This window comes from Streptomyces sp. NPDC087300 (assembly GCF_044744425.1).
Lineage (GTDB): Bacteria > Actinomycetota > Actinomycetes > Streptomycetales > Streptomycetaceae > Streptomyces.
On the sequence record NZ_JBIUYI010000010.1, the window covers coordinates 1 to 115,343 of the forward strand.

The 115,343-nt window shown below is 71.0% G+C and carries 81 protein-coding genes, 1 tRNA gene, 1 rRNA gene and 1 pseudogene (1 of these 84 running past the window's edge); 50 read left to right on the forward strand and 34 right to left on the reverse strand.

Annotation, left to right across the window (positions count from 1 at the left end):
- Together rrf and ACIO9J_RS34740 are read left to right on the forward strand one after the other, a co-directional pair.
- Positions 1-94: ribosomal RNA gene (gene rrf / locus ACIO9J_RS34735) — 5S ribosomal RNA — on the forward strand; the annotation flags it as partial.
- Positions 95-155: 61 nt separating this feature from the next.
- The gene (locus ACIO9J_RS34740) at positions 156-875 is read left to right on the forward strand and encodes a DegT/DnrJ/EryC1/StrS family aminotransferase (protein ID WP_402008761.1); all 720 of its coding nucleotides are present in this window, start codon (positions 156-158) and stop codon (positions 873-875) included.
- 26 nt (positions 876-901) lie between these two features.
- Here ACIO9J_RS34740 and ACIO9J_RS34745 read toward each other — a convergent pair whose 3' ends face one another.
- A complete protein-coding gene (locus ACIO9J_RS34745; protein WP_402008358.1) occupies positions 902-1,825 on the reverse strand; it encodes an alpha/beta hydrolase family esterase in 924 nt (307 codons plus the stop codon).
- A gap of 116 nt (positions 1,826-1,941) precedes the next feature.
- On the opposite strand from ACIO9J_RS34745, the gene ACIO9J_RS34750 reads away from it, so the two are divergent.
- A tRNA-Thr gene (locus ACIO9J_RS34750) sits at positions 1,942-2,014 on the forward strand.
- Positions 2,015-2,128: 114 nt separating this feature from the next.
- Here the strand turns inward: ACIO9J_RS34750 and ACIO9J_RS34755 are convergent.
- On the reverse strand, positions 2,129-4,804 hold the full coding sequence (locus tag ACIO9J_RS34755) for a SpoIIE family protein phosphatase (protein ID WP_402008360.1): 2,676 nt from the start codon (positions 4,802-4,804) through the stop codon (positions 2,129-2,131).
- 373 nt (positions 4,805-5,177) lie between these two features.
- On the opposite strand from ACIO9J_RS34755, the gene ACIO9J_RS34760 reads away from it, so the two are divergent.
- The 10 genes and pseudogenes from ACIO9J_RS34760 to ACIO9J_RS34805 all read left to right on the forward strand — a co-directional run bounded on the left by ACIO9J_RS34760 (position 5,178) and on the right by ACIO9J_RS34805 (position 20,086).
- Positions 5,178-10,580: a HAMP domain-containing protein gene (locus tag ACIO9J_RS34760; protein WP_402008362.1), complete on the forward strand. Its 5,403-nt coding sequence runs from the start codon at positions 5,178-5,180 to the stop codon at positions 10,578-10,580.
- A gap of 244 nt (positions 10,581-10,824) precedes the next feature.
- Positions 10,825-11,508 (forward strand): two-component system response regulator, encoded by a 684-nt coding sequence (locus ACIO9J_RS34765; RefSeq protein ID WP_402008364.1) that lies wholly within the window; start codon positions 10,825-10,827, stop codon positions 11,506-11,508.
- Between the two features lie 125 nt (positions 11,509-11,633).
- Complete coding sequence (locus ACIO9J_RS34770; protein WP_402008366.1) at positions 11,634-14,411, forward strand: DNA translocase FtsK; 2,778 nt, start codon at positions 11,634-11,636, stop codon at positions 14,409-14,411.
- 210 nt (positions 14,412-14,621) lie between these two features.
- Positions 14,622-15,494, forward strand: coding sequence for a helix-turn-helix domain-containing protein (locus tag ACIO9J_RS34775; RefSeq protein WP_402008368.1), 873 nt, complete (start codon positions 14,622-14,624; stop codon positions 15,492-15,494).
- Between the two features lie 118 nt (positions 15,495-15,612).
- Positions 15,613-17,094, forward strand: a complete 1,482-nt coding sequence (rimO, locus tag ACIO9J_RS34780) for a 30S ribosomal protein S12 methylthiotransferase RimO (protein ID WP_402008370.1) — start codon at positions 15,613-15,615, stop codon at positions 17,092-17,094.
- Positions 17,091-17,771, forward strand: a pseudogene (pgsA, locus tag ACIO9J_RS34785) (CDP-diacylglycerol--glycerol-3-phosphate 3-phosphatidyltransferase); the annotation flags it as partial. The gene rimO and the pseudogene pgsA, both read left to right, overlap by 4 nt.
- Positions 17,771-18,352, forward strand: coding sequence for a CinA family protein (locus ACIO9J_RS34790; RefSeq protein ID WP_402008372.1), 582 nt, complete (start codon positions 17,771-17,773; stop codon positions 18,350-18,352). The pseudogene pgsA and the gene ACIO9J_RS34790, both read left to right, overlap by 1 nt.
- Before the next feature lie 109 nt (positions 18,353-18,461).
- Positions 18,462-18,836: a helix-turn-helix domain-containing protein gene (locus ACIO9J_RS34795; RefSeq protein WP_384552474.1), complete on the forward strand. Its 375-nt coding sequence runs from the start codon at positions 18,462-18,464 to the stop codon at positions 18,834-18,836.
- Positions 18,837-19,017: 181 nt separating this feature from the next.
- On the forward strand, positions 19,018-19,488 hold the full coding sequence (locus ACIO9J_RS34800) for a Dps family protein (RefSeq protein WP_402008374.1): 471 nt from the start codon (positions 19,018-19,020) through the stop codon (positions 19,486-19,488).
- A gap of 229 nt (positions 19,489-19,717) precedes the next feature.
- Entirely contained in the window at positions 19,718-20,086 is a 369-nt protein-coding gene (locus ACIO9J_RS34805; RefSeq protein WP_402008763.1) for a hypothetical protein, read from the forward strand.
- On the opposite strand, the gene ACIO9J_RS34810 is transcribed toward ACIO9J_RS34805, so the two are convergent.
- From ACIO9J_RS34810 to ACIO9J_RS34820, 3 genes are all read right to left on the reverse strand, one after another.
- Positions 20,034-20,879: an SDR family NAD(P)-dependent oxidoreductase gene (locus tag ACIO9J_RS34810; RefSeq protein WP_402008376.1), complete on the reverse strand. Its 846-nt coding sequence runs from the start codon at positions 20,877-20,879 to the stop codon at positions 20,034-20,036. The genes ACIO9J_RS34805 and ACIO9J_RS34810 overlap by 53 nt on opposite strands.
- Positions 20,880-21,017: 138 nt before the next feature.
- Positions 21,018-21,818, reverse strand: coding sequence for an Fpg/Nei family DNA glycosylase (locus ACIO9J_RS34815; RefSeq protein ID WP_402008378.1), 801 nt, complete (start codon positions 21,816-21,818; stop codon positions 21,018-21,020).
- 67 nt (positions 21,819-21,885) lie between these two features.
- Positions 21,886-26,550 (reverse strand): ATP-dependent helicase, encoded by a 4,665-nt coding sequence (locus ACIO9J_RS34820; protein ID WP_402008380.1) that lies wholly within the window; start codon positions 26,548-26,550, stop codon positions 21,886-21,888.
- Positions 26,551-26,637: 87 nt separating this feature from the next.
- Here ACIO9J_RS34820 and ACIO9J_RS34825 point away from each other — a divergent pair, with 87 nt between their 5' ends.
- The 3 genes from ACIO9J_RS34825 to ACIO9J_RS34835 all read left to right on the forward strand — a co-directional run bounded on the left by ACIO9J_RS34825 (position 26,638) and on the right by ACIO9J_RS34835 (position 28,773).
- Positions 26,638-27,489: an AraC family transcriptional regulator gene (locus ACIO9J_RS34825; RefSeq protein ID WP_402008382.1), complete on the forward strand. Its 852-nt coding sequence runs from the start codon at positions 26,638-26,640 to the stop codon at positions 27,487-27,489.
- A 121-nt stretch (positions 27,490-27,610) separates the two neighbouring features.
- A complete protein-coding gene (locus ACIO9J_RS34830; protein WP_402008765.1) occupies positions 27,611-28,468 on the forward strand; it encodes an AzlC family ABC transporter permease in 858 nt (285 codons plus the stop codon).
- Positions 28,465-28,773, forward strand: coding sequence for an AzlD domain-containing protein (locus ACIO9J_RS34835; protein WP_402008384.1), 309 nt, complete (start codon positions 28,465-28,467; stop codon positions 28,771-28,773). The genes ACIO9J_RS34830 and ACIO9J_RS34835 overlap by 4 nt, the downstream gene beginning before the upstream one ends.
- A gap of 56 nt (positions 28,774-28,829) precedes the next feature.
- Here the strand turns inward: ACIO9J_RS34835 and ACIO9J_RS34840 are convergent, their stop codons facing one another.
- On the reverse strand, positions 28,830-29,813 hold the full coding sequence (locus ACIO9J_RS34840; protein ID WP_402008386.1) for a hypothetical protein: 984 nt from the start codon (positions 29,811-29,813) through the stop codon (positions 28,830-28,832).
- Between the two features lie 79 nt (positions 29,814-29,892).
- Here ACIO9J_RS34840 and ACIO9J_RS34845 point away from each other — a divergent pair, with 79 nt between their 5' ends.
- Both ACIO9J_RS34845 and ACIO9J_RS34850 read left to right on the forward strand, forming a co-directional pair.
- The gene (locus ACIO9J_RS34845; RefSeq protein WP_402008388.1) at positions 29,893-30,087 is read left to right on the forward strand and encodes a DUF3046 domain-containing protein; all 195 of its coding nucleotides are present in this window, start codon (positions 29,893-29,895) and stop codon (positions 30,085-30,087) included.
- Between the two features lie 143 nt (positions 30,088-30,230).
- Positions 30,231-31,490 carry an AI-2E family transporter gene (locus ACIO9J_RS34850; RefSeq protein WP_402008390.1) on the forward strand — a complete coding sequence of 420 codons (1,260 nt, stop codon included), beginning with the start codon at positions 30,231-30,233 and terminating at the stop codon, positions 31,488-31,490.
- A 48-nt stretch (positions 31,491-31,538) separates the two neighbouring features.
- Here the strand turns inward: ACIO9J_RS34850 and ACIO9J_RS34855 are convergent, their stop codons facing one another.
- Genes ACIO9J_RS34855 through ACIO9J_RS34865 form a run of 3 tightly spaced genes read right to left on the reverse strand, consistent with a single transcriptional unit; the run spans position 31,539 to position 33,888 of the window.
- Positions 31,539-32,012, reverse strand: a complete 474-nt coding sequence (locus tag ACIO9J_RS34855; RefSeq protein WP_402008392.1) for an SRPBCC family protein — start codon at positions 32,010-32,012, stop codon at positions 31,539-31,541.
- Entirely contained in the window at positions 32,000-32,983 is a 984-nt protein-coding gene (locus tag ACIO9J_RS34860) for an RNA polymerase sigma-70 factor (RefSeq protein WP_402008394.1), read from the reverse strand. The genes ACIO9J_RS34855 and ACIO9J_RS34860 overlap by 13 nt, the downstream gene beginning before the upstream one ends.
- Before the next feature lie 50 nt (positions 32,984-33,033).
- Positions 33,034-33,888 carry a class I SAM-dependent methyltransferase gene (locus ACIO9J_RS34865; protein WP_402008396.1) on the reverse strand — a complete coding sequence of 285 codons (855 nt, stop codon included), beginning with the start codon at positions 33,886-33,888 and terminating at the stop codon, positions 33,034-33,036.
- A gap of 398 nt (positions 33,889-34,286) precedes the next feature.
- Between ACIO9J_RS34865 and recA the strand changes: the two genes are divergently transcribed.
- The 4 genes from recA to ACIO9J_RS34885 all read left to right on the forward strand — a co-directional run bounded on the left by recA (position 34,287) and on the right by ACIO9J_RS34885 (position 39,629).
- Entirely contained in the window at positions 34,287-35,417 is a 1,131-nt protein-coding gene (gene recA, locus ACIO9J_RS34870; RefSeq protein WP_402008398.1) for a recombinase RecA, read from the forward strand.
- A 3-nt stretch (positions 35,418-35,420) separates the two neighbouring features.
- Complete coding sequence (gene recX / locus ACIO9J_RS34875; RefSeq protein ID WP_402008400.1) at positions 35,421-36,167, forward strand: recombination regulator RecX; 747 nt, start codon at positions 35,421-35,423, stop codon at positions 36,165-36,167.
- A gap of 142 nt (positions 36,168-36,309) precedes the next feature.
- Positions 36,310-37,089, forward strand: coding sequence for a helix-turn-helix domain-containing protein (locus ACIO9J_RS34880; protein ID WP_402008402.1), 780 nt, complete (start codon positions 36,310-36,312; stop codon positions 37,087-37,089).
- A complete protein-coding gene (locus tag ACIO9J_RS34885; RefSeq protein ID WP_402008404.1) occupies positions 37,086-39,629 on the forward strand; it encodes an FtsX-like permease family protein in 2,544 nt (847 codons plus the stop codon). The genes ACIO9J_RS34880 and ACIO9J_RS34885 overlap by 4 nt, the downstream gene beginning before the upstream one ends.
- Before the next feature lie 60 nt (positions 39,630-39,689).
- Here the strand turns inward: ACIO9J_RS34885 and ACIO9J_RS34890 are convergent, their stop codons facing one another.
- The 8 genes from ACIO9J_RS34890 to ACIO9J_RS34925 all read right to left on the reverse strand — a co-directional run bounded on the left by ACIO9J_RS34890 (position 39,690) and on the right by ACIO9J_RS34925 (position 46,247).
- Positions 39,690-40,085, reverse strand: a complete 396-nt coding sequence (locus ACIO9J_RS34890) for a rhodanese-like domain-containing protein (RefSeq protein ID WP_402008767.1) — start codon at positions 40,083-40,085, stop codon at positions 39,690-39,692.
- Complete coding sequence (locus ACIO9J_RS34895) at positions 40,076-40,612, reverse strand: cysteine dioxygenase (protein WP_402008406.1); 537 nt, start codon at positions 40,610-40,612, stop codon at positions 40,076-40,078. The genes ACIO9J_RS34890 and ACIO9J_RS34895 overlap by 10 nt, the downstream gene beginning before the upstream one ends.
- 80 nt (positions 40,613-40,692) lie before the next feature.
- On the reverse strand, positions 40,693-40,740 hold the full coding sequence (locus ACIO9J_RS34900; protein WP_317987190.1) for a hypothetical protein: 48 nt from the start codon (positions 40,738-40,740) through the stop codon (positions 40,693-40,695).
- A 162-nt stretch (positions 40,741-40,902) separates the two neighbouring features.
- Positions 40,903-42,636 carry an FAD-dependent monooxygenase gene (locus tag ACIO9J_RS34905; RefSeq protein ID WP_402008408.1) on the reverse strand — a complete coding sequence of 578 codons (1,734 nt, stop codon included), beginning with the start codon at positions 42,634-42,636 and terminating at the stop codon, positions 40,903-40,905.
- 246 nt (positions 42,637-42,882) lie between these two features.
- Positions 42,883-43,800, reverse strand: coding sequence for an amino acid ABC transporter permease (locus ACIO9J_RS34910; protein ID WP_402008410.1), 918 nt, complete (start codon positions 43,798-43,800; stop codon positions 42,883-42,885).
- Complete coding sequence (locus tag ACIO9J_RS34915; protein WP_402008412.1) at positions 43,797-44,465, reverse strand: amino acid ABC transporter permease; 669 nt, start codon at positions 44,463-44,465, stop codon at positions 43,797-43,799. Before ACIO9J_RS34915 ends, ACIO9J_RS34910 begins: the two co-directional genes overlap by 4 nt.
- 113 nt (positions 44,466-44,578) lie before the next feature.
- The gene (locus ACIO9J_RS34920) at positions 44,579-45,412 is read right to left on the reverse strand and encodes a glutamate ABC transporter substrate-binding protein (RefSeq protein WP_402008414.1); all 834 of its coding nucleotides are present in this window, start codon (positions 45,410-45,412) and stop codon (positions 44,579-44,581) included.
- Between the two features lie 55 nt (positions 45,413-45,467).
- Positions 45,468-46,247 (reverse strand): amino acid ABC transporter ATP-binding protein, encoded by a 780-nt coding sequence (locus tag ACIO9J_RS34925; RefSeq protein ID WP_055543637.1) that lies wholly within the window; start codon positions 46,245-46,247, stop codon positions 45,468-45,470.
- Positions 46,248-46,519: 272 nt separating this feature from the next.
- Between ACIO9J_RS34925 and ACIO9J_RS34930 the strand changes: the two genes are divergently transcribed.
- Complete coding sequence (locus ACIO9J_RS34930) at positions 46,520-47,212, forward strand: response regulator transcription factor (RefSeq protein ID WP_402008417.1); 693 nt, start codon at positions 46,520-46,522, stop codon at positions 47,210-47,212.
- A gap of 15 nt (positions 47,213-47,227) precedes the next feature.
- On the forward strand, positions 47,228-48,646 hold the full coding sequence (locus tag ACIO9J_RS34935) for a sensor histidine kinase (RefSeq protein WP_402008419.1): 1,419 nt from the start codon (positions 47,228-47,230) through the stop codon (positions 48,644-48,646).
- A 21-nt stretch (positions 48,647-48,667) separates the two neighbouring features.
- Here ACIO9J_RS34935 and ACIO9J_RS34940 read toward each other — a convergent pair whose 3' ends face one another.
- A complete protein-coding gene (locus ACIO9J_RS34940; RefSeq protein ID WP_402008421.1) occupies positions 48,668-49,663 on the reverse strand; it encodes a TAXI family TRAP transporter solute-binding subunit in 996 nt (331 codons plus the stop codon).
- Positions 49,664-49,775: 112 nt separating this feature from the next.
- On the opposite strand from ACIO9J_RS34940, the gene miaB reads away from it, so the two are divergent.
- Together miaB and ACIO9J_RS34950 are read left to right on the forward strand one after the other, a co-directional pair.
- Positions 49,776-51,296, forward strand: coding sequence for a tRNA (N6-isopentenyl adenosine(37)-C2)-methylthiotransferase MiaB (miaB, locus tag ACIO9J_RS34945; protein WP_402008423.1), 1,521 nt, complete (start codon positions 49,776-49,778; stop codon positions 51,294-51,296).
- A gap of 76 nt (positions 51,297-51,372) precedes the next feature.
- Complete coding sequence (locus tag ACIO9J_RS34950) at positions 51,373-52,140, forward strand: class III extradiol dioxygenase subunit B-like domain-containing protein (RefSeq protein WP_402008425.1); 768 nt, start codon at positions 51,373-51,375, stop codon at positions 52,138-52,140.
- A gap of 106 nt (positions 52,141-52,246) precedes the next feature.
- Here the strand turns inward: ACIO9J_RS34950 and ACIO9J_RS34955 are convergent, their stop codons facing one another.
- Together ACIO9J_RS34955 and ACIO9J_RS34960 are read right to left on the reverse strand one after the other, a co-directional pair.
- A complete protein-coding gene (locus tag ACIO9J_RS34955; protein ID WP_402008427.1) occupies positions 52,247-52,537 on the reverse strand; it encodes an antitoxin in 291 nt (96 codons plus the stop codon).
- Positions 52,538-52,561: 24 nt separating this feature from the next.
- Entirely contained in the window at positions 52,562-52,813 is a 252-nt protein-coding gene (locus tag ACIO9J_RS34960) for a gliding motility protein (RefSeq protein ID WP_402008429.1), read from the reverse strand.
- A gap of 230 nt (positions 52,814-53,043) precedes the next feature.
- On the opposite strand from ACIO9J_RS34960, the gene miaA reads away from it, so the two are divergent.
- The 6 genes from miaA to hflX all read left to right on the forward strand — a co-directional run bounded on the left by miaA (position 53,044) and on the right by hflX (position 61,154).
- A complete protein-coding gene (gene miaA, locus ACIO9J_RS34965; RefSeq protein ID WP_402008431.1) occupies positions 53,044-53,982 on the forward strand; it encodes a tRNA (adenosine(37)-N6)-dimethylallyltransferase MiaA in 939 nt (312 codons plus the stop codon).
- 107 nt (positions 53,983-54,089) lie between these two features.
- Complete coding sequence (locus tag ACIO9J_RS34970) at positions 54,090-54,578, forward strand: hypothetical protein (protein ID WP_055543628.1); 489 nt, start codon at positions 54,090-54,092, stop codon at positions 54,576-54,578.
- A gap of 112 nt (positions 54,579-54,690) precedes the next feature.
- Entirely contained in the window at positions 54,691-55,569 is an 879-nt protein-coding gene (gene dapF / locus ACIO9J_RS34975; protein ID WP_402008433.1) for a diaminopimelate epimerase, read from the forward strand.
- Between the two features lie 142 nt (positions 55,570-55,711).
- Complete coding sequence (locus ACIO9J_RS34980) at positions 55,712-57,862, forward strand: RelA/SpoT family protein (RefSeq protein ID WP_402008435.1); 2,151 nt, start codon at positions 55,712-55,714, stop codon at positions 57,860-57,862.
- Positions 57,863-57,941: 79 nt separating this feature from the next.
- Entirely contained in the window at positions 57,942-59,438 is a 1,497-nt protein-coding gene (locus ACIO9J_RS34985) for a M1 family metallopeptidase (RefSeq protein ID WP_402008437.1), read from the forward strand.
- A gap of 225 nt (positions 59,439-59,663) precedes the next feature.
- The gene (gene hflX / locus ACIO9J_RS34990) at positions 59,664-61,154 is read left to right on the forward strand and encodes a GTPase HflX (RefSeq protein ID WP_402008439.1); all 1,491 of its coding nucleotides are present in this window, start codon (positions 59,664-59,666) and stop codon (positions 61,152-61,154) included.
- An 87-nt stretch (positions 61,155-61,241) separates the two neighbouring features.
- Here the strand turns inward: hflX and ACIO9J_RS34995 are convergent, their stop codons facing one another.
- Together ACIO9J_RS34995 and ACIO9J_RS35000 are read right to left on the reverse strand one after the other, a co-directional pair.
- Complete coding sequence (locus tag ACIO9J_RS34995; protein WP_402008441.1) at positions 61,242-62,453, reverse strand: trypsin-like serine peptidase; 1,212 nt, start codon at positions 62,451-62,453, stop codon at positions 61,242-61,244.
- A gap of 185 nt (positions 62,454-62,638) precedes the next feature.
- On the reverse strand, positions 62,639-63,871 hold the full coding sequence (locus ACIO9J_RS35000; protein ID WP_402008443.1) for a trypsin-like serine peptidase: 1,233 nt from the start codon (positions 63,869-63,871) through the stop codon (positions 62,639-62,641).
- Positions 63,872-64,300: 429 nt separating this feature from the next.
- On the opposite strand from ACIO9J_RS35000, the gene ACIO9J_RS35005 reads away from it, so the two are divergent.
- The 5 genes from ACIO9J_RS35005 (at position 64,301) to ACIO9J_RS35025 (ending at position 73,018) form a co-directional block, all read left to right on the forward strand.
- The gene (locus ACIO9J_RS35005; protein ID WP_402008770.1) at positions 64,301-65,884 is read left to right on the forward strand and encodes a diaminobutyrate--2-oxoglutarate transaminase family protein; all 1,584 of its coding nucleotides are present in this window, start codon (positions 64,301-64,303) and stop codon (positions 65,882-65,884) included.
- A 178-nt stretch (positions 65,885-66,062) separates the two neighbouring features.
- Positions 66,063-68,300, forward strand: coding sequence for an IucA/IucC family protein (locus ACIO9J_RS35010; protein WP_402008445.1), 2,238 nt, complete (start codon positions 66,063-66,065; stop codon positions 68,298-68,300).
- Positions 68,301-68,336: 36 nt separating this feature from the next.
- A complete protein-coding gene (locus ACIO9J_RS35015) occupies positions 68,337-69,080 on the forward strand; it encodes a GNAT family N-acetyltransferase (RefSeq protein ID WP_402008447.1) in 744 nt (247 codons plus the stop codon).
- Between the two features lie 58 nt (positions 69,081-69,138).
- The gene (locus tag ACIO9J_RS35020) at positions 69,139-71,007 is read left to right on the forward strand and encodes an IucA/IucC family protein (RefSeq protein WP_402008449.1); all 1,869 of its coding nucleotides are present in this window, start codon (positions 69,139-69,141) and stop codon (positions 71,005-71,007) included.
- A gap of 40 nt (positions 71,008-71,047) precedes the next feature.
- The gene (locus tag ACIO9J_RS35025) at positions 71,048-73,018 is read left to right on the forward strand and encodes an ATP-dependent DNA helicase (RefSeq protein ID WP_402008451.1); all 1,971 of its coding nucleotides are present in this window, start codon (positions 71,048-71,050) and stop codon (positions 73,016-73,018) included.
- Between the two features lie 158 nt (positions 73,019-73,176).
- On the opposite strand, the gene lexA is transcribed toward ACIO9J_RS35025, so the two are convergent.
- Complete coding sequence (gene lexA, locus ACIO9J_RS35030) at positions 73,177-73,965, reverse strand: transcriptional repressor LexA (RefSeq protein WP_402008453.1); 789 nt, start codon at positions 73,963-73,965, stop codon at positions 73,177-73,179.
- Between the two features lie 496 nt (positions 73,966-74,461).
- Between lexA and nrdR the strand changes: the two genes are divergently transcribed.
- Together nrdR and ACIO9J_RS35040 are read left to right on the forward strand one after the other, a co-directional pair.
- Positions 74,462-75,007, forward strand: coding sequence for a transcriptional regulator NrdR (gene nrdR, locus ACIO9J_RS35035; RefSeq protein WP_402008455.1), 546 nt, complete (start codon positions 74,462-74,464; stop codon positions 75,005-75,007).
- Between the two features lie 137 nt (positions 75,008-75,144).
- Positions 75,145-78,042 carry a vitamin B12-dependent ribonucleotide reductase gene (locus ACIO9J_RS35040; protein ID WP_402008457.1) on the forward strand — a complete coding sequence of 966 codons (2,898 nt, stop codon included), beginning with the start codon at positions 75,145-75,147 and terminating at the stop codon, positions 78,040-78,042.
- A 141-nt stretch (positions 78,043-78,183) separates the two neighbouring features.
- On the opposite strand, the gene ACIO9J_RS35045 is transcribed toward ACIO9J_RS35040, so the two are convergent.
- Complete coding sequence (locus tag ACIO9J_RS35045; protein ID WP_402008459.1) at positions 78,184-78,840, reverse strand: class I SAM-dependent methyltransferase; 657 nt, start codon at positions 78,838-78,840, stop codon at positions 78,184-78,186.
- Between the two features lie 79 nt (positions 78,841-78,919).
- Complete coding sequence (locus tag ACIO9J_RS35050; protein ID WP_402008461.1) at positions 78,920-79,447, reverse strand: TerD family protein; 528 nt, start codon at positions 79,445-79,447, stop codon at positions 78,920-78,922.
- Between the two features lie 169 nt (positions 79,448-79,616).
- On the opposite strand from ACIO9J_RS35050, the gene ACIO9J_RS35055 reads away from it, so the two are divergent.
- Entirely contained in the window at positions 79,617-80,438 is an 822-nt protein-coding gene (locus ACIO9J_RS35055) for an arylamine N-acetyltransferase (RefSeq protein WP_402008463.1), read from the forward strand.
- A 33-nt stretch (positions 80,439-80,471) separates the two neighbouring features.
- Positions 80,472-81,077, forward strand: coding sequence for a YdbC family protein (locus ACIO9J_RS35060; RefSeq protein WP_402008465.1), 606 nt, complete (start codon positions 80,472-80,474; stop codon positions 81,075-81,077).
- Between the two features lie 110 nt (positions 81,078-81,187).
- On the opposite strand, the gene ACIO9J_RS35065 is transcribed toward ACIO9J_RS35060, so the two are convergent.
- Positions 81,188-81,832 carry a TetR/AcrR family transcriptional regulator gene (locus ACIO9J_RS35065; RefSeq protein ID WP_402008467.1) on the reverse strand — a complete coding sequence of 215 codons (645 nt, stop codon included), beginning with the start codon at positions 81,830-81,832 and terminating at the stop codon, positions 81,188-81,190.
- 416 nt (positions 81,833-82,248) lie between these two features.
- On the opposite strand from ACIO9J_RS35065, the gene ACIO9J_RS35070 reads away from it, so the two are divergent.
- From ACIO9J_RS35070 to ACIO9J_RS35085, 4 genes are all read left to right on the forward strand, one after another.
- Positions 82,249-83,859, forward strand: coding sequence for an ABC-F family ATP-binding cassette domain-containing protein (locus tag ACIO9J_RS35070; protein WP_402008469.1), 1,611 nt, complete (start codon positions 82,249-82,251; stop codon positions 83,857-83,859).
- Between the two features lie 34 nt (positions 83,860-83,893).
- Positions 83,894-84,553, forward strand: coding sequence for a histidine phosphatase family protein (locus tag ACIO9J_RS35075; protein ID WP_402008471.1), 660 nt, complete (start codon positions 83,894-83,896; stop codon positions 84,551-84,553).
- Positions 84,554-84,565: 12 nt separating this feature from the next.
- Positions 84,566-85,474, forward strand: a complete 909-nt coding sequence (locus tag ACIO9J_RS35080; protein WP_402008473.1) for an ADP-ribosylglycohydrolase family protein — start codon at positions 84,566-84,568, stop codon at positions 85,472-85,474.
- 659 nt (positions 85,475-86,133) lie between these two features.
- Positions 86,134-87,693 carry a DUF4153 domain-containing protein gene (locus ACIO9J_RS35085; RefSeq protein ID WP_402008475.1) on the forward strand — a complete coding sequence of 520 codons (1,560 nt, stop codon included), beginning with the start codon at positions 86,134-86,136 and terminating at the stop codon, positions 87,691-87,693.
- 63 nt (positions 87,694-87,756) lie between these two features.
- On the opposite strand, the gene ACIO9J_RS35090 is transcribed toward ACIO9J_RS35085, so the two are convergent.
- Positions 87,757-89,313 carry an MFS transporter gene (locus tag ACIO9J_RS35090; RefSeq protein ID WP_402008477.1) on the reverse strand — a complete coding sequence of 519 codons (1,557 nt, stop codon included), beginning with the start codon at positions 89,311-89,313 and terminating at the stop codon, positions 87,757-87,759.
- 125 nt (positions 89,314-89,438) lie between these two features.
- Here ACIO9J_RS35090 and ACIO9J_RS35095 point away from each other — a divergent pair, with 125 nt between their 5' ends.
- From ACIO9J_RS35095 to ACIO9J_RS35105, 3 genes are all read left to right on the forward strand, one after another.
- Positions 89,439-90,053 (forward strand): TetR/AcrR family transcriptional regulator, encoded by a 615-nt coding sequence (locus ACIO9J_RS35095; protein WP_402008479.1) that lies wholly within the window; start codon positions 89,439-89,441, stop codon positions 90,051-90,053.
- A 140-nt stretch (positions 90,054-90,193) separates the two neighbouring features.
- Positions 90,194-90,895 (forward strand): ribonuclease HII, encoded by a 702-nt coding sequence (locus tag ACIO9J_RS35100; protein ID WP_402008772.1) that lies wholly within the window; start codon positions 90,194-90,196, stop codon positions 90,893-90,895.
- Between the two features lie 79 nt (positions 90,896-90,974).
- Positions 90,975-91,616, forward strand: a complete 642-nt coding sequence (locus tag ACIO9J_RS35105; protein WP_402008481.1) for a hypothetical protein — start codon at positions 90,975-90,977, stop codon at positions 91,614-91,616.
- Between the two features lie 165 nt (positions 91,617-91,781).
- Here the strand turns inward: ACIO9J_RS35105 and ACIO9J_RS35110 are convergent, their stop codons facing one another.
- The gene (locus tag ACIO9J_RS35110) at positions 91,782-92,420 is read right to left on the reverse strand and encodes a hypothetical protein (RefSeq protein ID WP_402008483.1); all 639 of its coding nucleotides are present in this window, start codon (positions 92,418-92,420) and stop codon (positions 91,782-91,784) included.
- A 269-nt stretch (positions 92,421-92,689) separates the two neighbouring features.
- On the opposite strand from ACIO9J_RS35110, the gene ACIO9J_RS35115 reads away from it, so the two are divergent.
- Positions 92,690-94,849, forward strand: coding sequence for a DEAD/DEAH box helicase (locus ACIO9J_RS35115; RefSeq protein WP_402008485.1), 2,160 nt, complete (start codon positions 92,690-92,692; stop codon positions 94,847-94,849).
- Between the two features lie 34 nt (positions 94,850-94,883).
- Here ACIO9J_RS35115 and ACIO9J_RS35120 read toward each other — a convergent pair whose 3' ends face one another.
- The 6 genes from ACIO9J_RS35120 to ACIO9J_RS35145 are packed head-to-tail and all read right to left on the reverse strand — an operon-like array spanning position 94,884 to position 99,959.
- Positions 94,884-95,984: an HAD-IIIC family phosphatase gene (locus tag ACIO9J_RS35120; RefSeq protein ID WP_402008487.1), complete on the reverse strand. Its 1,101-nt coding sequence runs from the start codon at positions 95,982-95,984 to the stop codon at positions 94,884-94,886.
- Positions 95,985-96,037: 53 nt separating this feature from the next.
- Positions 96,038-97,015, reverse strand: coding sequence for a 3-oxoacyl-[acyl-carrier-protein] synthase III C-terminal domain-containing protein (locus ACIO9J_RS35125; RefSeq protein ID WP_402008489.1), 978 nt, complete (start codon positions 97,013-97,015; stop codon positions 96,038-96,040).
- Positions 97,012-98,112, reverse strand: coding sequence for an acyl-CoA dehydrogenase family protein (locus tag ACIO9J_RS35130; RefSeq protein WP_402008491.1), 1,101 nt, complete (start codon positions 98,110-98,112; stop codon positions 97,012-97,014). The genes ACIO9J_RS35125 and ACIO9J_RS35130 overlap by 4 nt, the downstream gene beginning before the upstream one ends.
- Positions 98,105-98,386 carry an acyl carrier protein gene (locus ACIO9J_RS35135; protein ID WP_402008493.1) on the reverse strand — a complete coding sequence of 94 codons (282 nt, stop codon included), beginning with the start codon at positions 98,384-98,386 and terminating at the stop codon, positions 98,105-98,107. Before ACIO9J_RS35135 ends, ACIO9J_RS35130 begins: the two co-directional genes overlap by 8 nt.
- 14 nt (positions 98,387-98,400) lie before the next feature.
- A complete protein-coding gene (locus ACIO9J_RS35140; RefSeq protein WP_402008495.1) occupies positions 98,401-99,066 on the reverse strand; it encodes an O-methyltransferase in 666 nt (221 codons plus the stop codon).
- The gene (locus tag ACIO9J_RS35145; protein WP_402008497.1) at positions 99,066-99,959 is read right to left on the reverse strand and encodes a 3-hydroxyacyl-CoA dehydrogenase family protein; all 894 of its coding nucleotides are present in this window, start codon (positions 99,957-99,959) and stop codon (positions 99,066-99,068) included. The genes ACIO9J_RS35140 and ACIO9J_RS35145 overlap by 1 nt, the downstream gene beginning before the upstream one ends.
- Before the next feature lie 1,007 nt (positions 99,960-100,966).
- Here ACIO9J_RS35145 and ACIO9J_RS35150 point away from each other — a divergent pair.
- A protein-coding gene (locus ACIO9J_RS35150; RefSeq protein WP_402008499.1) for an amino acid adenylation domain-containing protein crosses the window boundary here: on the forward strand, positions 100,967-115,343 show its 5' portion. The gene runs 9,302 nt beyond the window's last position; 14,377 of the gene's 23,679 nt are visible here — the first part of the coding sequence; it begins with the start codon at positions 100,967-100,969; its stop codon lies beyond the right edge, outside the window.

Sequence of the window (115,343 nt, forward strand, 5' to 3'; positions counted from 1 at the left end):
AACGCCCGGTTACATTCCGAACCCGGAAGCTAAGCCTCACAGCGCCGATGGTACTGCAGGGGGGACCCTGTGGGAGAGTAGGACGCCGCCGAACTAATTTTGATAAAAGAGCTGGTCCCTGAACTTCGGTTCAGGGACCAGCTCTTTTTTGTTTCCTGTCACTTGCCGTTCACGTTGCGCAGCCAACATCCGCAGACATGGGCACAGATGCAGTGTTGCGCGCAGCAGGTGTCGGTACCGGTGACGAGGTCGTCGTGCCGACCTACGGCAATGTCGAGGTCGCCGCGGCCGTGGTCAGCGCGGGAGCCGTGCCGGTCTTCGCCGACATAGAGCCATCCACGTACTGCCTCGATCCTGATGCCGTCGCCGCCGTGGTGAACTCGCGCACGGCGGCCGTCGTCGCCGTGCACCGCTTCGGCCACCAGGCCGACATGGGGCGGCTGCGGGCTCTGGGGCAGCGGCACGGGCTTCTCGTCCTGGAGCAGGGCGAGCCGGCGATGGGGGCCGACGGGCAGGCGCGGCGGCAGGCGCATGCCGCGTACCTCAGTGGCCGGCTCCGTGGCGTCGTGACGCCGTCCGGTGGCGCGGGGCACACCTTCCAGCAGTACGTCGTACGGGTGCCGGGGAACGGGCGGCCCGACCGGGACGCGTTCGCGCGCGCCGTGCGGGGCAGGGGAGTTGACTGCCGGGTGCCGGTGAAGACGCCCGTTCACCGCACGTCGGACTTCTGGCGGGACGTCGTCCTTCCGGAGACCGAGCGGGCGGCGGACGAGACGCTGGCGCTGCCCGTCGACGCGTCGATGTCACGCCGGGACCTCCAGCGTGTGGTCTCCGCCTGCAACGCGCTCGGTGGGCTTCTCCAGCCGGCCTTCTAGGGCCACCGGAGCCTGTTCGCCGCGGGTCAGGAGCTCGGTGTCTTCTTGCTGTGGGTCTTGAAGAATTCCCACAGCAGGTCGGTCGCGTTGATGCCCGCCGTCGGGTCGGACATCCCGCCGCCCGCGCCGTCCGGCCAGGCATGGCCCATGTCGGGCAAGCGGTAGACGACGACGTCCGAGCCGTCCCGGCAGTGCGCCGTCGTCCTCTTTATGTGTTTCCTGAGTTTGTCGGGCACGGCCGTCTCGCAGCCCAGGCGCTTCTGCCAGTTCTTGATGCCCGCGTCCATGCCGGAGTAGTACTGGTCGAGGCCGCCGATGAAGGTGATCACCGAGACCGGTGTCCTCGGCATGTACGACTCCTTTTCCGCCTCGGTGCCGAGATAGCCGCCGCTGACCGGGGCGATCGCGGCGAAGGTGGCGGGGAGTTCCACGGCGAGTTTGTAGGCCATGTCGCCGCCGTTGGAGATGCCGGTCGCGTAGACGCGGTCCGGGTCGGCGTTCCAGGTGCCGATCAGCCGATTCGTCACCGTACGAATGAAGCCCACGTCGTCCTCGGTGCCGCAGCAGACGAACGCGTTGAAGCCCTTGTTGAGTCCGTCGGGATAGGCGACGAGGAAATTCTCCTCGTCGGCCTTGGCGTTGAGGCCGCTGATCGTCGCCGCGGCTTTCCCGTCCCCGGGGTAGGGGTGCATCGCGATCACGAGCGGGAGGCGGTCGGAGGGTGTGTAGTTGGGTGGGGCGTGCACGGTGTAGACGCGCTGTTCGCCCTTCCAGGAGGTGGTGACCTTCTGGTCGCCGGGGCGTGGGGTCGGTGTGGCCCGTGACGTCTTCGTGGGCTTCGCTTCGGGGCCGTCGGAATCGCTGGATCCGCAGGAGGCGATGGGCAGGAGGAGGGCCGCGAGCGCCGCTGACGCGGCGTACCGCGGGAAGGTGCGCGGTCGGGTCGGCATGCGGGCAGGGTGGCAGTGTCGGTGCGCGCGGTCCAGAGGAATCGGCGGTTCGAGCGGGCTTCGATTTCGGGTATGATCTATCTCGTTGCCAAGCGGGAAACCGCGAAGGACAACAGGCCCCTATAGCTCAGTCGGTAGAGCGTCTCCATGGTAAGGAGAAGGTCAGCGGTTCGATTCCGCTTGGGGGCTCAACTCGTGAAGGCCTCCGCCCTGTTGGGCGGGGGCCTTCTGCGTTTTCCGGGGTCGGTGATGCGCGGGATTCCCTTTCCCCGGGAGCCTCGCGGCTCCCGGGGAAAGCGCGCCTCAGTCCTTCTGGAGGCCGGGGACGCGCATCGCGAGGATCGCCATGTCGTCCGACGGCGCGTCCGTGGCGAAGCGTTCGACCGCGCGCATGATGCGGGCGGCGACCGCGCCGGCCGTCAGGCCCGTGCAGGTCGTGAGGACGTCCGCGAGGCCGTCGTCGCCGAGCATGCGGGTGCCCTCGCGGCGCTCGGTGACTCCGTCGGTCACGCAGAGCAGGACGTCGCCCGGGTCGAGCGTCATCGTCTGTTCGTAGAGTTCGAGGTCGTCCATGACGCCGAGCAGGGGCTGCGGTTCCGCGTACGGCTCGACCGTGCCGTCCTGGCGCAGGCGCAGCGGGAGCGGGTGTCCGGCGCAGACGACCTTCAGGACGGCCGAGCCGTCCTCCTGGGGCCACAGCTCGCCGTACAGGAGCGTGAGGAAGCGGCTGCGGGCGCCCTCGTCGAGGATCGCCGCGTTCAGACGTTCGAGGACGGCGGGGCCGCCGAAGCCCTCGCGGGCCAGCAGGCGCAGGGCGTGCCGGGCCAGGCCCGTGACGGCCGCCGCCTCCGGTCCGGTGCCGCAGACGTCGCCGATCGCGAAGCCGTACGCGCCGTCGCGGATCGGGAAGAGGTCGTAGAAGTCACCGCCGACCTCGTTGCCCTCGCCGGCCGCGCGGTAGATGACCTCGACCTCGACGCCCGGCACCTGCGGGAGCCCCGGCGGCAGCAGGCTGCGCTGGAGGGACTGGCTGATGGCCGTGCGCTCGGAGTAGAGGCGGGCGTTGTCGAGGGCGAGAGCGGCTCGGCGGGATAGATCTTCGGCCAATTCCAGGATCTCTTGGCGGAAGTGTTCGTCGGAGGGCTTGCCGAGGGTCAGCATGCCGATGACGCGGTTGCGGGCGACCAGGGGGAGCACCACGGTCTCGCCGCCGACCGCCGACGCGGTGGAGAGCGTCGTGCCGATGCCCGAGCTCAGGGTCATGGGCTCGCCGAGGCCGAGGGTGCGCATGGAGGAGCGCAGGGCCGCCTGGTGTGCGGCCTCGGAGGGCGCGGCCCAGACGCGGGCACCGGGCGTGGGGACCGGTTCGGGCGGGGCGATCTTGGAGAGGAGCGCCTTGAGGCCGTCGATGCGCTCCTCGTCCTCGTGCAGGACGTACGAGAGGTACGGCTCGGCCGACTGGTCGGCGATCGTGTAGACGGCGCACCAGGTGGCGAGCGTCGGGACCGTCATCTGGGCCATCAGTGCGAGGGTCTGGTCGCGGTCCAGGGTGCCCGCGAGCAGGTCGGACGCCTCGACGAGGAAGGAGAGGGAGCCGCGGCGCAGCCGTTCCAGCTCGCCGAGGCGGGCGGATTCGACGGCCAGGGCGATGCGGTCGGCGGCGAACTGGAGGCGCAGCGCCTCTTCGTTCGAGTACCGGTCGGGGGACTCGGCGGCGACGCCGAGGGATCCGGTGAGGCGGCCCTCGACCTTGAGGGGGACCGTGACGACGGAGCGCATGCCCGTACCGCCGAGCAGCGGGACGGCGCCGGGGACGACGGTGAGGTCCTCGTGGACGGCCGGCATGCGGGCCGAGCCGTAGCGGCCGGGGCCCGCCTCGACGGGGACGCGGGCGAAGCGCTGGCGGGCCGACGGCAGGCCGGTGGAGGCGCGGACCTCGAGCTCGGTCTCGTCGTCGGTGGCCAGGAGCAGGAAGGCGGCGTCGCCGTCCAGCATGTCGCGGGCGCGCTCGACGGTGCGCTGGAGCAGTCCGTCGAGGTCGTCGGGGGCGGGGGAGCCGATGAAGACCTCGAAGGGGTCCGTGGCGTTCGGCTCGCTGAGGGTGCTCTGGTCCGGGTTCGCGCCGCGCAGCGGGGTCTGCAGGACGGCGCGCTCCTCGTCGCGTACGAGGAGGCAGACCGTGGACGGTTCGCCGTCGGTGTCGCGGACGCGCAGGTGCGAGGCGTAGACGGGGAGCACGCAGCCGTTGGAGTCACGGATGCCGTAACTGCCTTCCCAGCGGGAGAGTTGGAGGGCCTCGGCGATGCCGGTGCTGGTGCCCGGGGTGTGCGGCCAGGCCGCGAGGTCGTTGAGCGGCTTGCCCATGACCTGCTCGGCGACGTACCCGAAGAGTTCTTCGGCGTCCTCGTTCCAGGCCGAGATGGAGCCGACGCGGTCGATCTGGACGACGGCGACGCGGACCCGTCCGTCGGCGATCGGGAGGAGGGCGGCCGGCAGCGAGGGGCCGGCGGCGCGGGTGCCCACCGGGCGGTCGGGGAGGTCGAGTTGGAACCAGACCTGTTTGTGGGTGGGGGTGTAGTCGACGCCCCAGCGGGTGGCAAGGGCCGCGCAGAGCTGGAGGCCGCGGCCGCCCTCGCGGTCGGGGCTGCCCATGTTGACGGAGGACTGCTGGAGGGGGATCTCGCGCTCGGGATAGCGGTCGGAGACCTCGATGCGCACGGCGTCCTCGGAGCGCAGGCACAGTACGTCGGCGGCGGTGCCCGCGTGCACCACGGCATTGGTCACCAGCTCGCTGGTGAGGACGACGGCGTCGTCGACGATGTCGGTGAACCCCCAGCCCTGGAGGGTGTCGCGCACGAAGGAGCGGGCCGTCGCGACGGAACGTCCGACGGGGTCGAAGGTCGCAGCCGCACGCGCGGTGATCACAGCACTCCTCGTACGAGTATCGACAGTATCGACGCCCAGGTCTCCCGAACTCATGGTGCGGCCGCCCCTCCGATGCCCGCTTGTTCGTGTACCACCGCCCTGGCCGGGCAGGACCGGGGTGGTTGGACAGCCGGATGCAAGGTTACTTACCTTCGCCGTCCATGCTGATGCCGGTCGTCAGTGTTTCCGCCCGGAGGGTGTGCGGACGGTGTGCGAAGCTGCCGAACTGTTATGGCCTGGTTCAGCCATGGTGAAACACTGGGCAAGCTTCATGGAGAGAGCCCAGAACAACCCGAGCAGTACGGTCGACCCTTGCGGGAGGGACACAGTGGAGTCTGGCGCAGCGACGCGGGGCACTAAGACGCGCGCGAAAGACGGACAGTCCCTGAACAAACAGCGCAAACCGCGCAACGGGGCGACCGCCTCCGTGGACGCGGCGGCGTTGAACAGGCTTCTCGCGGCCCTGGTGGCGATGCGGGACGGGAATTTCCGCAAACGCCTGACGGTCTCCGGTGACGACGTCATGTCGGAGATCGCGGCTGTCTTCAATGAGGTGGCCGACCGGAATCTGCACCTGACGGGTGAGCTGTCACGGGTGCGGCGCATGGTCGGACGTGAGGGAAAACTCACGGAACGGCTGGAGAGCGGAGCGAGCGAGGGCTCGTGGGCCGCCGCGATCGACGCGTCGAACGCGCTCGTCGACGATCTCGTACGTCCGGTCTCCGAGGTCGGCCGGGTGCTCTCCGCCGTGGCCGACGGTGATCTCGAGCAGCGCATGGAGCTGCGGGCGCAGGCTGTCGACGGGAACGGGCATCCGCTGCGCGGCGAGTTCCTGAAGGTCGGCAGGACCGTCAACAACCTCGTCGACCAGCTCTCCACCTTCACCGACGAGGTCACCCGCGTGGCCAGCGAGGTGGGCACGGAGGGCAAGCTCGGCGGGCAGGCCAGGGTGCGGGGGATGTCCGGGTCCTGGAAGGACCTCACGGACTCCGTGAACACCATGGCGTACCGCCTGACCGCTCAGGTGCGGGACATCGCGCTGGTGACGACGGCGGTGGCCAAGGGTGATCTCTCCCGGAAGGTCACCGTCCATGTCGCGGGCGAGATGCTCGAGTTGAAGAACACCGTGAACACGATGGTGGACCAGCTCTCCTCGTTCTCCTCCGAGGTGACCCGGGTGGCCCGCGAGGTGGGCACCGAGGGCGAGCTCGGCGGCCAGGCGCAGGTGCCCGGGGTGGCCGGCGTGTGGAAGGACCTCACCGACTCGGTGAACCTCATGGCCGGCAACCTCACCGCGCAGGTGCGCGGGATCGCGGAGGTCACGACGGCGGTCGCCAACGGCGATCTGTCGCGGAAGGTCACGGTGAGCGCGCGCGGCGAGGTCGCCCAGCTCGCCGAGACGATCAACCAGATGACCGAGACGCTGCGCACCTTCGCGGACGAGGTCACGCGCGTGGCCAACGAGGTCGGTGCCGAGGGGCAGCTCGGCGGGCAGGCCAACGTGCCAGGCGCCGCGGGCACCTGGAAGGACCTGACGGACTCGGTCAACACGGTCTTCCGCAACCTCACGACGCAGGTGCGCGACATCGCGACGGTGACGACGGCGGTGGCCAGCGGCGACCTGTCGCAGAAGGTCACGGTCGACGTCGCGGGCGAGATGCTCGAACTGAAGAACACCGTGAACACGATGGTCGACCAGCTCTCGGCCTTCGGCTCCGAAGTGACGCGCGTGGCGCGGGAGATCGGCGTCGAGGGTGAGCTCGGCGGGCAGGCGCAGGTGCAGGGCGCGGCCGGTACGTGGAAGGACCTGACGGACTCGGTCAACACCGCCTTCCGCAACCTCACCGGGCAGGTCCGCAACATCGCGCAGGTGACGACGGCGGTCGCCAACGGTGACCTGTCGCAGAAGGTCACCGTCGACGTGTCCGGCGAGATGCTCCAGCTGAAGAACACCGTGAACACGATGGTGGACCAGCTGTCGTCCTTCGCCGACCAGGTGACGCGGATGGCGCGGGACGTGGGTACGGAGGGGCGGCTCGGCGGGCAGGCGCGCGTGGACGGCGTCTCCGGCACCTGGAAGGACCTGACGGACTCCGTCAACTTCATGGCGGGGAACCTGACGTCGCAGGTGCGTCAGATCGCGCAGGTCACCACGGCGGTGGCCCGCGGCGACCTCTCGCAGAAGATCGAGGTCGACGCGCGCGGCGAGATCCTGGAGCTGAAGAACACCATCAACACGATGGTCGACCAGCTCTCCGCGTTCGCCGACCAGGTGACGCGGGTGGCGCGCGAGGTGGGCACCGAGGGGCGCCTGGGCGGTCAGGCGCAGGTGCCGGGCGTGGCCGGTGTGTGGCGCGATCTGACGGACTCCGTGAACGGCATGGCGGGGAACCTCACCGCGCAGGTCCGCAACATCGCGCAGGTCGCGACGGCGGTGGCCCGCGGTGACCTGTCCCAGAAGATCGACGTGGACGCGCGCGGCGAGATCCTGGAGCTGAAGAACACCCTGAACACGATGGTGGACCAGCTGTCCGCCTTCGCCGAGCAGGTCACGCGGGTCTCCCGCGAGGTGGGTACGGACGGCATCCTGGGCGGTCAGGCCGAGGTCCAGGGCGTCTCGGGCACCTGGAAGGACCTCACGCAGTCCGTGAACGGCATGGCGAACAACCTCACCCTCCAGGTGCGGAACATCGCCGAGGTCACCACGGCCGTCGCCATGGGCGACCTCTCCAAGAAGATCACCGTCGACGCGAAGGGCGAGATCCTCGAACTCGTCACGACCGTCAACACGATGGTCGACCAGCTCTCGTCGTTCGCCGAGCAGGTCACCCGCGTGGCCCGCGAGGTGGGCACCGAGGGCCAGCTGGGCGGTCAGGCGCGGGTGCCGGGCGTCACCGGCATCTGGAAGGACCTGAGCGACAACGTCAACCTGATGGCCAACAACCTGACCAGTCAGGTGCGCAACATCTCCCAGGTCTCGGCGGCGGTCGCCAACGGCGACCTCACCAAGAAGGTCACGGTCGAGGCGCGCGGCGAGGTCGCGCAGCTCGCCGACACGGTCAACACCATGGTGACGACGCTGAGTTCGTTCGCCGACGAGGTCACGCGCGTGGCCCGTGAGGTGGGTACGGACGGCATCCTCGGCGGCCAGGCGCGGGTGCCGGGCGTCTCGGGTACGTGGAAGGACCTCACCGAGTCCGTGAACTCGATGGCGTCCAACCTGACCGGGCAGGTCCGCAACATCGCGATGGTCACCACCGCGATCGCCAAGGGTGACCTGACCAAGAAGATCGACATCGACGCCCGGGGCGAGATCCTCGAACTCAAGACCACCATCAACACGATGGTCGACCAGCTGTCGTCCTTCGCCGAGCAGGTCACCCGGGTCGCCCGCGAGGTGGGCACGGAGGGCCAGCTGGGCGGCCAGGCACGCGTGCGTGACGTCGACGGCACCTGGCGCGACCTCACCGAGTCGGTGAACGAGATGGCCGGGAACCTGACCCGTCAGGTGCGCGCCATCGCCAAGGTCGCCACCGCGGTGACCAGGGGCGATCTCAACCTGAAGATCGAGGTCGACGCGTCGGGCGAGATCCAGGTGCTGCAGGACAACATCAACACCATGATCGCCAACCTGCGCGACACCACGCTCGCCAACAAGGAGCAGGACTGGCTGAAGGGCAACCTGGCGAGGATCTCCGGCCTGATGCAGGGCCGCCGCGACCTGGAGGACGTCGCCTCGCTGATCATGAGCGAGCTGACGCCGGTGGTCTCGGCCCAGCACGGCGCCTTCTTCCTGGCGATGCCCACGGACGACGCCAAGGACCTCGGGGGCGACCACGAGGACGCGTACGAGCTGCGCATGCTGGGCAGCTACGGGTACTCCATGGGGTCCATGCCGACGTCGTTCCGGCCCGGCGAGACCCTGATCGGCACGGCCGCCAAGGAGCGGCGCACGATCCTCGTGGAGAACGCGCCGTCCGGCTATCTGCGGATCGCGTCCGGCCTCGGGGAGGCGCCGCCCGCGCAGGTCATCGTGTTGCCGGTGCTCTTCGAAGGGACCGTCCTCGGCGTGATCGAGCTGGCCGCGTTCCAGCCCTTCACGCAGATCCAGAAGGACTTCCTCAGCCAGATCGCCGAGATGATCGCGACGAGCGTCAACACCATCAGCGTCAACACGAAGACCGAGGTGCTGCTCAAGCAGTCGCAGGAGCTCACCGAGCAACTGCGGGAGCGCTCGGCCGAGTTGGAGAACCGGCAGAAGGCGCTTCAGGACTCCAACGCGGAGCTGGAGGAGAAGGCGGAGCTGCTGGCCCAGCAGAACCGTGACATCGAGGTCAAGAACACCGAGATCGAAGAGGCGCGGCAGGTTCTGGAAGAGCGTGCCGAGCAGCTCGCGGTCTCGATGCGCTACAAGTCGGAGTTCCTCGCGAACATGTCGCACGAGTTGCGCACACCGCTCAACTCCCTGCTGATCCTCGCCAAGTTGCTCGCCGACAACGCCGACGCGAACCTCACCCCCAAGCAGGTCGAGTTCGCCGAAACGATCCACGGGGCGGGCTCGGACCTGTTGCAGCTGATCAACGACATCCTCGACCTCTCCAAGGTCGAGGCGGGCAAGATGGACGTCTCCCCGACGCGCATCGCGCTGGTCCAACTCGTCGACTACGTAGAGGCCACTTTCCGCCCGCTGACCGCGGAGAAGGGCCTCGACTTCTCCGTACGGGTCTCCCCGGAGCTGCCCGCCACGCTGCACACCGACGAGCAGCGCCTGCTCCAGGTGCTGCGCAACCTGCTGTCCAACGCGGTGAAGTTCACCGACTCCGGGGCGGTCGAGCTGGTGATCAGGCACGCCAGCAACGACGTGCCCAACGCGATCCGCGAGCAGCTCCTGGAGGCGGGCTCGCTGCGCGAGGCGGACGCCGATCTGATCGCCTTCTCGGTGACCGACACCGGCATCGGCATCGCGGCCAGCAAGATGCGGGTCATCTTCGAGGCCTTCAAGCAGGCGGACGGCACGACCAGCAGGAAGTACGGCGGCACGGGCCTGGGCCTGTCGATCAGCCGGGAGATCGCGCGGCTGCTCGGCGGTGAGATCCACGCCCAGAGCGAACCGGGCCGCGGCTCGACCTTCACGCTCTATTTGCCGCTGCACCCGAGCGAACTGCCGCCCCAGGGCTACGCGCAGCTCGCGGCCGCGCCCACGCCGCGGGAACTGCCCGCCATCGAGGAGGCTCCGGCGGCCGGCGAAGCACCGGTGATCGAGGGCACCCCGGTGCGCCACGAGGCGCCCACGGGGCCCGCTGCGCTCTTCAGGCGGCGGCGCAGGCCCGCGCCCGCGCAGGAGCCCGTGGCCCTGCCGGGACCGCCGCCCGCGGCGGCACAGGAGCAGCGGCCGCAGGAGCAGTGGCCCACGCCCGCCCAGGGGACCCCGTCGGCGAGGCCCTCGTTCCACTTCGGCGGCGAGAAGGTGCTCATCGTCGACGACGACATCCGTAACGTCTTCGCGCTCACCAGTGTCCTGGAGCAGCACGGCCTGTCCGTGCTGTACGCGGAGAACGGCCGCGAGGGCATCGAAGTCCTGGAGCAGCACGACGACGTGACGGTCGTTCTGATGGACATCATGATGCCGGAGATGGACGGGTACGCGACGACGACGGCGATCCGCAGGATGCCGCAGTTCGCCGGGCTCCCGATCATCGCGCTCACCGCGAAGGCGATGAAGGGCGACCGCGAGAAGGCGATCGACTCCGGAGCTTCCGACTACGTCACCAAGCCGGTCGACCCTGACCACCTGTTGTCGGTGATGGAGCAGTGGATGCGCGCGGAGTGACCGAGAACCGGCTTCGTCACACGGAGTTGCTGACAGAGTGTGGCCGAGGTCGTGTAGAGGCGCGGTATTCGGGGAACCTTCTGGTCTCCCACCGCGTTTCTGCTACGTGCACAGTGACATCGCGGTGACAGGGTGTGGCGACAGGCGGGGTGCGGCTACCATGACCGGCACAAGGACGGACGGCGCAAGGGAGCCGTCCTCTGGGGCGGCGCCCGGTGTACCGCCGGGGCGAGGAGGGCGGGCCATGGTGCAGAAGGCCAAGATCCTCCTGGTCGATGACCGGCCGGAGAATCTGCTGGCGCTGGAGGCCATCCTCTCTGCGCTCGATCAGACACTGGTGCGGGCATCGTCCGGGGAGGAAGCGCTCAAAGCACTACTCACGGACGACTTCGCGGTCATTCTGCTGGACGTCCAGATGCCGGGAATGGACGGTTTCGAAACCGCGGCGCACATCAAGCGGCGGGAGCGGACCCGGGACATCCCGATCATCTTCCTCACCGCCATCAACCACGGACCGCATCACACGTTCCGGGGTTACGCGGCGGGCGCGGTGGACTACATCTCCAAGCCGTTCGATCCGTGGGTGCTGCGCGCGAAGGTCTCGGTCTTCGTCGAGCTGTACATGAAGAACTGCCAACTGCGGGAGCAGGCGGCGCTGCTGCGCCTCCAGCTCGAGGGCGGCGGCAAGTCGGCGGCCGGTGACGCGAAGGAGCCCGCGGGTCTGCTCGCGGAGCTGTCGGCGCGGCTCGCGGCGGTCGAGGAGCAGGCCGAGGCGCTCTCCAAGCAGCTGGACGAGGAGTCGGCGGACGCGGCGGCGGTCGCCACGGCGGCCCATCTCGAACGCAAACTCACCGGGCTGCGCCGGGCTCTTGACGCGCTGGAGCCGGGCACGGGGAGCGGCGCGCCCTCGGTGCCCTCGCAGAACTGACGTGCCGTCGTGCCCCGCGGGTCCGTTGATTCCCCGTCAGTTGACGGTCTCCGCAGGGGCGACACAGCAGGGTGAAGCAGTGGGCACACGTGTCCACAGAGGCCCGCACCGGTAACCTCACACCCATGGCCTCACGTCCCGCAGCCAAGAAGACGCCCGCGAAGAAGGCGGCCGCGCCGACGAAGGCTCCGGCGAAGAAGGCCGCTGCCAAACCACCGGCGAAGAAGTCCGCGGCCAAGAAGGCACCCGCCAAGAAGGCACCTGCCAAAAAGGTGCCCGCGAAGAAGCCCGTGCCCAAGGCGGCGCCCAGCCCCACAGGGGGCGTGTACCGGCTCGTACGCGCCGTCTGGCTCGGCGTCGCCCATGGGGTCGGCGCGATGTTCCGGGGCATAGGGCGTGGCGCCAAGGGCCTCGACCCGGCCCACCGCAAGGACGGGCTTGCGCTGCTGCTCCTCGGCATCGCCCTGATCGTCGCGGCGGGCACCTGGTCGAATCTGCGCGGTCCCGTCGGCGATCTCGTCGAGGTCCTGGTGACCGGCGCGTTCGGCCGCCTCGACCTGCTCGTGCCGCTGCTGCTGGGCGCCATCGCCGTACGCCTCATCCGGCACCCGGAGAAGCCCGAGGCCAACGGCCGCATCGTGATCGGTCTCTCCGCCCTGGTCATCGGGGTGCTCGGGCAGGTCCACGTGGCGTGCGGATCGCCGGCCCGCAGCGACGGCATGCAGGCGATAAGGGACGCCGGCGGCCTGATCGGCTGGGGTGCCTCCACCCCGCTGATCTTCACCATGGGCGAGATCCTCGCGGTGCCGCTCCTGGTGCTCCTCACCGTCTTCGGGCTGCTCGTCGTCACGGCGACGCCCGTCAACGCCATCCCGCAGCGGCTGCGGCTGCTCGGCGTGAAGCTCGGCATCATCCAGGAGGAGCCCGCCGAGGAGTTCACGGACGACGACGACCGCTACGAGGACCAGTGGCGCGAGGCGCTGCCCGCGCGCTCCGCGCGGCGGCGCTCCGCCGCACCCGAGGAGTACGCGCCCGACCAGGCCGAGCAGGAGGCGCTCGCCAAGCGCCGCAGGCCGCGCAGGACTCCCGTACAGCCGGGGACGGACCGTCCGATGGACGCCGTGGACGTGGCGGCCGCCGCGGCCGCCGCCCTGGACGGGGCCGTGCTGCACGGCATGCCGCCCTCGCCGTTGGTCGCCGATCTGACGCAGGGCGTGTCGGGGGAGCGGGAGGAGCGCGAACAGCGCGAGGAACGCGCGCATGCGACCCCTGTGCCGCCCGCGCGCGCCACGGACGCCCCGGTGCCCGGCAAGCTCAAGAAGAAGCCGCAGGAGCCCGCTGAGAGCCTCGTGCCGGACCTCACCAAGTCCGCGCCCGAAGCCCCGCGCGACCTTCCGCCGCGCGCCGAGCAGCTTCAGCTCGCCGGAGACATCACGTACTCGCTGCCCTCGCTCGACCTCCTGGAGCGTGGCGGTCCCGGCAAGTCGCGCAGTGCGGCCAATGACGCGGTCGTCGATTCGCTGTCGAACGTGTTTGCGGAGTTCAAGGTCGACGCCGACGTCACGGGCTTCACGCGCGGCCCGACGGTCACGCGGTACGAGATCGAGCTCGGCCCGGCCGTGAAGGTCGAGAAGATCACGGCCCTCGCCAAGAACATCGCGTACGCCGTCGCGTCCCCCGACGTGCGGATCATCTCGCCCATCCCCGGCAAGTCCGCGGTCGGCATCGAGATCCCGAACACCGACCGCGAGATGGTCAACGTGGGTGACGTGCTGCGCCTGGCGGACGCGGCCGAGGACGACCACCCGATGCTGGTCGCGCTCGGCAAGGACGTCGAGGGCGGCTACGTCATGGCCAACATGGCGAAGATGCCGCACATCCTGGTGGCCGGAGCCACAGGTTCTGGCAAGTCGTCCTGCATCAACTGCCTGATCACTTCGATCATGATAAGAGCGACGCCCGAGGACGTACGGATGGTCCTCGTGGACCCCAAGCGCGTCGAGCTCACCGCCTACGAGGGCATTCCGCACCTGATCACGCCGATCATCACCAATCCCAAGAGGGCCGCCGAGGCACTCCAGTGGGTCGTACGCGAGATGGACCTGCGCTACGACGACCTGGCGGCGTTCGGCTACCGGCACATCGACGACTTCAATCAGGCCATCCGCGACGGCAAGCTCAAGACGCCCGAGGGCAGCGAGCGCGAGCTGAAGACGTATCCGTACCTCCTGGTGATCGTCGACGAGCTCGCGGACCTCATGATGGTCGCGCCGCGCGACGTCGAGGACTCGATCGTGCGCATCACCCAGCTCGCGCGTGCGGCCGGTATCCACCTGGTGCTCGCCACGCAGCGTCCTTCGGTGGACGTCGTGACCGGTCTGATCAAGGCGAACGTGCCGTCCCGGCTCGCCTTCGCGACCTCCTCGCTCGCCGACAGCCGCGTCATCCTCGACCAGCCGGGCGCCGAGAAGCTCATCGGAAAGGGTGACGGTCTGTTCCTGCCGATGGGCGCGAACAAGCCCACCCGTATGCAGGGCGCCTTCGTCACCGAGGACGAGATCCACGCGGTCGTGCAGCACTGCAAGGACCAGATGGCGCCGGTCTTCCGGGACGACGTCACCGTCGGCACCAAGCAGAAGAAGGAGATCGACGAGGACATCGGCGATGACCTCGATCTGCTGTGCCAGGCCGCTGAGCTGGTGGTCTCCACCCAGTTCGGGTCCACGTCGATGCTCCAGCGCAAGCTGCGCGTCGGCTTCGCCAAGGCGGGGCGCCTGATGGACCTGATGGAGTCGCGCTCGATCGTGGGTCCGAGCGAAGGCTCAAAGGCTCGTGACGTTCTTGTGAAACCTGACGAGCTGGATGGCGTGCTCGCCGTGATCCGCGGGGAGGCTCAGCCATAAGGGTGGGCGGCTCACTCTTATGGGATCGCCGGGCAACCGTTTCCCTTCGGCGTACGTCAAGTTGAGGGGAAGAACAGCACGATGTCCCACCATCGGGATGTCCGGCCATTCTGATGGCGTACAAACTCCGTCCGCCCGGTTGCCCCGCCCTTTCAAGACCCCCCTAAACTGAACCTCCGGCAGGTGGCTACACGCTCGAAAGGCGCCCCCGTGTCCATCGGCAACTCCCCTGAAGACGACCGCCCTTCAGACGACCGCCTCACAGACGAGACCCCGATGGGTGATCGTCGGACCGACGACAGGCCCTCGATCGGCCACGTCCTGCAGCAGGCCCGCGTCAACGCCGGCCTCACCGTGGACGAGGTCAGTTCGTCCACCCGTGTGCGCATTCCGATCGTGCACGCGATCGAACAGGACGACTTCTCGCGCTGTGGCGGCGATGTGTACGCCCGCGGCCACATCAGGACGCTGGCGCGCGCCGCCGGTGTCGATCCGGCCCCCCTTCTGGCCCAGTACGACGAAGGGCACGGCGGACATCCGCCCGCCCCCACTCCGGCGGCGCCCCTCTTCGAGGCCGAGCGCATCCGGTCCGAGCCGCGGCGTCCCAACTGGACCGCCGCCATGGTCGCCGCGATCGTCGCGGTGATCGGTTTCGTCGGCTTCACCGCGTTCGGCGGGAGCGACGACGACGGCGACAGCTCGAAGTCGGTCGCCGAGGGCTCCACGCCCGCCCCCTCCAAGACGGCGGACAAGCCCAAGCCCCAGAAGCCCGCCGACCCCAAGCCCGACCCGTCGGACAGCGCCATCGCGGGCGTCCCGCGCGACAAGGTCACCGTCAAGGTCGACGCCGCGGACGGCCGCAGCTGGATCTCGGCGAAGGACCACAGCGGACGCACGCTCTTCGACGGCGTCCTCGAACAGGGCCAGGCCAAGACGTTCCAGGACAAGCAGAAGATCGCCCTCGTCCTCGGCGACGCGGGCGCGATCGAGCTGTACGTGAACGGCAAGCAGGTGGACAACGAGTTCGAACCCGGTCAGGTCGAGCGCCTCACGTACACCAAGGGCGACCCCGAGGTGGGCTGAGCGGCAGGTCAGGGCCGGGGCCGCGGTGACGCCCCGGTGACGTGCCGGGGGCCGGGCGCCGACCGCCGGGTAACCCTGGCGGCGGGTGCCGCGGCAGGGACGAAGTAGTCTTGAGACCATGCCCGAACGCCGCACCGTCGCCCTTGTCACTCTTGGCTGCGCCCGTAACGAGGTGGACTCGGAGGAGCTCGCAGGCCGCTTGGAGGCGGACGGCTGGCAGCTCGTCGAGGACGCCGAGGACGCGGACGTCGCCGTCGTCAACACCTGTGGCTTCGTCGAAGCCGCCAAGAAGGACTCCGTCGACGCCCTCCTCGAAGCCAATGACCTCAAGGGTCACGGCAAGACCCAGGCCGTCGTCGCGGTCGGCTGCATGGCCGAGCGATACGGCAAGGAACTCGCCGACGCGCTGCCCGAGGCCGACGGCGTGCTCGGATTCGACGACTACTCCGACATCTCCAACCGCCTGAACACCATCCTCAGTGGTGGCAGCGTCGAGGCCCACACCCCGCGTGACCGGCGCAAGCTGCTGCCGATCAGCCCGGCCGAGCGCCAGGAGGCCCAGTCGGCCGTCGCGCTGCCCGGCCACGCGCCGGTGGAGCCCGCGGTCATCCCGCAGGACCTGCCCGAGGGCGTCGCGCCCGCTTCCGGGCCGCGTGCGCCGCTGCGCCGCCGCCTCGGCAGCAACCCCGTCGCCTCCGTGAAGCTGGCCTCCGGCTGCGACCGGCGCTGCTCCTTCTGCGCCATCCCCTCCTTCCGCGGCTCCTTCATCTCGCGCCGCCCCTCCGACGTGCTCGGAGAGACCCGCTGGCTCGCCGAGCAGGGCGTCAAGGAGGTCATGCTCGTCTCCGAGAACAACACCTCGTACGGCAAGGACCTCGGCGACATCCGCCTCCTGGAGACGCTGCTCCCCGAGCTCGCGGCCGTCGACGGCATCGAGCGGATCCGCGTCAGCTACCTCCAGCCCGCCGAGATGCGGCCCGGCCTGATCGACGTGCTCACGTCGACCGAGAAGGTCGCCCCCTACTTCGACCTGTCCTTCCAGCACTCCGCCCCCGGCGTGCTGCGCGCCATGCGCCGCTTCGGGGACACCGACCGCTTCCTGGAGCTCCTGGACACCATCAGGTCCAAGGCGCCACAGGCCGGTGTCCGGTCCAACTTCATCGTCGGCTTCCCCGGCGAGAGCGAGGCGGACCTCGGCGAGCTCGAGCGGTTCCTGACCGGCGCGCGGCTCGACGCCATCGGCGTCTTCGGCTACTCCGACGAGGAGGGCACCGAGGCGGCCACGTACGAGGAGAAGCTCGACCAGGACGTCGTCGACGCGCGTCTCGCGCACATCGCGCGCCTCGCGGAGGAGCTCACCTCGCAGCGCGCGGACGAGCGGCTCGGCGAGACCGTCGAGGTGCTCGTGGAGTCCCTCGACGAGGAGGAGGGCCCGCTCGGCAGGGCCGCGCACCAGGCCCCGGAGACGGACGGCCAGATCCGCTTGACGGATGCCACCGGTGGGGCCGGCCTGGAGGTCGGTCGTATGGTCGTGGCAAAGGTCGTCGGCACGGAGGGCGTGGACTTGGTGGCTGAGTGTCTCGAGGAGGCCGGCAGATGACAGGAGTCCCGGCATCCGCGTCTGGCGGCTCCGGCGCGCAGCCGGTGCGCGGCGGGAAGCTGGGCGCCGCGGCGGTCAATCAGGCCAGTCTGTGGAACGTCGCGAATCTGCTGACGATGGTCCGGCTGCTGCTCGTGCCGGGCTTCGTGATGCTGCTCCTCGGCAACGGCGGGTACGACCCGGCCTGGCGTTCGTTCGCCTGGGCCGCCTTCGCCGTCGCCATGATCACCGACCTCTTCGACGGCCATCTGGCACGGACGTACAACCTGGTCACGGACTTCGGGAAGATCGCCGACCCGATCGCCGACAAAGCGATCATGGGTGCCGCGCTGATCTGTCTGTCCTGGCTCGGGGACCTGCCGTGGTGGGTGACCGGGGTCATCCTCGGGCGTGAGCTCGGGATCACGCTGCTGCGGTTCTGGGTGATCCGCTACGGGGTCATTCCGGCCAGCCGTGGCGGCAAGATGAAGACGCTCGCGCAGGGCACGGCGGTCGGGATGTACGTCCTGGCGCTGACCGGGCCGCTCGCGACGCTGCGGTTCTGGGTGATGGCGGTCGCCGTCGTGCTGACCGTGGTGACCGGGCTCGACTACGTGAAACAGGCCGTGGTGCTGCGCAGGCAGGGCATGGCCGAGCGGCGGCGGTCCGCCGCCGAGGCGGCCGGGGAGGCCGCGAAGTGACATCCCCCGGGCTCTCGGCCGCCGCGGTGTCGGCGAGCAGGCTGTTGCGCCTGCTCGCGGCGCGGGGCGAGACGCTCGCCGTCGCCGAGTCGCTGACCGGCGGCCTGGTGGCCGCCGAGATCACGGCGGCGCCCGGGGCCTCGAAGGTCTTCCGCGGTTCCGTCACCGCGTACGCCACCGACCTCAAGCGGGACGTGCTGGGCGTCGACGGCACTCTGCTGGCCGAGCGCGGGGCCGTGGACCCCGAGGTCGCGCGGCAGATGGCGGCCGGTGTGCGCAAGGCGCTCGGCGCGGACTGGGGGATCGCGACCACCGGTGTCGCGGGGCCCGATCCGCAGGACGGGCAGGCCGTGGGGACCGTCTACGTGGCGGTCGCGGGTCCGGATGTCGAAGGCATGCGCGGTTACGCCGATGGCGGAGCCGACGGGAAAGTGACCGCCCCACGGTTGAACGGCGACCGTTCGGAAATTCGTATGGAGAGTGTACGGAGCGTGCTCACGCTGCTGCTCGAGCGGCTCTCCGGCGAACGTGCCGAGAATGGGCGGGCACAGGATACGGAACAGAACGGGGGGAATTGATGTTTGCAGCCCTGAGTGAACACGACATCGCTCCCCGCACGGCCGCCGCGCGAGGCGGTACGGTGGGGCGTGAAGGATGCGGCTACGCGGTCCGAGGAGGGAGCCACCGATGATTCTGCTCCGTCGCCTGCTGGGTGACGTGCTGCGTCGGCAGCGCCAGCGCCAGGGCCGTACTCTGCGCGAAGTCTCCTCGTCCGCCCGAGTCTCGCTCGGCTATCTCTCCGAGGTGGAGCGGGGGCAGAAGGAGGCTTCCTCCGAGCTGCTTTCCGCGATCTGCGACGCGCTTGACGTACGGATGTCCGAGCTCATGCGTGAAGTGAGCGATGAACTGTCGCTCGCTGAGCTGGCTGAGTCTGCAGCAGTCACGGAACCGGTACGCACACCGGTTCGCCCGATGCTCAATTCCGTCTCCGTGGCCGGCGTGCCACCGGAACGGGTAACGATCAAGGCGCCGGCGGAGGCGGTGGACGTCGTCGCCGCGTGATGTCGCGCTGATGATGTTCGCTCCCTGAGCGCTCATGCTTGTGAAAGCCCTGGCCGGGTACCCGGTCAGGGCTTTCGTGTTTCCGTACGGGCCGAACTACCCCGAAGTGACCTATATGGCTCTTATATGCCATGGTTGGTGGGGATTTCTCTTGTTCGTGAATGAGTTGGAGGAGACAGAGATGTACGTCGTGAAGAGCCCGCTGTCCGATGCGGATCTCAAGACGGTCTCGGAGGCGCTGCAGGGCGCACTCGTGGACCTGGTCGACCTGTCGCTGGTGGCCAAGCAGATCCACTGGAACGTGGTCGGCCCGCGCTTCCGTTCCGTGCATCTTCAGCTCGACGAGGTCGTGGACACGGCCAGGCAGCACTCCGACACCGTCGCGGAGCGCGCCTCGACGCTCGGCGTCTCGCCCGACGGCCGTGCCGCGACGGTGGCGCGCAGCAGCGGCATCGGCGCGGTCGGAGAGGGCTGGGTCAAGGACGCGGACGCGGTGGGGACGCTCGTGGAAGCGCTCGGCGCCGTGATCACGCGGATGCGTGAGCGGGTCGAGTCGACCGGCGAAGCGGACCCGGTCAGCCAGGACATCTTCATCGGGATCACGGCCGACCTCGAGAAGCACCACTGGATGTTCCAGGCGGAGAACAGCTGACGGTTCATGCGGGGCCCCACGGGAGTGGGAGCGCCGCGGGGGACGAGGGAGCGCCCTCGTGCGGTACGGGGGTGACCTCGTGTCGCACGAGGGCGCTTCTGTTCGCCGTGGTGCCTCCGGTGACCCCGGTACGCCCTCCCGCGGGGTGAACCGGGACGTTTAGCGTCGAATCCACGTCGGGCGAGAGGTGGCAGCCGTGGCAGCAGCCGTGAGCGGGGCAGCGTCCGTGATGTGGCGTCTGGCGCGCTGGCTGCCCGCGCTCGCGCTCGGCGCGCTGTGGTGGTGGGGCGTGCTGAGGCTCGCGCTCTCGCCTGACGCGGGGGTCCTGGAAGGCGCGGTCGCGGCCGGGGGCTGGGGCCTGAGCGTGCTGCCCGTGCACTGTGTGTCGAAGGCGCGGGCGGCCGGTGTGGCCGGTGCCGGGCACCGGCGGCATGCCCGGCGGCCGGACGGCGCGCTGCGGTGGCCCGGGGAGCGTACGGCCGCGAGGTGCTGGGCCCGCGCGGTCGCGGCGGCCGGGTGGCTGCGCGGGTGGGTGCGGGGCCAGGTCACCACGGCATGGCGACGCCGCCGTTCGGGCGGAGGATCTGGCCCGTCGTGAAGGCCGACGCGTCGGACGCCAGGTGCAGCACGGCGTGCGCGATGTCGTCCGGTTCACCGACCCGGCCCAGGGGTGACATGCGGGCCATGAATCCCTCGGTGTGGGTCTGGGCCTCGGCGTCGTGGCGGTGCGTCATGGGGGTGCGGATCCAGCCCGGCGCGACGGCGTTGACGCGGATGCCGTGAGGGCCCACTTCGGTGGCGAGGGTCTTGGTGAGCTGGACGACGGCGGCTTTGGCCGCGCCGTAGCAGAGGAGGCCGGGGCCGCCGGTGTCCACGGCGCCGGAGGCCATGGTGATGATGCTGCCCCTGGTGCTGGTGGCGGCGGTGCTTGAGGCAGTGGTGCTGGCGTCGTCGGCCGTGTGTGTGGCGGTGTCCGCGGCGGCTTTGATCATGGTGCGTGCCGCGGCCTGGCAGGCGTACAGGACGCCCTTGAAGTTGATGTTCAGGATGCGGTCGAGGTCCTCGTCGCGGGTCTCCAGGACCGGGCTGCTGTGCATGATCCCGGCGATCGCCGCCATGATGTCGAGGCGGCCGCCGGATGCCGCCGTCGCGGCGGCCACGGCCTCGTCGACCTGCGCCCTGTCGGACACGTCCAGCGGATGGACGTGGGCCGTGCCGCCGGCCTCCTTGATCAGTGCCGCGGTCTCGTGCAGCCCCTGGGCGTCGCGGTCGGCGCAGTGCACGGTGGCGCCCGCCTGCGCGAGGAGCAGGGCGGAGGCGCGGCCGATGCCGCTGGCGGCGCCGGTGAGGAATGCGGTGCGTCCGGTGAGGTCGTACGCCTTGAGGGACATGACGGGACGGTACGGCGGGATCTGACGGGGCGTCAACTGGTGGGATGCGGTGGGCCGGTGCGGGGTTCGCGCGCTTGCGGGCGGGTGCTAGGCCCGCGCGCTTACGGGCGGGTGCGGGGCTCGGCGTCGGCGCGGGTCTCAGGGGGTGGGGCCCTGCTGGCAGGTGGGACACCAGTACGTGGGGCGGCTGCGGGAGCCGTCGCCCTGCTCGGCGGTACGCACCGGGGTGCCGCAGCGCAGACAGGGGCGGGGTGCGCGGCTGTAGACGTACAAGCGCTGGTCGGGGCGTGGGCGGCCGGTGGTGGTGCGCGAGGGGCGGTCGCGGTTGGCTTCCAGGAGCTTCTTGGCGAGGGCCGGCAGACGGGCCGCTGTGTCCTCGGTGAGCTCGCCGACGGGCAGCCACGGGGTGACGCCCAGGACGAAGCAGAGTTCGCTCTTGTAGATGTTGCCGATGCCCGCGAGGTTGCGCTGGTCAAGGAGGGCCTCGCCGAGTGGGCGCTCGGGGGCCGCGAGGAGGTTGGTGAGGGCGCGGTCGGGGTCCCAGTCGGGGCCGAGGAGGTCGGGTCCCAGATGACCCACGGCCTTGTCCTCGTCGGCGGTGCGGAGCAGTTCGAGGACGGGCAGGCGGTAGCCGACGGCGATGTGCTCGGTGTTCCCGATGATCGCCCGGATCTGGTGCCCGGGGCCGCCCCGCCAGCGCTCGCCCGGGGCGTACACCCGCCAGGAGCCGTCCATGCGGAGGTGGGAGTGCAGGGTCAGGCCGCCCTCGACGCGGGTGAGGAGGTGCTTGCCGCGCGGGGTCACGTCCAGGACCGCGCGCCCGGTGAGGTCGACCGTCGCGAGCTTGGGGACGCGTAGGTCGCAGCGGGTAATGCCGCGTCCGGCGAGCGCGGTGTGCAGCCGCCGGGCCGCCTGGTGGACGGTGTCTCCTTCGGGCATGAGGTCCAGGGTGGCACGGCCGGGGCGTCAGGGGGTGGCGGTCGGGTGGCGCCGGTGATCCGGGATCTCAGGCGCGCAGGCGCAGGCCACGGGGGGTGGCGTGGAAACCGGCTCCTTCCAGGAGGGGTGCGAAGGGGGAGGTGAGGGCGGACGCGCCGTTGACGCGCTCGACGGTGACCGTGCCGAGCGAGCCCGCGCGGGCCGCCGAGGCCAGCGCTTCGGCGGCGGCGTGCAGACGGGGGTCCTCGCCGATCGGGCTCTCCGGAGCGGCGGGCCAGGCCAGCAGGGTCTTGCCGCCGCGCTCCATGTAGAGGGTCAGCTCGCCGTCGACGAGGACGACCAGAGAGCCCGCCTTGCGGCCCGGCTTGTGGCCCGCCTCGTTCGGCGGCTCGGGCCAGGGCAGGGCCGCCCCGTACGCGTTGGCCGGGTCGGCGGCGGCGAGGACGACGGCCGCGCGCGCGTCGGCGGGCCGCGAACCGTCCGTACGCTCCCGGGAGTTCGCCGTGGCGCGCAGCCGGTCCACTGCTCCGTCCATCGCGAACTGGGCGGCGCCGAGCCCTTCGACGACGTAGCCGCGGCGCGCCTGGCCGCTGTCCTCGAAGACCGAAAGCACGCGGTACGTCGCCGAGAAGCCGCCCTCGACGCCTTCGGCCGCCACCGCGCCGCGAGTGACCACTCCGTGCCGGTCGAGGAGGGTGCGGGCCAGGGCGTGGGCGCGCAGGGTGGGGTCCGGCTCGCGGAGGGGGAGCAGCGACCAGCGGCCCGCGACCGTGGGAGGGCCGGTGCGGGACACGGGTCTGGCGGCGGCGGTCAGGCTGCCGTAGCGCCCGCGCGGGATGCTGCGTTTGGCGCGGTGGGCCGTGGCGCCCGCGGTGCGGCCGGAGCCGAGGAGCGCGCGCATCGGGGCGAGCGTGTCGTTCGTGAGCCGTCCCGACCAGGCCAGGTCCCAGACGGTGTCGGCCAGTTGGGGATCGGTGGCGTCCGGGTGGGTGGTGGCGCGGACCTGGTCGGCGATCTGGCGGAAGAAGAGGCCGTAGCCCCCGGAGAGGGTGTCCAGGACGGACTGGTGCAGCGCGGTGAGCTCCAGGGGGTGCGGGGGCGGCAGGAGCAGGGGCGCGGCGTCGGCCAGGTAGAGGGAGACCCAGCCGTCCTTGCCGGGCAGGGATCCCGCACCGGCCCAGACCACTTCGCCGGCCGCGGTGAGTTCGTCGAGCATCGCGGGGGCGTACCCCGAGACACGGGAGGGCAGCACGAGCTTCTCCAGGGCGGAGGCCGGGACGGTCGCGCCCTGGAGCTGCTCGACGGCCCGCACCAGGCCGTCGATGCCGCGCAGGCCGTGCCCGCCCAAGTGCTGCCACTGGGGCAGGAACTGGGCGAGCGCGGCCGGTGGCACCGGCTCCAGCTCGTGACGCAGGGCCGCGAGGGAGCGGCGGCGCAGTCGGCGCAGGACCGCCGCGTCGCACCACTCCTGGCCGATGCCCGCGGGGTGGAACTCTCCTTGTACGACGCGGCCGCTCGCCGCGAGGCGTTGCAGCGCGCCCTCCGTGACCGCGGCACCGAGACCGAAGCGGGCGGCGGCGGAGGCGGACGTGAAAGGGCCGTGCGTGCGCGCGAAGCGGGCCAGGAGGTCGCCGAGGGGGTCCTTGACCGGTTCCGTGAACGCTTCGGGCACGCCCACGGGCAGGGCCGTGCCGAGGGCGTCGCGCAGGCGGCCCGCGTCCTCGATCGCCGCCCAGTGGTCGGTCCCCGCGATCCTGACCCGGATGGCCCGGCGGGCGGCGGACAGCTCGGCGGCCCACTCCGGCTCGGCGCCGCGCTCGGCCAACTCGCCCTCGGTGAGCGGCCCGAGGAGTCGCAGCAGATCGGCGACGCCCTCGGCGTCCTTGATCCGGCGGTCTTCCGTACGCCACTGGAGCTCCTGCTCCAGCTCCGTGAGGACGTCCGCGTCGAGCAGCTCGCGCAACTCCGCCTGGCCGAGCAGCTCGGCCAGCAGCCGGGAGTCCAGGGAGAGGGCCGCCGCGCGCCGCTCGGCGAGGGGCGAGTCGCCCTCGTACAGGAACTGCGCCACGTATCCGAAGAGCAGCGAGCGGGCGAAGGGCGATGGCTCGGCCGTTGTGACCTCGACGAGGCGGACGCGGCGGGACTCGATGTCACCCATCAGTTCCGTGAGGCCCGGTACGTCGAAGACGTCCTGGAGGCACTCCCTGACCGCTTCCAGGACGATCGGGAACGAGCCGAACTCGCTGGCCACCTGGAGCAGTTGCGCGGCGCGCTGGCGCTGCTGCCACAGGGGGGTGCGCTTGCCGGGGCTGCGGCGCGGCAGCAGCAGCGCGCGGGCGGCGCACTCGCGAAAGCGCGAGGCGAACAGGGCCGAGCCGCCCACCTGGTCGGTGACGATCTGGTTGACCTCGCCCTTGTCGAAGGCGACGTCGCCCGCGCCGATGGGTGCCTTCTCCGCGTCGTACTCCATGGAGGGCGCGCTCGGCTCCTGGTCGAGCAGGTCCAGGCCCATCAGGTCGGCGTCGGGCAGGCGCAGCACGATGCCGTCGTCGGCGTGCATGACCTGCGCGTCCATGCCGTACCGCTCGGTGAGGCGGGCGCCGAGGGCGAGCGCCCAGGGGGCGTGCACCTGGGCGCCGAAGGGGGAGTGCACGACGACCCGCCAGTCGCCGAGCTCGTCGCGGAACCGCTCGACCACGATCGTGCGGTCGTCCGGGATGTGGCCGCAGGACTCGCGCTGCTCGGTGAGGTACGTCAGGACGTTGTCCGCGGCCCAGGCGTCCAGGCCCGCGGCGTGCAGACGCGCGCGTGCCTCCTCCTGCGGCAGTGCTCCGACCTCACGGAGGAACGCGCCGAGCGCCCGGCCCAGTTCGAGGGGGCGCCCGAGCTGATCGCCCTTCCAGAAGGGGAGGCGGCCGGGGACGCCGGGGGCGGGGGAGACGAGCACGCGGTCGCGCGTGATGTCCTCGATGCGCCAGGAACTCGTGCCCAGCGTGAAGACGTCACCCACCCGGGACTCGTAGACCATCTCCTCGTCGAGCTCTCCGACGCGGCCGCCGCCCTTCTTGGGGTCGGCGCCGGCCAGGAAGACTCCGAAGAGGCCGCGGTCGGGAATCGTGCCCCCGGAGGTGACCGCGAGGCGCTGAGCCCCTGGCCTGCCGGTGACGGTGCCCGCGACGCGGTCCCAGACCACGCGCGGGCGCAGCTCCGCGAAGGCGTCGGACGGATAGCGGCCCGCCAGCATGTCCAGGACCGCCGTGAACGCGGACTCCGGGAGCGAGGCGAAGGAGGCGGCCCTGCGGACCGTGGCAAGGAGGTCGTCGACCTGCCAGGCGTCGAGCGCGACCATCGCGACCAGCTGCTGGGCCAGTACGTCCAAGGGGTTGGCGGGGACACGGAGCGACTCGATGGCGCCGGTCCGCATGCGTTCCGTGACGACCGCGGCCTGGACCAGGTCGCCCCGGTACTTGGGGAAGACGACGCCCGTGGAGACCGCGCCCACCTGGTGGCCCGCCCGGCCCACGCGCTGCAACCCGGAGGCGACGGACGGTGGCGACTCGACCTGCACGACCAGGTCGACCGCGCCCATGTCGATGCCCAGCTCCAAGCTGGACGTGGCGACCACGGCGGGCAGCCTGCCCGCCTTGAGGTCCTCCTCGACCTGGGCCCGCTGCTCCTTGGAGACCGAGCCGTGGTGGGCGCGGGCCAGCACGGGCGGGGCGCCCTTGGCGGCACCGGACTCGGCCATCAGCTCCGCGGGGGAGTGGTCCTCGGGGAGCGCCTCACCGGTCGCCCGCTCGTACGCGATCTCGTTCAGGCGGTTGCACAGGCGCTCGGCGAGGCGGCGGGAGTTGGCGAAGACGATCGTCGAGCGGTGCGCCTGGACGAGGTCGGTGATGCGCTCCTCGACGTGCGGCCAGATAGAGGGGCGCTCGGCGCCCTCTTCGGAGTCGGCGGCCGGGGAGCCGCCCAGCTCGGCGAGGTCCTCGACGGGGACGACCACCGACAGGTCGAACTCCTTGCCGGACGGCGGCTGAACGATCTCCACCCTGCGCTGCGGCGAGAGATAGCGGGCCACCTCGTCCACCGGCCGCACCGTCGCCGAAAGGCCGATGCGGCGGGCCGGCCTCGGCAGCAGCTCGTCGAGCCGCTCCAGGGAAAGGGCGAGATGGGCGCCGCGCTTGGTGCCCGCGACCGCGTGCACCTCGTCCAGGATGATCGTCTCGATGCCGGTCAGCGCGTCCCGCGCGGCGGACGTCAGCATCAGGAAGAGCGATTCGGGCGTGGTGATCAGGATGTCCGGCGGCCTGGTCGACAGGGCCCTGCGCTCGGCGGGCGGGGTGTCGCCCGAGCGGATGCCGACGCGCACCTCGGGCTCCGGAAGGCCCAGGCGCACCGACTCCTGGCGGATGCCGGTCAGCGGACTGCGCAGATTGCGCTCCACGTCGACCGCGAGAGCCTTGAGCGGCGACACGTACAGCACCCGGCAGCGCTTCTTCAGGTCGGCGGGCGGCGGGGTCGAGGCCAGCTGGTCGAGCGCGGCGAGGAACGCGGCCAGGGTCTTGCCGGAGCCGGTGGGCGCGACGACCAGCACGTCTGACCCCTCGGCGATCGCCCGCCACGCCCCTGCCTGGGCGTCGGTGGGCGCGGAGAAGGCACCCGAGAACCACCCGCGGGTCGCGGGGGAGAACCCGTCAAGGGCGCTGTGTGCGCTGGGCGCGGACCTGACCATGCCCCCATCGTGCACCCCACCACTGACAACCGCGTCCACCTGCGAAATTGCGGTGAGCGCGGCGCACGGACGGCGCAGAATGGGGGCATGGCGGGTTCGGCGGAGCAGGCACGGCACTGGCGGTACGCCGAGCTGCCCGGCGTCGACCTGCTGCAGGCCCGCTACATACACAAGACGTTCGTCCGGCACACCCACGAGCACTTCGTGATCGCCGCGATCGCCGAGGGCGTCGACGTCTTCCAGCACGGCGGCGGCGAGCAGGCCGCGGGGCCCGGCGCCCTCGCCCTGATCAACCCCGACACCGCGCACACCGGGCGGGCCGGGGTGCCCGAGGGCTGGCGGTACGGGGCGGTCTACCCGGCGCCCGAGCTGGTCACCGCCATCGCCGCGGAGACCACCGGCATCCGCGGCACCCCTGGTTTCGTCCGCCCGGTGCTCGACGATCCCTATGCCGTGGCTCTGGTCCACCGGGTGCTGCGGGCCGCCGAGGAGGGCAACGCGCTCGCCGCGGACACGCTCCTGCGCGTGGCGGTGACCCGGCTGCTGCGGCAGAACGGCGGGCGCCTGCCGCAGCGGACCGTGCGCACCGCGGGCGCGCGCACGGCGGCACGCGCGCGTGCCGTCCTCACGGAGCGGCTCGTCGCCCCGCCGAGCCTCGAACAGCTCGCCACCGAGTTCGGCGTCAGCCCCTTCGCCCTGCTGCGCGCCTTCCGCGAGGCTTACGGGATGCCGCCGCACGCCTGGCTCACCGACGCGCGGGTGCGCCGCGCGCGGGGCCTCCTGGACGCGGGCACGTCGCCCGCCGACGCGGCCGTCGCCGTGGGCTTCACCGACCAGCCGCACCTCAACCGGCACTTCACCCGGATCGTCGGGGTGCCCCCTGGGGCGTACCAGCGCGAGCGCAAGAACGTACAAGACCTGTCATCCGTCCCCTCGTAGCGTCCGGTGCGTGCCAGAACAGACGATCCCGCCGGGCGCGGGCGAACAGTGCGAGGCCGTTCCACCAGCTGATGAACGGGCGGGCGAGCGTGCCGGCGTGCACGCGGGCGAGCGTGCGGGCGTGCACGCGGGCGAGCGTGCGGGCGTGCATGCGGGCGAGCCAGCGGAACCGAAACCGGACGCGGCCGTCGTCCGGGACGGGCTCGGCGTCGGAGTCGCCGTCGGACTCTCCGGCTTCGCCTTCGGAGTGACCTCGGCAGGCGGTGGCCTGACCGTGCTGCAGACCTGTGTGCTCAGCCTCCTGGTGTTCACCGGTGCCTCGCAGTTCGCCCTGGTCGGCGCGCTCGCGGGCGGCGGGAACCCGTTCACGGCCGCCGCGGGCGCCTTCTTCCTGGGTGTGCGCAACGCCTTCTACGGGCTGCGGCTCTCACAGGTGCTGGCCCTCCCGCGCGCGGTACGGCCGTTCGCCGCCCACTGGGTCATCGACGAGACCACGGCGGTCACCCTCGCCCAGCCCACCCGCCGCAGCGCCCGCATCGGCTTCACCGTCACCGGGATCAGCCTCTACGTGCTGTGGAACCTCACCACGCTGCTCGGCGCGCTGGGCGCCGAGGCGATCGGTGACACCGACGCCTGGGGGCTCGACGCGGCAGGGCCCGCGGTCTTCCTCGCGCTGCTCGCGCCGATGCTGCGGACGGCGAGGGAGCGCGCGGCCGCGGCCCTGGCCGTGGTCCTGGGGCTCGGTCTGCTGCCCGTGCTGCCCGGCGGCGTACCGGTCCTGGTGGCGGCCCTCGCGGCGCCGGCCGTGCTCTACGTAGAGGGCCGTAAGGCTCGCGTGGACGGCGACGGGGCCGGTGGCAGCGTGCGGACCGGCGGCGGGGTCGACGCGGCGACCGACAACGATCCAGAAGCCGACAGCACCCCACAGGCTGACAGCACTCCGCAGACCGACAACGATCCACAGAAGGAATCCCGTTGAGCATCTGGATCGCGATCGGTCTGACCTTCGTCGGCTGCTACCTCGTCAAGCTCGCCGGACTGCTGGTCCCCGCGGGCGCGCTGGAACGCCCGCTCGTCAGACGTCTGGCTGCCCTGCTCCCCGTGGCCCTCCTGGCGGCGCTCACGGCCCAGCAGGCCTTCGCCGACGGGCGGGAGCTCGTCCTGGACGCCAGGGCGGCAGGGCTGGCCGCGGCGGCCGTGGCGCTGCTGCTGCGCGCGCCGTTCCTCGTCGTCATCGCGGCGGCCGTCGCCGTCACGGCCGGACTGCGGGCGCTGACGGGCTGACCCGGCCGCCAGCTCTCGGCCGAGGCTCGGACCGCGAACATCGGACGACGCGCCGCTCAGCCGATGGACCGCCCGTACGCCCGCAGCGTGCGCAGCGCCTCGATGGTCACCATCGGCCGCGCCTCCAGGGCCGTGCCCGGCGCCCACTGCCGCCAGCGGACCGGCCAGCCCCCGTCGGCCCGCTGGTCCCCTTCGAGGAAGTCCAGCGAGCGTTCCATCTCGTCGTCGGTGAACCACGCGCGCGCGAGGGACTCGGGGGCCTTCGCGAAGTCGTGCGGGAAGTGGTGCTCGCCCGGCGCGTAGCCAGCTGCCACCGGCCAGGCGTCCAGACCGGAGGGGTCCAGTGCCGCGAGGCGCTGTTCGCGCACGAGGCGGCCGAGCCGGTCGGCCGCCGCCTGCGCGCGCGGGCGGTCGGGCGCGCCGTCGAGGAAGGCGACAGCCGCCTGCACCTCGTACGGATGCGACTTCTCCAGCGATTCGACGGCGGCCCAGCAGAAGTCCGTGGCGCGGAACAGCCAGGCGTGCCAGACCTCGTTGCGGTGCAGCAGGCCCACCACGGGGCCGGTGGCGAGCAGCTCGCTGGGGGGATCGTCCACGATCGGGACGAACGGTGCCGAAGGATAGCCGCGTTGGCTGGGATGAATCGCAGGAAGGGCGCCGTCCGGCGTCGAGACGGACGTCAGATAGCGGCACACGCGCTCCACCCGCTGCCCGCCGCAGCGCCGGATCGAGTCCAGCACGCGCAGCGCGTGCCCGGCGTGCAGCGGCTGGCTGACGGGGCCACGCAGGTCGGGTTCCAGCGCGTAGCCGTATCCGCCGTCGTCGGTGGCGTACGCGGACAGGGCGGCCTCGACCGCGTCGGCGGCCCGGTCGCCCTCGGCGTCCGCGGAGCCTGCGCCGCCTTGGCGGAAGTGGTACGCGAACCGTCGCTGCTCCAGGACGCGCGCGGTGAGCCAGACGAAGTGCTCGGCGCGGGCGACCGGGGAGAGCGCCGCGTCGGGGGAGGGCACGGGGTCGGGGGATGCTCCGGTTTCGGCCATGTTCCGACCGTAGGACGGAAAGCGTTCTCGGCAAGCCCCCTGGGCCCGGCTGCACTCTCAGGGGCGCGATACTGGAGGCATGCGGTTGACGGTCTTCTGGCAGCGGATGGCGGCTCACTTCGGAGCGGGGTACGCCGACTCCTTCGCGCGCGATCACGTGATGGCTGAGCTCGGCGGGCGTACGGTCCATCAGGCGCTGGACGCGGGCTGGGAGGCCAAGGACGTCTGGCGCGCGGTCTGTACGTCGATGGACGTGCCGGCCGACAAGCGCTGACTCCGGGGCGGCCCGAATCCCATGAAACCCGCTTCACGCGCGCGTGAAGGGAGGCCATGAATCCCGTCTCACGCGCGCGTGAAGCGGGTGCCGACTGACGAGGGTGGCGGCGGAATGCCGTCGGAGTGGGCGAGACTGGCACCGTGGCACCCACCGACGAGACCGTGCAGGTCACTCAGGACAGCGCTCCACTCGGCACGACGCCGCCCGCGCAGCCCCCCGCCGGGGCCGAAGCGGGCCGTGGCGCCCGCATGCCGCGCTGGCTGCCCCGTGCCATGGTGCTGGCCCTCGCGCTCATCGCCTGTTTCCAGCTGGGCAGTTGGGCCTTTCACCAGCTGACCGGGCTGTTGATCAACGTATTGATCGCGTTCTTCCTGGCCCTCGCGGTCGAACCCGCGGTGAGCTGGATGGCCGCGCGCGGACTGCGCAGGGGCTTCGCCACCTTCATCGTCTTCTTGAGCGTCGTGATCGCGAGCGCGGGCTTCGTCACGCTGATGGGGTCGATGCTCGCGGGCCAGATCGTGGACATGGTCGAGGACTTCCCCGACTACCTAGACAAGGTCATCAGCTGGATCAACCAGACCTTCCACACGGACCTCTCCCGCGTCGAGGTCCAGGACAGCCTGGTCCACTCCGACTGGCTCCAGAAGTACGTGCAGAACAGCGCCACCGGCGTCCTGGACGTGTCCGCACAGGTGCTCGGGGGGCTCTTCCAGCTCCTGACGATCCTGCTCTTCTCGTTCTACTTCGCGGCCGACGGGCCACGGCTGCGCCGCGCCCTGTGCTCGGTGCTACCGCCCGCCAAGCAGGCCGAGGTGCTGCGGGCCTGGGAGATCGCGGTCGACAAGACCGGCGGCTATCTGTACTCGCGCGGTCTGATGGCGCTGATCTCCGGGATCGCGCACTACATCCTGCTCCAGGCGTTGAACGTGCCCTACGCGCCCGTGCTCGCCGTCTGGGTGGGCCTGGTCTCCCAGTTCATCCCGACCATCGGCACGTACCTGGCGGGCGCCCTGCCGATGCTGATCGCCTTCACCGTCGACCCCTGGTACGCGCTCTGGGTGCTGGTCTTCGTAGTGGTCTACCAGCAGTTCGAGAACTACGTGCTCCAGCCGAAGCTCACCGCCAAGAGCGTGGACATCCACCCGGCGGTCGCCTTCGGCTCGGTCATCGCGGGCACCGCCCTGCTCGGCGCGGTCGGGGCGCTCATCGCGATCCCGGCCGTCGCGACGTTGCAGGCGTTCCTCGGGGCGTACGTGAAGCGGTACGACGTCACGGACGACCCCCGGGTGCACGGCCACCGTCGCCGCGGCGGCGCCCCCCTCGTCGCGCGCGTGCGGCGTGCCCTGCGCGGGCCGAACCATCCGGCGGCCCCTGCGGAGTCGGAGGGCGGGCCGAAGTAGTAGGGCCCGCCCTGAAGCGGCAGGGCCTCCTACGAAGCAGCGGGCCCACTACGTAGTGGGCGCCGTGTCCTGACGGGTGGTGCGTGTCAGCGCGGTGTCCGCGGCTTCGAGGATGTTGCCGAAGGTGCGGGTGATGATCGGCCGCGCCAGACGCCGGGTGAGGAACGGGCCGACCAACGGGGCGAGGATCTCGGCGCGGGTGGTCCAGCACACCCGGGTGCCTCCTTCGACCTCCTCGAACGTCATGCGGCCGAGCTCGTGCCGCGCCGGCGGCAGGCTGCGCTCCACGACGTACTCCGTGGCGTACGGCGGGTCGTACCGCGTGATGCGCTCCCGGAACCAGCCGATCAGCCAGAGGTGGTTGCGGACGGCGCCCACTCCGTAGGGAGCGCCTTCGCCGCGCTTGGCCAGGCGGCAGAGCAGCACCAGGGGTGAATTCGTGTAGTGGGTGGTCGTGGTGAGCCAGGTGAACACGTCTTCGATGGGGGCGGCGATGACGCGTTCCACAGTCATGGTTTCCATGGCTGGCGACCTCCTCTGTCGAGTGGGAGCACCATCTCGGTGCGGTGCAGCTTGTCCGGGTTGCGCACGCCGTAGAGGCCGGTGATCAGGCCCTCGTGGATCTCGAACGCGACCAGCCAGTCGAGTTCTCCGTCGGTGACGAACCGGGCCGCGGGCATGCCGTTGTAGGTGGCGGGTTCGGCGTGGGTCGCCGTAGTGGTGTTCCGGATCACGCCGAGGACGAACCGTGCGACCTCGGCGCGGCCGGAGATCGGGTGGCGGGCGGCGACGACCTTGCCGCCGCCGTCGGAGATCTGCACGACGTCGGGCGCCAGCAGATCCATCAGTGACTGGATCTCGCCGGTCGAGGCCGCCCGCAGGAATCGCTGGGCGATCTCTTGCCCGGCATCGGAATCGGGCTCGAAACGGCGGCGCCGCGCGTGCACGTGCCGACGGGCGCGGTGGGCGATCTGCCGGACGGAGACCTCGTTCCTGTCCACCGAAGCGGCGATCTCGCCGTGGGTGTAGCCGAAGACGTCGTGCAGGACGAACACCGCGCGCTCGGTCGGGTTCAGCGTCTCCAGGACGAGCATCATGGCCATCGACACCGACTCGGCGAGGATCGCGTCCTCACTCACCTCGGGCGCGGTGCGGATCGGCTCGGGCAGCCAGGTGCCGACGTACTCCTCGCGCCGGGCCCGGACCGCGCGCAGGTGGTTGAGGGACTGCCGGGTCACCACCCGGACCAGGTACGCACGCGCGTGCTCCACGCTGTCCTGGTCCACCGCGCTCCACCGCAGATAGCTCTCCTGGAGCACGTCCTCGGCGTCGGCGGCGCTGCCCAGGATCTCGTAGGCGATGGTGAACAGCAGCGGACGGTGTTCGGTGAAGGCGTCCTCAGTCGTGGCCCGCCCCTCGCTCACGCCCGCCGCGTCCGCGCCGGCATCTCGGCGGTTCGGCTTCACACCCGGCTCCTCTCTTCGGCCGCCCATCGAGACACGGCGGACCGGCGAACCGTGACAGTCAGCGGCTGTGATTCAGTTCACACCGCGTATCCCGGGGGGCTTTTGCGCCAGATGAAGACCTCGGTGCTCGGGCGGCGCTCGGAGAAGCGGCCCGACGGGGACGCCGCCCCCAGCAGTCGGCGCAGCTCCGCTTCGAAGGCGTCGAGGCGCCCGCCGAACAGGTGCGGGGCCGATGACGACAGGGAGAACACCGACGCGACGACGTCGTCGACGGTGCGTTCAAGTGCCTGCCCGGCGGGCACGACGAGGCGCTGGGGGCCGTGGAGGCCCGCCCGCGCGAACACCGCGGCCTCGCCGCCCGGAGTCCCGTGTGGGAGTACGCCGCGGCCGGCCCGCCGGACGGGACCCAGGTAGCGCCGCACCAGTCCGGCGATCGCGTCCTGGGGCACCGCCGGATGCGGAAGGCCGCCTACGGAGAGGTCCTCCGTCTTCAGGTCCGAGATGTGCACCAGCGCTCCGCCGGGCCGGAGCATGCCCCTGACCGCCGCCGCCACCAGGTCGCGGTCCATCCAGTGGAAGGACTGCGCGAAGGCCGCGACGGTGAACGTGCCGAGCCCCGCGGGCAGCTCCTCGGCCCGGACCCGCACCCAGCGCGCCTTGTCGGCCACCCCCACCGAGGCGGCGTCGCGCGCGGCCTCGGTGAGCATCCCGGCGTCGGGGTCCACGCCGACGATCTCGTCGAACGAGTGGGCGAGGGGCAGCGCGACGGTGCCGGGGCCGCACCCCACGTCGAGCAGGCGCCCGTGTCCGTCGAGCGCCAGGGTCTCGGTGAGGGCGTCGGCCAGGCCGGGGGCGTAGGGGAGGCGGCCGCGCCGGTAGTAGGCGGCGGCACCGGAGAAGAGGGTCTCGTCCCACTTCCATTCGGCGTCCATGTCCGTTCACCGTCCTTCGGCTGCGTGGGGCTCTTCGGGCAGGTCGGCCGGGGCCGCCGGTCGTCAGTATCCGCCGTGGTGGCGTCGGTGAGGGGCTGTCCGGCCCCGTCGGGAGGTGGGGGAGAGCCGTCGGGGAGGCGAGGGAGAGCCCGTCGGGTGAGGGTGCCGACTCGCAGCGTGGTGCGCTTGACACTAAAATCGAACATCCATTCTCATGGGGTGTCCGGCGGCGATTTTCCGGGGCTGGGCGGGTTGATCCCTGGCAGGCTCCGGAGGATTTCGGTGAGGGATTGCCTCGAGTTATCCACAGGCTGGACGGGCGTCGGGGCGGATTGTCAGTGGCAGGCGTTAGCGTCTTTGACGTGAAGCGATCGACACAAGCAAATCGGGTGGAACCCATGGCAGGAACCGACCGCGAGAAGGCGCTCGACGCCGCGCTCGCACAGATTGAACGGCAATTCGGCAAGGGCGCAGTGATGCGCATGGGCGAGCGGCCGAACGACCCCATCGAGGTCATCCCCACCGGGTCGACCGCGCTCGACGTCGCGCTCGGCGTCGGCGGCATCCCCCGCGGCCGTGTGGTGGAGGTGTACGGACCGGAGTCCTCCGGTAAGACGACCCTCACGCTGCACGCCGTGGCCAACGCCCAGCGGGCGGGCGGCGCGGTGGCCTTCGTGGACGCGGAGCACGCCCTCGACCCCGAGTACGCGAAGAAGCTCGGCGTCGACATCGACAACCTCATCCTGTCCCAGCCGGACAACGGCGAGCAGGCCCTCGAGATCGTCGACATGCTGGTCCGCTCCGGCGCCCTCGACCTGATCGTCATCGACTCCGTCGCCGCCCTGGTGCCGCGCGCGGAGATCGAGGGCGAGATGGGTGACTCGCACGTGGGTCTCCAGGCCCGCCTGATGAGCCAGGCGCTCCGGAAGATCACCAGCGCGCTCAATCAGTCCAAGACCACCGCGATCTTCATCAACCAGCTCCGCGAGAAGATCGGCGTGATGTTCGGCTCGCCGGAGACCACGACCGGTGGCCGCGCGCTGAAGTTCTACGCCTCGGTGCGCATGGACATCCGCCGCATCGAGACCCTCAAGGACGGCACGGACGCGGTCGGCAACCGCACCCGCGTCAAGGTCGTCAAGAACAAGGTCGCGCCGCCCTTCAAGCAGGCCGAGTTCGACATCCTCTACGGCCAGGGCATCAGCCGCGAGGGCGGCCTGATCGACATGGGCGTGGAGCACGGCTTCGTCCGCAAGGCCGGCGCCTGGTACACGTACGAGGGCGACCAGCTCGGCCAGGGCAAGGAGAACGCCCGTAACTTCCTGAAGGACAACCCCGATCTCGCCGACGAGATCGAGAAGAAGATCAAGGAGAAGCTGGGCGTCGGTGTGAAGCCGGAGGCTCCGGCCGCCGAGCCGGCCACGACGGACGCGGCGGGCACGGCCCCGGCCGAGGACGCGGCGGCCAAGACGGTCCCCGCACCGGCGGCCAAGGCCACCAAGTCCAAGACCGCGGCGGCCAAGAGCTAGTCCGTGACGCGACGAACCGACTGGGCGGACCACACCGCCCCCGAAAGCCGCCCCGGCGCCGCGGGGCGGGACCACGGGGGCGGTGTGGATCAGGGCGACCACGGTCAGGGCGGCGGCTTCGGAGAGGACGGCTCCGGGGACGGCGGCGGTCGCGGCGGCCGGCGGCGTCGACGGCGCGGTGGTTTCGACGGCCACCAGGACAGCGGCCCCCCCTCCTCGTCGAGGGCCGAGAAGGGAGAGCAGTCGACAGGGGATCCGGCTGAGCGGGCGAAGGCGATCTGTCTGCGGCTGCTCACCGGAACCGCTCGCACGCGCAAGCAGTTGGCGGACGCGCTGCGCAAGCGGGACATCCCCGACGAGGTGGCGGAAGAAGTGCTCTCCCGCTTCGAAGAGGTCGGTCTGATCAACGACAGCGCCTTCGCGGACGCCTGGGTGGAGTCCCGGCACCACGGCCGGGGTCTGGCCCGGCGGGCGCTCGCGCGGGAGCTGCGCACCAAGGGCGTGGACTCCACGCTGATCGACGAGGCCGTGGGGCAGCTCGACCCCGAGCAGGAGGAGGAGACCGCGCGCGAGCTGGTCGCCCGCAAGCTCCGCTCCACCCGGGGGCTCGACCGCGACAAGCGCCTGCGTCGCCTCGCGGGCATGCTCGCCCGCAAGGGCTATTCGGAGGGCATGGCGCTCCGCGTGGTCCGAAAGGCCCTGGAAGAAGAGGGCGAGGAAACCGAGGACTTGGGATACGAGGCGTTCTGACCGGGCCGCTCCCACGGGGGTGGGGCGGCCCGCGACGGGCCACGTATCCCAACGCGCCTTCCACGCAGGGGGGTTAACCCCCCTGCGGAGACGCCGGGTCACCACAGTGCACAGGAACCTGTGCACAGACGACTGTGTACGCATGGCACAGGAACCCGGCACCACTGACGCGGCGCGGTCCGGCGCTCCGGCGTCGGACCCGCGGCGGCCTTCAGCGCCGACACCGGCTCCGGCTTCGGCGACACCGGATCCGGCGGCGCCCGCTCCAGCTCTGGCGGCGCCCGCTCCGGCTCCGGCACAGGCCCCCGATTCGGCCCCCGTCCCCGAAGAGCTCAGCGACCTCCGCGTACTCAAGGCGCTCGCGCAGCCGCGCAGGCAGCGGATGCTTCAGCACCTCACCGTGCACGGTCCCGCCACCTCGGCGACGCTCGCCAGGGCGCTCGGCCTCAACACCGGCGCCACCAGCTACCACCTGCGCGAACTCGCCCGCTACGGCTTCGTCGAGGAGACGAGTGGGCCGGGGCGAGGGCATCGCGAGCGCTGGTGGCGGGCCGTCCCTGGCGACCGGCGCTTCCCGCCGCGCAGCCGGCAGAGCCCCGAGGTGCGGCTCGTCATGGACGAGCTCGACCACCTCTCGTACACCGCGGACCTCGAACTCTTCGAGCAGTTGAAGCAGCAGGGCGCAGGTGAACTCGGCGAGTGGGCCGACGCGTTCCCGTACTCGCGCGGCTCGATCCGGCTGACCCTGCCCGAGCTCCGCGCGTTCTTCGAGGAGTACATCGCGCTGCTCAACCGCTACAAGCGGCCTGACGCCGACACTCCGGCCGATGCCCGCACCGTGCTCACCCGGCTCCTGGCCTTCCCCGCGCCGACGGCTCCCGCGCCCCGCGCCGACAACCGAGAAGAGACCCAGACCTCATGATGCTGCGCTACGCACTGCAGACCGTCAGGGACCGCAAGGGCGGATTCCTGGGCGCCTTCCTCGCGTTGATGTGCGCCGCCGCCCTCATCACGGCCTGCGGCACCCTTCTGGAGACCGGGCTGCGCGGCACCATCAAGACCGAGCGTTACGCCGCCGCCCCCGTGATCGTCTCCGCCGACCAGAACGTCCACCAGACCACGGTCAAGCACAAGAAGGGCAAGACCAAGGTCAAACACAAGGCGAAACCGATCGCCGAACGCGCCTGGCTGCCCCAGGACATCGGGGACCGGCTGAAGGCGGCACCGGGCGTCGGTGCCGTCGTGCCCGAACTCACCTTCCTCGCGCAGCCGTTGACGCCCGCCGCCGCAGGGGACGACGGCGGGCCCTCGTACGGCCACGCCTGGAAGTCCGCCGCGCTGACTCCCTTCCGTCTCGTCGACGGCAAGGCGCCGCGCGCGGCGCACGACCTCGTCGTCGACCGCGGTCTCGCCGACCGCGCGGGGCTGAAGCCCGGCGACCGACTCGCCGTCCAGTCGACACAGAGCCCGCGCAGCTACCGCGTCACCGGGATCGCCGCGCCCGAGCGGGGCGAGCTGTCCCACCAGACCTCGCTCTTCTTCTCCTCGGCTGAGGCCGAGCGGCTCGCGGCGCACCCCGGCAAGGTCACCGCCTTCGGCGTGATCCCGGCCGACGGCACCGACCCCGCCGCGCTCGAACAGGCCGTCGAGCAGGCTGTCGACGGCACGACCACGCAGGTCAGCGCGGGGGCGGACCGTGGCCCCGTGGAGTTCCTCGACGCGGCGGGCGCCCGAATCAAGCTCGTCAGCATGGGCGGCGCGATGGGCGGCACGTCCCTGCTCGTCGCCCTCCTCGTGGTCGTCGGCACCTTCGCCCTCTCCGTCCAGCAGCGCCACCGCGAACTGTCACTGCTGCGGGCCATCGCCGCCACACCACGGCAGATCCGCCGGCTCCTCGGCCGCGAGGCCCTGCTGGTCGGCGCCGTCGCCGGTGTCGTCGGTGCGCTCGCCGGCATACCGCTCGGCGGCTGGCTGCACGGCCGGTTCATCGACATGGGCGCCGTGCCCGCCACGCTGGAGCGGACCGTCAGCGTCTTCCCGCCCCTCGCCGCCCTCGCCGCGACCCTGCTCGGCGCCTGGGCCGCCGCCCGCATCGCCGGGCGCCGCATCGTCCGGATCCGCCCGGCCGAAGCGCTCGCCGAGGCGCGACTCGAACCTGACCGGCCGGCCTGGAGCCGCATCATCGCCGGTCTCGTCCTGCTCGCCGGTGGCATCGTCCTGGTCGCCGTGCTGAGCGTGCTGCGCACCGAGGCCGCATCGACTCCCGTCACCTTCCTGGCCGTTGTGGTCTTCGCCTGCGCCATCGCGCTGCTCGGGCCGCTGGTCGTCCGGGCGGCGGCAGCCCTGCTGCGCGGCCCGCTCCGGCTGACCGGACCCGGCGGCAAGCTCGCCCACGCCAACCTGCGCGGCAACGCGGCCCGGATGGCCGCCGTCGTCACCCCGCTCGCGCTGCTCACCGGCATGACCTGCACCGTGCTCTTCGTCCAGCCCACCCTCGGCGACGCGGCCCGCGCCCAGGCCCGCGACGGCGTCCACGCCGACTGGGCGCTCGCCGCGCAGGGCCCGGGTGTCCCGGCCGAGGCCGCGCGGAAGCTGCGTACGGCCGAAGGCGTCGACGCCGCCACCGAGGTCGTCCGCACGACGGTGCGCGTCGGGCTCGACAAGTACCCGGCGCAGGGCGTCACGCCCCAAGGCCTCACCCGGACCTGGGACCCCGATGTCACCGAGGGATCCCTGAAGGGCTTCGGCGAGCACAGCGTCGCCGTGAGCGAACTCGCCGCCGACCGGCTCGGTCTGAAGCCGGGCAGCACCCTCAAGTTCACCCTCGGGGACGGCACGAAGGCCGAGCTCACCGTGCGCGCCGTCTACGCACGCGGGCTCGGGTTCGGTGACCTGACCATGGCGCACGACCTGGTCGCCCGCCACGTCGACAACCCGCTCGCCGCCACGGTCCTCGTCAAGAGCGACCGTACGCAGGAACAACTCGCGGCGGACGTCCGGAAGTTCCCGGGCGTACGGGTCCTCGCCCCGGCCGCCGTCGACGATCTGCAAGCGGCTCGCCAGCAGCAGAACGCCGAGGTGAACTACCTGGCCATGGGCCTCGTCCTGGCCTTCACCGCCATCGCCGTCGTCAACACCCTCGCGATGTCCGTCTCCGAACGCATCCGTGAGTTCGCGATGCTGCGCCTCGCGGGGGCCACGCGCCGCCAGGTCCTGCGGATGCTGCGCACCGAGGCGCTCTCGGTCCTGCTCATCGGCACGGCGCTCGGCAGCGGTGTGGCGCTCGCCGTCCTGACCGCGTTCAGCGTCGGCATGACGGGCAGCGCGGCACCGTCGGTCACCCCGCTGGTGTACGTCGCCGTGGTCGCCGTCGCCGGTCTGCTCGCCCTGGCCGCGACCGCGTTGCCTGGCCGCGCCGCGCTGAGGCCGCTCCCCGTCACGGTGGCAACCGCCAAGGAGTAAGGGGCGGTACGCAATGGTGGACGCCCCTTACCCAAGTGGAGGGGGCGCCCACTCTTGCGGTCAGGTCGTTACGGGAAGCCCGGCAGCCCGCCACGCCTGGAAGCCGCCGATCAGGTCGGTCGCGCGGGTGAGCCCCAACTGCCGCAAGGAGGCGGCCGCGAGGCTCGACGCGTATCCCTCGTTGCAGATCACGACGACCCGCAGATCGTGCCCGGTGGCCTCCGGTGCGCGGTGGCTGCCCTGCGGGTCGAGGCGCCACTCCAGCTCGTTGCGCTCGACGACCAGCGCGCCGGGGATCAGCCCGTCCCGCTCGCGCAGTGCCGCATACCGGATGTCGACCAGGAGTCCGCCCGCCTCGGCGCTGCCGTACGCCTCCTGGGGAGTGACCCGGTCGAGGTCGGCGCGGACGCGCTCCAGCAACTCGTCGATGCCTATGGGGCGTTCGCTCACTGCCAGTCCTCCGGGCGCTCCACGGACTCCAGGCGGAGCACCTCGCCGGTGCGGCTGTAGCGGCGGATCTGTGGCAGCGGGGGGTAGTAGGCGTGCACCGAGACGGCGTGCTCGGTCGTGGACTCGTTCAGCACCTCGTGGACGTGATTGCGGCCGAAGGCACGGCCCTGACCGGCCGCCAACTGGCGCTCCCTGTCGACCCCTTCGGAGAGTTCCAGGGTCTTCCAGCCGTCGGTGGGCAGTCGTACGGCGAGCGCGTTCTCCTTGAGGGTGCCCGCCGCGGTGAGGAAGGCGCCGACCGACTCCGCGTGGTCGTGCCAGCCGGTGCCGGTCCCGGGCGGCCAGCCGATCAGCCAGGCTTCGCTGCCCCCGGGCCCTTCGAGACGCACCCAGGTGCGGCCTTCCGGATCGAGCGGCAGCGAGGCGACGAGCTCGGCGTCGGCGGCGGTACGGCGGACGAAGTCGAGGAGTTCGGCGGAGGTGGGCGCGGCGGCACGCGCGGGCGTCGTGGCGGCGGGAACAGAAGGTGACACGGTGACCGTCCTGGGAGTTCGCGGAAGCGCGCGACGGGACAGCAGAGAGCGGTCCGGCGCGAAGGAAGAAGGATGCGAATTCAGCAGGACGGGTGACACACGCAGCCTGCGTAGCGGACGAGGTCCATGTGGACCCTCCGCCACAGGCGCACATCGGTGTCGGTCACGATCCGGAGTAGACCACGGGGGTGGGGGCGGGTCAACTCCGGCTCAGCATGCGGTCGGCGGGAGCGTGGAGGTGGACTCACCACGAGCCGGACGCACCGTGAGCCGGACCCACCCTCACCCCGTCACTTGCCGGGCCGAGCGCCCCCTCCAGCCCCAGAGCTTCCCGAGCTTCCCGCAGCCCCCGCGCCTCCCACAGAACCTGCCGCCCCCGCCGCACTCGTCTGCTCGCCCGACCGGTCCGTCCGGTCCGTCCGCTTCCCCGGCGCCGCGTCGGCCCCGGAGCCCCGCGTCGACGCCGCCCCGCCGAGCGCCGCCTCCGCCGCCGCGTACAGCTCGGCGGGGCGTACCCCCGAGAGCGCGGTGACCAGGTGCCCGTCGGGTCGTACGAGCAGCACGGAATGCGCGGCTGCCCCGGGGTAGCTCTCCGCGACGAGCAGCTCGGCACGGTGCGGCAGCGCCGTGACGGCGGCGGCGAGGCGCGGCATGATCCCGGCGGAGACCCAGTGCCGCCGCTCCCACACCACGGTGCCCGGGGCGACGAGGACGACCAGGAAATGCCCGAGCCCGAGCCGGTCCCGCAGCTGCACGAAGGACCCGTCCGGCGCCGTGACCTGCACGTCGGCGATGGGCGCACCGGGCTCGGTGCCGACCGCCACCGCCGAGTCCGACGGTTCGGGCGCCAGTGGCGACTCGGCGTACGAAACCGGCGCACCGAGCGGCCCGCGCCCCACGTGCCCATCCGTGAGGAGCGTGTCGTGCCCGCGCGCGGTCCCCGGCACGTACGAGCGGAGGCCGCCCCCGCCGCGCAGCACCGGCAGCGACTGGTCGGCCGCGCGCAGCCGTGCGGCCACACCGGCCCGCCGCTCGGCCTGATAGCTGTCGAGCAGCGAATCGCGGGCGCCGTGGTGCCAGGCGAGGGCCAGCTTCCACGCGAGGTTGTCGGCGTCCCGCAGTCCCTCGTCGAGCCCCTGGGTGCCGAGCGCGCCGAGCAGGTGGGCGGCGTCCCCGGCGAGGAAGGCACGGCCGACCCGCCACCGGCGGGCGAGCCGGTGGTGGACGGTGTGCACGCCCGTGTCGAGCAGTTCGTACGGCGGTGTGGAGCCTTCGCACCAGCCCGCGAGGGTCTCCCTGATCCGCACGACGAGGGCGTCGGGCGTCACCAGTTCGCCGCGCGGCGGTAGGAGCCAGTCGAGCCGCCACACCCCATCGGCGAGCGGGCGGCCCGTCACCTCGGTGCCCCCGCCGCGCCACGGAGGCATCCGATGCAACAACGCCTGACCCGGCCACGGAAGTTCCGTGCGGAGCGCGGCCACGGCGTGTCGCTCCACGGCGGTACGTCCGGGGAAGCGGATGTCGAGCAGCTTGCGCACCGTCGAGCGGGGGCCGTCGCAGCCCACCAGATAACTGCCGCGCCACCAGGTGTCCTTAGGCCCGCGCGTGTGGGCGGTCAGTCCGCCGGCGTCCTGCTCCAGGGAATCGAGCTTGCTCTCCACGGCGACCTTGATCAGCCGCTCGTCGGCGATGGCCGCGCGCAGCGCGCCGGTCAGCACGTGCTGCGGCACGTGCAACGGGGCCGGGACTTCATCACTGAACGTGAGCTCCCGCATCAGCTGCTTGCGCCGCAGGGACCGCCAGCCGCCCCACCGGGCACCGGACCCCTGGCCACCGAACGAGTGACCGGCGAGCCGCTCCACGAGCGCCGCGGTGTCCTCCCGCAGGACCACGGTCCGCGCGGGCCGCTGCTCGTCCTTCCCAGGGCCTTCGTCGAGCACGACCGTGGGTACGGAGTGACGGGAGAGGGCCAGCGCGAGGGTGAGGCCCACGGGCCCGGCGCCGACGACGATCACCGGGTCCACGGCGCGCACCCTTCCGCCACAAGGGCCCGGGAGCGCTGGACGTACGTACAGGAACTGACAGTTGGAGCCCGGTGCACGATCACAGAACGTATGCAACCCATTGCCGGTGCTTGCGTCAAGTGACGTCGTCGTGAGCTGGCGACTCAAATGAAAGAGGCAGCAAAAAGAGGCAGCGGCGCCGTGGCCGCTGCCTCTTGTGCTGTGAGTCTGTTGTGCCGGTGGAGCCGGTGGCTGGCGGAGCTTGAGTCAGACCCCGCCGCCGTAACCGTGATCCGGTGCCTTGACCGTGTTGGGACCGACCGTCTCCAGCTCATCCAGCGCGCCGGGACCCACCACGGCCCCCGTGCTCTTCTTGGAGCGCCGCATCCTGCGCTCCAGCCAGGACGCCAGGCTGGTGAGCAGCAGGTTCAGCGCGATGAAGACCACCGCGACCACGATGAAGCTGGGAATGACGCTCGCGTAGTACGAGGCGGCCGTCTTCCGCGCGTTGAGCAGCTCCGTGAAGCTGAGCAGCGCGCCGCCGAGCGCGGTGTCCTTCACGATGACGACGAGCTGGCTCACGAGGGCCGGCAGCATCGCGGTGACGGACTGCGGCAGCAGGATGCTCGTCATCGTCTGGCCCTTGCGCAGGCCGATCGCCTTGGCCGCTTCGGTCTGGCCCTTGGGCAGCGACTGGATGCCCGCCCGGACGATCTCGGCGAGCACCGAGGCGTTGTAGAGCACCAGGCCCGTGACCACCGCGTACAGCGGGCGTTCCTCGACGCTGATGTCGGTGTAGTCCGAGTAGAACTGGTTGGCGAACACCATCAGGATCAGGACCGGGATCGCGCGGAAGAACTCGACGACCACGGCCGAGGGGACCCGGACCGATATGTGGTCGGAGAGCCGCGAGATGCCGAAGAGCGCGCCCAGCGGGAGGGCGATCACCATGGCGAGTCCCGCGGCCTTCAGCGTGTTGCCGAGCCCAGGCAGCAGATACGTCGTCCAGGCTTCGGTGTCCGCGAGCCAGGGGCGCCACTTGGCCCACTCCAGCTGCCCCTTGTCGGACATGGCGGACCAGGCCCACCAGGCGCCCAGGAGCAGCACGAGGAAGAAGAGAACGGACAGCAGGACGTTGCGGCGTTTGGCGCGGGGGCCCGGAGCGTCGTAGAGGACGGAGGTCATCGCTTCACCGCCAGGCGCTTGCCGAGCCAGCCGAGTATGAGGCCGGTCGGCAGGGTCAGGACCACGAATCCGAAGGCGAATATCGCGGTGATGAGGAGCAACTGCGCCTCGTTCTCGATCATTTCCTTCATCAGCAGCGCTGCCTCGCCGACGCCGATGGCCGCCGCGACCGTGGTGTTCTTGGTCAGGGCGATCAGGACGTTGGTCAGCGGGCCGATCACGGAACGGAAGGCCTGCGGCAGCACGATGAGACCGAGCACCTGGCGGAAGTTGAGCCCGAGGGCGCGGGCCGCTTCGGCCTGGCCGAGCGGCACCGTGTTGATGCCCGAGCGCACCGCCTCACAGACGAAGGCCGCCGTGTAGGCCCCGAGGCCGAGCACCGAGAGACGGAAGCTCAGGGCATCGAAGTCGTCGGACGCGCCCAGGGTGATGCCGAAGACGTCGGCGAGCCCGAGCGAGCTGAACACGATGATGACGGTCAGCGGGATGTTCCGCACGATGTTGACATAGGCCGTGCCGAACCAGCGCATGACCGGAACGGGGCTGACGCGCAGGGCGGCCAGTATGGTGCCCCAGACCAAGGAACCTATGCCTGCGTAGACGGTGAGCTTCACCGTTACCCAGAAGGCTCCGAGCAAGTCGTAGTCTTCAAGAAAGTCGAACACGATCTCCCGCGCTCTCGCGTGTGGTGATGGCGAGGTACGCCGCCGCGTTCGTGCGGCGGCGTACCGGCGTGTGCCCGGTCAGGGGGCCTACCGCAACGGGCGGCCCGACTGGGTCACTTGACGATGTCGCCGATCTTCGGCGCGGGGTCGTTCTTGTAGTTGGCAGGACCGAAGTTTTCCTTCACGGCCTTGTCCCAGGCCTTGTCCTTGACCATCTTCTCAAGGGCCTTGTTGATCTTGTCCTTGAGCTTCGTGTCGCCCTTCTTGATGCCGATGCCGTAGTTCTCGTTGGTCAGCTTCAGGCCGGCGAGCTTGAACTTGCCCTTGTACTGCTCCTGCGCCGCGTACCCGGCGAGGATCGAGTCGTCGGTGGTCAGCGCGTCGACGGCGCCGCTGTTCAGTCCGTCGATGCACTCGGAGTACGTGCCGTACTGCTTCAGCTGGGCCTTGGGCGCGATGGTCTTCTTGACGTTCTGCGCCGAGGTCGAGCCGGTCACGGAGCAGAGCTTCTTGCCGTTGAGGTCCGTGGCCTTGCTGATCTTGTCGTCGGACCGGACAAGGAGGTCCTGGTGGGCAAGGAGGTACGGGCCCGCGAAGTCGACCTTCTTCTGACGCTCGTCGTTGATCGAGTACGACGCCGCGATGAACTTGACGTCACCACGCTCCAGAGCGGTCTCGCGGTCCGCGCTGGGGGTTTCCTTCCACTGGATGTCGTCGGCGCTGTAGCCGAGCTCCTTGGCGACATAGGTCGCGACGTCGACATCGAAGCCGGTGTAACCGTCCGGCGTCTTCAGACCAAGGCCCGGCTGGTCGAACTTGATGCCGATGGTGATCTTCTTGCCCCCGCCGGAGCCGTTGTCGTCCTTGTCCTTGCCGCCGCAGGCGGTGGCGGTGACGGAGAGGGCGAGCGCGACGGCGGCCGCCGCGGTGACCTTGCGAACCTTCATGGTGAACATCCTTTGTGTCGGCAGGAGAGGGTGAGACGCAGGGGGGCGTCGCGCGTCAGTGGTGAAGGATCTTCGACAGGAAGTCCTTGGCCCGGTCGCTGCGCGGGTTGCTGAAGAACTGGTCCGGCACGGCCTCTTCCACGATCCGGCCGTCCGCCATGAACACGACGCGGTTGGCCGCGGAACGGGCGAAGCCCATCTCGTGGGTGACCACGACCATGGTCATGCCGTCACGCGCGAGCTGCTGCATGACCTCGAGGACCTCGTTGATCATCTCCGGGTCGAGCGCCGACGTGGGCTCGTCGAAGAGCATCACCTTCGGGTCCATCGCCAACGCGCGGGCGATCGCCACACGTTGCTGCTGACCACCGGAGAGCTGCGCCGGGTACTTGTCGGCCTGCGAGGCGACACCCACGCGGTCCAGGAGACCGCGTGCCTTTGTCTCAGCTTCCGCCTTGGACGTCTTGCGCACCTTGATCTGGCCCAGCATCACGTTCTCGAGCACGGTCTTGTGCGCGAAAAGGTTGAAGGACTGGAAGACCATGCCCACGTCCGCGCGGAGACGGGCGAGCTCCTTGCCCTCCTGGGGCAGCGGCTTGCCGTCGATCGAGATCTCTCCCGACTCGACCGTCTCCAGACGGTTGATGGCGCGGCACAGCGTCGACTTGCCCGACCCGGAGGGGCCGATCACGACGACGACCTCACCGCGGGCGATGGTCAGGTCGATGTCCTGGAGGACGTGCAGAGCGCCGAAGTGCTTGTTGACGTTCTTCAGCACGACCAGGTCGTCCGCCCCGGGCGGTATGGCGTCCTTGGTCACCGATACTTCGGTCACGGCTTGTTGCTCCATCCTCCTCGGTTGGGAGGACAGTAATAACCCAGTGCGACCAGCGTCATTACATCTGAGGGGAAATTGAGCATAACGATCCGGCCGCAACCGGACACACCGTGTGAAGAGGGTGCACGGTGTGCGTACCGGCTGGGTAACGGAACGTACCCGGGCACCGAACCCTCTTGACGCGGTCCTTATCCATCGGCGTGGATGCGTTGTGCGCGTGCGCGGATAACCGGCAGGCCGGAACGAGGGATGAACTGGAGGGGGCCCGTATGAGACTGCTTCTCGTCGAGGACGACGACCACGTGGCCGCCGCCCTGTCCGCGGTCCTGGCCAGGCACGGCTTCGACGTCGTGCACGCCCGCAACGGCGAAGAAGCACTCCAGGCCCTCCTGCCCGCGAAAACACCGCCCTTCGGAGTGGTGCTCCTGGATCTGGGGCTGCCCGACCAGGACGGCTACGAGGTGTGCGGCAAGATCCGCAAGCGGGGCTCGGTCCCGGTCATCATGGTGACGGCCCGCGCGGACGTCCGTTCCCGGATCCACGGCCTCAACCTCGGAGCCGACGACTACGTAGTGAAGCCGTACGACACCGGGGAGCTCATCGCCCGCATCCACGCGGTCATCCGGCGCCCGCCGTCCGCCGGTGCCGAGGCCACCGGGGGCGGCAGCGACCTGCGGCTGGGCCCCGTACGCATCGAACTGCCCACCCGGCAGGTCAGCGTGGACGGTTCGGTCGTCCAGCTGACCCGCAAGGAGTTCGACTTGCTCGCGCTCCTCGCCCAGCGCCCCGGAGTGGTGTTCCGCAGGGAGCAGATCATCAGCGAGGTGTGGCGCACCAGTTGGGAAGGGACGGGCCGCACCCTGGAGGTGCACGTGGCGTCCCTGCGCTCCAAGCTGCACATGCCGGCACTGATCGAGACCGTGCGCGGCGTCGGCTACCGCCTCGTCGCGCCGGCGACGTAGCGCGGGCGAGGACAGGTGCGTTCCCGCCTCCTCCCGCTGCTCATCATCCTCATGGCGGGCGTCCTGCTCGCGCTCGGCTTCCCGCTCGCGGTGAGCGTCGCGGCGGCCCAGCAGCAGAAGGTGGTCGTCGACCGGATCGACGACACGGCGCGCTTCGCCTCACTCGCCCAGTTCGTCACGAAACGCGCCACGGGTTCGCGGGTGGTGCGCGACACGGACGAACGCCGGGAGACGCTCCAGAAGGAACTCGACTTCTACAACGACGTCTACGGCGTCGAGGCCGGTGTCTTCTACCGCGACGGCGGCCCGATGGCCCACGCGCCCGGCAGCTGGTTCCTGCCCAGGAGCGGCCAGGTGCGGGACGCCTTCGAGGAGGCCCTCAGGTCCCGCGGCAGCCACGACCCCGAGCAGGTGTGGCCGTGGCAGCGCGGCCGCCTGGCCGTTGCGACCCCGGTCATCAGGGACGGCGACGTCGTCGCCGTCGTGGTCACCGACTCGCCCACCGGGCGCATGCGTTCGCAGACGCTGCGCGGCTGGCTGCTCATCGCCGCCGGCGAGTCCGCGGCGATGCTCCTCGCGGTCGGCGCCGCCCTGCGGCTCACCGGCTGGGTGCTGCGACCCGTCCGCGTCCTCGACGCGACCACGCACGACATAGCGACCGGAAGCCTCAAGTCCAGGGTCGCTGCCGCGGGCGGACCACCGGAACTCCGGCGCCTCGCCCGGTCGTTCAACGAGATGGCGGACAACGTCCAGGACGTCCTCGAACAGCAGCGTGCCTTCGTCGCCGACGCCTCGCACCAGCTGCGCAACCCCCTGTCCGCCCTGCTGCTGCGCATCGAACTGCTCGCCCTCGAACTCCCCGAGGGCAACGAGGAGGTGGCCTCGGTCCGCACCGAGGGCAAGCGCCTGGCCCAGGTCCTCGACGATCTGCTCGACCTGGCGCTCGCCGAGCACGCCGCCGCCGACCTGAGCCTGACCGACATCGGCGAACTGGCGGCGGAACGGGTCGCGGCCTGGCGCCCGCTGGCCGACGAGCGCGGGGTACGGCTGACCGGCACATGCCCGGCGACCACCGGCTGGGCCGACCCGGTGGCCCTCTCCAGCGCGCTGGACGCGGTGATCGACAACGCCCTGAAGTTCACGCCCGAGGGCGAGCCGGTCCACGTCACCGTCTCCTTCAGCGTCGCCACCACCACCGTCGTGGTCACCGACGGCGGCCCCGGCCTCACCGAGGACGAGCTGGCCCGCGTCGGCGACCGCTTCTGGCGCAGCAACCGCCACCAGAACGTGAAGGGCTCCGGCCTCGGCCTGTCCATCTCGCGGGCCCTGCTCACGGCGGGCGGCGGCTCCATCGCGTACGCGCGCCACGAACCGCGTGGACTCAAGGTGACCGTCAGCGTTCCGCGCAGCGAGCCGGTGCCACGGACCCGGTGAGCCAGGGCCCGGCCGTACCGGTCAGGGCTTGACGGACCGGTAGTAGCGGCGGGCGCCCTCGTGCAGGGTCAGGGGGTCCGTGTAGAGGGCCGTGCGCAGGTCGACCAGCTGGGCCGCGTGCACCTGCGCGCCGATGTGGTCGCGACTGTCGATCACCGAGCGGGTCAGCCCCTCGGTCAGCTCCGGATCGGCCCGGTCCGTGGTGACCAGGAGGTTCGCCACGGCGAGCGTCGGCACGGCGGAGCCCTGCTGGGCGCTGGGGTAGGCGTCGGCGGGCATCGTCGCAGCCCTGTAGTAGCGCGAGGCGCCGCCCTGCTTGTGCAGTTCGTTCACCAGGCCGCCGAGCTTGACCAGCCGGATGGGCATCTCTTCGGAGAGCTCGCGCACGGAATCGGTCGGCAGGCCGCCCGACCAGAAGAACGCGTCGATCTCGCCCTTCTTCAGGAGCTCGGGCATGGTGTCGATCCCGGCGGCCACCGGCTTGATGTCCTTGGCCGGGTCGAGCCCCGCGGCTTCGAGCACCCGGTCCGCTATCAGCCGCACACCCGAGCGGTCCTGGCCCACGGCCACCCGCAGGTTCCGCAGCTTCGCCGCGGAGTCGACGTCGGAGGAGCGCGGTACGACGAGCTGTACGTAGTCGTCGTACAGCCGGGCGCAGCCCCGTAGGCGGTCGGCGCCGGGCGCGCCCTCCAGGCGGTACTTCTCGACGGCGTCGGCCGCGGCGATCGTGAAGTCGGCCTTGCCGGTCGCGACCCGCTCGACGTTCTGCTGCGACCCCTCACTGTTGAGGAGCTCGACGTCGACCTTGGGCATGTCCCGGGAGATCGCCGTCTTCAAGAGCTTGCCGTAGTGCTCGTACACGGCGTTCCGCACGCCCGTGCTGACGGTGACCCGGCCGCTCGGCGAGCTCTCGCCCATGGGCAGCAGCCACCACAGCAGCAGCCCGAACACCACGAGCGCCGCGGCCGAGCCCTGGAGCGCGCGGCGCCTGCTGATGTGGGGGAGTGCCGGGAACATGCGCGCGATCCTGCCAGCTCGGCCGCCGCCGGTCCATGGCCGGACGGTACGGCCGGGAGCCCGTGGGCCGACGGGGTCAGGGACGACTTCTCATACCGCCTACCCTTGTTCCATGACCAGCAGCGACCGGAGCCAGACAGTGGACGTCAATCGAACATATGAGGTCCGCACCTACGGGTGCCAGATGAACGTCCACGACTCCGAGAGGCTCTCCGGTCTCCTTGAGGACGCCGGTTATGTGCGTGCTCCGGAGGATGCGGACGGCGACGCCGACGTCGTCGTCTTCAACACCTGCGCCGTGCGGGAGAACGCCGACAACCGCCTGTACGGCAACCTCGGCCGCCTCGCCCCGATGAAGACCAAGCGCCCCGGCATGCAGATCGCCGTCGGTGGCTGTCTGGCCCAGAAGGACCGCGACACCATCGTCGACAGGGCGCCCTGGGTCGACGTCGTCTTCGGCACGCACAACATCGGCAAGCTGCCGGTCCTCCTGGAGCGCGCCCGCGTCCAGGAAGAGGCCCAGGTGGAGATCGCCGAGTCGCTCGAGGCCTTCCCCTCGACGCTGCCGACCCGCCGCGAGAGCGCCTACGCGGCGTGGGTCTCCATCTCCGTGGGCTGCAACAACACCTGCACCTTCTGCATCGTCCCCGCGCTGCGCGGCAAGGAGAAGGACCGCAGGACCGGCGACATCCTCGCCGAGATCGAGGCGCTCGTCGGCGAGGGCGTCTCCGAGATCACGCTGCTCGGGCAGAACGTGAACGCGTACGGCTCGGACATCGGCGACCGCGAGGCCTTCAGCAAGCTGCTGCGCGCCTGCGGGCGGATCGAGGGCCTGGAGCGCGTGCGCTTCACCTCGCCGCACCCGCGCGACTTCACCGACGACGTGATCGCCGCCATGGCCGAGACGCCGAACGTGATGCCGCAGCTGCACATGCCGCTCCAGTCCGGCTCGGACCCGATCCTCAAGGCGATGCGCCGCTCGTACCGCCAGGACCGCTTCCTCGGCATCATCGAGAAGGTCCGCGCCGCGATGCCCGAGGCCGCGATCACCACGGACATCATCGTCGGCTTCCCCGGGGAGACCGAGGAGGACTTCGAGCAGACGATGCACGTGGTCCGTGAGGCCCGCTTCGCCAACGCCTTCACCTTCCAGTACTCCAAGCGCCCCGGTACGCCGGCGGCGACCATGGAGGGGCAGATCCCCAAGGAGGTCGTGCAGGAGCGCTACATGCGTCTGTCCGCCCTCCAGGAGGAGATCGCCTGGAACGAGAACAAGAAGCAGGTCGGCAGGACCCTCGACCTGATGGTGGCCGAGGGCGAGGGCCGCAAGGACGGCACGACCCACCGCCTGTCCGGACGCGCCCCCGACAACCGCCTGGTGCACTTCACCAAGCCGGACGCCGAGGTGCGCCCCGGTGACGTGGTGACGGTCGAGATCACCTACGCGGCGCCGCACCACCTGCTCGCCGAGGGCGCCGTGCAGCACGTGCGCCGCACGCGCGCGGGCGACGCCTGGGAGAAGCGCAACGTGGAGGCGGCCGCCAAGCCCGCGGGCGTGATGCTCGGCCTGCCGAAGATCGGCGCCCCGGCGCCGCTTCCGGTGGCGGCGGGCAGCGGCTGCGGCTGCGACTGACCGGACGCACTGTTCCGGGCCCGCTCCGCCGACCGACCAGGTCCACGCGCGCGGGGCGGGCGTTACGCTGCGGATCATGCTTGTCGCCGCAGCCGTCTGCCCCTGTCCGCCCCTGCTCGTCCCCGAGGTCGCCGCGGGCGCCGCTCCCGAACTGGACGCCGCGCGCGCGGCCTGCACCGACGCCATCGGGGTGCTCGCCGCCGCCAGGCCCGACCGGCTGATCGTGGTCGGCCCCGCCGAACAGGCCGGCCGCGGGCCGCACCCACAGGGAGCCCGCGGTTCGTTCCGCGGCTTCGGCGTGGACCTCGACGTACGGCTCGGGAGCTTCGACGCGGGCAACGCAGAAAACGCAGATAACGCAGATAACGCAGATAACGCAGATAACGCAGCCGACGCGGAGCGTGGGCTTCCGCCCTCGCTCGCCGTCGCCGCCTGGCTCCTCGGGCGTACGCACTGGACGGCCGCTCCGCTGGAAGGTCTCGGCGTGGGGGAACCACTTGCCGCCGAGCGGTGTATCCAAGTCGGAGGGGACATCGCGGCGCGGGCCGACCGGGTGGCACTGCTGGTGATGGGCGACGCCAGCGCGTGCCGCACGCTGAAGGCGCCGGGGTATCTCGACGAGCGGGCGGCCGGCTTCGACGCGGAGGTCGGACGTGCCATCGGCGCGGCCGACGTGGCCGCGCTCAAGGCGCTTGACGCGGAGCTGGCGTACGAACTGAAGGCGGCGGGCCGCGCTCCGTGGCAGGTGCTCGCCGGAGCGGCCGACGGCGCGGGGCTGAGCGGCGAGCTGCTGTACGAGGACGCGCCGTACGGCGTGGGGTACGTGGTGGCGGCCTGGTCGTAGCCCTGGGCCGCTGGGCCGCGGTAGCTACGGGCGCGCGCCCCGGCCGGGCGCACACGCGGCGACGGCCGCGAAGCGTGGGTGCTTCACGGCCGTCCGCCGATGCTGTTCAGGATGCCGGAGGGGGTGATGCCGGAGGGGGTGACGGGGGCGACGGCGGAGTGGCGCCACCCTCCGTGTCCTTGCCCTCTTCCGTGCCGGCGAGGCGGTCGACCGCCTCCTTGGCCTTGCCCGTACCTGACTGGATCTTGTCGCTGTACTTGCCCTTGGTCTTCTCGTCGACGATCTTCGCGGCCTTGTCCAGGCCCTCGTCGATCTTGTCCCCGTGCTGCTGCGCGAGGTCGGAGACCTTGTCCTTGGCAGGGGCGAGCTTGGCTTTCAGTTGGTCCAGGAAGCCCATGGATTCACCTTCCCTCGCTGGGGGCTACTTGCGGGCGCTCTCACCGGCCTCGTTGTCGGCCGCCGCCTCGGCGGACTGCTGCTTCGGGATCTCCACACCCTCCGCCGCGGCCGCCTCGGCGGTCTCGGCCGGCTTGTCCTCGGCATCGCCGTCGGTGTCGGTGACCTCGGCGGCGGGCTTCGGGTCGGTGGTGGCCTCGGAGGACTCCTCGGTGGACTCCTCGGCCGCCTCCGGCTCCGCCGTCAGCGTGGAGCCTGCCGCATCGGTCGTCGACACATCATCGGTGGCCTTGGACTTCCGGCGAAATCGTGAAAAAACACCCATATCTACTCCATACGGTACTCGTGTGGGCGAAATCCCGCGCCGCCCGGTGCGTCCCATTGCGTCGCCCGGGTCATCGGTCCTCAAAACCGGCGGCCGGAACCTCGCAACAGGCAACGACCCCGGAGCCGTGCCGTCACGTAGCTCGTTCGGGAAGTGGGCGCCGGGTTTGCGAGACTGGGGCGGTGAGTAGTGCAGCTCCCGCCCCGCGGGTCATCGCCGTCGTCGGTCCCACCGCGGCAGGAAAGTCCGATCTGGGCGTTTTCCTCGCCCAGCGCCTCGGCGGCGAGGTCGTCAACGCCGACTCCATGCAGCTCTACCGAGGGATGGATATCGGCACCGCCAAGCTGACGCCCGAGGAGCGCGGCTGTGTGCCCCACCATCTCCTCGACATCTGGGACGTCACGGAGGCCGCGAGCGTCGCCGAGTACCAGAAGCTGGCGCGCGCGGAGATCGACCGGCTCCTCGCCGCGGGGCGCTGGCCGATCCTGGTCGGCGGCTCCGGCCTGTACGTCAGGGGAGCCGTGGACCACCTGGAGTTCCCCGGCACCGACCCGGCCGTCCGGGCCCGCCTGGAGGAGGAGCTCGCGCTGCGCGGCCCCGGCGCCCTGCACGCCCGCCTCGCCGCCGCCGACCCCGGCGCCGCCCAGGCGATCCTGCCCAGCAACGGCCGCCGGATCGTCCGCGCCCTCGAAGTCATCGAGATCACGGGCAAGCCCTTCACCGCCAACCTGCCCGGCCACGACTCGGTGTACGACACGGTCCAGATCGGCGTCGACGTGGCCCGCCCCGAACTCGACGAACGCATCGCCACCCGCGTCGACCGCATGTGGGAGGCGGGCCTGGTGGACGAGGTGCGCGCGCTGGAGGCCCAAGGGCTGCGCGAGGGGCTCACGGCGTCCCGGGCGCTCGGCTATCAGCAGGTGCTCACGGCGCTCGCGGGGGAGTGCACGGAGGACGAGGCGCGCGCCGAGACCGTGCGCGCCACCAAGCGCTTCGCGCGCCGCCAGGACTCGTGGTTCAGGCGCGATCCACGGGTGCACTGGCTCAGTGGGGCCGTGGCCGATCGCGGGGAACTCCCGGGGCGCGCACTGGCGTTGCTCGAACGACCGGTCACAGCCTGATCACGTGATGGCATCGGGACGCTCCGGCGGTCATCCCGGCACCTGACGGCGTGCCATCATCGACCATCGATCGACCGGTGGAGTCCGAAGTGGGAGGGCGCGTGGCGATGGAGGCCGGCCCTCGTGACACCGCACATGACGGCGGGGAGCAACTGAGCCCCGACGGGCCCGACGACCTCGCGGGCGGCGTGACCGACGACGGTCCCGGCGCGGACGAGATGGCGCCCGAGGCCGAGGTGGAGGTCGAGCTCCGACCGCAGCGTCGCCTGCGCATCTGGCAGCTCGCCCCGATCGTGATCCTCGCCGCCCTCGGCTCCCTGATGTTCGCCTTCCCGCTGGCCTTCGAGTTCGGCGGTGGTGGTGGCGGAGGAGCCGGTGACGGCGGTGCCGTGGTCGCCATGCTCGGGCTGCTGATCAGCTGCTGCGCCGCGGGCTGGGGCATGATGGCCGCCCGCCGCGTCGGGCACACCTGGCCCGGCCTCCCGGAGCGCGGCTCGGGCCGCCGTCCGGACTGGCGGGTCGTCTGCGCCTACGCGCTGCTGTTCCTGGCCGCCGTGGGCCTCGCGGTGTGGCGGGTGGCGAGACTCCGCTCCTGAGGGCGCGTCCGGCCGCTTCGGCAGGCCGGTGCCGGGGAGGCCTGAGAGCTGCGACAGGAGCCCCGGAGGCACCCCGGGGCCGAGTGTCGTACCCACCCCGTACGATCGAGGAATGAGCACGCGGATCGCCTTCCTCAAGGGGCACGGGACCGAGAACGACTTCGTGATCATCCCCGACCCCGACAACGCCATCGAGCTGCCCCCGGCCGCCGTCGCCGCCCTGTGCGACCGCCGCGCGGGCATCGGTGGCGACGGTCTGCTCCATGTCGTGCGGTCCGCCGCCCATCCCGACGCCCGCCACCTCGCGGACCGGGCCGAGTGGTTCATGGACTACCGCAACGGAGACGGCTCGGTCGCCGAGATGTGCGGCAATGGAGTGCGCGTCTTCGCCCGTTACTTGCAGCGTGCCGGTCACGTCGGTGAGGGCGACCTCGCGGTGGCCACGCGCGGTGGCGTGAAGACCGTGCACATCGCCAAGGCGGAGTCCGGCGGCGAGATCACCGTCGGCATGGGCAAGGCGCGGCTCCCCGAAGGGGACGTCACCGTCTCCGTGGCCGACCGCAGCTGGCCCGCGCGCAACGTGAACATGGGCAATCCGCACGCGGTCGCCTTCGTGGCCGACCTCTCCGAAGCGGGCAATCTCTACGACCCGCCGCCCTTCAGCCCGGCCACCGCCTACCCGGACGGCGTGAACGTCGAATTCGTCGTCGACCGCGGCCCGCGCCACGTCGCCATGCGCGTGCACGAGCGCGGTTCCGGCGAGACCCGGTCGTGCGGCACGGGCGCGTGCGCCGTGGCCGTCGCGGCCGCCCGCAAGGACGGCGTGGACCCCGCGGTGACCGGCGCCCCGGTGACGTACACCGTGGACCTGCCCGGCGGGCGCCTGGTCATCACCGAGCGGCCCGACGGCGAGATCGAGATGACAGGACCGGCCGTCATCGTCGCCGAAGGCGAGATCGCGTCCGAATGGCTCGAAACGGTACTCGCATGAACTGTCGCTCGAATGGGTGATCCGTTTCACGCTCGGCGAGAGGCGGTCAGCACCGCGTGATGGGCTCGGTAGCATCAAGCACCGGCCCGGACGGAGTACGCCACCGTCCGTTCACCGCCGGTAGAAGCAGCCGGAGGTGCCCATGAGTGCGGAGGCTACGAACCCTGCGACGCCCGGCCCCGTGACGCCCGGGGTCCAGCGCAGGCGCGGTCGCGCCCGTCTCGACCTGCGCAGGCTCGGCCGTGCCGCCCTGCTCGGACCCGCGACACGGGATCGCATGCCCGACGCGATCGGCCATGTGGCGGAGGCCCATCGGGCCCACTACCCGGACGCCGACCTGGAGCCGCTGCGCCGTGCGTACGTCCTCGCGGAGTCCTCCCATCGCGGCCAGATGCGCAAGAGCGGTGAGCCGTACATCACACATCCGCTCGCCGTGACGCTGATCCTCGCCCAACTGGGCGCGGAGATCACGACGTTGACCGCGTCCCTGCTCCACGACACCGTCGAAGACACCGACGTCACCCTGGATCAGGTACGCAGCGAATTCGGCGACGACGTCTGCTACCTGGTCGACGGCGTCACCAAGCTGGAAAAGGTCGACTACGGAGCGGCCGCGGAACCGGAGACGTTCCGCAAGATGCTGGTCGCCACCGGCAACGACGTACGCGTCATGTCGATCAAGCTCGCCGACCGGCTGCACAACATGCGCACCCTCGGCGTCATGCGGCCCGAGAAACAGGCGCGCATCGCCAAGGTGACCCGGGACGTACTCATTCCGCTCGCCGAGCGCCTCGGTGTGCAGGCGCTCAAGACCGAGCTGGAGGACCTCGTCTTCGCGATCCTCCACCCGGAGGAGTACTCGCAGGTCAACACCATGATCGCGGCCAATGCCGAGGGTGCGGGCGACCCCCTCGGGGACATCGCGGGCGATGTGCGCGGCGTGCTGCGCGACGCGGGCATCACGGCTGAAGTCCTCATCAGGCCGCGGCACTTCGTCTCGGTGCACCGGGTGCACCGCAAGCGGGGCGAGCTGCGCGCGGCGGACTTCGGGCGCCTCCTCGTGCTCGTGAGCGAGGACGCGGACTGCTACGGAGTGCTGGGCGAACTGCACACGTGCTTCACGCCGGTGGTCTCGGAGTTCAAGGACTTCATCGCCGTACCGAAGTTCAACCTCTACCAGTCGCTGCACACGGCTGTGGCGCGGGCCGACGGCGAGGTCGCCGAAGTCCTCATCCGTACGCACCAGATGCACCAGGTCGCGGAGGCCGGCGTCGTCGCGCTGCGCAATCCCTACGCTCCTCCTTCGGAGGAGCTCCCGGCCGGCGTCGACGACGAGCGGATCGACCCCACGCGGCCCGGCTGGCTCTCCAGGCTCCTGGACTGGCAGCAGGCCGCGCCGGACCCGGACACCTTCTGGTCGACGCTGCGCGAGGACCTCGCCCAGGATCGAGAGATCGCCGTCTTCCGGCCCGACGGCGGCACGCTGGGCCTGCCCGCGGGCGCCAGCTGCGTGGACGCCGCCTACGCCCAGTACGGGGACGACGCCCACGCCTGCATCGGTGCGCGCGTCAACGGCCGCCTGGCGACGCTCAGTACGGTCCTGCGCGACGGCGACACGGTGCAGCTGCTCATGGGCCAGGACGCTGGCTCCGAGCCCTCGCGCGACTGGCTCGACCACGCCCGTACGCCCGCCGCGCGCATCGCCATCCGACGCTGGCTCACCGCCCACCCGGCCACCGACGCCCCCGCGGCGGCCCCCGCAGGGCAGCGAGAGCCGCTGCGCCAGCCGTCCCCGGCCGAGCCGGGGACGGAATCCGTCGACAGCCTGCGCCCCGCGGCCGCGAACGCCGTCGTGGACCGCGAGGGCGCGAGCGTGCGCCTGGCGGGCTGTTGTACGCCGGTGCCGCCCGACGAGGTCACCGCGTTCGCCGTGCGCGGCGGAGTCGTGACCGTCCACCGGGTCGGCTGTCCCGCCGTGGAGCGCATGAAGGACGTGGGGCGCCCGGAGATCGGCGTGCGCTGGGGCGACTCGGCGGAGTGCCGCGTCACCCTCATCGCCGAATCGTTCGGCCGCGCACATCTGCTCGCCGACCTCACCGAAGCGATCGCTCTCGAAGGGGTGGCGGTCATTTCCGCCACCGTGGAGCCGCCGACCCAGCAGCGCGTACGCCATACGTACACGCTGCAACTCCCGGACGCCGGGCACCTTCCGGGGCTGATGCGGGCGATGCGCGCGGTGCCGGGAGTCTTCGACGTGAGCCGCGCCCAGCACTCGGCAGCGGCAGCTCCCTGAGGGTCGCCTGCGCGACTCGTTCGAGTGGCCCGGCGCGCGCCGCCCCACCGGGGAAGGCCTGCGCTGATAGCGGTAGTTCATGCTGCTCACCCCTCGGCCCAAGGCCACCAGGACGAAGGCGCTCCGGACGCCTCGTATCGCCGTCGCCCTGATCGCCGCGACCGCGTCCGCCGCCCTCGTCGCGGCGAGCGCGCCGTCGCCCGCGACCCCGCTCGGCATCGGCGACCCGCTCTTCCCGCACCTGGGCAACCCCGGCTACGACGTGGCGTCGTACGACATCGGCTTCACCTACCGCGGCGACAACAGCAAGCCGCTGGACGCCGTCACCAAGATCGACGCGCGGGCGACGGAGCCCCTGGAGCGCGTGAACCTCGACTTCGCGCACGGCAAGGTCCGTTCCGTCGAGGTCAACGGCGCGCCCGCCCGCTTCGACAGCACCGGCGAGGACCTGGTCGTCACGCCCGCCGCCCCGGTGGCGCCCGGCGAGCGGATGCGGATCACGGTGCGGCACACCAGTGACCCGGTCGCCGCGAAGGGCGCCGAGGGCGGCTGGGTGCGCACCACGGACGGGCTCGCCATGGCCAACCAGGCCGACGCCGCCCACCTGGTCTTCCCGTGCAACGACCACCCCGCGGACAAGGCTGACTTCACCTTCCACATCACCGCTCCGAAGGGACTCACCGCGGTGGCCAACGGCCTCCCGGTCGCCAGGACCCGGCACGGGGGCGACACCACGTGGTCGTACCGGACCCACCACCCGATGGCGACCGAGCTGGCCCAGGTGTCGATCGGCCGCTCCAGCGTCATCCGGCGCGAGGGGCCGAACGGCCTCCCCGTACGCGATGTGGTGCCCACCAAGGACCGCAAGACCCTGGAGCGCTGGCTGAAGAAGACGCCCGGCCAGATCGGCTGGATGGAGAAGAAGGTCGGCCGCTACCCCTTCGAGACGTACGGGGTGCTGATCGCGCAGGCGCAGACCGGCTTCGAACTGGAGACGCAGACGCTCTCTCTCTTCGAGAGGGAGCTCTTCACGCGCCCCGAGTTCCCCGAGTGGTACGTCGACTCGATCATGGTGCACGAGCTGGCGCACCAGTGGTTCGGCGACAGCGTGAGCCCACGGTCCTGGTCCGACCTCTGGCTCAACGAGGGCCATGCCACCTGGTACGAGGCGCTCTACGCGCAAGAGAAGGCCAAGCGGCCGCTCGCGACGCGGATGCGGGACGCCTATCGCCAGTCGGACGTCTGGCGTGCCGCGGGCGGGCCGCCCGCCAAGCCGAAGGAACCCGCGCCGGGGCAGAAGATCAGCATCTTCCGGCCCGTCGTGTACGACGGCAGCGCGCTGGTGCTCTACGCCCTGCGGCAGGAGATCGGGCAGCCCGCCTTCGACCGCCTCGAGCGGGAGTGGGTCAGCGAGCACCGGGACGCCAACGCGACGACCGACGACTTCGTGCGGCTCGCGTCCCAGGCCGCGGGGCGTGACCTGAGCGGATTCTTCGAGGCCTGGCTGTACGGGGCGAAGACGCCGCCGATGCCGGGGCACCCGGACTGGCGTACCTCGTCGGAGGACGGGAAATAACGACGGGACGGGCCGGAGCCCCGCAATAACCCGGGTGACGAGACGGGGCGTGCCGTGCAACCATCTTCAGGTCGGCGGCACGGCCCGTCCGGGACATCCCCTCGGGGAGATCTCAGGGTCGGCTCCGGCCGGTCCGGGGAATCTCCGGACGGCCCGGGGCGTTGTCGACAGTGACGGATCGGGCAGCCGTCCGCATTCCCATCGACGAATCGACGTAAGGACCCAATGACCTCCTCTTCTTCCCCTTCCCAGGACGAACAGAGCTTCGCGCAGAACTACCCCGAAGGTCTTCGGGCCGATGCCCTGATGGAAGAGGACGTCGCCTGGAGCCACGAGATCGACGGAGACCGGGACGGCGACCAGTTCGACCGCTCCGAGCGTGCGGCCCTGCGCCGTGTCGCGGGCCTCTCCACCGAGCTCGAGGACGTCACCGAAGTCGAGTACCGACAGCTCCGTCTGGAGCGCGTGGTGCTCGTCGGCGTGTGGACTTCCGGGACGGTCCAGGATGCGGAGAACTCCCTCGCCGAGCTGGCCGCCCTCGCGGAGACCGCGGGTGCCGCCGTGCTCGACGGCGTCATCCAGCGCCGCGACAAGCCGGACCCGGCGACGTACATCGGCTCCGGCAAGGCTCTGGAGCTGCGCGACGTCGTCCTCGAGACCGGTGCCGACACCGTCGTGTGTGACGGTGAGCTCAGCCCCGGCCAGCTCATCCACCTCGAAGACGTCGTCAAGGTCAAGGTGGTCGACAGGACCGCCCTGATCCTCGACATCTTCGCCCAGCACGCCAAGTCCCGAGAGGGCAAGGCGCAGGTCGCCCTCGCGCAGATGCAGTACATGCTGCCGAGGCTCCGAGGCTGGGGTCAGTCGCTCTCCCGTCAGATGGGTGGCGGCGGCGGTGGCGGCATGGCCACCCGTGGTCCCGGTGAGACCAAGATCGAGACGGACCGGCGACGGATCCGCGAGAAGATGGCGAAGATGCGCCGGGAGATCGCGGAGATGAAGACGGGCCGCGACATCAAGCGGCAGGAGCGCCGGCGCAACAAGGTGCCGTCGGTCGCGATCGCCGGTTACACGAACGCGGGCAAGTCCTCGCTGCTCAACCGCCTCACGGGCGCGGGCGTCCTGGTGGAGAACTCGCTGTTCGCCACCCTCGACCCGACCGTGCGCCGGGCCGAGACGCCGAGCGGCAGGCTCTACACCCTGGCCGACACCGTCGGGTTCGTACGGCATCTGCCGCACCACCTCGTCGAGGCCTTCCGCTCCACCATGGAGGAGGTCGGCGAATCCGACCTGATCCTGCACGTGGTGGACGGCTCGCACCCGGTGCCGGAGGAGCAGCTGGCCGCCGTGCGCGAAGTGATCAGGGACGTGGGCGCCACCGACGTACCCGAGATCGTGGTGGTCAACAAGGCGGACGCGGCGGACCCGTTGGTCCTCCAGCGGCTGCTGCGCAACGAGAAGCACGCGATCGTGGTCTCCGCGCGGACAGGTGCCGGCATCGAGGAGCTCCTCGCGCTCATCGACACCGAACTGCCGCGACCCGAGGTCGAGATCGAGGCTCTCGTTCCGTACACGCACGGTCAGCTCATCTCGCGGGCGCACGCCGAGGGCGAGGTGCTCTCCGAGGAGCACACCGCCGAGGGCACGGTGCTCAAGGCGCGGGTGCACGAGGAGCTTGCCGCGGAGCTCGCTCCGTATGTGCCGGCCACGCGCTGAGCAAGACGGACGGAAGGCCCGCCCCCACTTCGGTGGGGGCGGGCCTTCCGCATGTGTGAGGTGCTATCGCGTCACTGCGAGCAGTACTTACTGCGAGCCGTACTTCTTGCTCATCATGTCGTAGAGCTGCTCGGCGCCCTTGCCCAGGTGCGGTCCCGCGAGCCAGGTGTTCGCGGCCGGGCCGATCGAGGTGTTGGACACGAGCTTGGTCTTGTCGCCCACTACCCGGAACCAGCCGCCGCCGGACGAACCGCCGGTCATGGTGCAGCCGATGCGGTACATCGTCGGCAGCGAGGGCGACATCGACAGACGGCCCGGCTTGTCGACGCACTTGTGCATGATCAGGCCGTTGTACGGCGGGGCGGCCGGGTAGCCCCAGGCGCCCATCGAGCTGACGCTCTGCGTCGAGGGGGCAGAGAAGTCGACGTCGAGCGCGTTGCCGACCGTCTCCTCCAGGGACTTGCCGCCCTGCTCCGGCTTCACGTGGAGCACGGCGTAGTCGTACGTCGCGCCCGCGCCGCCCGTCGGGCCGCCCTCGTTGATCCACTCGTTGGACGTCGAGACCCAGTCGGCCCAGTACTGGCCGTAGGGTGCGACCTCCTGCGGGGCCGCGTTGCCCAGCTCGGCCTCGGACTTGCCGAGGTCGTTGTAGGAGGGCACGAAGGTGATGTTGCGGTACCAGCCGCCGTTCTTGCCCGCGTGCACGCAGTGGCCCGCGGTCCACACGAGGTTGGACTTGCCCGGGTTGCGGGGGTCCTTCACGACGGTGCCGGAGCAGACCATCGAACCCTCGGGGGAGTCGAAGAAGATCTTGCCGACCGGGGCGGCGTTCTCGTGGTACGGCGTCTTCTCGGGCTTGGCCTGGACGGGCCTCGGCTCCGGGTCGGTCGCACCCTGATCGGCGCTCGCGTCCTTCGCGGCGATCGTCTTGTTCGGGTCCTTGGCGTTCTTCATCCGCTCGGGCTTCCAGAGCCCTTCGATGACCGGATTGACGAAGTCCTTGGCCTCACGAAGCCACTCGCCGTCTTCCCAGTTCTTCTTCCAGCCACCCTTCTTCCACTCGTCCGGGTCGATGCCGTGGTCCTTGAGCTTGTCGGCGATGTCGCCGGGCAGCTTGGAGTCGGCACCGGAACCGCCGTCGGATCCCTGCGACGCGGCGGTGTCCGGCTTGTCGCCGGCGTTGTCTTCGCTCGGGCCACAGGCCGTGGCGGTGAGCGCCAGGGTCGCGGCGAGGCCGGTGGCGGCGAGTGCGACGCCCCGTCCACGGCGGCGCGCGAACGGCGCACGAGTGGAACGCATGGTGGTGTTACCCCCGTTGAGAACTGAGAACGTGTGTTTGCCATGTACGTGTCATGCGCCGATACGGGAACTCCATGGAATTCCCCGTCGGCGCAACACCTCACTATGCCTGTGAGGTTGAGGGCGAACGGCGGCGGGGTCGTGAAGATTTCCGGTGCCCCGCCGCCGTGCCGCCCTGTCGCCGACTACTGGCCGGCGAACTTCTTGCTGACCGCGCCGTAGATGCCCTTGGCCTCCTTGCCCAGGCGCGGACCGGCGAGCCAGCCCGCCGTCACCGGGCCGATGGAGGTGTTCGACACCAGCGCGGGCTTGCCGTCCTGGCCCTGGGCGACCCAGCCGCCGCCGGACGAACCGCCGGTCATGGTGCAGCCGATGCGGTACATCGTCGGGTCGGGCTTGCTGAGCGAGAGCCGGCCCGGCTTGTCGGCGCACTGGAACGCCTTCTGGCCGTCGAACGGCGGCGCGGCCGGGTAGCCGGTCGCCGTCATCGCGTCGATCTTCGGCACCGCGGGAGCGTTGAAGTCGACCGGCAGGGCCGAACCGACCGTCTCCTCAAGGGACTTGCCGTCGCCGCCCTTCTCGGGCGTCACGTGGATGACCGCGAAGTCGTACGGCGCGCCCTTGCCGCCGGTCGGGCCGCCCTGCTCGATCCACTGGTCGGAGGTCTGCGCCCAGTCGCCCCACCAGACGCCGTACGGAGCGACCTCTTCCTTGGGCGCGTTCTGGAGCTCGTCGACCGACTTGCCGCTGTTGTTGTACGAGGGGACGAAGACCATGTTGCGGTACCAGCCGCCCTCGGCGCCCGCGTGCACGCAGTGGCCCGCGGTCCACACCATGTTGGACTTGCCGGGGTGGGCCGGGTCCTTGACGACGGTCGCGGAGCAGACCATCGAACCCTCGGGGCCGTCGAAGAAGAGCTTGCCGGACTCGGCGACCTGGTCGTGGTACGGCGTCTTGACGGCTGCCGCGTTCACGGGCTTCGGCGTCGGGTCGGTGACGCCCTGGTCACCGGAGATGTCGTTGTCGTCGACCTTGCGGTCCGGGTTCTTGTCGGCGTCCCGCATCCGCTCCGGGTCCCACAGGTCCTTGATGATCGGGTTGATGAACTCACCCGCCTCGCGGAGCCACTTGTCCTTGTCCCAGTTCTTCTTCCAGCCGCCGTGCGTCCACTCGTCCAGGTCGATGCCGTGGTCCTTGAGCTTGTCCTTCAGGCCGTCCGGGATCTGGACCTTGCCGTCGCCGCCATCGCTGGGCTGCGAAGCGGACGCGTCGCCACCGGCGTTGTCGTCGCTGGGGCCGCAGGCCGTGGCCGTCAGTACGAGCGCCGCGCCGAGCGCCACAGCGGCCGCCACGGGGGAGGTTCTGGAGCGCGTGCTCCTCCCGCTGCGCGCGGCGAAGAGTGGACGAATGGGTCGCATCGTGAAATTCCCCCTGGGCTTCGAAATCGTTCCAAAGTGCTGTACATCCGGGTGTGAAGCACCCGTGGTGACCGGGCGCGGTACACCCGTCGCCACCAGGTGCGGAACACCCCGTTCCTGATGAACGGCACCCCACACTATGCCGGTGCCGTTGGGGACGGCCGACGGAAGGGCAACGGTTCCGTCACGACAAGGATCTTCTGATTACCCGTGATCCTCCGGGGCTCTCGTCGTTGGTACGTACGGGGGACACGCGCCATGCGTTCATCCCCCCTGCCAACTTGCCACCGAGCAGGCCCCCATGGAGCTCCCCGGACTCCATGGGGGACGCGCTCATGCACAGCGGGAGGACCCACAGTCGTGGCCGTGACCGAGCCAGCGCCCGCAGCGGTATCCGCAGCGCACTCCGCGACGCATCCCGCCCCACCCGTGCCACCCACCCCGGGGGCCCCCGCGGAACACTCCGGCGCGCACCCTGCGGCGCACTCCGCCGCGCACGAGGGGATCCTGCGCCGCCAGTCGGCGCGCGAGTCGGCGGCACGCACCTATGCGCGGGCCCTGCCGATCGTGCCGGTGCGGGCGCGCGGCCTGACGATCGAGGGCGCGGACGGACGCCGCTACCTCGACTGCCTCTCGGGCGCGGGAACCCTGGCCCTCGGCCACAACCACCCCGTGGTGCTCGAAGCCATCAGGAAGGTCCTCGACTCAGGGGCCCCGCTGCACGTCCTCGACCTGGCCACGCCCGTCAAGGACGACTTCACCACCGAGCTCTTCCGCACCCTGCCGCCCGGCCTGGCCGACCGCGCACGGATCCAGTTCTGCGGCCCCGCGGGCACGGACGCGGTGGAGGCGGCCCTGAAACTGGTCCGCGCGGCCACCGGCCGCGACGGCATGCTCGCCTTCACCGGCGCCTACCACGGGATGACGGCCGGCGCCCTCGAAGCCTCCGGTGGCGCACGGGACGTACGCGTCGCCCGCCTGCCCTTCCCGCAGGACTACCGCTGCCCCTTCGGCCTCGGCGGCGGGCGCGGTGCCGAACTCTCCGCGCGGTGGACCGAGAACCTCCTCGACGACACCAAGTCGGGCGTACCCGCCCCGGCCGGCATGATCCTCGAACCCGTCCAGGGCGAAGGCGGCGTCCTCCCCGCCCCCGACACCTGGCTCCGCAGGATGCGCGAGATCACCGCGGCGCGCGGCATCCCGCTCATCGCCGACGAAGTGCAGACCGGCGTCGGACGCACCGGAGCCTTCTGGGCCGTCGAGCACAGCGGGGTCGTCCCGGACGTGATGGTGCTGTCCAAGGCGATCGGCGGCAGCCTCCCGCTGGCCGTCGTCGTCTACCGCGACGACCTGGACGTCTGGCCGCCCGGCTCCCACGCGGGCACCTTCCGCGGCAACCAGCTGGCGATGGCCGCGGGCACGGCGACCCTTGCATACGTCCGGGAGAACGGCCTCGCCGAACGCGCCGCCACCCTGGGCGCCCGCATGCTCGCCCAACTGCGCTCCCTGGCCGCCGAACACCCCTGCATCGGCGAGGTCCGCGGCCGGGGCCTGATGATCGGCGTCGAGCTCGTGGACCCGACGACCGGCGGAGCGGGTTCGACAGGGGGAGAGGACCCGACGAGAGGGGGAGGCGAGGGTGCCGCACCAGGAGTCGGTCCTCGCTTGCCCTCGAACGCGGCGTCGCTTTCGACCGCGGCGCCTGCCTCGAACGCGGGGCCTGCCTCGGCCGTTCCGATCCCAGGGCAGGGAAAGGCGTACGCCCAGGTCTCGGCCGACCCCGGTCCGGACGCCCTGCCGCGTGCCACCCAGCCTCACCCGCCGGCCCCGGAACTGGCCGTCGCCGTGCAGCGCGAGTGCCTGCGCCGGGGACTCATCGTCGAGCTCGGCGGCCGACATTCCAGCGTCGTCCGACTTCTTCCTCCTCTCACGATCACCGACGAGCAGGCAGCCGCGGTCCTCGACCGCCTCGCCGACGCGCTGGCCAGCGCGGCACGCCCGCCCCACGCATAACTGAGACGGACGGCCTCAGGCCCGCGCGGCGGTCATGAACCGCCGAGGAGCGGCCCGGTCCCGTCGCCATACGGAGCCCGAACAACCTCACAAGGAAGCCCTCTTGAACGCCACCCCCGCATCCGAAGGCCGACCCCACCACCACGCCCCAGGCGCGTGCGGCACGCAATCCTCACTGGTGGCGGATTCCGGTACGGTCCCCCGGCAGAAGGGTGGCGGCCAGGAGGCCGAGCGCCTGCGCGGCATCTCCATCGATCTGCTGGAGCACCCCGACCCGCACACCGCCGCGCAGGCGGCGGCCGTGGAGAACCTGCTGCGCTGCTGGGTCAGGGAGAACAACCTCCCCGCGCCGGACCAGGGGGCCCTGCGCATCCCGCTGGCCGCGAGCGGCACGGCCCTGCTCGTCCCCGTCCACTACTGGTCGGCGACGGGCTGGCACCGCTTCGGGCTCCCGTACCTGGCGGACGGCCCGGACAGCGCGCCGCCCGTCGACGCCGTCACCGTCGCCGCACTCCTCGGCCGAGAGACCGCCCGCCGCGACGCCGAACTTCCGACGACACGGATCGCGGAACCGCGCGAGCCTCAGACCGGGGAGTCGCCGGAGCCTGGGGCGGCGGAGTCGCCCGAACCGGGAGGCACGGAGGGTCGGCCTGAGTCTGCCCCGGACCGGCCCGAGTCCGTCTCGGAACGGACCGAAGCCATCCGGGACCGGCCCGAGGCCACCCGGCCCGAGGTCACCCAGGCCGAGACCACCTCGGCCGGGACCGAGCCTTCGGTGGACGAGCCGGAGACGACGGCGGATCTGTCCAAGTCCGCGGCTGGCCGGTCCGAGTCTGCGACTGATCGCCGCGAGGCCACACCTTCCTCGGTACCGGCCCTCGCCACGGCCTCGGCGGCGGAAGCCGAAACCGGTGCCGGTGCCGACGGCGCCGGCAAGCCCCTCGGCATGGTCGACAAGATCGACGGTGCCGACCTCGTCGGACGCGTAGCCGACTCCGTCCGCCGCACCGCCGAGTTCATCGCCGACCGCCGCGACAACCCGGGCGACGAGCCCGATCTCTTCCTAGCCGCTGAACAGTCCCTTCTCCTCGGGCACCCCCTGCATCCGACCCCCAAGAGCCGCGAGGGCCTGTCCGACACCGAATCCCGGCTCTACTCACCGGAGTTGCGCGGCGCCTTCGCGCTGCACTGGCTGGCGGTCGACCGGTCCGTGCTCGCCATGGACTCGGCCTGGACCGAGCGCGGCCGCGCCCTCCCTGCCGACCAGCTCGCGGCCCGTCTCGCCGGACCGGAACTGCCTTTGCCGGACGGTCGGGTGGCCCTGCCCGTCCACCCCTGGCAGATCCGCGAACTGCGGCACCGCCCTGCGGCCGCCGACCTCCTGGACGCCGGACTCCTCCAGGACCTCGGCCCTCATGGCGCTCCCTGGTACCCCACCTCCTCCGTGCGCACCCTCTACCGCTCGGGTGCCGCCGCCATGCTGAAGCTCTCGCTCGGCCTGCGCATCACCAACTCCCGTCGTGAGAATCTCCGTAAGGAACTCCACCGCGGTGTCGAGGTCCACCGGCTGCTGCGCAGTGGCCTCGCCGAGCAGTGGCAGGCCGTCCACCCTGGCTTCGACGTGGTCCGTGACCCCGCCTGGCTCGCCGTGACCGGCCCCGACGGCGCACCCGTCCCTGGGCTCGACGTCATGATCAGGCACAACCCCTTCAGCCCGGGTGACGACGCCACCTGCATCGCCGGACTCGTCTCGCCCAGGCCGTCGGAGCGGGCAGCCGAACACGGTCGCCGTCCGATGCGCTCCCGGCTCGGCGAGACGATCACGCGGCTCGCCGGGCGAACAGGACGTCCCCGAGGGGCCGTTGCCACCGAGTGGTTCCTGCGCTACCTGGAGACCGTCGTCCGCCCCGTCCTGTGGCTGGACAGCGAGGCGGGCGTCGCCCTGGAAGCGCACCAGCAGAACACGCTTCTGCTGCTCGACCGTGACGGCTGGCCCGTCGGCGGCCGCTACCGGGACAACCAGGGCTACTACTTCCGCGAGTCCCGGCGCGCCGAACTCGACCGGCGACTCCCCGGCATCGGGCAGGACAGCGACACGTTCGTCTCCGACGAGGTGACGGACGAGCGGTTCGCCTATTACCTCGGCATCAACAACGTCCTCGGCCTGATCGGAGCGCTCGGCGCCGAACGGCTCGCGGACGAACGGCTGTTGCTCGCCGCCTTCCGCCGCTTCCTCGGCGACGTCGCGTCCGGCCCCGACGGCCTGCGCACCTCGCTGCCCGCGACGCTGCTCGACTCACCCGTGCTGCGCTGCAAGGCCAACCTGCTGACCCGGCTGCACGGACTCGACGAGCTCGTCGGCCCTGTCGACACCCAGTCCGTCTATGTGTCCATCGCCAACCCCCTTCATTCCTGAGGAACATGCCCCACCACTTCTGACAGGAGCGACGCCGTGCCTCCCACCGATGCGAGCACCGACGCCGGAACCGAATCCGCACCCGCGGGCGCCGACAGCACCGACACCCTCGACCTGCGGCTGCCCGACGAGCTCATCGGCCTGCTGGCCGAGACCGATGAACGAGTCGCGCGGACCGGGCCCCTCGGCGGCGAGCAATCCGCCGCGGACGACCTCCTCGACGGCGTCGCCCAATGGGGCCCCGCCACCACGGCGGCCGGAGTCTTCCAACTCGTACGCGTCCGGTTGGAACGCGACCTCCCCTTGATCAGTCGATGGATGAACGACCCCGCCGTCGCCGCCTTCTGGGAACTCGCGGGACCCGAGACCGTCACGGAATCCCATCTGCGCCCCCAACTCGACGGCGACGGACGCAGCGTTCCCTGTCTGGGCGTGCTCGACGGCACGCCGATGAGCTACTGGGAGATCTACCGTGCCGATCTCGATCCGCTGGCCCGTCACTACCCCGCCCGTCCGCACGACACCGGCATCCACCTCCTGATCGGTGGCGTCGCCAACCGCGGCCGCGGGCTCGGTACTTCGCTGCTGAGAGCCGTGGCCGACCTGGTGCTCGACCATCGCCCCGCATGCGCACGTGTCGTAGCAGAACCCGACCTGCGCAACACTCCCTCCGTCTCCGCCTTCTTGAGCGCAGGCTTCCGCTTCTCCGCCGAAGTGGAGCTGCCCGACAAGCGGGCCGCGCTCATGGTCCGTGACCGGGCCCTGCGCGCCGTGCTCTGACCCGGTCACTCTTAGTACACCGCTCGACCCGATCCGGTTCCCTCCCTGAGGAGTTCCCGTGCCGAATCCGCCCGCCGGCCACATTCCCCACCCCTCCGCCGAGCTCTTCGACCCACCCGAGCTGAACCGGGACAGGTGGCAACGGGCGGGATGTCGCCTGCTCGCCAAAATGCTCGGCGAGTTCGCGTACGAGGAGATCATCCGGCCCGTGCCGGAAGCGCTGGGCGAGGCGGACACCTACCGCCTCGACCTCGCACCCACCGAGGTCGGGCAGACCTTGGCGCAGCTCGGCCACTACGGCACGTACCTCACCTTCGGCGCCCGTCGCGGCGCGTACGGAGGTTGGTATGTGGACCCGGACAGCGTGGCGCTCGCCGAGTGCGGCGACCAGCCCGTCCCCTTCGGTGATCCGCTGCGATTCCTCGCGCTCGCCCGCCGGACCTTGGACCTCGACGGTGCGACCCTCGGCCATCTCATCCGCGAGCTGAACGTCACGCTCTGTGCCGACGCCAAGATCGACTACACGGCGTTCAGCGCCGCGGAGCTCGCCGATCTCAGCTACGCGGAACTCGAAGGACACCAGACCGGCCACCCCTGGCTCGTCCTCAACAAGGGACGCATCGGCTTCTCCGCGAGCGACACCGACCGCTGGGCGCCGGAAGGCCGACGCGCCACGACGCTGCCGTGGATCGCCGTGCACACCGACCTCGGCCTCTACCGCGGCGTCACCGGCCTGGCGACCGCCCAGCAGCTCTACGCACGTGAGCTGTCCGCCACCACGCAGGACGCCTTCGCGGAGTTACTCCTGGCGCGCGGCCTCGACCCACAGGAGTACCTCTACCTTCCGGTCCACCCCTGGCAGTGGGACGACGTCGTACTGCCGCTCTTCGCCCCCTCCATCGCGTCGAACGCCATCGTGCCGCTCACCACCGACGGTGATCTGCGCCTGCCTCAGCAGTCCATCCGCACCTTCCTCAACACGTCCCGACCCGACCGGCACACCGTGAAGCTGCCGCTGTCGGTGCTCAACACGCTGGTCTGGCGCGGACTGCCGACCGTGCGCACGCTTGCGGCGCCCGCCGTCACGGCCTGGATGCACGAACTGCGCGACAGTGACCCCTTCCTGCGTGACGAGTGCGGGGTCATCCTGCTCGGCGAAGTCGCCTCGGTGACCGTCGAGCACCCGGTGTACGACGCGCTGCCCGAAGTGCCGTACCAGTACAGAGAGCTGCTCGGCGCCATCTGGCGCGAGCCCATCACCCGCTACCTCGCCCTGGGCGAGCGCGCCCGCACCCTTGCCTCGCTGCTGCACACCGATCCCGACGGCAAGGCGTTCGTGGCGGAGCTCGTCGAACGCTCGGGGCTGGCCCCGGACGTCTGGCTGCGGCGCCTCTTCGCCACCCTGCTGCCCCCGCTGCTGCACTTCCTCTACCGCTACGGCACCGTGTTCTCCCCACACGGGGAGAACGCCATCGTCGTCTTTGACGACAACGACGTACCCGTACGGCTCGCGGTGAAGGACTTCGTAGACGATGTCAACGTCAGCGCCGAGGCCCTGCCGGAGCACGATTTCATGCCGGACGACGTACGCAACGTCCTGCTCACGGAGCCGCCCGGCTTCCTCACCCAGTTCATCCACTCCGGCCTCTTCGTAGGCGTCTTCCGCTACCTCGCGCCGCTGTGCCAGGAACAACTGGGCGTATCGGAGCGCGACTTCTGGTCCTTCGTGCGCGCGGAGATCCTCCGGCACCAGGCGCGTGCCCCGGAGATGAAGGAGCGGTACGAGATGTTCGACCTGCTCACCCCGCGGATCGAGCGGCTGTGCCTCAACCGGAACCGGCTCCACCTCGACGGGTACCGCGACCGCTCCGAGCGGCCCCACGCCGCCGTGCACGGCACCGTGCCCAATCCTCTCCACCAGCCGTGATCGCGGGATTGTCAGTGGGGCACCGTAGGGTGGTCGCGCTATGACGAAGCCCTCCCTCCCCGAGCTCCTGCACGCCGCCGTCACCTCTGTCGGCGGCACGGAACGCCCTGGCCAGGTGTCCATGGCCGAGACCGTCGCCGAGGCGATCGACGACGGCTCCCACCTGCTCGTCCAGGCCGGCACCGGCACGGGCAAATCCCTCGGCTACCTCGTACCGGCCCTGGCGCACGGGGAGCGGGTGGTCGTCGCGACGGCCACCCTCGCCCTACAGCGCCAGCTCGTCGAGCGCGACCTGCCGAGGACGGTGGAGGCGCTGCATCCGCTGCTGCGCCGTCGCCCTCAGTTCGCGATGCTCAAGGGGCGCTCGAACTATCTCTGTCTGCATCGCCTCCACGAAGGAGTGCCGCAGGAAGAGGAGGAGGGGCTCTTCGACCAGTTCGAGGCGGCCGCGCCCACCAGCAAGCTGGGCCAGGACCTCCTGAGGATGCGGGACTGGGCGGACGAGACCGAGACGGGCGACCGCGACGACCTCACCCCCGGAGTCTCCGACCGTGCCTGGTCACAGGTGTCGGTCTCCTCCAGGGAGTGCCTCGGCGCCTCGAAGTGTGCCTACGGAGCGGAGTGTTTCGCCGAGGCGGCACGTGAGCGGGCCAAGCTCGCCGAGGTCGTCGTCACGAACCATGCGCTGCTCGCGATCGACGCCATCGAGGGCGCCCCGGTCCTGCCCCAGCACGAGGTGCTGATCGTGGACGAGGCGCACGAGCTGGTCTCCCGGGTGACCGGCGTGGCCACCGGCGAGCTCACCCCTGGCCAGGTCAACCGCGCCGTCCGGCGGGCCGCCAAGCTCGTCAACGAGAAGGCGGCCGACCAGCTCCAGACCGCCTCCGAGGGCTTCGAGCGGGTGATGGAGCTGGCCTTGCCCGGCCGCCTGGAGGAGATCCCCGAAGACCTGGGGTACGCGCTGATGGCACTGCGCGACGCCGCGCGCGCGGTCATCACGGCGCTCGGCACCACCCGGGACAAGTCGGTCCAGGACGAGGACGCGGTCCGCAAGCAGGCGCTCGCCTCCGTCGAGTCGATCCACGACGTGGCGGAGCGCATCACGAACGGCTCCGAGTACGACGTCGTCTGGTACGAGCGGCACGAGCGCTTCGGCGCCTCCCTGAGGGTGGCGCCCATGTCGGTCTCGGGGCTCCTGCGCGAGAAGCTCTTCACCGACCGCTCGGTGGTCCTCACCTCCGCCACGCTGAAGCTCGGCGGCGACTTCAACGGAGTGGGTGCCTCGCTCGGCCTCGCCCCGGAGGGCACCGAGTCCGAGGACGCTCCCGTCTGGAAGGGCCTCGATGTCGGCTCACCCTTCGACTACGGCAAGCAGGGCATTCTGTACGTCGCCAAGCACCTGGCCCGTCCGGGCCGGGAGGGCACGCGCAGCGACATGCTCGACGAGCTCGCGGAGCTGATCGAGGCGGCGGGCGGTCGCACGCTCGGGCTGTTCTCCTCGATGCGGGCCGCTCAGAGCGCCGCGGAGGAGCTGCGGGGCCGTCTGGACACGCCCATCCTCTTGCAGGGCGAGGAGACCTTGGGCGAGCTGATCAAGGGCTTCGCCGCCGACCCGCAGACGTGCCTCTTCGGGACGCTGTCCCTCTGGCAGGGCGTCGATGTGCCGGGCGCCAGCTGCCAGCTGGTGATCATGGACAAGATCCCGTTCCCACGCCCCGACGACCCGCTGATGAGCGCGCGCCAGAAGGCGGTGGACGACGCCGGAGGCAATGGCTTCATGGCCGTCGCGGCGACCCATGCGGCTCTGCTGATGGCGCAGGGCGCGGGCCGTCTCGTACGAGCGTCGGGTGACCGCGGTGTGGTGGCGGTCCTGGATCCCCGCCTGGCCACCGCGCGCTACGGCAGCTACCTGCGGGCCTCGCTGCCCGATTTCTGGTACACGACGGACCGTAATCAGGTGCGGCGCTCGCTGGCCGCGATCGACGCGGTGGCGAAGGCGGACGAGGCGTAGCCCACCGGGCCGGGTCCTACCTTCCAGGGCCCGGCACTCTCCCAGTGGCTCGCTGGAGACGCACAAAGGCCCTTGGGCGCAGCCTCAGACAGGCCCTGGATACAGCAGGGCCCCGGAACCGGCGCAGGTGGTCCCGGGGCCCGGTCAGGGGCGGAGTCTCACACCCGCCGCAGCACCGCCACGACCTTGCCGAGGATCGTCGCCTCGTCGCCGGGGATCGGCTGGTACGCGGAGTTGTGCGGCAGCAGCCACACGTGACCGTCCTCGCGCTTGAAGCGCTTGACCGTGGCTTCGCCGTCCAGCATGGCGGCCACGATGTCGCCGTTCTCGGCGACGGGCTGGCGGCGCACGGTGACCCAGTCGCCGTCACAGATGGCGGCCTCGATCATCGAGTCACCGACCACCTTCAGTACGAAGAGCTCGCCGTCACCGACGAGCTGCCGGGGGAGGGGGAAGACGTCCTCCACCGACTCCTCGGCGAGGATCGGTCCACCTGCGGCGATGCGGCCGACCAGCGGCACGTACGACGCGGCCGGCTTGCCCGTGGTGTCGGTGGGCTGGCTGCTCGGCTGGTCCGAGCCGCGCACCTCGTACGCACGCGGGCGGTGGGGGTCGCGGCGCAGGAAGCCCTTGCGCTCCAGAGCCATCAGCTGGTGGGCGACCGAGGAGGTGCTGGAGAGGCCGACGGCCTGCCCGATCTCCCGCATGGACGGCGGATAGCCCCGCCGCTGGACGGAATCCCTGATGACCTCGATCACCCGGCGCTGCCGGTCGGTGAGGCCCGAGCTGTCGGCGCGGATTCCTGGAGGTCGGCCCGGCAGGGAGCGTGTGGGCTTGGGCCCCTCCTGGTTCGTGGCTGCGTCATTCATGGCATGCACCGGCTCGAGTCGGCTGCTCTGGGAGCGGTCCTGAGCAGTGATGGTGGCGCTGTCTGCGGTGGTGGTCACGTCGGTCGGCCCCTCTCGAGATGTTCTCTCCCTAGCTAGCCAACGGTAGTTGCTTTCGAAAGGTTGCGCCAAACACACGTTCGAGTGAAAAATCGAAGATTGCCTGACGTGATCATGTGTCCGGGTGTATGGCTAGCGCTCGGGCCGAATGGCAATTCGGTTCATTACGGTACGCTTCACCGCCGGGACGCTGGCCCCCTCAGTGGAGCCTCCATAGTGCCATCCGGTGCCCCGTCAACCCGGCACCGGCCCCCTTTGCGGGCGGCGCGCGGAGTGCCGCGTACGGCGGTCACGGTGCGGGACGGCGCGACACGCGATTGGTGTCGGAAAAGCGGCCAAACCCCAGATCTAGTGGTTGGATTGCAACAGCGGCCCAGAAGTTGTGGTCCCTGGTCTTTCGAGGCTCTGGGAATCGCCTATGCTTGGGGCTGCTTCGAGGGCCCTGAGGGCCCGTTGGAGCTTATGAGTCGTGCCGTGAAGGAGGGTTGGGAGTTCCATGCACTGCCCCTTCTGCAGGCACCCTGACAGCCGCGTGGTCGACAGTCGCACCACTGACGACGGCACATCGATCCGCAGGCGCCGACAGTGCCCCGACTGCTCCCGTCGTTTCACGACCGTGGAGACGTGCTCACTGATGGTGGTCAAGCGCAGCGGCGTGACCGAACCCTTCAGTCGTACGAAGGTCATCAACGGCGTCCGCAAGGCATGCCAGGGGCGGCCGGTGACCGAGGACGCCCTCGCTCTGCTCGGCCAGCGGGTCGAAGAGGCGGTGCGCGCCACCGGCAGCGCCGAACTGACCACTCATGACGTGGGCCTGGCCATACTGGGCCCGCTGCAGGAGCTCGACCTCGTCGCCTACCTGCGCTTCGCGTCCGTGTACCGGGCCTTCGATTCGCTCGAGGACTTCGAGGCGGCCATCGGGGAGCTGAGGGAACAGCGGCTCGACGGCGAGCCGTGCGACGCGGGCGGAGAGCGCGTCGTGAACGGCAGCGGGCCCGGAGGGACTGTCGAAGTCCCGGTGCCCGCCACCGCCGCCGACTGACCGGCTGACCGACCGGCCGGCGGCGAACCAGACCTGTTGTGGGTGTCCTCTGCGATGCCCGCGACATCAGACACACATCCGTGCCACGGGAAGAACGTGGCACTTCAGGGCGTTTTAGCCTGATACAGGGAGGCGGCATGACCGAGACGACGAGCGGCCCGGCACGAGGTTCCCGCGCCAAGGGATCCAAGGCCAGCAAGGGTCTGCGTATCGAGCGCATCCATACGACCCCCGGCGTGCATCCGTACGACGAGGTGGTCTGGGAGCGCCGTGACGTCGTCATGACCAACTGGCGCGACGGCTCGGTCAACTTCGAGCAGCGTGGCGTCGAGTTCCCCGACTTCTGGTCGGTGAACGCGGTCAACATCGTCACCAGTAAGTACTTCCGCGGGGCTGTGGGTACCCCGCAGCGTGAGACCGGCCTCAAGCAGCTGATCGACCGCATCGTGAAGACCTACCGCAAGGCCGGCGAGGACTACAGCTACTTCGCCTCGCCCGCCGATGCCGAGATCTTCGAGCACGAGCTGGCGTACGCCCTCCTGCACCAGATCTTCAGCTTCAACTCGCCGGTCTGGTTCAACGTCGGCACGCCCCAGCCGCAGCAGGTTTCCGCCTGCTTCATCCTTGCCGTCGACGACTCCATGGAGTCGATCCTCGACTGGTACAAGGAAGAAGGCATGATCTTCAAGGGCGGCTCCGGCGCCGGCCTGAACCTCTCCCGCATCCGTTCCTCCAAGGAACTGCTGTCCTCCGGAGGCAACGCCTCGGGTCCCGTCTCCTTCATGCGCGGTGCCGACGCCTCCGCCGGGACCATCAAGTCCGGTGGCGCCACGCGCCGCGCGGCCAAGATGGTCATCCTCGACGTCGACCACCCCGACATCGAGGGCTTCATCGAGACCAAGGTGAAGGAAGAGGAGAAGATCCGCGCCCTGCGTGACGCGGGCTTCGACATGGACCTGGGCGGCGACGACATCACGTCCGTCCAGTACCAGAACGCCAACAACTCGGTCCGCGTGAACGACACGTTCATGAAGGCGGTCGAGGAGGGCGGCAAGTTCGGGCTGACGTCCCGCATGACGGGCGACGTCATCGAGGAGGTCGACGCCAAGTCGCTCTTCCGCAAGATGGCCGAGGCCGCCTGGGCCTGCGCCGACCCCGGCATCCAGTACGACGACACCATCAATGCCTGGCACACCTGCCCGGAGTCCGGCCGGATCAACGGCTCGAACCCGTGCAGCGAGTACATGCACCTGGACAACACGTCCTGCAACCTCGCCTCGCTGAACCTGATGAAGTTCCTCAAGGACGACGGCAAGGGCACGCAGTCGTTCGACTCCGAGCGCTTCTCCAAGGTCGTCGAGCTGGTCATCACCGCGATGGACATCTCGATCTGCTTCGCGGACTTCCCGACCCAGAAGATCGGCGAGAACACCCGCGCCTTCCGTCAGCTGGGCATCGGCTACGCCAACCTCGGCGCCCTGCTCATGGCCACCGGTCACGCGTACGACTCCGACGGCGGCCGCTCCCTGGCCGGTGCCATCACCTCGCTGATGACGGGTACGTCGTACAAGCGTTCCGCCGAGCTCGCCGCGGTCGTCGGCCCGTACGACGGATACGCCCGCAACGCCACGCCGCACAAGCGCGTCATGAAGCAGCACTCCGACGCCAACGCCACGGCTCCCCGCGTCGACGACCTGGACACCCCGATCTGGGCCGCCGCCACGGAGGCCTGGCAGGACGTGCTCCGCCTCGGCGAGAAGAACGGTTTCCGTAACTCGCAGGCGTCCGTCATCGCCCCGACCGGCACCATCGGTCTGGCGATGTCCTGCGACACCACGGGCCTGGAGCCCGACCTCGCCCTGGTGAAGTTCAAGAAGCTCGTCGGCGGCGGCTCGATGCAGATCGTCAATGGCACCGTGCCGCAGGCCCTGCGTCGCCTGGGTTACCAGGAGGAGCAGATCGAGGCGATCGTCGCCCACATCGCCGAGAACGGCAATGTGATCGACGCCCCCGGTCTGAAGCCCGCGCACTACGAGGTCTTCGACTGCGCCATGGGCGAGCGTTCCATCTCCGCGATGGGCCACGTCCGCATGATGGCCGCGATCCAGCCGTGGATCTCGGGCGCCCTCTCCAAGACGGTCAACCTCCCCGAGACCGCCACCGTCGAGGACGTCGAAGAGGTCTACTACGAGGCGTGGAAGATGGGCGTCAAGGCGCTCGCCATCTACCGCGACAACTGCAAGGTCGGCCAGCCCCTCTCCGCCAAGACGAAGGAGAAGGAGAAGGCCGAGATCACCGAGAAGACCGAGGACACGCTCCGTGCCGCGGTCGAGAAGGTGGTCGAGTACCGCCCGGTCCGCAAGCGCCTCCCGAAGGGCCGTCCCGGCATCACCACCTCCTTCACGGTGGGCGGCGCCGAGGGCTACATGACCGCCAACTCCTACCCGGACGACGGTCTCGGTGAGGTCTTCCTGAAGATGTCCAAGCAGGGTTCGACCCTCGCGGGCATGATGGACGCCTTCTCGATCGCCGTCTCGGTCGGTCTGCAGTACGGCGTGCCCCTGGAGACGTACGTCTCCAAGTTCACGAACATGCGCTTCGAGCCGGCCGGCATGACGGACGACCCGGACGTGCGGATGGCGCAGTCGATCGTCGACTACATCTTCCGCCGCCTGGCGCTGGACTTCCTGCCCTTCGAGACGCGCTCCGCGCTCGGCATCCACTCCGCCGAGGAGCGCCAGCGTCACCTGGAGACGGGTTCGTACGAGCCCGCCGAGGACGAGGTCGACGTCGAGGGTCTGGCCCAGTCCGCCCCGCGGCAGACCGAGTCCCTGAAGGCGGTCGCCACGCCGAAGGCCGAGGCCGAGGCGGCCAAGACCGCCCCGCAGCAGGCGCACACCAGCGCCGAGCTCGTCGAGATGCAGCTGGGCATCCAGGCCGACGCCCCGCTCTGCTTCTCCTGCGGTACGAAGATGCAGCGCGCCGGGTCCTGCTACATCTGCGAGGGCTGCGGCTCGACCAGCGGCTGCAGCTGACACCTGGTGGGGTCGGGCCGGACAACTCTCCGGCCCGGCTCCCAGGGGACGCTGACCCGTAGCGACAGCTGATCCACGCGCACGAAGGGGACCGACATGACGTCGGTCCCCTTCGTCGTGCCCCCTGGTGTGCCCCTGGTGTCAGGCCGCCGCGGCCGGCTTGCGGGCCAGCAGGAAGGCCTGCGGGGTCGACTCCATGGCCTCCCGCGGCTGGCGCTCCATCTGGGCCTGCATCTCGAACCCGGCCTTCGTCACCAGGTCGGCGATGCGCTCCGGCCGCAGCCGGTGGAAGTCGAGCGAGACCGGGTGACCGAACGGCTCGGCCACGAGCAGCGGCTCGTCGCCCACCTGGAAGCCGAGGAGCAGATGACCGCCGGGCGCGAGCACACGGTGGAATCCGGCGAGGACATCCGCCCGCTGCTCCTCGGGGATGTGGATGAGCGAGTACCAGGAGACGAGACCGCTCAGGGAGCCGTCCGGCAGGTCGAGGCCCGTCATGGAGCCCTCGTCGAACCGCAGATCGGGGTGCTCGCGCCGGGCCAGCGCCAGCATCTCCGGGGAGAGGTCGACGCCGAACACCGAGAGCCCGAGCCTGTGGAGGCGTGCCGTCACCCAACCGGGACCGCACCCGATGTCGGCGACCTGCCCGCCTCCTTCCGCGAGGACGAGCTCCGCGAAACCGGTGAGCATCGACCGGTCCAGCGGGTTCTCCCGCACGTTGCGGTAACGGTCGGCGTACTCGCTCGCCACGGTGTCGTAGAAGGTCTGCGTGGTGGTCAGGAAGTCCGGTTCGGTCATGGTCGGTCACCGTATCCGGGGGGATTCGGCGGCCTTCGGGCGGGCGTGGAGAGGGCGTCGCCGAGGGTGCGGCGCGGCGTCAGAGCTCGCTTCCCATGACCGCGGCGAACGACGTCGGGTCCGTGTCGAAGCCCCGGAGTACCTCACGGAACGTCCACGCGCCCGACTCGTCCCGCGTGAACTCGGCGATGACCGAAGCAGTGGACCTGGAGACCTCGGTCAGGTCGCTCTGTGCCAGGTCGGTGTGCCCTTCGCGGATCCGGACCGCCGTGTTCGCGATGTCGCCGAACACCCGCTGCCCTTCATGCTGCTGTATGGCCACCCCCACCACGACCCGCGAGTACGCGGACGAGAGCCGGTCGAGCTCAAGGGTCATCACCTCGTCGAAACCGAAGCCCTGTCCCGTCCTGCTGTCGCGGTTGAGCGTGATGGTGCCGTCCGGTGAACGGCTGTCGAAGTGCACGAGATAGACCGGGCTGCCGTACGGAGCGTCCGTCGCGTAGGTCGCGGCGATGATGTCGAGATCGTTGGGCGGCTCACCCGCCGGGCTCGGATCCCACTTGAGACCGACTTCGACCTTCTCAATTCCCTTGTTGACACTGCTCACCGGACTTCCCCCTCACTCGCGCCCTGGCCCCTGCGGACTCGCTCGGCAAGTCCAGGACACACGCTACGGCGTACGACTGACATCGTCGTAGCCTCCCTGGTCAGAACTGGTCAAGTACACGCGGGGCCTGGCAGGTTGGCGAGGTGCGGCGATAGGGATCATTGGCCCCATGACATGGAACGGGGAAGAACTCGACATCGAGGCCTATGCCGGGAGACTCGGGCACACGGGGGAGCTGAAGCCGGATCTGGAGACGCTGCGCGCGCTGCACCGGGCGCATGTGGCGGCGATTCCCTTCGAGAACCTGGAGATGATGCTCGGCCGTCCGGTTCCGCTCGATCTGGCGGCACTCCAGGACAAGTTGGTGCGCAGGCGGCGCGGTGGCTACTGCTACGAACAGAACCTCCTCTTCGCGGCGGCCCTGGAGCGCATCGGCTTCGCCGTCACCGGACTCGGAGCCCGGGTCAGGGCGGGGGCGTCCGTCACGCGCGCGGTGACCCACATGCTCCTCAAGGTCGAGGTGGGTGCCGAGGAGTGGCACTGCGACGTCGGCTTCGGCGGTGACGGGCTGCTGGAACCGATCCCGATGCGGGACGGCGCGGGAGTACGACAAGGAGAGTGGCGTTACCGGCTCGACCGGGAGCCCGACGGGGTCCTGGTGCTACAGACCTGGCGGTCCGACGGTTGGTTCGACCTCTACGCGTACGCGGGGGAGGCGCGGCTACCCGTCGACTACGTAGTGATGAACCACTACACCTCGACCCACCCCAGGTCGTCGTTCATCCGCCGCCCTGTGGTGCAGAAGGCCGGGCCGCAGGTGAGGCGCAGTCTGGTGGGCGATCGGCTCACGGTGGCGCATCCGGATGGCTCGGTGGACGAACGAGACGTTCCTGTGGACGAATTGACAGACGTTCTCGCTCGGGAGTTCGGTGTCGAACTGGACGCTGAGGAGACGGCCACACTGATCCGGGTGCACTACGCCGGAGCGTGACCCGGGCCACGCTCCGGGCCGTACGATGGCGCGGTGCTGGTCAAGTGGATTCGCTGCACCGTGATGGACCGTCGGGGGTTCGAACGAGGGCAGCGGAAGTGGGCGGGGCTTTTGGGGGAGCCGGGGTTTCGAGGGCAGGGCGGGGGGTGGAGCCGGGGGCGGCCAGGGGTGGCCCATGTCTTCGCCTTCTGGGAGAGCCGCGCCTTCTACGACTCCTTCATGGCCCGCTCTCACGACCGCCTGGCGGCCGCACAGGGAGGCACCTACAAGAACCTCCAGGCCAAGCTCTTCGACCACCGCTTCGACGTGAAGACGGGGTTCGAGCCGCGCTTCACGGACGCGGACGTGGTGCGTGTGGCGCACTGCCGGATCCGTGAAGCGCGCGTCGATCACTTCGCGTTGATGCAGGAGAAGGTCTGGAACCCGGCGATGGCCGGCTCGCCGGGGATGGTGCGCGGCCTCTTCGGAGAGGCGCCCGGACATGAGTTCCTTGTGCTCTCCATGTGGCAGTCGGCCGCCGAGCACGGGAAGTACCGCGCCGAGCGGGTGGAGCGCCTCTCCCTGCGGGCTCAGACGGACGCCGATGTCGCGGCCCTCGCGGGCGACATCGTGGAGTTGGAACCGTCCTGGACGGTGTGACCCTTCCGGTCCCCGTCTCCGGCTTCTTGTCCCCGGTTCCTTGCCGTCGATGTGGTTGACGTCGTCGATCTGTCGTCGGACTGCCTGCCGTCGGACTACCCGTCGTCGGACTAGCTGTTGTAGGCGCCGGCGCGCGCGGCGGCGAGCGCTGCCGCCGCCGACTGGTCGGCGAGTGCCGCGTCGATCGGCTCCCGCGTGATGAAGACGCGCAGCAGCAGCGGTGCGGAGACCGCGCGCACCAGGGCCGCCGAGTCGATGTCCGTGTCCGCCTCTCCGCGCGCCACCGCCCGTGCCACGACGGCTTCGCAGCGGGTGAACCGCTCGGCGTAGAAGGCGTGCAGGGCCGCCGCGGCCCGTTCCGACTGGAAGGCCGCCGCGACGAAAGCGGTGGGCGCGGAGGCTGCCGCGCTGTCGGCGAAGGAGTCGACCACCTCGCGGGCGAGCTCGCGCAGGTCGCTCTCCAAACTGCCGGTGTCCGGCGGCACCCACGCGTCTTCGCCGGCCAGGTCCAAGGCGTCGGCGACCAGCCCTTCGAGCCCGCCCCAGCGCCGGTACAGCGTGGTCTTGTGCACGCCGGAGTGATCGGCGATGTACTCGACGGTGAGGCCCGGGTAGCCGTGGTCTGCGAGGCCGCTCAGCACGGCGTCGCGGACAGCGGCTCGGGTGCGGGCCGTGCGGCCGCCGGGGCGCCGGGTGCCGGGCGCGGGCGGTGCGGGCTCTGTGTTGCTGGGGGGTGCGGTGGGCACCTCTGCCACGACCGGACCTGCTCCGCCGGGACCTGCCACGACCGGACCTGCTCCGCCGGAACCTGCCACGCCCGCACCTGCTCCGCCGGAACCTGCCACGCCCGCACCTGCTCCGCCGGAACCTGCCACGCCCGCACCTGCTCCGCCGGAACCTGCCGCGCTGGGACCTGCCCCGCCCCGACGCCTTCCGCCCCGACCCCCTCCACTCGGATCCGCTCCACCCGGATCCGGCCCACTCGGATGCGCCCCACTCGGCTCGTCGGTCATCGATTTTCCCTCTCTGGCCCCGCGTGCGCGGTCTCGGCGATTCCTCACGCAGACTTTAACTGCAACTCGGGTTGCATTAGCAGGGTCGCCGTGTCAGACTCATCGTAATGCGACAGCCGTTGCGTTTGCTGGACGTGGGTACGAATGCGGGGGTGCCTTTGCCTACTCAGATTTCGCTGCACGGTGTGACCAAGGCTCGTGGTGAACGGCAGTTGTTCGACGACCTCTCTCTTGCGATCCGTCCGGGCGAGCGCATCGGCGTAGTGGGGGAGAACGGCGCGGGGAAGTCCACGCTGCTCCACCTGATGTCCGGTCAACAGCTGCCCGACGAGGGTGAGGTCGTGACCGTCGCCGAGCGGGGCGCGGGGTTTCTCGCGCAGACGCCGCAACTGCCCCCGGACAGCCTCGTCGGGGACACGATCGACGCCGCACTCGATGAACTGCGCTCCATGGAGCAGCGGTTGCGCGATCTCGAAGCCGACCTCGGGGCCGCGACCGAGCGGATCCTTGGTGAGTACGGAGATCTGCTCACGGCCTTCGAGCTGCGCGGGGGCTACGAGGCGGACGCACGCGTGGACAAGGCCATGCACGGACTGGACCTCGCCCACATCACCAGGGACCGCATGCTGGGCAGCCTGTCCGGCGGCGAACAGGCCCGGCTCGGCTTGGCCTGCCTCATCGCCGCGGCCCCCGAGGTCATGTTCCTCGACGAGCCGACCAACCACCTGGACGAGGGCGCCCTCGACTGGCTGGAGGACGCGCTCAGGGTGCATCGGGGCACCGTGATCGCGGTCTCGCACGACCGGACGTTCCTGGAGCGCGTCGCCACCGCGATCCTCGAAGTGGACGCTGACCGCCATGCGGTCGTGCGGCACGGCGGCGGCTATCAGGGCCTGCTGGCGGAACGGGCGGCCGCCCGGCTCCGCTGGGAGCAGGAGTACGCGGAATGGTGCGCCGAGACGAGCAGACTCCAGGAGTTCATGGCGACGACGGCCCATGCCGTGGCCGGCGGTCGCGGCATGAAGGACAACAACAAGATGGCGTACGACCGGGCGGGCGGCCGTGTCCAGGCATCGGTCGCCGGACGGGTGCGCAACGCACAGGAGCGACTCCGTCGGCTGCGCGAGCAGCCCGTGGCGAAACCGCCGGAGCCGCTGCGCTTCACGGCCCGCCCGGTGGCGGGAGCCGCCGAAGGGCCGCTGGTGACTCTGCGAAACGTCCGCGTGGGAGAGCGCCTCGCCGTGGACGAGCTCACCGTGTCGGCGGGAGAACGCCTGCTGATCCACGGCGGCAACGGAGCGGGGAAGTCCACGCTGCTGCGGACCATGGCGGGCGTACTGGAACCGGATGAAGGCACTGTGGTCCGCAGAGGCCGGATCGGATATCTCGCACAGGAGATACCGGTGCGGGCACCTGCCGAGTCGGTCCTCGCGGTCTTCGGCAGAGGGCTGGGGCTCACCGAGGAGGAGCAGGCGGAGCTGATCCTCTCGTACGGACTGTTCCGGCCCCGCGACCTGCACGTCCCGGTCGGATCGCTCTCCGCCGGGCAGTACCGGCGGCTGGCCCTCGCCCGGCTCCTGGCCAGGCCGGCGGACCTGCTGCTGCTCGACGAGCCCGCCAACCACCTGGCGCTCGGTCTGGTCGAGGAGCTGGAGGCGGCGCTCGACCAGTGGCCCGGTGCCTTGGTCGTCGTCTCGCACGACCGGCTGCTGCGTCGGCGCTTCACGGGGCGAATACGCCGGATGGAGTCCGGACGGCTACCCGGTTGAGCCGGTCGGCAGGGAGCCGATCTAGGGTCGTCGTATGGCACGCCCGCGGCGCATCATCCTGGTCCGGCACGGCGAGTCGGCGGGCAACGCCGACGACACCGTGTACGAGCGCGAGCCCGATCACGCGCTAGCCCTCACCGAGACGGGCTGGTCCCAGGCGGCGGACACCGGCAAACGCGTGCGGGAGGTGCTCGGCAGGGAGCGGGTGAGCGTGTACGTCTCGCCGTACCGCCGCACCCACGAGACCTTCCAGGCGCTGCACCTCGACCCGGAGCTGGTGCGTGTGCGGGAGGAGCCCAGGCTGCGGGAGCAGGACTGGGGCAACTGGCAGGACAGGGACGACGTCCGTCTGCAGAAGGCCTACCGCGACGCGTACGGGCACTTCTTCTACCGCTTCGCGCAGGGCGAGTCGGGAGCCGACGTCTACGACCGGGTGGGGGCCTTCCTGGAGAGCCTCTACCGGAGCTTCGAGGCCCCGGACCATCCGCCGAACGTCCTGCTGGTCACCCATGGGCTGACCATGCGGCTGTTCTGTATGCGCTGGTTCCACTGGTCGGTGGCCGAGTTCGAGTCGCTGTCCAACCCGGGGAACGGTGAGATGCGGATGCTCGTGCTGGGGGACGACGGGAAGTACACGCTGGACCGGCCCTTCGAACGCTGGCGCGAACCGGAGCCGTACGGCGTCACCGGATAGAGTGGCAGTGCGATGACCGCTGACTCTTCTCCCGACCGGCGCCTGGGGCGCGCTCTGGCCAGCCTGCGCGGACTGGCGGTGGGGGACGCGCTGGGCTCCCAGTTCTTCGTGCCCGCGCACTACCCGCTGCTCAAGGACCGACAGCTGCCGGACGCTCCATGGCAGTGGACCGACGACACCGAGATGGCCTGCTCCGTGCTGGCCGTCCTCATCAGGCACCACCGGATCGACCAGGACCCGCTGGCCAGGTCGTTCGCGGAGCACCACGACTTCGACCGGGGCTACGGCCCCGCCGTGAACCGGCTGCTGCGGCAGGTCCGTGAAGGCGGGGACTGGCGGGAGCTGGCCTCCGCGCTCTTCAAGGGCCAGGGCTCCTGGGGGAACGGCGCCGCCATGCGGATCGCGCCGCTCGGGGCCTGGTACGCGGACGACCCGGAGCAGGCGACACATCAGGCGGAGATCTCCGCCTACCCCACGCACCAGCATCGGGAAGCAGTCGTCGGGGCCATGGCGGTGGCCGCTGCCGCGGCGCTGACGGCCGACCCCGCGGGGCCGCCCACCCCGAAGGCGCTGCTGGACGGCGTCATCGCCCTGGTGCCGCGGAGCGCCGTGGGCGCGGGGCTGCGCCGGGCGCGGGACATGCTCGACTACGGCGACTCGGCGACGGTCGCCGCGGTGCTGGGGTGCGGTCGGCGTACGACGGCTCATGACACGGTGCCGTTCGCGCTGTGGTCGGCGGCGCGAGGGCTCGGGGCGTACGAGCGGGCCATCTGGGACACCGCGCAGGTCGGCGGCGACATGGACACGACGTGCGCCATCGTGGGCGGTGTGGTCGCCTCGGCCGAGGCCGGTGCGCCTCCCGCGGAGTGGCTCGAACGAACTGAGGCACTGCCGGAGTGGGTCCCTGTCGGCGTGAGCTGACCCAGGGCGCGGGCGTCCGGGCGGCACTGTCACGGTCCTGCCACAGGGGCGCTCGGGGCGGGAACCGCTGTTTGCCGCGCGGCTACTGTGGTGCGGGCCGCCAGTTGATCTTGACGTGCGTGCGTTCGAAGAGATGCCGGTCCCGGCGGTACTGCGGCCCTATGTAGGTGCCGAGAGGTGCGCGTACGGGCCGGCCGGGAGGGGGTCCCGTGTCCGAGAAGCCAGTCAGACGCGACAGTTCGGATGGCGGGTCTGAACCGCCGGACGGAGCTGATCCGAAGAACGCGCCGGAGCCGGAGGGTGCGTCTGTTCCGACGAGCGAGTCTGTTCCGGGGAAGGCGTCTGCTCCGACGAACGCCTCCGATCCGGCGGAGGCATCTGCTCCGAAGAGTGCGCCCGTTCCGCCGTCGGACGCGCCCGTTCCCTCGGACGGGCCTGTTCCCTCGGACGGGCCTGTTCCGTCCGAGGCGTCCGCTCCGGATGACGGTGAAGCGCCGCGTGACGCTGTCCCTGTCCCTGTCCCTGTCCCTGTCCCTGTCCCTGTCGCGGGTGTCGCGGGTGTCGCCGGCGTCGCTGCCTCGGCAGGGGAGGCCAGCAGCGGCGCAGGGGGCGGGGGCGAGCCTCAGGACGCCGTGCGGAAGCCCGCGCCAGGTAAGCCCATGCCGGACGGGCCCGCGGACGGACGGACGGCCGGGAGCGGGGTTCCTGGGCCGCGTCCCGGGTGGGACTATCCGGCGTCCTCGCACGAGCCGCTGCTCGCCGATCTGCGGTCCGGCCCGCCCGGCCCGATCCGTACGGAGACGCTCTGCGCGGTGCTCGCCACCGGCGTACTGAGCATGCTGCTCCTCGGTGACGGTCTGGCGCTCAACCTGCTGATCGTCGCCGTGCCGGCCGCGCTCGCCGTCTATTTCGCCGCGCGGACGGCTGGGCGCAGGCCCCGTCCCTGGTCGCTCGCGTGGGCCGCGGGCGGGCTCGCGCTGTTGGTCGTGCCCGCGCTGCGGGACGCGGGGTGGCCGTCGTTCCTCGCGATCGTCTCCGCGGTCGCACTCGGCTCGCTCGCGCTGCACGGCTGCCGGACCTGGCTCGGCGTACTCCTGAGTCCGCTCGGCATCTTCGACGCCGTCGTCAGCGGCGTTCGCTGGGGCTGGCGGGGTCTGCGTCACCGCACGGGCAATGCACGAGGCATCGGTCCCGTGCTGCGCGCGGTCGCGGTGACCGCCGTGCTGCTCCTGGTCTTCGGGGCGCTGTTCGCCGGTGCCGACGCCGCCTTCGCGGACCTGCTCGGCGACCTGATACCCGACGCCTCCCTCGAAGGCAGCCCCTGGCGCTTCCTGCTCCTGATCGTCGGCGTGGTCGGGGCGTTGGCCGCCGCGCACACGGCTGCCGCGCCCGTGCGCTGGGACCGGCTGGTGGTGCAGCCCGGCCGCGCGCGCAGCCGGGTCGAGTGGGCGCTGCCGCTGATCGTGCTCAATGTGCTGTTCGCGGCGTTCAACGCCGTGCAACTCGCCGTGCTCTTCGGCGGATACGACGCGGTGCTCGACAAGACCGGACTGTCGTACTCCGCCTATGCGCGGCAGGGCTTCTGGCAGCTGCTGCTCGCCACCGTCCTGACGCTCCTCGTCATCGTCTTCGCGCTGCGCTGGGCCCCTCGCGAGGGATCCGGCGACCGGGCGCTGGTGCGCGGGGTGCTCGGCACCCTGTGCGCGCTGACGCTCGTCGTGGTGGCGTCCGCGGTCCGCCGGATGGACATGTACGTCGACGCGTACGGCCTGACGCGGCTGAGGATCTCGGTGGTCGCGGGGGAGCTGTGGCTCGGCGTGGTCATCCTGTTGATCATGGCCGCCGGGATCTGGGGCGCCCGCTGGCTGCCGCGCGCCGTCGCCGCGAGCGCCGCGGCCGGTGTGCTGGCCTTCGGCCTGCTCTCACCGGACGCGCTGATCGCCGAACGGAACGTGCAGCGCTACACGGAGACCGGCAAGTTCGACTTCGACTACACGCGGCAGCTGTCCGCCGACGCGGTGCCGGCCTTGGACGAGCTGCCGGAGCCCCAGCGCTCCTGTGCGATCGAGTCCGTGATGGACGGTCTCGGCGCGGAGAGCGGCCCTTGGTACGCGACGAGCCTGGGGGAGTCCCGAGCCCGGCGGATCCTCGAGAAGCGGCCACTCACGGCGTCTTCCGGCCTCTGCGACAGCGCGAGCACCGACCCCACGTACCGCTAGAGAGCCTGCGTCCCGGGCCGACCTTGAGGTGGGCCCGGGATCTGCTGCGCGGAGTCGTACCCGTCAGCCGCCCGCCGGGCCTGCCGCGCTCGCCGTGCCCGCGAGCGCGTCGAGGTCGCTCTTGCGTACGCGGATCACCAGCAGGGCGGTGACCAGGGCGAGGACGGCCATGGCGACCGCCGGGATGAAGGCGGTGGAGATCCCGGCGGAGAGGACTTCATGACTCCAAGGGGCGGGGAGTTCGTGCGTCTTGGCGAACGCGGCCTTCTGTTCCGGCGAGGCGTGCGCCATGAAGTCCGCGACCTGCTTCTCCGCCTCGTCGCGGCTCGCCGTGCCGAACACCGTGGTCAGGATCGAGAGCCCGAGGGAACCACCGACCTGCTGTGTGGCGTTGAGCAGTCCGGAGGCCGCGCCCGCTTCGTGAGGGGCGACTCCGGAGACCGCTGTCAGCGTCAGCGTCACGAAGTTCAGGCCCATGCCGAAGCCGAACAGCAGCATCGGCCCCAGCACGCCACCGACGTACGAGCTGTCCGGACTGATCAGTGTCTGCCAGCCGAGCCCGATGGCGACGATGATCGAGCCGCTCACCATGAACGGCTTGGGGCCGAGTACCGGAAGGAACTTTTGCGACAGGCCCGCGCCGACGGCGATCACGACCGTCACAGGGAGGAAGGCCAGGCCTGCCTCGATCGGGGTGTAGTCCAGGACGTTCTGGACGAAGAGCACGATGAAGAAGAACATGCCGAACATCGCCGCGGCCAGGCTCAGCATGATCACGTAGGTGCCCGAGCGGTTGCGGTCGGCGAACATCCTGAGCGGTGTGATCGGCTCCTTGGCCCGGGTCTCGACCAGCGCGAAGGCCAGGAGCAGGACTACCGCGGCCCCGAACGAACCCAGGGTCAGCCCGTCGCGCCAGCCCTCTTCGGAGGCGCGGATGAATCCGTAGACCAGGGAGGCCATGCCCGCCGTCGAGGTGAGTGCGCCCAGGAAGTCGAAGCGGCCCGGGTGGCGCTCGGATTCATTGATGTAGAGCGGCGTGAGCACGGCGATCAGGATGCCGATGGGCACGTTCACGAACAGGACCCAGCGCCAGTTGAGCCACTCGGTGAGCATGCCGCCCGCCAGCAGACCGATCGCTCCGCCGCCCGCGGAGACGGCGGCGAAGACGCCGAACGCGCGGTTCCGCTCCGGGCCTTCGGGGAAGGTCGTGGTGATGAGCGCCAGCGAAGTGGGCGAGGCGATCGCGCCGCCCACGCCTTGGAGGACGCGCGCGGCCAGCAACTGCCAGGGCTCCTGGGCGAATCCGCCGAGGAGCGAGGCGACGGTGAAGAGGAGGATGCCGGTCATGAAGACGCGGCGACGGCCCAAAATGTCACCGGCGCGGCCACCGAGCAGCAGCAGGCCGCCGAAGGTGAGGGTGTAGGCGCTGACGACCCAGGTGAGGTCGGTCGTCGAGAATTTCAGCGCGCCCTGGATGTGCGGCAGCGCGATGTTCACAATCGTCGCGTCCAGGACCACCATGAGTTGGCAGGCCGCGATGACGGTGAGGGCTATGCCGGGGTGGCCTTCTCGGCGGGCGGCCCCGGGCTTTTGATCGTGCGTCAATTGAGAGGTGGTCATCATGATCCCCCGCAAGCGCCATAGTGAACGGTTCCGTTCACTGTCCTGAAAGACGGTAGTGACTCCCCCTCAGTGAACGCAAGCGTTCACTACGGCCTGCCCGCTCGCTCAACGGAGAGAAAACGATGGCTACTTCGCGCTGGACGGCTGTTCCCGCTCGGACGGCATCCCCGCGCCGCCGGGGACCCGTCCTGGAGCGGGCGATCCTCGAAGCCGCTCTTGAGCAGCTCAGTACGGTCGGCTGGAGCGGGCTGACCATGGAGGGCGTGGCCGCGGGGGCGCAGACGGGGAAGGCCGCGGTGTACCGGCGCTGGTCGTCCAAGGAGGAGCTGGTCGTGGACGCGCTGCGGGCCGGGCTGCCCAGCCTCGACGGCGTGCCGGACCTCGGAAGCGTCCGGGAGGATCTTCTCCAGCTGTGCGGACAGGTGCGGGATTCGATGTTCTCGCGCCCCGGTTTCGCCCTCCGCGCGGTACTTCACGAATGCGATACGGCAACGGCGGAGCGCTTCCACGACGTGATCTTCGAAGGCGTCATCGAACCGGTGGTGAAACTGATCAGAGAGGTCCTGCGTCGCGGAATCGAGCGCGGAGAGGTGCGTTCCGGAGGAAGTGACTCTTATGTGTGTGACGTCATTCCGGCCATGCTCATGTATCGCTCCAAGGTGTGCGGGAGCGAATGGCCGGACGAGGAATTCGAGGGACTGATCGACCAGGTCATGGTGCCGTTGCTGCGCCCCTGAGAGGCGGTTCGCGCGGTTCGCGAGCGCCGGTGAAGGCGTCGGCCGGTGTTCTCCGGGAGCGTCGTGGGCGCGGTCTTCCGGACGACTCGGCAAGCCTGGGTGTCGCATGCGGCATCCGGCGGCGTACGCTGTCTGGCGCCATGCCGTACGAAGCACCCACCCACACCGTAGAGCGCTCCTTGCGCGCCACCACCGGAGCGAAGATCGTCGCCGGTGTCGACGAAGTCGGCCGCGGCGCGTGGGCGGGTCCGGTCACCGTCTGTGCGGCGGTCACGGGACTGCGCAGGCCGCCCGAAGGGCTCACCGACTCCAAGCTGATCAGCCCCAAGCGGCGCACCGCGCTCGCGGACGAGCTGGAGGGCTGGGTCACGTCGCACGCCCTGGGGCACGCCTCGCACGAGGAGATCGACGCACTGGGGATGACGGCCGCGTTGCGGCTCGCTGCGGTACGTGCTCTGGAGGGGCTGCCGGTCCGGCCGGACGCGGTCATCCTCGACGGGAAGCACGACTACCTCGGGGCGCCCTGGCGGGTTCGTACGGTGATCAAGGGTGACCAGTCCTGCATCGCCGTCGCCGCGGCTTCGGTGATCGCCAAAGTCCGGCGCGACAAAATGATGGCCGAACTGGGCATCGAACATGCAGACTTCGGTTTTGCGGCCAACGCCGGCTATCCGTCGCCGGTGCACAAGGCCGCGCTGGAGGAGCGGGGCCCCACCCCGTACCACCGGCTTTCGTGGGCGTATCTTGATGCGCTGCCCCAGTGGCGGCACCTCAAGAAGGCCCGCAGCTGGGCGGACGGAAACGTTCCGGAAATCGAGGGTCAGCTCGGCTTTGAGTTCTGACGCTTTTCCGGTCCTTCCGGTCGCACTCATGTGCCACCCGCCGACGCGAGTCGCATCGGCGTTTGATAGACAACACTTCATGCCTCTCATTCCCGAGGAGCCTCAGATTCACGAGAGTGCCCAGGGTCCCCGCACCGCGTCGACCCCTCGTCCCGTACCCGGCCCGCGTCCCGCGGCTCCGCCGCGCCCCGGCCGTCCGGGTCCTGCCCGGCCGATGCCACCCGCGCAGCGCACGCCGCGTGATTCGGCCGCCAAGCCCGGGCCTTCCGCCCCGGCTGTTTCCGTTCCCTCCGCTCCCGGAGCGCCCGCCGACGATGCCGCCATCGCTTCGGTCCCGCAGATCCAGCTGATCCCGGCCTCGGCCGAGGGCGCGCTGGACGCGGCCGAGGAGGCCGTCGACCTGCTCCTGGACTCCGGGCGTGCGCCCGGGGACGTCCTGATGATCACCACCGGCGATCCGCACCCATGGGCCACGCACGAGCTGTCCTTCGGTGAGGCCGCCTACTGGGCCCAGCACGACGCGGGTGACGACGTCTTCTACGCCGACGCCGCCGCTCTCCCCCGTGCCGCGGCCCGACCGGTGGTCGTCGTCGCCGTCAACGGCGGCGCAGAAGAGGTCGCGCTCGGCGCCCTGCCGACCGCCCTCGCCAGGGCGGGCACCCTGCTGATCGTGTGCGGCGACCCGCAGCGGATCAACTCGATGCTGGGCGCGGGCGTCTGACGTCAGCGTCCGGCAGCGGTGATCCGCCGCCGGTCCTGTGATGTCCGACGTGTGTCGCGCGAGGCACGGCTGGTTCGGCCGCGTGCCGATCCGTGCTGTGCCGTGCGTGCGGTACCGCTCGGGCAGCGGTGCCTTCGCCGGTGGACGGCGGCGGCGAGCGGTGCCTCAGCGTGCCGCCGCGCGCCGCAGCACGTCCGAGGCCGCGCCTCCGGTGCGCGCCACGGGCGGTTCCGCGTCGGTGAAGAACTCGGGCCGTGAATCGGCGCTCGGCCGACGGCCGCCGCGCCCCTCACCGAGCACCTGCCAGCCGTCGTGGGTCAGCGTGATGTACGCGCCGCACCGCAGGCCGTGCAGCGTGCAGGCGTCCCGTAGGCCCCACATCCAGGCTCCGTCCTCCTGGGTCCACCGGGCGTCCCCCTCACGGCAGTAGAGCAGCACCGCGGTACGTATCGGGGTGCGGCGCCGCAGGTCGTGCGGGATGACCCGACGCAGCTGCGAGAGCAGGGCGTTGCGGAAGACCCAGCCGTCCGTCACGGTCGCACGTCGGTTGAACGAGGCGCTGGCTCTGAGGCGTTCGTCCGAGTCCAGTACGGCCACGACGGCCGTCAGAGGAGTCGGTCGGTGGCGTGAGTGCAGTCCGCTCACGACCTCGCGCGGATTGCGCAGCAGGGGGATTCCCGCGGCGGACCACTCCGCGGGTTCGAGCATCCGGGCCAGTCGGTGGGCGGAAGCGGCGGACAGCTCGGCCGACGTCGGGGACTCCGGCTTCGGTGCCGCAGCGGACGGAGCGAATCCGAAGGTCACGGTCCTCCCTTCGGCTACGCGCCCGGGCAGCGGGCGGGGTCGGACTGGGGGAGCGCACCACGGCACAGCCCTACCGGGCCGTGAGGAGCCGCGCGGGGAGCTGTGCCAATTCTTCCCGTCGCAGTGGCTTGCGGCAACGAGCAATCGTGACCGCGTACCGGTATCGGTCGATGCGCCGCCTATATCCCTGCCCAGCTCGGCGTACGTCGACGCACCGCGCGGACCGGGTGGATTCGGTGATTGTCAGTGGCATCGGGTTGCATGGGGGCATGGACAACCTGGAGCTCCGCGCCGAAGCCGATGCCATCCTCGCCGAGCTCGTCGGTGCCCCCGGGGGGTCGGCGCGGCTGCGGGAGGACCAGTGGCAGGCGGTGTCGGCCCTGGTGGAGGAGCACCGGCGGGCGCTGGTGGTGCAGCGCACGGGCTGGGGCAAGTCGGCGGTGTACTTCGTGGCCACCGCTCTGCTGCGGCGGCGCGGCGCCGGTCCCACGGTGATCATCTCGCCGCTCCTCGCGCTGATGCGCAACCAGGTCGAGGCGGCGGCGCGCGCCGGGATCCAGGCGCGCACGATCAACTCGGCGAACCCGGAGGAGTGGGACACCATCTACGGGGAGGTCGAGCGCGGCGAGACCGACGTGCTCCTGGTCAGTCCGGAACGCCTCAACTCCGTTGATTTCCGGGACCAGGTGCTGCCCAAGCTCGCCGCCACGACCGGTCTGCTCGTGGTCGACGAGGCGCACTGCATCTCCGACTGGGGCCACGACTTCCGGCCGGACTACCGCCGGCTGCGCACGATGCTGGCGGAGCTGCCGGAGGGCGTGCCGGTGCTGGCCACGACAGCGACCGCGAACGCGCGGGTGACCGCGGACGTCGCCGAGCAACTGGGCACGGGGGGCGGGGACGCCCTGGTCCTGCGGGGGCCGCTGGACCGGGAGAGCCTGCGCCTCGGCGTGCTGGAGCTGCCGGACGCGGCGCACCGGCTGGCGTGGCTGGGGGACCGGCTGCGGGACATGCCGGGCTCGGGGATCATCTACACGCTGACGGTGGCGGCGGCGGAGGAGGTCGCGGCGTTCTTGCGGCAGCGCGACTATCCGGTGGCCTCCTACACCGGGAAGACGGAGAACGCCGACCGGTTGCAGGCGGAGGAGGATCTGCTGGCCAACCGGGTCAAGGCCCTGGTCGCGACGTCCGCGCTGGGGATGGGCTTCGACAAGCCGGACCTGGGATTCGTGGTGCACCTCGGGTCGCCGTCGTCCCCGATCGCGTACTACCAGCAGGTGGGACGCGCGGGGCGTGGGGTGGACCACGCGGATGTGCTGCTGCTGCCGGGGCGCGAGGACGAGGCGATCTGGGCGTACTTCGCCTCGGTCGGCTTCCCGCCCGAGGAGCAGGTGCGCCGCACCCTGACGGTGCTGGCGGACGCGGGCCGTCCGCTGTCGCTGCCCGCGCTTGAGCCGCTGGTGGACCTCCGGCGCTCGCGCCTGGAGACGATGCTGAAGGTCCTGGACGTGGACGGGGCGGTCCAGCGGGTGAAGGGCGGCTGGACCGCCACCGGGCAGCCGTGGGCGTACGACGCGGAGCGGTACGCGTGGGTGGCCCGGCAGCGGTCGGCGGAGCAGCAGGCCATGCGGGACTACGTGTCGACCACGGGGTGCCGGATGGAGTTCCTGCAGCGGCAGCTGGACGACGAGAAGGCGGTCCCGTGCGGCCGCTGCGACAACTGCGCGGGGCCCTGGCTGGAAGCGGGCGTATCCCCCGGGGCCCTCGCGGAGGCGGCGGGCGAGCTGGACCGTCCGGGCGTCGAGATCGACCCCCGCAAGATGTGGCCGACCGGGCTCGCCGCGGTCGGCGTGGACCTGAAGGGCCGCATCCCCGTGGGTCAACAGGCGCACACCGGGCGGGCGTTGGGCAGGCTGTCGGACATCGGCTGGGGCAACCGGCTGCGTCCCCTCCTGTCGGCGCAGGCGACGGACGGGCCGGTGCCCGACGACGTGCTGGCCGCCGTCGTGACGGTCCTGGCCGACTGGGCCCGTTCACCGGGCGGCTGGGGCGGCGACGCCTCGGACGCGGTGGCGCGGCCGGTGGGCATCGTCGCCATGCCCTCCCGCACCCGACCGCGGCTGGTGGCCTCACTGGCCGAGGGAGTGGCGAGGGTCGGCAGGCTGCCGCTGCTCGGCAGCCTGGCCTACACCCCGCAGGCCGACGAGTACGTGGCGCACCGCAGCAACTCCGCCCAGCGGCTGCGGGCCCTGGCCGCCTCGTTCACCGTGCCCGACGAACTCGCCGCCGCGCTGGCCGATACCCCGGGACCGGTCCTGCTCGTCGACGACTACACCGAATCCGGCTGGTCCCTCGCGGTGGGCGCACGCCTCCTGCGCCAGGCAGGCAGCGGCCAGGTGCTCCCGCTCGTCCTGGCCCAGGCCGGTTAGGCCCTGCCCGATGGCTCAGGTCCTGCCCGGTGGCTCACTCCGCGGCGGGCACCCACTCCACCAGGGCGTACGCGTTGCCGAACAGACGGGGTGCGACGAACTTGAGGTGCGCGGGCGGGTCCTGGCGGGCCGGGTCGAGGACCAGGGTCTGCACCCCGTCCGCGTCCTCCCGCGCCGCCCCTTCGGACGGCTCGTGGAAGCCCGCGAAGCGGTAGGCGACCTCCATCATGCGGTTGCGGTCGGTGCGCTTGAACCCGGCCGTCAGCCGCACTCCGGCCCGCGCCGTCTCGTCGCTGAGCCAGCGCAGCAGCGCCGCCCCCACGCCGAAGGACACCACGCGGCACGAGGTGGCGAGGAGCTTGATGTGCCAGGTGTCGGGGCGCCGCTCCAGCAGGATCACGCCGATCGCGCCGTGCGGGCCGAAGCGGTCGGTGAGCGAGGCCACGAGGACCTCGTGCCGCTCGTCCACGACCAGCGCGCGCAGCGCCGCGTCGGAGTAGTGCACCCCCGTCGCGTTCATCTGGCTGGTCCGCAGGGTCAGTTCTTCGACCCGGGAGATCTCCTCGTCCCCCGCGCGCTCGATGCGCAGCTCCAGGGAGAGCGAGCGCAGGAACTCGTCGTCGGTACCGGTGTGCTCCGTGCGCTCGGTGTCCCTGCGGATGCCTGCCTGGTACATCTGCCGACGGCGGCGGGCGTCGCCGGTGACCACGGGCGGCGTGAACTCCGGCAGGCCCGGCAGCGCGAGCGCCTCGTCTGCCGGATAGCAGCGGACCTCGGGGTGGTGGAACGCGACCTCCGCGCGCTCGGCCGGCTGGTCGTCGATGAAGGCGATCGTCTTCATCGCGAAGTTCAGCTCCTGGGCGATCGACTGGATCGACGCCGACTTGACGCCCCAGTTGATGCGCGGCAGCACGAAGTACTCGGCGAGGCCGAGCTTCTCCAACTGCCCCCAGGCGTGGTCGTGGTCGTTGCGGCTGGCGACGGCCTGGAGGATGCCCCGCGAGTCGAGTGCGACGATCACCTCGCGGAGCCCCTCGTGCAGGACGACCTCGCCGTCCTCCACGAGCGTGCCGCGCCACAGGGTGTTGTCCAGGTCCCAGACCAGACACTTGACGGTCGGCTGCGGTTCTGTCACCGGCTCTTTCCCTCCTTGGCCCGGGGCCGATTCCGCGCGTTCGCGCGCGCTGCTCACACTTCCCACAACGTCACGGTCCAGGCGGCCACGGGGCTGTTGCTGAGCACGAGGACGTGCTGTCCCGGTTGCAGCTCGCCGGTGGCGAGGAGACGGTCCAAGTTGAGGACCACGTCCATGGGGCCGAGGTGGCCCAGCTCCGCCAGGTGCGTGGCGCAGACCGGGTGGATCGGCAGCTCCAGCGTGGTCTTGTAGAACTGGAAGGCGCTGGCGGTGACGTTCTGCATGAGGGTCGCGGCCACGTCGCCCTTGCCGATCCCCGCGTCCGCGAGGACCTGGTCGACGAGCTTGCCGAGCCGCGTACGGCTGTGCATGGCGAGCTCGAAGGAGTAGCGGTCGTTGTCCGCGCACTCCTCGCGCCACTGGGACCAGGGGTGGTGCTTGTAGTCCACCTTGAACAGGTCGTGGAAGGAGCTGTCGGCCTCCATGCGGTGCGCCTTGAGCAGCGGGCGACCGCCGCGTACCAGCGTCATCGCGAAGGCGCCGTCGCCGACCACGGTGACGGGGCGGCGCACCCGGTCGGCCGCGGTGGGCCTGCTGCCGTAGGTGATCAGGACGCTCTTGCGGGACGGGTCGCCCAGGAGCAGGTCGCGCCCCAGGCCCCAGGCGGCGGAGGACCCGGCGCAGCCGAGGCCGTCGATGGTGAAGGGGAAGGTGCCGGCGAGACCGGCGAGATGCGCGATCTTCCCCGAGTCCGAGCCGATCAGGACGTCCGGGGCGCGGGACCCGATGTGCAGCAGCAGATCGGGTACGTCGGACGTGCCAGCGAGGAGCTCCTCGCAGGCACGGGCGGCGAGTTCGGTCGGCTCGGTGTCCGGGAAGACGCCGACGGATTTGATCCCCGCCTGCTCGGCGAACTTCAGCTCCTCGTCGGTGAGCCGGGCCAGTTCCGGCAGATCCGCGACGGGCATCCGCTCGTCCGGCAGCAGACAGTGGATGGCGCCTATGCCCACGCCGTCGGTCTCGGTCGTCATGCCACACCTTCCAGCGCGCGTTCCGCGAGGATCAGCTGGCAGATTTCGTCGCTGCCCTCGATGATCTGCATCAACTTGGCGTCCCGGTAGGCACGGGCCACCGGTTCGCCGTCCACCGATCCCGCGGAGGCGAGGACCTGCACCGCCGTGGAGGCGGCGTGCGTCGCCTGGCCCGCGGCGACGTGCTTGGCGAGCACCGAGGCGTGGGACAGCTCCGCCGACCGGCTGTCCCAGCAGCCCGCGGCGTGCTCGCAGACCCTGGTCGCGGTCTGTTCGGCGACCACGAGCTCGGAGAGATGACGGGCGATCAGCTGGTGCTGGGCCAGGGGCTTGCCGAACTGCTCGCGGGTACGGGCATGGGAGGCGGCGGCGTGCAGACAGCTGCGGATGATGCCGACGCAGCCCCACGCGACCGAGAGGCGGCCGTAGGTGAGGGCGATCGTGGTGAGCAGGCCCAGGGACTGGCTCGCACCGGAGAGGACCCGGGTGGCCGGCAGCCGTACGTCGTCGAGGAGTACGTCCGCGTGCCCGGCCGCGCGGCAGCCGAGGGGCTGGGCGACGGGCCGCACGGTGACGCCGGGGGTCGTGGTGGGGACCACCACGGCCGCCGCGCCGTCCTGGTAACGGCCGAAGACCACCACCACGTCGGCGTAGGCGGCCGCGGTCGACCAGACCTTGTGGCCGTTGAGGACCACGTCGTCGCCGTCGTCCACGATCGTGGTGGCGATCGCCGAGAGGTCGCTGCCCGCCTGCGGTTCGCTGAACGCGACGGCGGCCAGGCCCCCTTGGGTGAGCCGGGTCAGTTCCTCGGCGCGCTGCCGTCGCGTGCCGAACCGCTGGATCGTCCACGCCGCCATGCCCTGCGAGGTCATCACGCTCCGCAGCGAGCTGCACAGCGCCCCGGCGTGGGCGGTGAGTTCACCGCCCGCCAGGCCCGTCAGGCCGCGGCCGCCGTACTCGGCGGGGACCTCGGCGCACAGCGCGCCCTTGGCGCCGAGCCCGCGCAGGACCTCTGCCGGAATCGCGCCGGCCAGGTCCCATCCGGCGGCCCGGTCGCCGATCTCCGCGCTGATCAGCGCCCGGAGCTCGTCACTCACCGGCGTCGGTTCCGGCAAGACGGAGCACCAGCTCGGTCATGGCGTTCACCGTACGGAAGTTGTCGATCCTGAGGTCGGGGCCCTCGACGGCGACGTCGAAGGTCTTCTCGACGTGGACCACCAGCTCCATCGCGAACAGGGAGGACACCCCGCCGGTGGCGAACAGGTCGGTGTCCGTGGCCCAGTCGGTCTTGGTGCGCTCCTCCAGGAACCGCTTCAGCTCGGTCCTGACCTCTTCCGCCGATGTCGGACGGGTCGTGGTGGGCTCGCTCATCTCCACGCTTCCTCTCAGGGCTTCTTGTGGACGAGGGTGAGGCCGTCGGCGACGGCGAGCATGGAGATGTCCACGCGGTCGTCGTCTCGCAGCAGGGTGTTGAGTTCGCGAATGGCCAGGGTGTCCGGGTCCTGCGCGGCCGGATCGACGACCTTGCCGAAGAAGAGGGTGTTGTCCAGGACGAGCAGTCCGCCCGGACGCACCAGCGTGAGCGCCTGCTCGTAGTAACGGAGGTAGTTGGCCTTGTCGGCGTCGACGAAGGCCAGATCGAAACCGCCCGCGCCGTGCTGCTCGGTGAGCAGGCCGAGCGTCTCGGCGGCGTCCCCGATCCTGAGGTCGATCCGGTCGGCGACCCCGGCGCGGCGCCAGTAGCGCTCGGCGATGCGTGTCCAGCGCTCGCTGATGTCACAGGTGACGACCTTGCCGCCGGGCGGCAGGGCGCGCGCCATGCACAGGCTGCTGTAGCCGGTGAAGGTGCCGACCTCCAGGACGTTCGACGCGCCGGTCACCCGCACCAGGAGGGCGAGGAGTTGAGCCTCCTCGGGCAGGACGAGCATGGCTTGCAGCATCGGCATGCCGGCGGTCTCGGCGCGCAGTTCACTCAGTACGTCGTCGTCGCGCAGCGACATCTGCCGTACGTAGTCCAGAAGTTGGTCGTCCACGGTGAGCTGACCGGCCATCAGGACACCATTCCCGTGTAGGTGTAGAAGCCCTGGCCGCTCTTGCGCCCGTGCTCGCCGTCGCGCACCTTCCGCAGCAGCAGGTCGCAGGGGCGGCAGCCCTCGTCGCCGGTGCGCTGGTGCAGCACCCACAGCGAGTCCACGAGGTTGTCGATGCCGATCAGGTCGGCGGTGCGCAGCGGACCGGTGCGGTGGCCGAGGCACTCCTGCATCAAGGTGTCGACGTCCTCGGCGGTGGCCCGCCCCTCCTCGACGACGCGTGCCGCGTCGTTGATCATGCGGTGCAGGACGCGGCTGGTGACGAAGCCGGGGCCGTCGCCGACGTAGACGCCCCTGCGGTCGAGCGCCGTCAGGAGCCGGGCGACCGAGTCGACCGCGTGCTGCGCCGTGCGTGAGCCGCGGATCACCTCGACGGTGCCGATCAGGTACGTGGGGTTCATGAAGTGGACGCCGAGCAGGCTCTCGGGGTGCGGGAGCTTCGCCGCGAGCTCGTCCACCGGGATGGACGAGGTGTTGGTGACGAGCGCGGTGTCCGTGCCGACGATTCCGGCGACCTCGGTGAGCGCCGCGGCCTTGAGGCCGGCCTCTTCGGTGATGGCCTCGATCACCACGTCCGCGCCCGCGCAGTCGGCCGTCGACGCGCTGGTGACGAGTTCGCCGCGGGGTGTGTCCGTCCGTACGCCCATCAGCTGGGCGGTGCGCAGTTCGCGCTCGATCCTGGCCGGGGCGTCCGCCAGCTTCGCCGGATCGGTCTCGACGAGGACCACCGGGACGCCTCGCCCGAGAGCCAGCGTCGCGATGCTGACCCCCATGACGCCGGCGCCCAGTACGGCCAGCCTCGGGGTGGGTTCTTCCTCTGTCACCGCATACCTCCCCAACCTGGCGGTGGACATCAATGAATGGCTCGCTCGGGGTGTGGACATGGGCTTTTCGCGGTCTCCCGCTCGGCACACCGGAACGGGAACCTGGCGGAACGACAAGACGGAATACGCGGTTCCGAAAACGGAATGCGCCGCTCCAGAAGGTGTCGGGCCTAGGGCAATGCGATGTTCCGCGGTTCGCGATGAGATGCCATGACTCTCCCGTTCGATCCGGCGCCGCACGACCGTAGCATGATTGTTCCGAGAGGTGGCCAGATGTCATTCACCTGCCTATCGGGGGACGTTCTCGGAATGCCCGGCGTCCTGCGCCTTCGCCGCCTCTTCTTCCGTTCTTCATCTTGCGATGAATAACTTGCGCGCTGCGGGGAATGGGGCGCCGCGCCCGACTCCCGAAAGCGTCGAGGTGTCTCGTCGACGGCTCCCGAGTTTGCCTCAGAGGCAATGATTGAACGCAAAATGGACGCTACCGGGCGTGTGCAGGCACTGCCGACAGCGCGCACTCCGAAAGGTCTGGACCGTTGACCGGCAGGGGCGTCATCGCGCCATGAACGGCTGAAAATAATCGTTTGAAGTGGTACATCATGCATGCGGCACGCATACGGCGCCCGGGTATTCAGTGGGGTGAGTTCCGCTGGTCAGTAGGGGTGCACAACTCATTGGTTGAAGCGTCCATTAATTGCCTATGAGTGAAAGATGAAGTGCTTGCCGTTGCTGGATACCAGGTGTTAGGTTCCGCTTGGCGAGAGAGGTGAACGGGGGTTCGACCGCTGGGTGTGACTACAGACAGTGACGCGAGTCGCGTCAAATGAAACGGCGTATCCAGCATTCCCACCGCCGACCCCCATGGAATGGATCCACGAAGGTCCGAGCGGGTGGACGCCAAGTAGCGGATCATGATGCCCTGCCGAATCCCTTCGCCGGATTCGCAATTGTTCACCTGACCCTGTGCCGCTTTCTGGTGCAGCGCTGTGTGCTGGCCGCAATTCGAGTCACTAGGCACCCGGATGAGACGAAGGTCTATGGACGACAAGCGTGCTCTTCTCCTGAAACTACTGGCGTCCGTACAGCAGCAGGCCGCGCCCGCGGCCGCGACTTCGCGCGTGTCCGAGGACATCGCGGTCATCGGGCTCGCGGGACGTTTCCCCGCGGCGCGGACCCCGGACGAGCTGTGGCGCAACGTCGTCGAGGGCCGCAACTGCGTCAGTGAGGTGCCGGGCGACCGCTGGGACGTGGACGAGCACTACCACCCCGACTCCAAGGACGGGCGCGGCTACAGCAAGTGGGGCGGCTGGCTCGACGACGTCGACAAGTTCGACCCGCTGCTCTTTCAGATCTCACCCTCCGACGCCGAGGAGATGGATCCCCAGGAGCGGCTCTTCCTGGAGTCGGCGTGGGCGGCCGTGGAGGATGCCGGGTACCGGCCCCGTGGGCTGGGTGAGCGGAGCCCCGTCGGTGTCTTCGCAGGTGTGATGAACAACGACTACGAGTGGCTGGCGGGCGAGAGCAGCGCGTTCGGCGCGCACACGCACGCGCGATCCGCCCACTGGTCGATCGCCAACCGCGTCTCCTACGTACTCGATCTGCGCGGACCGAGCCTCACCGTCGACAGCGCCTGCTCGGCCTCGCTCACCGCCATCCACCTGGCCTGCGAGAGCCTGCGGCGCGGCGAGTGCGGCACGGCCGTCGCCGGCGGGGTCAACCTCATCCTGCACCCCATGCACCTGCGGATGCTGGCTGACCGTCAGATGATCTCGCGCGGCGACCGGTGCCGCAGCTTCGGCGCACACGCCGACGGTTTCGTGGACGGCGAGGGGGTGGGCACCGTCCTGCTCAAGCCGCTGAGCGCCGCGGAGGCCGACGGCGACCGCGTCTACGCGGTCCTGAAGGGCTCCGCGATCAACGCGGGCGGCAGGACCAGCGGTTACACCGTCCCGAACCCGTCCGCCCAGGCCGAGGTGATCGCCGCCGCGCTGCGCAGGGCCGACGTCGACCCGCGCACCGTCACCTACGTGGAGGCGCACGGCACCGGCACCCCACTCGGCGACCCCATCGAGATCGCCGGACTGCGTGAGGCCTTCCGCACCGGCCCCGCGGCCGCGTCCGGCGCCACCGCGGCCGGCTGCGCCATCGGCTCGCTCAAGTCCAACATCGGACATCTGGAGTCCGCCGCCGGCATCGCGGGACTGACCAAGGTGCTGATGCAGCTGAAGCACGGCGTGCTCCCGCCGTCCCTGCACTCCGCCGAGCTCAATCCCGACATCGACCTGTCCGGCACCCCCTTCCGCGTACAGCAGGAGGCCGAGCCCTGGGTCCGTCTCACGGAGCGTGGCCAGGACGGCGAGGAGCGGGAGTTGCCGCGCCGGGCGGGCATCAGCTCGTTCGGCGGCGGCGGGGCCAACGCGCACCTGATCGTCGAGGAGTACCGGGGCGGCAGGACGCCGACGGTGGACAGCGGGGCACCTGAGCTGGTCGTGCTCTCCGCGCTGAGCGAGGAGCGGCTGCGGGCCTACGCGGGCGACCTCGCCGACTTCCTCGACGGCTCCTCCGACGGGCAGCCGGTCGGCGAGGGGGTCTCGGAGGGAGCCCTGGAGGGGGCCTTGGCGGAGTGCCTCCGGGTGGCCGCCGAGGTGCTGCGCGTGCGGCCCGAGGACCTGGACCCCGATCTGGAACTCGCCGACCACGGCCTGGGAGCGCCCGAACTGGCCGGGCTGAGCGAGCGGCTCGGCCTGGAGATGACCGTCTCGGGCAGGGCCTCCTTGCGTGAACTGGCCCGCACCGGAGCTGGGTTCGGGTCGGGAGCCGGGACCGAGGCCGGACCTGCGACCGAAGCCGGACCCGAAGCCGGAACCGAAGCCGGACCCGAAGTCGGAACCGGAACCGGAACAGGCCTGAGCTTCGCCGACTTCGCGCACACGTTGCGTGTCGGCAGGGAGCAGATGGACGTCCGGCTCGCCTTCTCCGCCGCCGATCTCTCCCATGCCCACCAGGTGTTGAGCGCGGTCGCGGCCGGTACGGAGACCGGTGCCGAGCTGACCGGCGTCGAGCTGAACGACGCGGGCCGCACCCGGCGGGCGCAGGGTCGGGATGCGGGGGACCGTCTGGCGCGTGCCCTTGCCGACGGGGACCTCGCGGCCGCGGCCCGCCTGTGGACCCAGGGCGCCAAGGCGCACTGGCCCGCCGGCGGCGCCCACCGGATCGGTCTGCCCACCTACCCCTTCGCCCGCAAGCGCTACTGGATACCGGTGCCCGAGCGGAACGCGGCGCGTACTCCGGCGAAGGACCTCATATCCGCGGCGGAGCAGCACTCCAGACGCGACCCGCACGACCCCGAACTCGGCTTCTACCAGCCGGTCTGGTGCCCCGAGGACCTTCCGTCCGCCGCTCCGGCCCAGGCCTCGCCCCCCGCCGCCACCGCCGGAGACGGCCAGGTGGCCGTGCTGACCGCGGGTGAACCCGATGCCCTCGCCGAAGCGCTGCTCCACCACCACCCCGGGGCCCGCCACCTCCGCCTGGACCGTGATGATCCGGCGGTCCTGCTCGCCGAACCGGTGCGGCACCTCTTCCACCTCGGCGGCCTGCACCGCCCCGAAAGCCTCGACGGCGCCCTGCGCGACGGCGTGCTCGCCCTGTTCCGCACCCACGGCACCGGCCCCCGGATCACGGTGGTGACCGCGGGCGCACACGGCGACAACCCGCACGCCGCGGGCATTCTCGGCTACGCCCAGGTGCTGGCCGCGGAGTGCCCCGAACTGGACATCACCTGCGTCGACGTGGCCGACACCGCACCGGCGAGCGCGCTGCCCGCCCTGCTCCGCGAACCCCCGCACCCGACGGGGCGTGCCGTCCTGCTGCGCGGTGGCCAACGGCACGTCCGCCGGCTCGTGAAGACACCCGTGCCGGCCCCCGAACGGTCTCCCTACCGCACCCGCGGCACCTATCTGATGGTCGGCGGCAGCGGCGGCATCGGCCGCGCCCTGTCCGAGGAGCTCGCGCGGCGGCACCGGGCCAACGTCGTGTGGATCAGCCGCGGCGAGCTCGGCCCCGAGCAGCGGGCATCGGCCGACCGGGTCCGTGAGGCGGGCGGCCGGCTGCTGCACCTGCGCGCCGACGCCGCGGACCCCGCCGCGCTGAGCGCGGCCGTCGGCGAGGCCCGGCGACGGTTCGGCACGCTGCACGGCGTCTTCCACGCCGCCATGACGTTCAACGCGAGCACCATCGCCGAGCTCACCGAGCCGGAACTGCGCGCCGCCCTCGCCGCGAAGGTCGACGGCTCGCTCGCGCTGACCGCCGCCCTGGGGGACGAGCCGCTGGACTTCCTGGCGTTCTTCAGCTCGGTGGGTTCCTTCGTCAGCGCGGCGGGGAACGCCGCCTACGTCGCCGCCAGCTCCTTCCAGGACGCCTACGGCCGCCTCCTGGCCACCCGACTCCCTTATCCCGTACGGGTGGTCAACTGGGGGTACTGGGGCCGGGTGGGCTCCGGCGCGCAACCCGGACTCCAGGAGATCTTCCGCAGGACCGGCGTCGCCGAGTTCACGGTCGCCGAAGGGCTCGACGCGCTGGAGCGGGTGCTGGCCCACGGCCCCGTCCAGGTCATGCCGATCCGCGCCGACGAGAGCGCCCTCGACGCGCTCGGCCGCCGCGCCTGCGCACTCGCCGACCGGTTCGGGACGCCCGCGCCCGCGGGGCCCGGCGCCGATGCCGTCCTGGTCGGCTACGACCGTCTCTCCGCGCTCTGCGACACCGCGCTGCTCGGTGTCTACCGGCGCATGGGCGCCTTCGCCAGGCCGGGGGAGCGGGACGGCGTGCGCGCGCTCGCCGACCGGCTCGGCATCGACCCCAAGTACCACCGGCTGCACGCGGCCCTGCTGAACATCCTGGCCGACGCCGGGCACGTGTCGGTGCGCGGCGACACGGTCGAGCTGCTCGCGCCCGCGGAGGGCGTCGGCACGGGTACGGGTACGGGGGCAGGCGCGGGGACAGGTACGGATGCCGGTACGGGTACCGGCATCGAGTACGCCGAGCGCGAGCTCGACCGGATCGCCGCGGACCACCCCGACATCACGGCCACGGTGGAGCTCACCCGCCGCTTCCTGCGCGACTACCCGCAGGTGCTGCGCGGCGAGGTCGGCGCCACCGAGATCATGTTCCCGAACGCGTCGATGGAGCTGGTCCAGGACTTCTACCGGGGCAATCCGCTCACCGACTCCCTCAACGAACTGGCCGCCCAGGCGGTCGCCGAGTACGCCCGGGTGCGGGCGGCCGCGCTCGGCACGGGCGAGTGCCTGCGCGTCGTCGAGTTCGGCGCGGGCACCGGAGCGACCACGGACCGGGTGCTGCCCGCGCTGGCCGCCTGGGCGGACCGCGCCGAGTACGTCTTCACCGACATCTCGCCGCAGTTCCTGGAGGGCGCGGAGCAGCGCTTCGGCGAGCGCTATCCGTTCACCAGGTTCCGTACGCTCAATCTCGAACGGGCCCTCGTCGAGCAGGGATTCACGCCCGGCAGCGCCGACGTCGTGGTGGCCACCAACGTCGTGCACGCCACCGGCGACCTGCGCCGCACCCTGCGCAAGGCGCGCGAGCTGCTGCGCCCCGGCGGCTGGCTCGTCCTCAACGAACTGACGTCGATCCGCAGCAGTATCACCGTCACCGGCGGTGTCCTGGACGGCTGGTGGGCATTCACCGACCAGGAGCTGCGCATCAAGGACGCCCCGCTGGCCACCGCGGGCACCTGGCAGCGGCTCCTGATCGAGGAGGGCTTCGCCGACGCGCTCGTCCTGGACCGGGGGGCGGCCCTCGGCCAGCACGTGATCATCGGCGAGAACGCGGGTGCGCGCGCCGTGGCCGGGGATCGCGCGCCTGCCGTGGCAGGCGCGTCCGCACAGGCCGCCGGAGACCGCGCGACCGGCACGGCCGACGCGAGCCGCACGGCCCGCCGGGGTCCGCTCGCCCGGCTCCGCGACATCGTCACGGCGACCTTGAAGCTGGACGACCCGGTCGACCCGGACCGGCTCCTGTCCGACTACGGTTTCGACTCGCTCAGCGGCATGAAGATCGCCTCGGTGCTGGAGCAGGACCTCGGCATCCGGCTGCGCCTGAGCGACCTGCTCCAGCACTCCACCCTGCGCGAACTCGCCGACCACCTCGCCGAGTCGGGCGTCGAAGGGGATGCTGCCGACGAGCTTGCCGTCGACGAGCCCGCCCCGTCGCGTACGGAGCGCGGGCCCGTGGAGTTCCCGCTCTCCGCGGGGCAGCGGGCGCTGAGCGTGATCGAACGGACCGCTCCCGGCAACTACGCGTACAACCTGCCCCTCGCGTTCTGGCTGGAGCCGGACACCGACGAGGCGGCCCTGCACGCCGCGCTGCGCTCCATGGTCCACCGGCACCCCCAGCTGCGCGTCCGCGTGAGCGGCGACCGGCAGACCGTCGTACCGGAGCAGGAAGTCGCCTTCAAGCGCGTGCGGTTGGCGACCAGTGACGTGGCCGAGGTGCGCGAGGCCGCGAGGGACCGCGTCCGCGAGCCCTTCGACCTGGCCCGGGGCCCCCTGCTGCGCGTCACGCTGTTCGTCCTCGCCGACGGCCGACAGGTGCTGCTGCTCACCTTCCACCACATCGTCTTCGACGGCCTGTCCATCGCCGTGTTCCTGCGCGAGCTGTCCGCGTACTACCGGCAGCGGCCGCCCGTCGGCGAACCCCCCGCCACCTTCGCCGACTTCGTGAACTGGCAGACCGAACTGCTGGGTTCGGCGCACGGCGAACGCCTGCGCGCCTACTGGCTGGGGCGTCTCTCCGGCGAACTGCCCGCCCTCCAGCTCCCGCTGGACCGCCCGCGCCCCGCCGTACCGAGCTATCGGGGTGCCTCGGTCGAAGGCCGCATCGGAGCACGGCAGATCGAGGCCGCGAGAAGGCTCGCCGCCGACGAGCGGACCTCGCTCTTCACCGTGCTGCTCACCGCCTACGCCGCCCTCCTGCACCGCTACACCCAGCAGGACCGCATCCTCATCGGCACACCCGTCGCCGGGCGGCCCACCGCCCAGTACGCCGACGTGCTCGGCTACTTCATGAACATGGTGGTCCTCCAGTACGACATCGACGACGACCAGGACTTCCGCGGCCTGCTGCGCGAGGCGCGGGACACCGTCGTGGAAGCCCTGGAGCACAGTGACTATCCACTCCTGACGCTCGCTCAGGAACTGCGCGCCTCACGGCTGTTCGACACCGCCTTCTACTTCCAGAACTGGGTGGAGGACGACACCGACACCGCCCCCGTGGCCGCGGTGTTCCCCGGCGTCCACCAGGAAGGCGAGTTCGACGTCACGCTGGAGGTCGTGGAGGAGCCCGAGGGCGCCCGGTACTGCCTCAAGTACAACCCCGACCTCCTCGACGAGGACACCGTCCGCAGGCTCGGCGACCACTTCGGGCTGCTGCTCGACGCGGCCCTCGCCGAACCCGACCGCGGCCTCGGCCTGCTGCCCCTGCGCAGCGCCGCCGAACTGCGCGCGGAAGCGGAGCGGCACCGGCGCGCCCGGCGCGACTACTCCGAGGACCGCACCCTGCCCGCGCTCCTCGCCGAGCAGGCCCGCCGCACGCCCGAGGCGATCGCGGTCAGCGACCGGGACACCACGCTGACCTACCGCGAACTCACCGGCCGCGTCGACGCGTTGGCCGCACGCCTGCGCGCCCGCGGCGTCGCCCCCGGACGCACCGTCGGCGTACTGGTCGACCGCTCCGCGGACATGCTCGTCGCCCTCCTCGGCGTGCTCGCGGCCGGTGGCGCCTATGTGCCGCTCGACCCCGACTATCCGGCCGACCGGCTGCGGTACATGGCCGATGACGCCGCACTGCACCTGCTGCTCGCGCGCTCCGGCACGGGTGATGACCTCGGCACCCCGGTCCTGCCCGTCGACGCGTACGGCGATGACGGTGCGTACGGCGACGACGCCGAGGTCGGCACGCACGACGAGAGTCACCCGGCCGTGCCGATCACCGGACCTGCCGCGCAGGACCCCGCGTACGTGATCTACACCTCGGGATCGACCGGGCGCCCCAAGGGCGTTCAGGTACCGCACCGGGCCCTGGCCAACCTGCTCCTCTCGATGGCCGAGGAGCCCGGACTCTCGGCGGGCGACCACCTGCTCGCGCTCACCACCGTCTGCTTCGACATCGCCGCCCTGGAACTGTTCCTGCCGCTGATCACCGGCGGCCGGGTGGAGATCGTGCCCGCCGAGGTCGCCCGCGACGGCGTCCTGCTGCGCCGTCTGATCGAGTCGAGCCCGGCCACGGTCGTCCAGGCCACCCCCGCCACCTGGAAGATGCTGCTCGCCGCCGGCTGGCAGGGCGGGCGGGGACTGAAGGTGCTGTGCGGGGGAGAGGCCCTCGACCAGGACACCGCCGAGCGGCTGCTGGCCCGCGCCGGACAGGTGTGGAACATGTTCGGGCCGACCGAGACCACCATCTGGTCCGCCGTGTGCCGCCTCGCGCCCGGCGAGCGGGTCACCATCGGCCACCCCATCGCCAACACCCAGCTGTACGTGCTCGACTCCAAGGGCCGCCAGGTACCGGCGGGCGTGCCGGGCGAGCTGTACATCGGCGGCGCGGGCCTGGCCACCGGCTATCTGGGCCGCCCCGAGCTGACCGCCGACCGGTTCCGCACGGTGGACGGCGACCGCCGCTACCGCACCGGCGACCTGGTGCGCACCCTGCCCGACGGCCGCATCGAGTACCTGAGCAGGCTCGACTCCCAGGTGAAGGTGCGCGGCTTCCGTATCGAACCGGCCGAGATCGAGACGGCCCTGCGCGGGCAGCCCGGCGTCCGCGAGGCCGTCGTGGTGGCGCGGAGCGTCGGCGGCGACAACGTGCTGCACGCCTTCCTCCTGCTCGACGAAGGCGCGGGACCGCCGCCACGGGAGGCCCTGGCCCGGTGGCTGCCCGCGCACATGGTCCCGGACGTGCTCGTGCCGCTGTCGGCACTGCCGCAGACGCTCAACGGCAAGGTGGACCGTGGCAGGCTGACCGCCGCGTCACTGGCCGAGCTGCGCGGATCGGGCGCCACGGCTGAGGCGGACCGCCCGGCGGAGCGTCGAGGGGACCGGTCGACGGCGGGCGACGCGCGGGAATCTGCCGTGCGCGTCGCCGAGTTGACCGCGGTGATCGCCGACATCCTCGGCACCGAGGCCGAGCTGATCCCCGCTGACGTGCCCCTCGGCCAGCTCGGGATGAACTCGATCAGCTTCACCGTGCTCAGTACGCGGATCAGCGAGCGGTACGGGACCGAAGTGCTGCCGACGGTGTTCTACCGCCATCCGACGGTCGCCGCGGTCGCCGCCCATCTGGCCGCTCTGGCTGACCCGTCCGACCCGTCCGACCTGGCTGAGTCGGCCGAGCTGGCCGATTCGTCCGAGGTGCGGGACGCGCCGGAGGTCTCCGGGCCCCCCGTGGCAAGGGCGGGAACCGGTGACGTCGCGATCGTGGGCATGGCGGGCAGGCTGCCCGGATCCGCCGATCTGACGGAGTTCTGGGAGAACCTGGAGCAGGGCAGGGACCTCGTCACCGAGATCCCCGCCGACCGCTGGGACTGGCGGGCGCACACCGCCAACTCCCGCTCGCGCTGGGGCGGTTTCCTCTCCGGCGTGGACCGGTTCGACGCGGCCTTCTTCGCCATCTCGCCCCGTGAGGCCGAGCTGATGGACCCCCAGCAGCGGCTGCTCCTCGAAGTGGTGTGGTCGGCGATCGAGGACGCCGGATACCGCGCTTCCGACCTCGCGGGCAAGCGGGTCGGCGTCTTCATCGGCACCACCAACTCCGACTACGCCGAGGTGCAGCGCGCCGCGGGGCGTTCGGCCGACGCGCACACGCTCACCGGTGCCGCGCTGTCGATCATCCCCAACCGCATCTCGTACCTCCTCGACCTGCGCGGTCCCAGCGTCGCGGTGGACACGGCCTGCTCCAGCTCGCTCACCGCCGTCCAGCAGGCGGTCACCGCGCTGCGCGACGGCACCTGCGACCTGGCCATCGCGGGCGGGGTCAGCCTGATCCTCGACCCCGGTCTCTACGAGGCCCTGAGCCGCAACGAGATGCTCAGCGAGGACGGCCGGTGCAAGGCGTTCGACGCCTCGGCCAACGGCTATGTGCGCGGCGAGGGCGTGGGCGTCGTGGTGCTGCGCGACCACGCGGCGGCCCGCAGGGACGGCGACCCGGTGGCCGCGGTCATCAAGGCGGTCGCGGTCAACCACGGCGGGCGCACCACTTCGCTCACCTCCCCCAGCCCCGAGGCGCAGGCCGACCTGCTCGTCGAGGCGTACCGGACGGCCGGCGTCGATGTGCGCACGGTCGGCTACATCGAGGCGCACGGCACCGGCACGGCGCTGGGCGACCCGATCGAGACCAGCGGTCTGACGGAGGCGTTCCGCCGACTCCGCGGGGAGGGCACCGGCCCTGGCCCTGATTCTGATTCTGGCTCCGGTTCCGGTTCCGGTTCCGTTTCCGGGGCCGGCGAAGACATCGGCAGCGGTATCGGCATCGGCTCCGTGAAGACCAACATCGGTCACCTGGAGGCCGCCGCGGGCATCGCGGGGCTGTTCAAGGTGGTCCTGGCGCTGCGCCACCGCACGCTCCCCGCCAGCCTCCACTTCCGTGCGCGCAATCCCTACCTCGAACTGGACGGCAGCCCCTTCGAGATCGTCGACTCCACCCGGCCCTGGCCCGCGCCGTCCGCGGCGGACGGGTCCGTACTGCCCCGCCGGGCCGGCGTCAGCTCCTTCGGCTTCGGCGGTGCCAACGCGCATGTCGTCATCGAGGAGGCGTGCGACGCGCCGCTCGCCCTGAAGCCGCATGCCCAGACCGGGACCGAGACCAGTACCGAGATCGCGGCCGCGGCCCCCGTGCGGGAGGACCTGTTCGTCCTGTCCGCCAAGTCGGAGCGTGCCCTGCGGGAACAGGCCGGGCGCCTCGCCGAGCGGGTCCGCGCCGAGGAGCTCGCGCCCGCCGATGTCGCGCACACCCTGCGCGTCGGCCGCGAGCCCATGGACGAGCGGCTCGCCTTCGTGGCCCGTGGCCGCGCCGAGCTCGTCGACCACCTGGACGCCTGCGCCGAAGGCCGTTCCCCGCAGGGCGTCCTGCGGAGGCGGGTCAGCGCCGCCCAGCGCCGCGCCGCCGCCTCGCGCGGCACGGCCTGGCAGGAGTTCGCGCGGGCGCTGTCGGCCGAAGGCGACCTGGAGTCCCTGGCCCAGCTGTGGATCGACGGCGCGGACGTGGACTGGTCCGGGCTTCCGGCGGGCCGCCGGATCGGCCTCCCGGCCTATCCGTTCGAGCCGACCAGGCACTGGGTCGAGGCCCGGACCGGTGCGGGTGCCGGTGCCGACGCGGTCGGCCCGGGGAGTACCGGTACCGCGGCGGCCCACGCCCCCGCACGGACGGAACTGCTCGACGAGAACGTCTCGACGTTCGGCACGGCCGCCTTCGCCAAGCACCTCACGGGCGAGGAGTTCTACCTGGCCGACCACCAGGTCGGCGACGAGCGGGTGCTGCCCGGTGTGGTGTACCTGGAGATGGCGCGCCTCGCCGGTGAGCGGGCCCACGGCACCGCCGCCGTCCGGCGCGTCGACGAGGTCGTCTGGGCGGCGCCCGTCGCACTCGCCCCGGGGCAACGGCGCGACCTCCGGGTGGTGGTGACGCCCTCCGGCGAGTTCGAGGTCACCGGCGAGCGCCCGCACGCCAGGGGCCGTCTCGTGTTCGACGTCCCCGGCGCGGACGCCGGCCCGGTGCCGGCCAGGATCGACGCGGCGGCGGTGCGGGCGAGGTGCCGGACGGGCAGGACCCGGCAGGAGTGCTACGACTACTTCAGCGGCCTCGGCTTCCGGTACGGCCCGACGTTCCAGGTCATCGAGGAGCTGGCCCTCGGCGAGGGCGAGGCCCTGGCCAGGCTGCGCCGCCCCGAGGCAGGCGCGCACCGGTTCCACCCCTCGCTCCTCGACGGAGCGCTCCAGACCGCCGGTTGGCTGGTGCCCGGGTCGACGGCGCACCTTCCGTACTCGATCGGTTCCGTGCGGATCTTCGACGAGCTGCCGACCGACTGTCTCGTACACGTCGTGTCGGTGGAGAGCCGCGCGGACGCGCAGGTCTTCGACATCACCCTGGCCGCCCCCGACGGCACGGTGGCGGCGTGCATCGAGCGGTTCACGCTGCGGGCCGTGCCGCGGGCCGAGCGCGGCGTGCACGCCTTCGAGCCGGTCTGGCAGGACGCGGCGGCCGCGCCGCGGGAGCCGGTCGAGCTGCTGTCCGTCATCGACACGGGTGACGGTCGCGCCCAGGCCCTGTGTGACGAACTCGCCATCCTCGCGCCCGAGTTGACCGTCCGCGTGGGCGTCGAAAGCGGGACCTCGCACCTCGTCCACCTCGCCGTGGAGAGCGGCCTCGAAGGGGCGCTGCGCGACGGCTTCCACACGGTCCTCGACGTATGCAGGACCCGCATCGCCGAACGCGGCGGGCCCCTGCGCTACTTGTACGTCCACGAGGACGGGCCCGGCGCCGCGGGAGCGGCACACGCGGCGCTCGACGGCTTCGCCCGGACCATCGGCCAGGAGCACCCCGGGATCCGGATGAGCGTGCTCGGCCGCGCCGACGCGGGAGCGGCGTCCCCGCGGGAACGCGCCGAGCTCGTGCTCGCCGAACTCGCGGGCGAAGAACCGGAGATACGGACCGAAGGGCCGCGCCGCGCGATCCGTGGCTGGCGCGGACTCGCCCTGCCGGAGGCGGGAACGGGTGCCTCCCCGCTGTCCCGCGCGGGGGCCCACATCGTCACCGGCGGCTCCGGGAAGCTCGGGCTGCTCGTCGCCGAACGGATCGCCCGGCACCCCGGTGCCCAGGTCGTCCTGGTCAGCAGGTCCCGTCCGGACGGTCAACTGCCCGACGGGTGGCTGCACGTGCGGGCGGACGTCGCGGTGCGGGCCGATGTCGAGCGGGTGGTGGGTGAGGCCCGGCGCAGGTTCGGGCGCATCGCCGGTGTGGTGCATGCGGCGGGCGTGCTGCGGGACTCGCTCGCGCTGCGCAAGAGCGGCGCGGACGCCGACGCGGTGCTCGCGCCCAAGGTGCGCGGCCTGGTCCACCTGGACGAGGCGACCCGTGCCGACGACCTCGACTACTTCGTGGCGTTCGGCTCGACCGCCGCGGTGTTCGGAAACGTGGGACAGGCCGACTACGCGTACGCCAACAGCTTCCTCGACCACTATCTGGAGCGGCGCCCCGGCGGCGGTCTGGCGGTCGACTGGTCGCTGTGGCGCGACGGCGGGATGACCATCACCGCCGAGGCGCGGGGGGCCATGCTGCGCGAGTTCGGCATGGAGCCGCTGGCGACCGAGGCCGCCCTCGACGGTCTTGAGGCCGCCCTGGAGAGCGGGCTCTCCCGGGTCCTGCTCGCCGCGGGCGACCGCGCGCGGATGACCGAGGCGCTGCGCGGGCGCCCCGCCGTCTCCGGGGCCCCGGCCACCCGTCCCGGCACGGGCGACGGTGAATCGCCGTCTCCCGCCGAACTGCGGGCCCCCACCGTCGAGTTCCTGCGCGAGCTGCTCGCCGACGAACTGAAGATGCCGCTGGACGACGTCGCGCAGGACGAGACGTTCGACCACTACGGAGTCGACTCGCTGCTGGTGCTCAGCCTCACGCGTGCGCTGGAGGAGCGGTTCGGTCCGCTGTCCAAGACGCTCTTCTTCGAGTACCTGACGATCGGTGAGCTGGCCGACTTCCTGGTCGACGAGCACCCCGCCGTACTGCGCGACCTGCTGGTCCAGGCCCCGGTCCCGGACGCACGGGAGGTGACCGTGACGCCCGCCGTGCACGCCGCGGCCCCCGCCGTGCACGCCACCGTGCCCGACGCCCTGCCCGCCGCCGCGCCCGCCGGACCCCCCGCCGCGGACGACGACATCGTGATCGTCGGCGTCGCGGGCCGCTACCCCCAGGCCGACGACCTCGACCAGTTCTGGCGCAACCTCCGCGACGGCAAGGACTGTGTCGAGGAGGTCCCGGAGGACCGCTGGGACCACGACCGGTTCTACGACGCGGACCGGGACACCCCCGGCAAGGCGTACGCCAAGTGGGGCGGCTGGCTCTCCGACGTGGCGTCGTTCGACCCCATGTTCTTCCGGATGTCCCAGGTCGAGGCGGAGCACATCGACCCCCAGGAGCGGATCTTCCTCCAGACGGTGTGGCACCTCCTGGAGGACGCGGGCACGTCCCGCACGGCGCTCTCCAAGGTCCGCACCGGCGTCTTCGTCGGCCTGATGTACGGCCACTACCAGCTGTACGGGGTCGACGAGGCCCTGCGCGGCGTCGGCGCCGCCACCTCCTCGTCGTACGCCTCGGTCGCCAACCGGGTGTCGTACTTCTTCGACTTCGAAGGGCCGAGCATCGCCCTCGACACCATGTGCTCGTCCTCGCTCACCGCCCTCCACCTGGCCTGCCGGGCGATCAGGGACGGCGACTGCGAGGTGGCCGTGGCCGGTGGCGTCAACGTGTCGAGCCACCCGCTGAAGTACCTCCAGCTGTCCAAGGGCGGGTTCCTGTCCACGGACGGCAGGTGCCGCAGCTTCGGGGAGGGCGGTGACGGATACGTGCCGGCCGAGGGCGCGGGCGCGGTGCTGCTCAAGCGCCGTTCCGCCGCCGAGGCCGACGGCGACCGCGTCCTCGCCGTGGTCAGGTCGACGGCTGTCAACCACGGCGGGGCGGGCAAGGGCTTCAGCGTGCCCAACCCCAAGTCCCAGGGCGTGATGATCGGCGAGGCGCTCGGCAGGGCCGGTCTTGCCCCCGGGGAGCTGGACTACCTGGAGGCGCACGGCACCGGCACCTCGCTCGGCGACCCGGTGGAGATCACCGGTCTCGTCCGCGCCTTCCAGGGACACGACCTGGCCGGCGTACGCATCCCGATCGGCTCGGTGAAGTCGAACATCGGGCACGCCGAGTCGGCCGCGGGCATGGCCGCGATCACGAAGGTCCTGCTGCAGCTGAGGCACGGGCAGCTGGTGCCCTCGCTGCACGCCGAACGGCTCAACCCCCATCTCGACCTGGACGCCACGCCTTTCCGGCTCCAGCGCGACCTGGCCCCGTGGACGCCGCGCGCCGACGCCGCGGGCCGCCCCCTGCCCCGTACCGCGGGAATCAGCGCGTTCGGAGCGGGCGGCAGCAACGCACACGTGATCCTGGAGGAGTTCGTGTCACCCACGCAGCCCCCCGTGCCGGAGGCACCGTACGTGTGCGTGCTCTCCGCGCGCGACGCGGAGCGGCTCACCGAACACACCGAGCGGCTGGTGGAGTTCCTGCGCGGCGACGGCCGGGACACGCGGCCCGCCGCGCTCGCCGCGACACTGCAGAGCCGTGAGCCGATGGCGCACCGCGTCGCGGTGGTCTTCG

Bases quoted from the DNA above. Each gene is read 5' to 3' on its own strand.
- ACIO9J_RS34800 (WP_402008374.1), top strand. From the start codon at position 19,018: ATGTACGTCGTGAAGAGCCCGCTGTCCGATGCGGATCTCAAGACGGTC.
- ACIO9J_RS34910 (WP_402008410.1), bottom strand. From the start codon at position 43,800: ATGACCTCCGTCCTCTACGACGCTCCGGGCCCCCGCGCCAAACGCCGC.
- ACIO9J_RS35115 (WP_402008485.1), top strand. From the start codon at position 92,690: ATGGACAACCTGGAGCTCCGCGCCGAAGCCGATGCCATCCTCGCCGAG.
- ACIO9J_RS35125 (WP_402008489.1), bottom strand. From the start codon at position 97,015: ATGACGACCGAGACCGACGGCGTGGGCATAGGCGCCATCCACTGTCTG.
- ACIO9J_RS34940 (WP_402008421.1), bottom strand. From the start codon at position 49,663: ATGTTCCCGGCACTCCCCCACATCAGCAGGCGCCGCGCGCTCCAGGGC.
- nrdR (WP_402008455.1), top strand. From the start codon at position 74,462: ATGCACTGCCCCTTCTGCAGGCACCCTGACAGCCGCGTGGTCGACAGT.
- ACIO9J_RS35025 (WP_402008451.1), top strand. From the start codon at position 71,048: ATGACGAAGCCCTCCCTCCCCGAGCTCCTGCACGCCGCCGTCACCTCT.
- ACIO9J_RS34995 (WP_402008441.1), bottom strand. From the start codon at position 62,453: ATGCGTTCCACTCGTGCGCCGTTCGCGCGCCGCCGTGGACGGGGCGTC.
- ACIO9J_RS34950 (WP_402008425.1), top strand. From the start codon at position 51,373: ATGCTTGTCGCCGCAGCCGTCTGCCCCTGTCCGCCCCTGCTCGTCCCC.
- ACIO9J_RS35095 (WP_402008479.1), top strand. From the start codon at position 89,439: ATGGCTACTTCGCGCTGGACGGCTGTTCCCGCTCGGACGGCATCCCCG.
- ACIO9J_RS35090 (WP_402008477.1), bottom strand. From the start codon at position 89,313: ATGACCACCTCTCAATTGACGCACGATCAAAAGCCCGGGGCCGCCCGC.
- ACIO9J_RS34815 (WP_402008378.1), bottom strand. From the start codon at position 21,818: ATGCCCGAAGGAGACACCGTCCACCAGGCGGCCCGGCGGCTGCACACC.
- ACIO9J_RS34810 (WP_402008376.1), bottom strand. From the start codon at position 20,879: ATGTCCCTCAAGGCGTACGACCTCACCGGACGCACCGCATTCCTCACC.
- recA (WP_402008398.1), top strand. From the start codon at position 34,287: ATGGCAGGAACCGACCGCGAGAAGGCGCTCGACGCCGCGCTCGCACAG.
- dapF (WP_402008433.1), top strand. From the start codon at position 54,691: ATGAGCACGCGGATCGCCTTCCTCAAGGGGCACGGGACCGAGAACGAC.
- ACIO9J_RS35135 (WP_402008493.1), bottom strand. From the start codon at position 98,386: ATGAGCGAGCCCACCACGACCCGTCCGACATCGGCGGAAGAGGTCAGG.
- ACIO9J_RS35085 (WP_402008475.1), top strand. From the start codon at position 86,134: ATGCCGGACGGGCCCGCGGACGGACGGACGGCCGGGAGCGGGGTTCCT.
- ACIO9J_RS34980 (WP_402008435.1), top strand. From the start codon at position 55,712: ATGAGTGCGGAGGCTACGAACCCTGCGACGCCCGGCCCCGTGACGCCC.
- hflX (WP_402008439.1), top strand. From the start codon at position 59,664: ATGACCTCCTCTTCTTCCCCTTCCCAGGACGAACAGAGCTTCGCGCAG.
- ACIO9J_RS34755 (WP_402008360.1), bottom strand. From the start codon at position 4,804: ATGAGTTCGGGAGACCTGGGCGTCGATACTGTCGATACTCGTACGAGG.
- ACIO9J_RS34840 (WP_402008386.1), bottom strand. From the start codon at position 29,813: ATGGCCGAAACCGGAGCATCCCCCGACCCCGTGCCCTCCCCCGACGCG.
- ACIO9J_RS34745 (WP_402008358.1), bottom strand. From the start codon at position 1,825: ATGCCGACCCGACCGCGCACCTTCCCGCGGTACGCCGCGTCAGCGGCG.
- ACIO9J_RS34955 (WP_402008427.1), bottom strand. From the start codon at position 52,537: ATGGGCTTCCTGGACCAACTGAAAGCCAAGCTCGCCCCTGCCAAGGAC.
- ACIO9J_RS34795 (WP_384552474.1), top strand. From the start codon at position 18,462: ATGATTCTGCTCCGTCGCCTGCTGGGTGACGTGCTGCGTCGGCAGCGC.
- ACIO9J_RS34855 (WP_402008392.1), bottom strand. From the start codon at position 32,012: ATGGAAACCATGACTGTGGAACGCGTCATCGCCGCCCCCATCGAAGAC.
- ACIO9J_RS35100 (WP_402008772.1), top strand. From the start codon at position 90,194: ATGCCGTACGAAGCACCCACCCACACCGTAGAGCGCTCCTTGCGCGCC.
- ACIO9J_RS34820 (WP_402008380.1), bottom strand. From the start codon at position 26,550: ATGGTCAGGTCCGCGCCCAGCGCACACAGCGCCCTTGACGGGTTCTCC.
- ACIO9J_RS34885 (WP_402008404.1), top strand. From the start codon at position 37,086: ATGATGCTGCGCTACGCACTGCAGACCGTCAGGGACCGCAAGGGCGGA.
- miaB (WP_402008423.1), top strand. From the start codon at position 49,776: ATGACCAGCAGCGACCGGAGCCAGACAGTGGACGTCAATCGAACATAT.
- ACIO9J_RS34765 (WP_402008364.1), top strand. From the start codon at position 10,825: ATGGTGCAGAAGGCCAAGATCCTCCTGGTCGATGACCGGCCGGAGAAT.
- ACIO9J_RS34825 (WP_402008382.1), top strand. From the start codon at position 26,638: ATGGCGGGTTCGGCGGAGCAGGCACGGCACTGGCGGTACGCCGAGCTG.
- ACIO9J_RS35145 (WP_402008497.1), bottom strand. From the start codon at position 99,959: ATGTCCACCGCCAGGTTGGGGAGGTATGCGGTGACAGAGGAAGAACCC.
- ACIO9J_RS34970 (WP_055543628.1), top strand. From the start codon at position 54,090: ATGGAGGCCGGCCCTCGTGACACCGCACATGACGGCGGGGAGCAACTG.
- ACIO9J_RS35045 (WP_402008459.1), bottom strand. From the start codon at position 78,840: ATGACCGAACCGGACTTCCTGACCACCACGCAGACCTTCTACGACACC.
- ACIO9J_RS34920 (WP_402008414.1), bottom strand. From the start codon at position 45,412: ATGAAGGTTCGCAAGGTCACCGCGGCGGCCGCCGTCGCGCTCGCCCTC.
- ACIO9J_RS35140 (WP_402008495.1), bottom strand. From the start codon at position 99,066: ATGGCCGGTCAGCTCACCGTGGACGACCAACTTCTGGACTACGTACGG.
- ACIO9J_RS34985 (WP_402008437.1), top strand. From the start codon at position 57,942: ATGCTGCTCACCCCTCGGCCCAAGGCCACCAGGACGAAGGCGCTCCGG.
- ACIO9J_RS34860 (WP_402008394.1), bottom strand. From the start codon at position 32,983: ATGGGCGGCCGAAGAGAGGAGCCGGGTGTGAAGCCGAACCGCCGAGAT.
- rimO (WP_402008370.1), top strand. From the start codon at position 15,613: ATGCCCGAACGCCGCACCGTCGCCCTTGTCACTCTTGGCTGCGCCCGT.
- ACIO9J_RS35000 (WP_402008443.1), bottom strand. From the start codon at position 63,871: ATGCGACCCATTCGTCCACTCTTCGCCGCGCGCAGCGGGAGGAGCACG.
- ACIO9J_RS35040 (WP_402008457.1), top strand. From the start codon at position 75,145: ATGACCGAGACGACGAGCGGCCCGGCACGAGGTTCCCGCGCCAAGGGA.
- ACIO9J_RS34845 (WP_402008388.1), top strand. From the start codon at position 29,893: ATGCGGTTGACGGTCTTCTGGCAGCGGATGGCGGCTCACTTCGGAGCG.
- ACIO9J_RS35105 (WP_402008481.1), top strand. From the start codon at position 90,975: ATGCCTCTCATTCCCGAGGAGCCTCAGATTCACGAGAGTGCCCAGGGT.
- ACIO9J_RS34770 (WP_402008366.1), top strand. From the start codon at position 11,634: ATGGCCTCACGTCCCGCAGCCAAGAAGACGCCCGCGAAGAAGGCGGCC.
- ACIO9J_RS35075 (WP_402008471.1), top strand. From the start codon at position 83,894: ATGGCACGCCCGCGGCGCATCATCCTGGTCCGGCACGGCGAGTCGGCG.
- ACIO9J_RS34880 (WP_402008402.1), top strand. From the start codon at position 36,310: ATGGCACAGGAACCCGGCACCACTGACGCGGCGCGGTCCGGCGCTCCG.
- ACIO9J_RS34930 (WP_402008417.1), top strand. From the start codon at position 46,520: ATGAGACTGCTTCTCGTCGAGGACGACGACCACGTGGCCGCCGCCCTG.
- ACIO9J_RS35055 (WP_402008463.1), top strand. From the start codon at position 79,617: ATGACATGGAACGGGGAAGAACTCGACATCGAGGCCTATGCCGGGAGA.
- ACIO9J_RS35080 (WP_402008473.1), top strand. From the start codon at position 84,566: ATGACCGCTGACTCTTCTCCCGACCGGCGCCTGGGGCGCGCTCTGGCC.
- ACIO9J_RS34865 (WP_402008396.1), bottom strand. From the start codon at position 33,888: ATGGACGCCGAATGGAAGTGGGACGAGACCCTCTTCTCCGGTGCCGCC.
- ACIO9J_RS34805 (WP_402008763.1), top strand. From the start codon at position 19,718: ATGTGGCGTCTGGCGCGCTGGCTGCCCGCGCTCGCGCTCGGCGCGCTG.